Genomic DNA, 114541 nt, shown 5'->3' with positions numbered 1-114541 from the left:
GCCAAGGCCATGCATCGCCTCGCCGATCAGATATTCGCGCAGCACCGGACCAAGCGCGGCCTTGCCATCCCCCCCGCGCGAGAATGGCGTGCGGCCCGAGCCCTTCAGCTGGATGTCATGCCGCCGGCCAGCCCGGTCGGTCACTTCGCCCAGAAGCAACGCGCGGCCATCGCCCAGTTGCGGGGAAAAGCCGCCAAACTGGTGACCGGCATAGGCCTGCGCGATGGGCATGGCGCCTTCGGGCAACCGCCCACCCGAGAACACAAGCGCCCCGTCCCGTTCCAACCCGTCAGGATCAAGGCCAAGCTGAAAGGCCAACCCACGGTTCAACCGCAGCAGGCGCGGCGCAGGGGCGCGGGCGGCCTGCCACTCCACATAGAAGCCCGGCAGATCGCGGGCATAGCTGTTATCGACGGCGAAGGTCATGCGATCCCGCAACACTTTCGCAAGGATATGGTCCGCCGCGCCACGCGGGCAAATAAAGTTTGCCACTGTCAGGCCCAGGCTTTCGCATGGGCTCTCCAGCCCGAGGGCCTGATCCGCCCGGGCATGGGCCGCCTGTGGTCAGCGGGTGCAATGTCCCGGACAGCCTGAAGACACCGCAGCCTTGAACACGAACCAGGACGCAGGCACGTCCAGGGCTGCGGGCATGCTCACCCGTCAGGCCGCGCGAGATGCAGGGCGACGCGGCATGTCATCGCGGATTTCCGGCGCTGTAGAGGCCGCAGGCTGTTGTTCCGTCATCTGAAAATAGCTGACGCTGGTCAGAAGCTGGCGCGCGCGATGGGCCAGTTCATCGGCATCGCCGTCAAGCTGGCGCGAGGCCGATTCGGTCTGCTGGGTAACGCGGTCGAGGGCTAGGATCGAAGCCGACACCTGACGCGCCCCCTCGGACAGTTCACGCGAGGCAACCGAGATGCCGTTGACCAGACCCGATGTCCGTTCGATCTCGGGCACCAGCCGGCCGATCATCTCGCCCGCACCCGAGGCTGCACGGGCGGTTTCGGCCGACAGCGCCGAAATCCCGGCCGCCGCCTCGCCACTCCGCTCGGCCAGGCGCCGCACTTCGGCGGCAACCACCGCGAAACCGCGACCTTGTTCGCCCGCGCGGGCCGCCTCGACCGCCGCGTTCAGCGCCAGAAGGTCGGTCTGGCGCGCGATCTCGCGCACCACACCGATACGTTCGGCGATGGACTGCATCGCTTGCACCGCATCGGCCACCGCCTGCCCGCAACGACGCGCCTCTTCGGCCGAACCGCCCGCGATCCGCGCGGTCTGGGCCGCATTTTCTTCGGATTGGGTGATGTTGCCGACCATCTGCTCGACGGCGGCCGACGCCTCGACGGTGGCCGATGCCTGATCTTCCGTCCCGGCCTTGAGCTGCCCCGAAGCCGAGGCCATCCGGCCCCCGGCCGCGGCCACGTCGCGCGCGGTGGTCGACACCTCGCCCACAACCTCGCGCAGTTTCATCAGCATGGCGTTGCTGGCGACCAGAAGTTCGGCCAGTTCGTCATTGCCCTGCACTTCGGCCGGCCGCGAAAGATCGCCACCCGACGCGCCAGCGCCAAGGCCCGCCGCAGCCCACGTCCGATCGACAGCGTGATCCAGATCGCCGCGACAGAACCGATCAGACCCGCCAGACCCGCGATCAGCAGAAGGACCACCACCGAGCTACGGAAATCCGCATCCGAGGCGGCCTTGACCTGTTCAAGCGTATCCAGCTTGTGCGCCACCAGTTTCTCGGACAGCGCCTCAAGCGCGCTTTCCATCTGGTTTGATCCACTGTCGCGCAGCATGACGGCTGCCTGATCGGGCTTGCCGCCAAGCGACAGGATCATGGCGCGGTTGTTGACCTTCTGGATCTTCTTGCGCAAATCGTTGTAATTATGCAGGATATCCGCCGTTTCCTGATCCTGTTGGCCCGCACGCAATTCGGCCAGCGCGCGACGTTGGACGATACGGCCTTCCTGAACGCTGGTCTCGATCTCGATCGCGGAATTGGCGTCACGATCGATCAGATGGGCGCGGATATTGGCCTTGACGCGATACTGTCCGATGGACAACTTCTGCGCCAGAACGACCTGCTGAACATGCTGGTCGATCACCTCATCCAGCCGCGCATCCAGCCGGTGCAGATGGAACAGCGCGAACGCGACCGCCAGCCCCGACATAAGGAACACCACGCCAAATGCCGTGGCAAGCTTCGTTCTGATCGTAAGCCTCATGGCCAGCGCACCTTTTGCAAAGAACCTGCGCCCCCGCCTGGGTCGCGCTTAACCAATAATCCTTCGCCCTTCCTGCGGGGATCCCGCATCGGAAAGATTTCCAAACTCTTTCGCGGATCAAGTCTCGTTCGTATGCCATGATCCATCCGGACAGATGCGGCAGACACACCGCATCCGTGCGCTGGCCCGATGCGGACGACACTCAGACCGAACCCGGCGGGGCCCTCAGCCCAGTTCCAGCGTCGCCGTCGCCTGAAGGCCGGGGCCCGTGACGGGGGCGGGTCCGCGATACATGCGTGCGGTGCGAAAGGTTTCGGCAAAACCATGATCCGCCAGCGCCGCGATCAACGCCGCGTTGCGGTCGGGCACATCGACGATCCCGCGAAAACAGCCAACCGCAGCGGCAACCGCGCCGATCAGGCGCAGCGCCCCGGGGCTGTCGGGTGCGATCACCGGGCCGATCTTGCAGCCCTGACGACACAGCCGCGCGGTCGCCCAGCCGTCGATGCCGCGGCCATTGTCCAGAACCACCGTTTGCCGCGTGGCCGTTGCGCGGGTCCATTCCGACAGGAAGCCGGCGCGGTCATGGCCATTGGCCGCCCGGTCCAGCGCCAGAATCGCCGGCAGATCAGCCGCCGTCGCCGCCCGAAGCGGCTCGGTCGGCGCAATCGGCCCCTCAAGCCGCAAGGTCGCCTCCGCCAGCGCAAAGCCCGAACGGGCATAGTTCGCCTGCTGCGCGGCCACCCCGTCCAACCCCACCGTGCGCGCCCCGGCATGGGCCAGCGCATGGGACCAAAGCGCGTAACCGATACCCCTGCCCCGCCACTCTGGCAGGCAAAGGTAAAGCCCCAGAAAGGCCGTGGTGGCATCGTGGTTGACCACCGAGATCGCCGCCACCGGGCGACCATCGCGTTCGGCCAGAAAGAAGCCCTGCGGATCGGCGGCAAGGAACGGCCGGGCGTCGTCAAGGCCCGGATTCCAGCCCTCGGCCGCGGCCCAGTCAAGCACACGTTCCAGATCGGCTTCGGTCATGGTGCGGATCGTCATGGGCGGGCCAATGCCTCTTTCAACGAACGCGCAAGCGGTTCGGTGTTGCGCAGATCAAGCGACGAAACAAGGTCAAGCAGATGACCCTTCATCAGATCCTCGGCCCGCTTGCCGTCATGGTCGGCCAGCGCCTTCAGCAGCGCATGGTGAGCATGGCTTTCGCACAGTGCGTTGCGCCGATGCCAGTAAAGCGCGATAATGAGCGACGAGCGGGCGACAAGCTGGGTGATGAACCCGGCGATGGTGGTCTGATCGGCAATGCGGGCGATCTCGATATGGAACAGCCCCGACAGCCGCAGCGCGCGGCCCGGATCGCCGGCGGCAAGCGCGGCATGTTCGGCGGCGATATGGGTTTCAAGCCGCGCCAGATCATCGGGCGTGGCGCGATCGGCGGCCGAGCGCGCGGTGCGGGGTTCCAACAGGGCGCGGGCCTCGAACACTTCGCGCGCCTCGCGGACGGTGGGCTGGGCCACGAAGGCGCCGCGGTTGCGGCGCAGCGTCACCAGATGGTCATGGGCCAGGTGCTGAAGCGCCGTCCGAACCACCGTGCGGCTGACACCGAAGATCTCGCCCACCTCATCCTCGTTCAGCTTGGCGCCGGGGGGGATGCGGTGTTCATGGATCGCCAGTGCCAGACGGTCGGCGACCGTCTCGCTGCTGCCTTCAAGCGGGTGTGGCCTGTCTGTCATGCGCGCCTCCTGCCCCGATTGCTTGGCGCAAATCGCGAGAAGGGCAAGCGCCGAAACTTTGCGGACAGGATTGTATACGATCCCGCATCCACATGCATCCCGAAGCGGATGCGATCGCCCATTTTCGCGGCAAAGCAGGAATCCGGCGCTTTTCTCTGAATGAAAGCTTTGCCTCGGCGGCGCGGCACGGTCCAGCGTGAAGGGGAAGCTGCGGGGGTGCCATGCGGACCGGACACGATCTTGAACTCGTCCATGTGACCAAACGCTACGGCACGGCCGTGGCGGTGGCGGATGTCAGCCATCTTTTCGTCGGCGGCAGCTATGTCTGCCTGCTGGGGCCGTCGGGCTGCGGCAAATCCTCGACGCTGCGGATGATCGCAGGGCACGAAACGGTCAGCGAAGGCTCGATCCTGCTGTCGGGCATGGATGTCAGTCGCCTGCCGCCCGCCCGGCGCGGCACGGCGATGATGTTTCAGAACTACGCCCTGTTTCCGCATCTGAGCGTGACCGACAACGTGGCCTTCAGCCTGAAGATGAAGGGGATCGCCGCGCAGGAACGCCGCGCCAAGGCGGCCGCCATGCTGGAACTGGTGGACATGGGCCGCTATGCCGACCGACTGCCGGCCCAGCTTTCGGGCGGCCAGCAGCAGCGCGTGGCGCTGGCGCGGGCGCTGATCACCGGGCCGCAGGTTCTGCTTCTGGACGAACCGCTGTCGGCGCTGGACCCGTTCCTGCGCATCCGGATGCGGGCGGAACTGAAGCGGCTGCAACGCGAGCTGGGGATCTCGTTCATCCATGTGACCCATGGGCAGGACGAGGCGCTGGCGCTGGCCGACGAGATCGTGGTGATGAACAACGCAAGGATCGAACAGGCCGGCCCCGCGCGGCAGGTGTTCAACGCACCCGAAACCGAATTCGTCGCCCGCTTCATGGGCGGGCACAACGTGCTTGCTCTGCCGCAGGGGCGTTTCGCCATCCGCTGCGACGAGATCCGCCTTGATCCCGCAGGCCACGAGGCGGTGGTGCAGGCGGTGGAATATCAGGGCGCGCATGTGGCCCTGACGGCACGGGCAGCGGGCGATCAGGAGATCGTGGCCCTGATCCCCGAGGCGACCTTTTTCGAGCATCCGATAACCCCCGGCGAGGCGGTGCGCCTTGGCTGGGACGAAGGGCGGCTGCACCGCCTTCACGCATGACCCAAGTCCAACACAGGGAAAATCCATGAAAAAGAACCACTACAGCCGTCGCACCCTGCTGAAGGGCGCCGCCGCCTCTGCGATGGCGGCGGCATTCCCGGCCCCCATGATCTGGGCGCAGGAGATCAAGGACATCACCCTGCGCCAGTTCGGCACCGGGGTGTCGAACCTGAACGAAGTGGCGCAGAAGGTGAAAGAGGATCTGGGCTTCACCCTGTCGATGACCGCGCTGGACAGCGACGCCGTGACCCAGCGCGCGGCAACCCAGCCCGACAGCTTCGACATTGCCGACATCGAATACTGGATCTGCAAGAAGGTCTGGCCGACCGGCAACCTTCAGGCGATGGATACCTCGAAGATCACGAACTACGACAAGATCGTGGGGATCTTCCGCTCGGGCAAGCTGACGCCCGAAAGCACCATCGCCCAAGGCACCGCGCCGCATACGGTGGGCTTCACCTCTGGTCCCGGCGGCACCGATTTCGTGGCCGAAGAATCGGGCTGGATGACGCTGATCCCGACGATCTACAACGCCGACACGCTGGGCATCCGCCCCGATCTGATCGGCCGCCCGATCGAAAGCTGGACCGAGCTTCTGAACCCCGAGTTCAAGGGCAAGGCCTCGATCCTCGACATCTCGTCGATCGGCATCATGGATGCCGCGATGGTCTGCGAGGCAATGGGCGAGATCGCCTATGGCGACAAGGGCAACATGACCCGCGACGAGATCGACCGCACCATGGCGATCTTCACCGAGGCCAAGAAAGCCGGCCAGTTCCGCGCCTTCTGGAAGACCTTCGACGAAAGCGTGAACCTGATGGCCTCGGGAGAGGTCGTCATCCAGTCGATGTGGTCACCCGCGATCACCGCGGTGAAATCGCGCGGCATCCCCTGTGTCTACCAGCCGCTGAAGGAAGGCTATCGGTCGTGGGGCGGCGGGATCGGGCTGTCGAAGAACCTGTCGGGCCTCGCGCTGGATGCGGCCTATGAATACATCAACTGGTATCTCTCGGGCTGGGTCGGCGGCTTCCTGATGCGGCAGGGCTATTATTCGGCGGTGCCGGAAACGTCAAAAGCGTTCATGTCAGCCGCCGAATGGGGCTACTGGTTCGAGGGTAAACCCGCCGCGGGCGACATCACCAATCCATATGGCGAAAAGCTGGCCGGTGCGGGCGACGTGCGCGACGGCGGCTCGTTCAACGACCGGATGGGCGCGGTCGCCTGCTGGAACTCGGTCATGGACGAGAACCAGTACATGGTCCGCAAATGGAACGAGTTCATCGCGGCCTGATCCGCGGCGGACATGGCCGGGCGGCCCGCCAGCCGCCCGGCCTTCGTTGCGCGGCAAAGGCGGGCGCGGTGCGGCTTATCTCCGCCCCGCGCCATCGCCCGACCACGCCCGAAGGCCCCTGTTCCCCACAGGCGCCCACCCCATCGGAGGCATGATGAACCGGCTTTTCACCTCGCCAAACCTGACCGGATGGCTGCTGGCCTCGCCGCTGGCGCTGGTGCTGGCGGCGTTTCTTGTGCTGCCGATCCTGATGATCGTGGTCGTCAGCTTCTGGACCGCCACGGAATTTTCGATCGTGCCGGCCTTCAGCTTCGAGAATTACGACTTCCTGTTCGGCTCGCCCGTCACCTACAGCGTGTTCCTGAACACGTTCAAATATGCCGCGATCACCTGGGCGGTGACGCTGGTGCTGGGCTTTGCCGTGGCCTATTTCCTGGCCTTTCATGTCCGCAGCCAGACTTGGCAGACGGCGCTGTTTTTGTTGTGCACCATCCCGTTCTGGACGTCGAACATCATCCGGATGATCTCGTGGATCCCGTTTCTGGGGCGCAACGGCATCGCCAATTCCACCCTGATCTCGTGGGGGGTGATCGACGAGCCGGTGGAATGGCTGCTGTTTTCCGACTTTTCGGTGATCCTGGCCTTTGTCCACCTGTACACGCTGTTCATGGTGGTGCCGATCTTCAACACGATGATGCGGATCGACCGCAGCCTGCTGGAAGCGGCCAACGACGCCGGCGCCAGCGGTTTTCAGACGCTGGTGAGCGTGATCCTGCCGCTGACCAAGCCCGGCATCATGATCGGCTCGATCTTCGTCATCACGCTGGTGATGGGGGATTTCATCACCGTGCGCTTCATGTCGGGGTCGCAGGCGGCCAATGTCGGCCGGCTGATCTCGAATGACATAGCGTTGCTGCAATACCCTTCTGCCGCGGCCACGGCCGTGGTGCTTCTGGCAACCGTGCTCATCACCATCGGGCTGATGCTGCGCCTTGTCGACATCCGCAAGGAGCTTTGATCGATGGAGCCGCGCCCGCGTTCCTTCTACATCCTGGCCGCGATCTTCGGCCTGTTCCTGCTGTTTCTTTACGGACCCACGATCACCATCGCGATCCTCAGCTTTCAGGGCCCGACCGGCGGGCTGACCTTCCCGATGCGCGGCACCTCGCTGCACTGGTTCCGCGACCTGTTCAAACAGCAGGCGGTGGGTGACATCTGGGGCGCCTTCGGACGCTCGGCCGTGCTGGGGCTGATGGTGATGGCGACGACGGTGGTCGTCTCGGTCATGGGGGGGCTGGCGTTCCGCAAACGGTTTGCGGGGTCCAAACTGCTGTTCCAACTGGTGGTGGCCAGCCTTGTGATCCCGTCCATACTGGTCTCGCTGGGGGTGGGGCTGATCTTTTCGCAGGCCGGTCTACCGATCCACTGGGCCAGCTCTGGGTTCGGCGCACAGCTGACATGGACGCTGCCCTTTGGTCTGCTGATCATGTTCGCGGTGTTCAACCGCTTTGACCCCGCCTACGAGGAAGCCGCCCGCGATCAGGGCGCCAGCGCCTGGCAGACGGTGCGCCATGTCGTGCTGCCGATCATCGCGCCCTCGCTGATCGGGGTGGCGCTGTTCGGCTTCACGCTGTCCTATGACGAATTCGCCCGCACACTGCTGACCTCGGGCAGCCACAACACCCTGCCGCTGGAAATCTACGGCATGACCACCAATGTCACGACACCGGTGATCTTCGCGCTGGGCACGCTGACCACGGTGTTTTCGCTGCTGGTGATCGCGGTGTTCCTGCTGACGGTGTGGGCCATGGGCCGGCGCCGCGCCAGCGCCGGATCGGATGCGGGCAAGGGGGTCTGAGGGTGCGGCTGCTGTATATCAACCCGAACTCGACCGCGGCGATGACCGACGCGGTGGCCCAGGTCGCCCGTGACGCGACACCGGGGGCCGAGATCCTGGGCTGGACCAACCACGATGGCCCGCCCGCGATCCAGGGCCCGCAGGACGGGGCGCAGGCGGTGGGCGGCATCCTGTCGCTGCTGCCCGCGGCACGCGACGCGGGGGCGGATGCCATCGTGATCGCCTGTTTCGACGATACCGGCCTGGCCGAGGTGCGGGCCGCCGCGCATTGCCCGGTTCTGGGCATCGGGCAGGCCGCCTTTCACTGGGCGGCGCTGATGGGCCATCGCTTTTCGGTCGTGACCACGCTGCCGGTTTCGGTTCCGGTGATCGAGGCCAACATCACGCGCTATGGCTTTGCCGGCCAGTGCGGCCGTGTCCGCCCCAGCGGCCTTCCGGTGCTGGAGGTCGAGGCCGCAGGCCCCGCCGCGATGGCGCGCCTTGCAGACGAGCTGACCCTGGCCGAGCGCGCCGACGGCGTGACCGCGGCCGTTCTTGGGTGCGCCGGAATGGCGCCGCTGCTGCCGCGGCTGCAAGGGGCGTCAGGGCTGGTTCTGATCGACGGCGTGGCGGCCTCGGCCCGGCTGGCACAGGCCCTGGCCCTGGCACAAGCACAGGCGCGCGGCTGAAGCGGCGCGGCCGTTGGCCAGATGGTTTTGCATGGCGCCAGCGCGTGACGGGCGGGACAGCCGCCGGCCGGTCAGGCCGTCAGCGGCTGTCCCGACCTGTCGTCGGTCAGCGAGGCCAGCCGGTTGCCGTCCATCGGCCGCCCCAGCAGGAAGCCCTGAAAGATCCGGCACCCCATCGACAACAGGATCTCGCGCTGATGCGCGGTCTCGACGCCCTCGGCGGTCACCTCAAGCCCCATCGCCCGGCCCAGATCCAGCATCGCGCGCACCACCTCGTCGGTGCCGTCGCCCTGCCCCAGCCGGCCCACGAACGAGCGGTCGATCTTGATCATGTCGATCTCGTAGTCGCGGACATATTGCAGCAGCGACTGGCCGGTGGCGAAATCGTCCAGCGCGATGGAGATGCCGGCCATCCGCAGATCGTGCAGGTTGCGCCTGGTGTTCTGACCGGGATCAAGGTGGAAATGTTCGGTCAGTTCCAGTTCAAGCCGCTGCGGCGCAAGGCCGGTATCGGACAGGATGCGCAGCACCTCGGCGGCAAAGCCTTCGCCACGCAACTGGATCGGCGAAACATTGACCGCAAGCTTCGGCAACCCCGTCCGAACCGCCGCGCGGCAGGCGGTTTCCAACACCCAGGCCCCCAGCGCATGGATCAGGCCGCATTCCTCGGCCACGCCGATGAACACATCGGGCGACACCGCCCCATGCGGCGCGCGGGGCCAGCGGGTCAGCGCCTCGGCCCCCACCAGCGCACCCGAGGCATCATAGATCGGCTGGAACACGACTTCGAGTTGGTCGTCAGCGCGCAAGGCCGCCCGCAGATCGCGTTCGATCTCGTGGCGCTGGCGAAGCACGTCGTCCATTTCTTCTGTGAACAGCCGGAAGCGGCCGCGGCCGTCGTTCTTGGCCCGATACAGCGCCGCATCCGCGCAGCGCATCACCGTCTCCATCCCGCCACGGATCTGCGCGGCAATGGCCACGCCGATGCTGGCGCCGACATGGGCCTGCCCCGCCGCCAGATCGTAGGGTTTCGACAACACATGCAGAAGCCCGGCGCAGAACGCCGTCAGCGTCTCCTCGCCGGCCATGCCCAGCAGGATCACCCCGAATTCGTCGCCGCCCAGCCGCGCCACCGTATCGGTTGACCGGATCTGCGCGCTAAGGCGTGCCGCAACCTGCCGGATCAGCTCGTCCCCCGCCGCATGGCCCAGCGTGTCGTTTACCGGCTTGAAACGGTCCAGATCGATGCTGAGAAGCGTGACCGACGGCCCGCCTTGCCGTTCCGAGGCCAGGGCATGGGCAAGGTTTTCCTCGAAATGCATCCGGTTCGGCAGACCGGCCAACAGGTCGTGATTGGCCAGAAACCGCGCCTCGGCCTCGCTGCGATGCAACTGTTGCGACGAAACCCAAAGCCGGCGCAACAGCCAGACCAGCAGGCCCAGCCCGAACAGCGCCGCCAGCGCCAGGGCCGGGATCATCTCGTGCATCAGTCGCAGGCCCGGGCGATCGGCGGTCCATGTCAGCCAGGCAAGCTGCTTTCCGGCGCTGTCACGGATCGGCACGCCGATCTCATGCCCGCCCGCAGGCGGCGTGGTGCGGAAGCTGGCGCGGCGCAGGCCATGCGGCTCGGCGATCCGGATCGCCATCGCGGTATCAACATTCTGAAGCGAGATGTGGATGAACTCGGTTCCCGGCGGTTGCGGCAGCCGCGTGGTCGTCGGCACGATCGGCGCGACCGAGACCACCGACACGCCACCGTCCAGAGGTATGGTCTCGACCACGTCAAGGTCGGCAATGGCGGCGGTCGAATCCGCCGGATCGGGATTGGCGGCCGCCATCCGGTCGCGCAAGGTTTGCACCAGCGCCGCCAGCGGCGCGGGCAGCCGCGTCCCCGGCCGAAGCCGAACGGTCTTTTCGTCCAGCGCGGCATAAAGCAACGTATCGTCGGGGCGCACGACATAGACCGCGTCATGGCCGTAATAGGTCTGCATCCAGACCCCAAGGTTACGCTCCATCCAGTCCTGATTGTCGGCGCGCACCTCGATCACCGCTTCGTCCCAAAGGGTCGAAACCTTCTGCTCTTCCGTCAGGCGGGCGATTTCCGCTTCAAGCCCGTGGGTGGCAAATCCGATCTCGCGCTGGACGGCATCGGAATCGACTTCCTCGATCGCGGCATAGCCGACAACCGCCACGATCCCCGCCATGACAAAAGTCGAGATCAGGATCGTCAGAACGATCTGCGCCGAAAAAGAGGACGTCTTGCGCGCAATCATCATGGCTTGTCCGACAGAAGGTCGACAGGGCAGGCGGGGCCGTGTTGCTTGCGCGGATCTGCCGACCGAGCGCGGTTTACCGCATTGGGCATAGCAGATCGCCACAAGTCCTGCATGTTCGTCTGCTTTCCCGTCTAATGCGCCCACCGACGCACGACAACGCCGATCCCAACTCTACCTGCGAATGAGATCACGCCCCATCCATCCGAGACCCACCCGCCCATCGCCCTGCAAGCTGCGGGCCAGATGCCTTGGGCCATGGCCCGCTAAAAGCGGTATTCGAACCGCAGGCTGACCCACGACTCTCGGTAGCCCGGTTCGTCGACAAGGTAATCCAGCGTCTCATCGGGTGGCAGGATCGAGGCCGCCAGCCGGCAGTTCACCCGCTGCAAGCCGCCGATCGCGCCATAATCGGCCAGACAGGGTTTTTCGTTCAGATCCCCGCCGATCAACCCGACAAGACTGAGCGAGATCACCGCCCCCTCGAACGGTTCGTGCCGAAGCACGATCCCCAGATGCAGCGCCGGATCGATGCGGTATTTCTGGCCGCTCTCGCCGGTGCTGACGCCCCAGATCAGGCCGAACCGGGGTGAGACCTCGGTCAGGAACAGGATCGTCAGATCAGGACGGCGCGTCGAATACCAGTCGCGGAAACGGACCGGCGTGCCATCCATCAACTCATAGCCGCCGCGCCGAAGCTCGTGCGCCAGATCGGACCGCGACGAGCCGGCATGAACGTCGAGAAGATGGGTTTGCTGCAAGATTTCGGCGGTACCGGGCACGGGCAAGGCCGCCATGGGGCCAACTGCCGCCATGGTGGCCAGCACCCGGCCCCACCGTCTCAGACCGGCGAAGGCCAGAGCGTTACTGGATGCTGGCCGGAGCAAGGGCGCGGCCGATGCTGGCCTCGCCGCGGCCATGCAGGGCGGCATTGTAGTTCTGGATCGTGTCGGTGCGCGCGGTATCCAGCAGCCGGTTCGAGATCTGCGCAGGCGTCGCGGTGGTGAACTTGCTGCCCAGCACCGCGGCATAGCCGCTGACGACCGGCGCCGCGAAGGATGTGCCGGCAAGCCCCGTCAGATCGCTGCGCACCCCCACCGACAGGAAATGGTTCTGAACCACTGGATCAGAGCCGGCAAAGTTCGAATAGCTGGCAAGGCTTGCCTTCTGCGTCGTGGTGCCGTTGCGGTCCAGCGCGCCCACGAAGATCGTCGACGGGGTGCCGACAAGGGCCATGTTCAGATAATCGACATTGCCGCTGCGGTTGGCGCGGCCGATGGCCACCGCATCATTGCCGGCCGCCTTCGCGATCACCGCCGCCCCGCCCGACGCATGGCTGATCAAAGATCTTTCCTGCGCGCTCCACCCGATCTGGCTGGCGCTGTAGCCCGCCTTGGCAAACATCCCGTAAGACAGGTTCACCACATTCAGCCCTCCTGACGCCAGCGCCACGCTGCGCCCGGAGGAGAAATCATGCGACACGGCCGTGGCCGAAGGCGCGATCATCGTCGCCTCAAGCCGGGTCCATTCGCCATGGCGCAGGGATTTCCTGCCGGTGCCAAGGTTGCCGGAAAACACGCTTTTGCTGCTGAAATCGTCGACCACCGTCAGGGTGGTCCCCTGCCCCTTGAAGCCCAACGACCAGGCGCCGGCGATCTCGGGGCTCATCCAGGCTTGCAGGACCGGGGCGGAAGGGGCCTTGGCTGTGACCTTGGCCGCCGGTTTCAACTTCCATTTGAGTGCCGTCGCCTCGCGTTCCACAGCCTCGCCCCGCGAGAGGGAGCCGATGTCGGCCGCCTTGCCCTGCGGCGCAGGACCAAGGCGCAGCGTTTCCGCAGCGACCGGATGCATCAGAAGCGATGCCGCAACCAACCCGACAACCAAATCCTCCAAACGGATATTCATTGCGGATTCTCCCCAGACTGATTGAAGCGTGTTTGACCATACAAAATCGAACGACTATGCGTGACATTCTCTTGGTCATATCGTGTCTTTTGTATGTAAAAAAGCGGATCTTGGCGCAGATGCCGTCCATAATGTGGACAACATTTTCCCTGATCCACAGGCGAAGATCGGCCATCTTTTGCGCCATGATCGCAGTTTTTGCTTGCCACCAGCCGAACCCGCTGCCTAACCTTCCCCGAAAGCCGCACAACGATCCACATGGTGGACGCATCGGACCAAAGAGTCCGCGGCACGGGAGGAGACACGGGATGCAACTGACCGACCCCCAGTCGGAAGCCGAGCCTGCGCTTGGTGGCATCGAGGCACTGACTGAGCCAAAGCGCGCCGAACGCTGGATGCGGCCGGTCGAGCTGATGGCCGCGGGCCTGCTGATCGTGATGATCGTCACGGTGCTGTCCAATGTGTTCTTCCGCTATGTTCTGGCCAAACCGTTGATCTGGGGAGACGAGGTCGCCTCGCTCAGCTTCATCTGGATGGCGATGCTGGGGACCGCGCTGGCGGTGGACCGGCACGAACACATGCGGCTGACCGTGCTTTTGCCCCTGATGCCGCCCGCCGTGGCGCGGATGCTGGAGGTGGCGGGACAGGTCGTGGTCTGCGTGCTGCTGGTGCGGCTTTTGCCGGTGGCCGTCAGCTATGCACACGAGGAATCCTGGATCACCTCGCCCGCGCTGGGGCTGCCGATGTCGGTGCGCGCTTCGGCGCTGCCGGTGGGGATCGGGCTGATGACGGTTCTGATGGTGATTTCGGTCCTGCGCACGCGGGCCTGGGGCACGATCGCCGCGACGCTGGCGCTGATTGCGCTGGGGGCGGGCGCGCTCTGGCTGGCCAAGCCGCAGCTTCTTAGCCTTGGCAACTGGAACCTGCCGATCTTTCTGGGGCTGCTGGTGGCGGGGCTGCTGGCCATCGGCGTGCCGATCGCCTTCTGCTTTGCCGCCGGAACGCTGGCCTATCTGACCTTTGCCAGCCACTCGCCGGTCTTCGTGATGATGGGGCGCATCGACGAGGGGATGTCGTCGATCGTACTGCTGTCGGTGCCGGTGTTCGTGCTGCTGGGCTGCATTCTGGACGCAACCGGAATGGGGCGGGCCATCGTGCGCTTTCTGGCCTCGCTTCTGGGCCATGTGAAGGCGGGAATGAGCTATGTGCTGCTGGGATCGCTGTTTCTGGTCTCGGGGATTTCGGGGTCGAAAGTGTCGGACATGGCCACCGTGGCCCCGGCGCTGTTCCCGGAAATGAAACGGCGCGGCCATTCCCCGCCCGAGATGACGGCGCTGCTGGCCACGGGGGCCGCGATGGCCGACACGGTGCCGCCCTCGATCGTGCTGATCGTGCTGGGATCGGTCGCGGGCGTGTCGATCGCGGGGCTGTTCACATCGGGCTTCGTGATCGCGATGGTTCTTCTGGTGGTGCTGGCGGTGCTGGCGCGCTGGAAGGCGCGGGCCGAGGACATGTCGGGCGTCCGCCGCATCGGCCTGCGCGACATCCTGAAGGCTGCGGTGATCGCGCTGCCGGCGCTGGTGCTGCCGTTCATGATCCGCAGCCTTGTCGGCGGCGGCGTCGCCACCGCGACCGAGGTTTCGACCATCGCGGTGGTCTATGCCTTTGTCATCGGCCTGGTGCTTTACGGCGGCATCCCCAATAGGAAGATGCTGGACATGCTGGTGGATACCGCGGCGATGTCGGGGGCGATCCTGCTGATCCTTGGTGCGGCTTCGGCCATGGCATGGGCGCTGACGCAATCGGGCTTTGCGCGCGACCTGATGGCCTTTGTCACCGGGCTTCCGGGCGGTTGGGGCACGTTCATGCTGGCCTCGGCGGTGATCTTTCTGGTGCTGGGCTGCGTGCTGGAAGGGCTGCCGGCCATCGTGCTGCTGGCACCGATCATGTTCCCCATCGCCCGCGGCCTTGGCATCAACGACATCCACTACGCCATGGTGATCGTCACCGCGATGAACATCGGCCTGATGGCGCCGCCGATCGGCATCGGTTTTTACATCGCCTGCAAGATCGCGGCGGTGCCCGCCGATGCCGTGATGGGCCGGATCTGGCCCTATCTGCTCGCGCTGCTGATCGGTCTTGCCATCATCGCCGCTGTTCCGTGGTTTTCGACCGCCCTGCTGTGACACCCCAAAACGATCCCGAGGAGGAGACCCTGATGACGACCATCGACCGCCGTTTGCTGCTGCTGGGGGCTGGGGCCGGCCTGCTGGCCGCGCCCTTCATCCGGCCCGGCACCGCCCGCGCCGCCGAGTTCAGCTACAAGCTGGCCAACAACCAGCCGCTGGAACATCCCTCGAACGTCCGCGGCATGGAAGCGGTCAAGGCGATCCTTGAGGAGTCCGGCGGCCGGGTGGACATCCAGATCTTCCCCTCGAACCAGCTTGGCGCTGATACCGACGTGCTGGGCCAGCTGCGCGCGGGGGGCGTCGAGTTCTTCATGCTGTCGCCGGTGATCCTGTCGACACTGGTTCCCAATGCCTCGATCAACGGCATCGGCTTTGCCTTCCCGAATTATGACGCGGTGTGGAAGGCCATGGATGGCGAGCTGGGCGCCTATGCCCGCGGCCAGATCGAAGCGGCCGGTCTGGTGGTGATGGACAAGATCTGGGACAACGGCTTCCGCCAGATCACGTCCTCGACCAAGCCGATCGTGACGCCGGGCGATCTGGAAGGCTTCAAGATCCGGGTGCCAGTGTCGCCGCTGTGGACATCCATGTTCACGGCCTTCGGGGCGTCGCCGACCTCGATCAACTTCGCCGAGGTCTATCCCGCGCTTCAGACCGGGGTGGTCGACGGGCAGGAAAACCCGCTGACCATCATGAAGGTCGCCAAGATGTGGGAGGTGCAGAAATACTGCTCGATGACCAACCACATGTGGGACGGCTTCTGGATGCTGGGCAACCGCCGGGCATGGGCCGCCCTGCCCGCCGATCTGCAAGAGATCGTGGCACGCAACTTCAACGCCGGCGCCGAACGCCAGCGCGCCGACATCATGGCGCTGAACGCCTCGCTGAAGGACGAACTGGCGGCCAACGGCTTCACCTTCAACGACGTGGACCCTGCCCCCTTCGAGGCCAAACTGCGCGAGGCCGGTTTCTACGCCGAATGGAAGAAAACCTATGGCGACGAGGCATGGGCCATCCTTGAAAGCGCCGTCGGCCGGGCGCTCGCCTAAGGAGACGCGTCCGATGACAGCGCCCCTGCCCCCCCGCCTTGCCCCCACCCGCCCCGCACCCGCGGCGGCGGGCGCGCAGGCGGTGCAGCGGGCGCTGTCGCTTTTGTCGCTGGTGGGGCGTGGCGGGCCGGATGGGCTGGGGCTGGGGTATCTGACCGCCGCCAGCGGCCTGTCGCGGCCCACGGTGCGCCGGCTGCTGCTGGCGCTGGCACAGGCGCGGCTGGTGGAACAGGACGCCGCCAGCCGCCGCTATCACCTTGGCCCCGAAGCCTATTTTCTGGCGGGCTTTGCCACCCCCCGCCACGGCCTTTTGACCCATGCCGCCGACAGCCTGCGCCGGTTGGCTGCGGAAACGGGCGACACCGCCCTTCTGTCGGTTCAGCAGGACGACCATGTGATCTGCCTGCACCGCGAGGAGGGCAGCTTTCCGATCCGCACCCATGCGCTGAAGGCCGGCGACCGCAACCCGATCGGGGTCGGTGCGGGCAGCCTTGCGATCCTTGCCGCCCTGCCCGAAGCCGAATCCCGCGCCCTGCGCGCCCGCATCGCGCCCTTGCTGCGCGACATCCCCCCGCCCGAGGTGCTGGCCGCCGACGAGGCCGAGGCCCGCCGAACGGGTCATGCGCTGAATCCCGGCCGGGTGGTGCCGGGGTCGTGGGGCATCGGCGTGGCACTGCGCTGGTCCGACGGCCGCCCCGCCGGCGCGCTGTCGATTGCCGCCATCGAGGACCGGATGACCCCCGACCGCCAGCCGCAACTGGTGGCGCTGTTGCGGCGCGAGGCCACCCTTGTCGAAACCCGGCTGGCGCAGCTTGCCGCTGCCCCACCCCAACCCCGGAAGGACTGACATGACCGATCCCCTGATTGTCGGCTGGGCCCACAGCCGGTTCGGCAAGTCTGACGCGCCCGATACCACCAGCCTGATGGCCGAAGTCGCACGGCCCGCACTGGATCATGCAGGGGTTCCGGCCGATGCGGTCGACGGCATCTTTGTGGGCGTCTACAACAACGGCTTCTCGCGGCAGGATTTTCAGGGTGCGCTTGTCGCCATGGGCACGCCCGAACTGACGGGCATCCCCTTTCTGCGCACCGAAAACGCCTGCGCCACCGGCTCGGCCGCGCTGTATGCGGCGGCCGATTTCATCGCCTCGGGGCGGGGCCGGGTGGCACTGGTGATCGGCGCTGAAAAGATGACCGCAACCCCCATTGCCGAAACCTCGCAGATCCTGCTGTCGGCCAGCCACACCGCCGAGGAAGGCGCCATCGAGGGCGGCTTTGCCGGCGTCTTTGGCCGCATCGCGGACACCTACTTTCAACGCCACGGCGATCGATCCGCTGAACTGGCGATGATCGCTGCGAAAAACCACGCGAATGGCGCCCGCAACTCGCTGGCTCATATGCAGAAGGACGTGGGGTTCGACTTCTGCAACACGCCTTCGGACAAGAACCCGCGGGTGGCGGGGCCGCTGCGGCGCACGGACTGTTCGCTGGTGTCGGACGGGGCGGCGGCGCTGGTGCTGGCCGATGCCGATACCGCCGCCGGCCTTGCCCACGCGATCCGGTTCCGGGCGCGGGCACAGGCGGGCGACATCCTTGCGCTGTCGCGCCGCGACCCCATCGCCTTTCAGGGCGCGCATCGGGCATGGGCGGCGGCGCTGGCACAGGCCGGGCTGGGGGTGATGGATCTGGATCTGGTCGAGACCCACGACTGTTTCACCATCGCCGAGATGATCGAATACGAGGCGATGGGCCTTGCCCCGCCGGGTCAGGGCTGGAAGATCGCGCGGGACGGCATGACGCACCATGACGGCGCGCTGCCGGTGAACCCTTCGGGCGGGTTGAAGGCCCGCGGCCATCCGATCGGCGCCACCGGCGTGTCGCAGCATGTCATGGCGGCGATGCAGCTTGCCGGCTTGGCGGGCGCGATGCAGGTGCCGGGGGCAAGCCTTGCGGGCGTGTTCAACATGGGCGGCGCGGCGGTCGCCAACTACTGTTCCATCCTTGAGAGGGCGCGATGACCGATCCCGATGGCGGCACGGCGCCGGTCTCGACCCGGGTGATGAACCTTGCGACGCTGCTGACGCAATCGGCGCGGCGCGACCCGGATGGCGTGGCGCTGGTGATGGGTGAGACGCGCTGGACATGGGCCGCGTTCGAGGCCCGCACCGACGCGCTGGCCGCGGCGCTGCAACAGCGGTTCGGGCTGCAAAAGGGCGACAGGGTGATGTGCCAGTCGCAGAACTGCCTTGAGATGATGCAGGCCATGTTCGCGGTCTGGCGCGCGGGCGGGGTCTGGGTGCCCGCAAACTTCCGCCAGACCCCCGAAGAAGTGATCTATCTGACGCAATCCTCTGGCGCACGGTTCCTGCTGTGCAACGCGGCCTTCCCCGATCACGCCGCGGCCTGCGCCGCGGCCTGCCCGGATCTGGCCGTTACGCTGTCCTTTGGCGCGTCGGATTTCGCCCCGTCGGTTCAGGCGGTGACCGATCAGTTCATGGGCCGGCGCCCGCAGGTGGCGGCGGTCGATCGCGACGATCCCTGCTGGTTCTTCTTCACCTCGGGCACCACGGGCCGGCCGAAGGCCTCGGTGCTGACGCATGGACAGATGGCCTTTGTGGTGACGAACCATCTGGCCGACCTGATGCCGGGGTTGACGCCGGACGACGCCTCGTTGGTGGTGGCGCCACTGTCGCATGGCGCGGGCGTGCATCAGCTGACGCAGGTGGCGCGCGGGGTCAAGACCGTGCTGCTGCCGGGAGAGCGGTTCGACGTGGCGACGGTCTGGGCACTGGTGGCGCAATGGCGGGTCTCGACCATGTTCACCGTGCCCACGATTCTGAAACTTCTGGTCGAACACCCCTCGACCGCGGGGGCCGACCTGCGCTCGCTGCGCTATGTGATCTATGCCGGGGCGCCGATGTATCGGGTCGATCAACAGGCCGCGCTGCGGGTGCTGGGGCCGGTTCTGGTGCAGTATTTCGGCCTTGGCGAATGCACCGGCAACATCACCGTCCTGCCCGCCCGCCTGCATCAGGCCGAGGACGGGCCGCACGTCCGCATCGGCACCTGTGGCCATCCCCGGACCGGGATCGAGATCCAGATCCAGGACGATCAGGGCCGCGACCTCCCCCCCGGCCAGACCGGAGAGATCTGCGTGATCGGCCCCGCGGTCTTTGCCGGCTATTACCGGAACCCCGAGGCGAACGCGAAAGCCTTTCGCAACGGCTGGTTCCGCACCGGCGATCTGGGTCATCTGGACGAGGCGGGATTTCTTTACATCACCGGGCGGCAGTCGGACATGTATATCTCGGGCGGATCGAACGTCTATCCGCGCGAGATCGAGGAAAAGATCCTGACCCATCCCGCCATTTCCGAAGTGGCGGTGCTGGGGATGCCCGATCCGCTGTGGGGCGAGGTCGGCTGGGCGGTCTGCGTCCCCCGCGCCCCGGTGACCGAGGCCGACCTGGTCGCCCATCTTGAAGGCCGGCTGTCACGCTACAAGATGCCCCGGCGCTTCGTGCTGTGGGAGGCGCTGCCGAAATCGGCCTATGGCAAGATCACCAAGAAGATGATCCGCGAGGAACTGGAAGCCCGCGGCCTGATCGAAAGCCCGCCATGTCCGCACGCATGATCCACCCCGGCCCCCGCGCCGAGCCGCGCCAACGGGCGGTGCGCAGCATATTGCAGCCGATCCGCGGCCCGCTGTGCGCGGGGCGGACGGTTCTTCGGGCGGTGGATGAACTTTTTGCAGCAAGCCACTGCAAAGGCGGCGTTCTTTACCTGAACGACATCGCCTGCGATCCGCTGCGCTATGTGCTGCCGGCGCTGTCATCCGACGGCGTTCACGCGGCCTGGTATTCCGGCATCCATGATCTTGGCGCGGCCCGCATCCTGCGGGCGACAGCCTCGGTCGGGCAGCGCGACGGCGCGGCTTTCCTGCATTGTCACGGGATCTGGCAGGGCACGGACGGCAGCCTGCGCATGGGTCACCTGTTGCCGCAGGAAACCGTGATCGCGCTGGACGCCACGGCCCACGGCCTTGGCAGCGACAGCGCCTGGTTCGAGGGGCTGCCCTGCGCCGAGACCGCCTTTACCCTGTTCACCCCGCAGGGCGGCACGCCCGAGGGCACCGGGCTTCTGGCCCGTATCCTGCCCGGCGAGGATGTGGTGACCGCGATCGAAACCCTTTGCGCCCACCACGGCCTGCGGCAGGCGCGGCTGCACGGGCTGGGCTCGATCGACCACATCCGCTTTGCCGAGGGGCACCGCATGGATTGCCTGGCCACCGAACTGCGCCTTGCCGGCGCCCATCTGCGCGACGGCCGCGCCCATCTGCCGATCGAGGTGGTGGATATCGCCGGCCGGATCGCCCACGGCACCCTGACCCGGGGCGACAATCCGGTGGGGGTCACGCTGGAACTTGTCATCGAACCCCTGGAATGACGCGACGTCACACCAATCCCATGTCACCGAACCCAAGGAATGACCCCATGACCAAAGTCGCCCTTGTCACCGGCGGATGCCGCGGCATCGGCCTTGCCACGACCGAGCTGTTTCTGGAACACGGCTGGCGCGTGGTGATGGTGGACCGCGACGGCCCGGAACTGCGCGCAGCGGCGGGCCGGCTGTCCGGCGTGCTGCCGGTCGAGGCCGATGTCTCGATCCCCGATCAGGTGGACCGGATGATCGCCGAGGCAAAGGCCGGCTTTGGCCGCATCGACGCGCTGGTGAACAATGCGGGCGTGGCGCTGTTCTCCCGCGCAGGGCGCACCAGCTTTCAGGACTGGCGCGAGGTGATGGAGACCAACCTTGACGGCGTGTTTCTTTGCACGCAGGCCGCAACAGCGGCGCTGGCCGAGACGCGCGGCGCCATCGTCAACATCGCGTCAATCTCGGGGCTGCGGGCCTCGACGCTGCGGGTGGCCTATGGCACCTCGAAGGCGGCGGTGATCCACATGACCAAGCAATTTGCCGTGGAACTGGGAGAGCTGGGCATCCGCGTGAACTGCGTGGCCCCCGGCCCGGTGCGCACCAAGCTGGCGATGGCTGTCCATGCCCCCGAGATCATCGCCGCCTATTACGACGCGATCCCGCTGAACCGCTATGGCGAAGCCCGCGAAATCGCCGAGGCAGTGCATTTCCTGTGCTCGGACAAGGCGAGTTTCGTGACCGGCCAGACGCTTGCGGTCGACGGCGGCTTTGATGCCGCGGGCGTGGGCCTGCCTGCGCTGCGGCGCGAGGATCAGCCGGCCGAGTGACCCCCGCGGATGGGGCAGGCCGCACGGTCTGCCCAGGCCGCACCACCGCCCTTAGTTCGCGTAGCAGCGCGAGCCGCGCCCAGACCCCGCGGGCGAGCAGATCCAGGACCCCCGGCCGATCTGGCGGGGGATCGCGCGGGCGCCGGGCACATAGGACGCCCGGGTGACAGTGGCGGGGGGCAGCCAGTTGAAGGTGCCGACAGATCCGGTCGCGACAACACCGCGGCCCAGACTTTGGGTGTCGCGTGCGCTGTCTCTGGCGGCCGAAACCGGCTCGGCCCCCGCCAGAAGCAGGGCAAGCCCAAGAACGGAAGCGATAAGGCGGACGGATGCCATGGTCGGATCTCCTTCGCTGATCCACGAAAGGCGGAAAGGTCGGGCGTCGCGCGGGGCAATCACGGGACCAATGCCGGTTTCGTGCCGGTGTTCCAAAAAAACTACCGGGATATCTGCTGTGGGATCACGCCGTGAGATGGGCTGCAAAATGGCGTCAATTGGGCATGCGCCACCAAAGGATGTATACCTTTGCGCCGACCCGGATCGCCAAGGATGGGAATGACGCGGTCACCGAACCTGCGCGGGCGCCCCGTGCGTTGCAAAGACGCGGGCCTGACCTGCCGCGCAAATGCGACCAACGGCCCCGTTGCGGTGATGCCGCGGGGTCAGGGCGGGCGGAGGCAAATGGCAAAGCCGGCGCAGTCTGGCCCGCGCCCGGCTGCATGCGCCGGCGGGTGTTCGCGCCGGCGCCCGAAGGTTACTCGGCCGGGTCGATCACGCGGTGATCCAGCCGCCAGTCCGGCAGGCCGAAGTCGTTCGGCCAGGGATAGACCTCTCGCTGGTTGAAATAGACCACCCCCACCAGGTTCGGGAACTGATCGCCCACCGTCCGCACCGCGCTGTCCCAGGCGGCGACATAGGCCGCATCGCCCGAAAAGCCCAGTTCGGCCACCACCACCGGCTTGCCAAAGGCTGCCGCACGGGCATAGCGCGGCGCCAACGTCTCGGCAAAGCCACGCGCGCGGCCGACTTCCAGCAGATCGTTGGCCTGAAGGCCGAACACCGACAGCCCGACCAGATCGACATAGGCATCGCCCGGATAATAGGCCTCAAGCCCCGGATCGCCCGCGGGCGACCACATCACCCGGATATTCGACGCAAGCCCTCGACACAGCGAGGTCATGTGCCGGAACGCCGCGACGTAATCCGGCGGGTTCCAGTTCGACCAGATGAACTGGCCGTCGGAATGTTCCATCTCATGCGCCCAGCGCAACGTCACCGGGCTGTCCAGCGTCGCCAGCACGCTGCACACCGCCGACATGTATTCGTCATAGGCGCCGCTGGCGATGCCGGTGCGCAACTCCTCGGGGGTGTTGCGCTCGGACCGGGTCCAGGTCCAAGGCTCCAGCGTGACCAGAAGCGCGCGGTTGCGTTCGCGCGCATAGGCGTCGGCCTCGACCAGCGAGGGCAGATACACATCCTGCCATGGCACGAACAGATGCTCGATCACCACTTCGGGGTCGTCGGCGTAATCGCCGCCGGGATCGTAGGCGCCATAGGGCAGCGTGCCGGGCGGCGCCGCGGCGGCCACCGACGCCAGCGCCGACAGCCCAAGGGCAAGGGCTGTGCGCGTCAGAAGGGCAGCGGTCTGTGCCATGATCGGTCTCTCCATTCTCAGCCCCCGCCGGGGGAGATCGCATTCCAGGCCGGGGCGAACCGGAACCGTTTTATCGGCTCTCCGCCGCTTCCGGCGCCAGACACCGCAAATTCGACCCGCGTCAGTTCAAGCGGCTGAAGCCCGTAGGCCAGCGCATCCAGACTTTCCAAACCCCGCATCGCCCCGCCCGCCACCACAAGCGCCCCGATCGCCGCCAGCGCGCCCCCCTGCACCGCCAGATCCGCGACCTGACCGCGCCAGTCGGCAGCGGCATGGCGCAGATGTTGCCAGACCATCACCGCCACCAGCACCCCGTAAAGCGCCGCATTCACCAGCGAAAGCAGCAAGAAGCCCCGCGCCTCCTGAAGGTCGCGGGCCAGAAACACCGGCAGCACGCAACCCAACGCCAACCCGAGATAGACCAGAGTGATCTTCGGCGGGATGCGACGGCTTGCAGCCTCTCCTTTCGGGGTAATGCGGAAATCGACGAAGCGCCCGGTCAGACGGTCGCGCAGCGCGGCAAGGCACCCCCAGACCACCCAGGGCCATTGCAGTGGCAGAAACAGCGCCTTTTCCCAACTGACGACAGGCGCATCCACGGGCCGGAACAGGCCGTCGCGTTTCAGGCACAGCGCAAGCAGCGTAAGCGCCAGCGCCGCAGGCGCGGCATGGGCGACAAAGCCAGGCCAGGTAACGCCGACATAGCGGATGTCGAAAAGCAGCGCCAAGGGCGCCGCCAGATACATCATCGCGGTCGACAGCGCGAACAGCGGATACCAGAGCTGACACAGCACGAACAGGAATTTCAGCCGCGCGGGCAAAGCCCCCAGATAACGCGGCGAATGGAACAACAGCAGCGAAACAAGGCTGCGCGACCATTGAAATTCCTGCGTTGCCAGATCGGCGACATTGGCCGGACCGTCGCCCACGGCAATGGCATCGATGGCATGAACCCCGCGCCAGCCGCCGGCGTTCAACAGCATCGTGGTGGAATGATCCTCGGCCAGTTCGGGGCCAAGCCCGCCCACCGCCCGCAGCGCCCGCGTCCGCACCGCATAATGCGAGCCGATGCACATCGGCGCGAAAATCCCGGCATAGCCGGTCTGGAAGATGCCGTGAAAGGCGGCCTCGGTATGCAGCCTTGTGCGGGCGGCCCAGCTTTCGCGCGCATTGGCCGCGCAGATCGACGGGGCGCTGACATAGCCCACCGCGGGATCGGCAAAGGGGCGCAGGATCTCGTGCAGGTAGCCGGGTTCGGGCACATGATCGGCATCGAGTTGCGCGATGATATCGTAATCGCGATAGCCCCAATGGTCATAGAAAAAGGCAAGGTTGCCTTCCTTGCAGCGGGTGCGGCGCGGCCATTCGGTCCGGTGATAGTCGTCGCGCCCCTTGCGGCACGAGATCTTGACCCCACGCGCCGCACACCAGTCCAGCGTCTCGGCCGAGGGATCTTCATCCGCAAGCCAGGTGTCGTGCGGATAATCCTGCGCCAGCATCGCCATCAGCGTGCGCTGCACCACCGAAAACGGCTCGGACGGGGTCTTGGTCACGATCATCGCCACCCGCCACTGTCCGGGCCGCGGGTCGGGCGCAACCGAGCGACGGGCATGGAACAGCACAAAGACGAAGAACGCCTGAAGCGCACTCAGCCAGACCAGCGGGATCGTCACCACCAGAAAGCCGGGCCAGGCGATGAAATGCACAGGGTTCAGCCACCACAGCCAGAACCACCCCAGCGCCGCCGCCCACAGCGCCGCCAGCACGCCATAGCGCAGCCGCTGGCCCCGGTTCAGGATCGGGGCAAGAAAGCGCCCCCGCCCCCGGTCATGCCGCCGTGTCATGGCGCGGCTCCAGCCCGAACCACGGGGCCGCATGGCGCACGATGGTGGGAAGATCGGACAGTTCGGTGCGAAAACCCAGCGCCTGGACTGCCCGCGACGGATCGGCCGTCAGTTCCGGCGGATCGCCCGGCCGGCGTGGCTGTTCCCGCAGCGGCACGGTGCGGCCGGTGACGGTCTCGATCGCGGCCACCACCTCGCGCACCGAATGCCCGCGGCCGGTGCCCAGATTCAGCGCCAGACTGCCCCCGTCGCCCAGCAGCCGGGCCAGCGCCAGCACATGCGCCCGCGCCAGATCCGAGACATGGATATAGTCGCGGATACAGGTTCCGTCGGGCGTCGGATAATCGGTGCCGAAGATCGCAAGCGGACCGCCCAGCCCCGAAGCGGCGCGCATCGCCAGCGGGATCAGATGCGTCTCGGGGGTGTGACGCTCGCCCAGCTCGCCCTCGGGGTCGGCGCCGGCGGCGTTGAAATAGCGCAGGCTGACATGCGACAGCCCCTCGGCCGCGCCCAGATCGCACAGCATCTGTTCGCAGATCAGCTTGGTCCGGCCATAGGGATTGATCGGACGCTGCGGCGCGGCTTCGTCGATGGGCAGGCGGTCGGGCACGCCATAGGTTGCGCAACTGGACGACAGCACGATCCGCCCGACCCCGGCGGCACGGCACCCCTGAAGCAGGCCGATCATGCCGCCCACGTTGTTGTCATAGTATTTCGCGGGGTCCGTCACCGACTCGCCGACATAGGCCGAGGCGGCAAAATGGATCACCGCCACCGCGCCATGCGCCCGCAGCGCCGCCGCAACGGCGGTGCCATCGCGCACATCGCCCCGCACCAGCGGCCCAAAGCGCACCGCAGCGGCATGGCCGGTGGACAGGTTGTCGAAGCAGACCGGCAGATAGCCCGCACGCGCCAGCGCCTTGCAGGCATGCGAGCCGATGAAGCCCGCGCCCCCGGTGACAAGAACGGTGTCAGGCATGGGCGAAAGCCGCATGCCGCACCGGAACGCCCAGTTCAGAGGCAAAATGCCGGATCGTCCGCGCAATGCCCTGTTCCAGCGGCACTTTCGGCTCCCATCCCAGAAGCTGACGGGCACGGGTGATGTCAGGCCGGCGCTGGCGCGGATCGTCCACCGGCAGCGGGCAACACACCAGACGCGAGGCGGCGCCAGTCTGGTGCAGCACCATCGCCGCCAGTTCGCGCATGGTGAACTCGCCCGGATTGCCCAGATTGACCGGCTGGCTGTAACCCGATGCCATCAGCCGCCGAAGCCCCGCCACCAGATCATCGACATAGCAGAACGACCGCGTCTGTGTGCCCTGACCATAGATCGTCACATCCGCCCCGGTCAGCGCCTGCACGATGAAGTTCGACACCACGCGGCCGTCATCGGGGCGCATCCGCGGGCCGTAGGTGTTGAAAATGCGCGCGATCCGCACCTCGACGCCCTGATGGGCGCCGAATTCCCAGAACAGCGTCTCGGCTGCGCGCTTGCCTTCGTCATAGCAGGCGCGTGGGCCGGTGGTGTTCACAGCGCCACGATAGTCCTCGGACTGAAGCGGAATTTCGGGGTCGCCATAGACCTCGGACGTCGAGGCCATCAGGATCCGCGCCCCGGTCGCACGGGCGACCCCCAGCAGGTTCAACGCGCCATCGATACAGGTCCGGAAGGTATGGATCGGATCACGCTGATAAAGTGGGGGCGAGGCCGGGCAGGCCAGGTTGTAGATCTCGTCCAGACGCCCGCTCCAATCGAGAGGATGGATGACATCGTGGCGCAGGAAATGGAACCGGGGATTCGACAGCAGCGGCGCGACATTCTGCATCCGTCCGGTCTGAAGATTATCGAGACAAACGACAGAATGACCGTCAGAAAGCAGGCTTTCGCACAGATGAGAGCCCAAAAAACCGGCGCCACCCGCAACCAGAACTGTTTTCCTGCGCCGACTAAAACGCTGCGAGACATCACTTGCGGCCATATCGGCCACGATCCTGCTTCCGTCCACTTCGATCGCTCCGCTTGAATGCGGAAAAGATAGGCCCGCCGACCGACGAAGCATCATTTATATCATGATTTCAGAGCCTTGGCGTAAAGACTCGCAGCTTCGGGGGCGTTGCTTTACTGATCCGTTCCGGCTCCGTCCATGTCTTTCGTATTGGTCTCGTTCTAAAGAATATGTCCAACTCGTGTCAATAACCAGGCAGTCGCGCGCGCGCGCCTTGTTTTCGCCATGATCAACGGACCGCGGCGAGGTATTATCTCTCAGATTGATTTTTAATATGTTTTAATAAACCTGGGCGCGATTATTGCCCGCTCGGGTTGCAATTCCGCGCCACCTTCCCCCGGTTTTGCGGATTTGTCGGAAACCGGCTGGCCTCGAACGGGAAACGACCGGGGCCTGCCCCCGCGCCGCGGTCGAGGCGATTGACTTCGCCAAGACCTCGCCCTTAGCCTCGACGTGCCCGCCGCTCGCGGCCGGGCCATCCGCGGGCACAGCCCGCCAACATCCAACAAGGGAGTATTCGAGTGCGGCGCTTCATCCTTATGTCCACCGCTCTGGCCGGCTTTGCGCTGCCGGCCGCGGCCGACGAGATTGCGGTCCTCGGCTGGGGCGGGGCCTATACCGTCAGCCAGGTCGAGGCCTATCACAAGCCTTTCACCGCCAAGACCGGCATCAACGTCGTCTCGGTCGACACCGACAACCCCGCCACGCCGATCAAGGCACAGGTGGAATCGGGCAGTGTCACGACCGATGTCGCCTCGGTCGAATATGCTGATGCGGTGCGGCTGTGCGACGAGGGCCTTCTGGAAGAGATCGACCCGGCGATCCTGCTGCCGGCGGCCGATGGCACGCCTGCGGTGGACGATTTCCTGCCCGGCTCGGTGGCGGAATGTTTCGTGGCCACCGACGTGTTCTCGACCGTTCTGGCCTATGACGCCAGCAAGTTCGCGGACGGCGCCGCCCCCGCGAAGCTGGCCGATTTCTTCGATCTTGAGAAATTCCCCGGCAAGCGGGGCATGCGCAAGAGCGCGAAGGTCAATCTTGAAATGGCACTGATGGCCGACGGGGTTCCCGCCGCCGAAGTCTATGACCTGCTGCTGACCCCCGAAGGCGTCGACCGCGCCTTCGCCAAGCTTGATTCGATCAAGAGCCAGATCGTGTGGTGGGAAGCCGGCGCGCAGCCGCCGCAACTGCTGGCCGATGGCGAAGTGACGATGACGATCGCCTACAACGGCCGGATCTTCAACGCCGCGATTTCCGAGAACAAACCGTTCGAGATCGTCTGGGATGGTCAGGTCTATGAATTCGAAGGCTGGGTGATCCCGAAGGGGGCGCCGCATCTGGAACAGGCCAAGGACTTCGTGGCCTTCTCGACCGGGTCCGAGCCGCTGGCCCGCGCAGCGGAATGGATCAGCTATGGCCCGCCGCGCAAATCCTCGGCGCCGCTGGTGGGCAACTTCTCGGACGGCAAGACCGCGATGAGCCCGCATCTGCCGACCAGCCCCGAGAACATGACCAACGCGCTGGCGTCCGACTATGAGTTCTGGGTCGATCACGATTCGGAACTGAACGAACGCTTCAACGCCTGGCTTGCCGGCTGACCTTGCGTTTCTGCCGCCCGGACCGACCGGGCGGCAGCCCTGCCCTTGCGGCACAAAGGTCGCACCCGGCCTGCCACGACTTGACCGGGGGCCGCGCGACAGGCCGAATGCCTGCGCGGAGGATGCGACATGGACCAAGACGAAACCGAGACGAAATACGTCCTCGGCTGGGTCACCAGTCAGGACAAGCTGGAGTTCGACCGCCACTACCCCGACGGCAGCCCGCTGGAGTTTGACAGCGAAGCCGCGGCAATCAAGGCGATCGCACCCGAATCCACCCGCCTGGTATTGAAGCAGGTGACACGGCACCGCAGCCGAGGCTGAGTCCCCGACCCGTTCCTGAACGGTCCCGGCCCCGCATCAATCCCGCTCTATTCCGGTGCAACAGCCGCCGGACCCGCCCGTTTTTTCGGCCGAAAGAGACAGATCGACGCAGGGGGTCGGAAAACGCGGCCTGGCGCAATGCGCATGTAAGGATGGTGCATTATGAGAACGACTCAGGGCGCCACGGTGACGCCCTAAATCCCTTCGGAGGAAAAGATGAGCGATAATGTCGGCTCTGCGTCCGGCCGCTCACATGCCGTTCAGGAGCACCCGGCCGGGTCCGTCCTGCACGGCGCGCCTGCGCGCTGCGTCCACACGACAGATGGCGCCGCCGCGATGGCGGAATGTGGCTGCGGCCTGACATGGTGCGATACGCCTTGGTCGTCCAGCCGCGCCGGCTGTCCGTGGTATAACGTCCGCGGCGCCTGATCCGCAGTACCGGCGGCCCGATCATGGCGGGCGCTGTCGCATCCCGGTGCAAGGACGGGCCACGAAGGCCGGGTGGCGGAAGGGCTTTGCCTGCCCCTAGGATCGGGTTAAGGGTCTGGCATCCTCCACCAGGACCAGAGAGCAGACAGTGACCGACGATCCACGCGACCTTCGCTTTCCGGAACAGATTTCCGAGGACAGGCCCGATCTGGCCCCTTATCTTGCCCAGCTTCGCGGCGCGGCGGCAGATGTTCTGCCCAGCGAGACGCGCGCCCGGCAGGTGCTTGGCGTGCCGGCAGCCGATCTCGACGCGCTTGCACGCGAATGGCGCAAGGCGCTGGCCATCGGGGAACGGCTGGGGCTGGCGGATGCGCTTTGGCGGACCGACATTCACGAAGCGCGAATTGCAGCGGCGAAGCTGCTGACGCAGGCGCGGCTTCGCCCGTCCGATGCGGCGGCCTGGGCGCTGCTGCGGTCGTGGTTGGCCGATCTTGACGGCGCGGCCATCGCGGATGCGGTCGGCATCGCCGCACAAAGGCGCATCGCGGCAGAGCCGTCGCGTCTGGACGAGGTCGAAGGCTGGACGCGCAGCCCACAGGTCTGGACCCGCCGCGCAGCCTTGACCGCAACGCTGCATCTGGCGCGGCTGCCCCATCCGAAACCGGCCGAATCCGCAGCGCGCGACCGGATTCTGGGCTGGATCGAGGCGGCCCTTGCCGACCGCGATGGGGCGATGCAGACGGCGGTGGGTGGCTGGCTGCGCGATCTGTCCAAGCACGATCCCGACCGCACCCGCGCCTTTCTTGACGCGCATGGCGACCGGATGACACCGCTGGCCATGCGCGAGGCAACGCGGCATCTGGGCTGAAAAGGCGTCCCCCACCGAGGCAGCGGCCAAAGCCATCCCGCGCAAGTGACGCGCGGCGTGACCAGGACGATGGTCCCGGTCGCAAATGCGTCAACACCCACCGATCACGCTTGAGGGCAGAATGTCGCAGGGTTAAGCTGTCTTTATGACCCCGCCGCTTGTCGACCCCTTCGCCCGCGCTGTGTCCTATCTGCGCGTCTCGGTCACCGACCGATGCGATTTCCGCTGCACCTATTGCATGTCGGAACACATGACCTTCCTGCCGAAGGCCGATCTGCTGACGCTTGAGGAGCTGGACCGGCTGTGTTCCGCCTTTGTGCGGCTGGGGGTGCAGAAGTTGCGCATCACCGGGGGCGAGCCCTTGGTGCGGCGCGGCATCATGACCTTCTTCCGCGCCATGTCGCGCCATCTGGACAGCGGCGCGCTGAAGGAACTGACGCTGACCACCAACGGCTCTCAGTTGGGGAAGTTTGCGGGCGAATTGGCGGCATGTGGGGTGCGACGGGTGAATGTCTCGCTCGACACGCTTGATCCCGCGAAGTTTGCCGAAGTCACGCGCTGGGGACGGCTGCCGCAGGTGCTGGACGGCATCGCTGCGGCCCGCGCGGCGGGGTTGGCGGTCAAGATCAATGCCGTGGCGCTGAAGGGCTTCAACGAGGACGAGCTGTTCCCGCTGGTGGACTGGTGCGGCCGCGAGGGCCACGACCTGACCTTCATCGAGGTCATGCCGATGGGCGAGATGGGCAATGATTATCGGATCGACCAGTATTGGTCACTGAAGGATCTGCGCGCCCGGCTGGCCGATCGCTTTGCCCTGATCGATCTGGCCGACCGCACCGGGGGCCCGGCCCGCTATGTCCGGCTGGCCGAAACCGGGCAGCGCGTGGGCTTCATCACGCCGCTGACGCACAATTTCTGCGAAAGCTGCAACCGGGTGCGGCTGACCTGCACGGGCGAGCTGTTCATGTGTCTGGGGCAAGAGGATCGCGCCGACCTGCGCCGGCCGCTGCGGACATCCAGCGATGACACCGCACTGGAATCCGCAATCCGCGATGCGATCGCGAAAAAGCCCAAGGGGCATGACTTCGACTATTCCCGCCAGACGGTGACCGGGCAGATGTCCCGCCACATGAGCCATACCGGCGGCTGAAGCCTACAGCGACGGGCCAAGGATGATCTCGGACCCGTCGGAAAACCGCGAAAACCGGAACCGCGTCAGATCGTGGCCCACCGGGCGCCCCGTGACCAGATCGGCCACCACCCGGCCGATACCGGGGCCGATGCCGAAGCCGTGGCCGCTCATCCCCGTTGCCAGCGTAAGACCGGGCAGGCGCGGCGCGCGATCGATCACCGGCACGACATCAGGCATGGTGTCGATCATGCCGGCCCATGTCGCCACCACCTGCGGCCGCCCCAGCGCGGGAAACGCCTTGGCAAAGGCGCTCTGCGCCCGCGCGATCGAGGCGCGGTTGGGTTCCGGGTTCAGCATCCGGATCGCTTCGAACGGCGATGGCATGGCGCGGGCCCATGTCCGCGGGGTGTTCCAGGCGTCGGGATAGTCGCGCGGGGCCAGCCAGCGGTAATGGGTGTTCAGAAAATCCTTCTTCAGCGCCTTGCGATATTTCAGGGCATGGCGGAAGGCATCGGGGCCGATGAAGAAATCATGCTCGGACCCGCTGGCGATGGTATAGCCGCCATCCTCGCGCCGACGGAAGGCAAAGTCGTCGTCGGCCGCGGCACCGGGCAGGATCTCGGGCATTGGCGCGGTCTGGGCGACCGAGGACAGCACCGATAGCTGCGGGATCTCGACCCCATGGGCGCGGGCGAACAGCGAGGACCAGGCCCCCCCCGCCAGCACCACCTCGGGGCAGGCGATGCAGCCGCGCTCGGTGACCACACCCGCAACCCGCCCCGCCGCCAGATCCAGCGCCCGGACGGCGCAATCTTCGACGATAGTGACGCCCTGCCCCGCTGCGGCCAGTGCCAGCGCCGGCACCGCCGACCAAGGCTCGGCCCGCGCATCCGATGCGGTGAAAAGACCGCCCTGCCACAGATCGGCACCGCCGTTCAGCCGTTCCCCCAGTTCGCGGCGGCTGAGAAGCCGGGTGTCCACGCCATTGTCCTGCGCATGGGGCAGCCATGCCTCGTAATTGGCAAGCGAGTCTTCGCGGTTGGCCAGATAGGTCACGCCGGTCTGGCGGAAGCCGAACGGATTGCGCAGACTTTGCGCCAGCCCCTGCCACAGCCGCAGGCTTTCCACCATGATCGGAAGTTCGGCCGGATCGCGGCCCTGCTGGCGGATCCAGCCCCAGTTGCGGCTGGATTGCTCGCCCGCGACTCGACCCTTTTCGCACAGGGTGACCCGCAGGCCGCGCTCGGCCAGATACCACGCGCTCATCACCCCGATGATGCCGCCGCCGATCACCACCACATCGCATTCGGCAGGCAGCGGGCCCGGGAAACGGGCGGGCACCGCCATCGAGATCGGGAAGGGCTTCATTCCGAAAGATCCCGGACCAGCCGCTGCATGAAATCCCAGCCGGCCTGAAACTGTGCAAGGTCCAGATATTCGTCGGGCTGATGCGCCTGGGCGATATCGCCCGGCCCGCAGACCACGGCCGAAAAGCCGGCCTGCTGGAACTGGCCGGCCTCGGTGCCGTAGCTGACGACACCCTGGCCGTTGTCGCCGGTCAGGCGGCGCACCAGCGCCTCGGCCGCACCGCCGGGTTCGGGGCGCAGAGGAGGATAGTTGAAGCGGCGTTCGACAAGGATCGCTGCCTCGGGCCGGATGCGGCGCAACTGAGCCTCGAGCGCACGGGCTTCGGCTTCGAAGGCGGCGATCCAGTCATCGGCGGTTTCGCCCGGAACGGCGCGGAAGCCCAGATCGAAGCGACACTCGGCGGCGGTGATGTTGCCGGCGGTGCCGCCCGACACGGTGCCGACATGGGCCGAGGTCCAGGGCGGATCGAACAGCGCCGCGACCGGCGTGGGGGTGCCGGCGGCGCCGGCCTCGTTCTGGCGGGTGGCCCAGTCGATCAGCCGCGCCGCCGCCATCACCGCGCTGACGCCACGGTGAAGGATCGAGGAATGGACCTCGTAGCCCTTGACCTTGACGATGCAGCCACCGCCGCCCTTGTGGCCGGTGACCACGCGCATCATCGACGGTTCGCCCACCACGACCGCGGCGGCCCTGGGCAGGCGGCGGGCCATTTCGGCGATCATGGTGGGCGCACCGAGGCAGCCGATTTCCTCATCGTAAGACAGCGCGAGTTGCAGCGGTCGCGCCACGCCGCGGTTCTGCGCCAGCGCCAAGGCCGCAAGCGAGAGCGCGACGAACCCCTTCATGTCGCAGGTGCCGCGACCGTAAAGGCGGCCGTCGCGTTCCGTCACCGTCCAAGGGTCAGAGGTCCAGGCCTGCCCCTCGACCGGGACCACGTCGCTGTGACCCGACAGGATCACCCCGCCTTCGACCTCGGGGCCGACATGGGCGTAAAGTGACGCCTTGGTGCGGTCCTCGTTCCAGACCCGGTGGGCGGCGATGCCGTGGCTGTCGAGAAACTCCTCGACCCAGTCGACGAGGGGCAGGTTCGAGTCGCGGCTCACGGTGGGGAAGGCCACCAGACGGTCGAGGATCTGGCGGGGCGTGAGCGGGCTGGGCATCGGGATCTCCTGCGTGGGCGGGAAGCGTGGGGCGGCGGCCGGCCAAGGTCAAGCCCCCGTGGGCGCACCCCAGGGCAGGACGGAAACCTTTGCAGGGCGCCGGGGCGCTGCCCCGGACCCCGGGATATTTGGGCCAGAATGAAGGGCCGGCCGGTCAGTGCATCTTGCGCTGGATGCGGCGGAGGGCGAGCCAGACGAGAAGGACAACAAGCGGCGTCAGGATGGCGTTGGCGACGCCCTTCGAAATGCCAGCGGCATCCGTCAGCGGATAGACCGCATAGGCGAGCAGGTTGACCGCGTAATAGCTGATGGCCACGACCGAGAGGCCTTCGACCGTGCGTTGCAGGCGCAGTTGCAGGTCGGCGCGGCGGTCCATGCTTTGCAGCAGTTGCTGGTTCTGGGCCGAGCGTTCGACATCGACCCGGGTGCGCAGAAGTTCGGCGGCGCGTTGTGCGCGTTCGGCCATCGAGCGCAGGCGTTCCTCGGCCGATTTCACTGTGCGCATCGCCGGATCGTAGCGGCGGGCCATGAATTCCGCGAAGGTCTGGCGGCCGCTGATGCGGTCTTCGCGCAGGGCGTTGATCCGGTCGTGGACGATCGCCTCGTAGGCGGCAGTGGCGCCGAAGCGGAAGGTGAACTGGACCGCGAGGCTTTCCAGCTCCGCATTGATGCGAAGAAGCTGGTGGAGGGCGTCTTCGGGCGATTGTTCGATCTCGTCGAGGCCGGAGACGAGGGTCGAGAGTTTCGGATCGAGCGCGTTCAGCCGTTGTGTCAATGTGCGGGCCCGCATGAGGCCGAGCATCGACATCGCGCGGTAGGTTTCGATTTCACAGAGTCGGGTGATGATGCGGCCAAGCCGCCGCGGGCCGGCGCCGGGTTTCACGAAGACCGCAAAGCGCATGTGGCCGGCGGGATCGATGCGGAAATCGCCCGCCACGATGGCCGCGCCGTCGACGATGCGCGAACAGGCGAGGCTTTCCGGCACGAACCAGCCTTCCACGCTGTCAAGGACGCGGCTTTCGTCTTCCGGCATTTCCTCGACGCGGATCAGCAGCGAGACGAGGCGGCGCCCAGGCGCGCGGTCAAGCCAGTCTTCGGGGAAGACCTCGGCCTTGGCGGGATCGAAGGGGCGGTTGTGCAGGCCCGGAACGAAGGCGGTGTAGGTGACGAATTCGGTATGGCTTTCCCAGCGCAGGTCGGCGCGGCCGATGGGGGCCGCGAAATGGGTGGCCTCGGGGGCCGGGTGGGCGGCACCGTTGCGGTCGAGAATTTCGAGCAGATGCGCACGATCGCGGTCGCGGTCGCGGTTGGCGGCATTGAGCGGCTCTTTGAACACCATGCAGACCACATGGCTTGGGGCTTCCAGCGCCGGGAAGGGGCGGGCGTGCAACTCATTGGCGAGTGCATAGCGCATCGGGTGGTCGTCAACGGGGGACATGGCGGGCTCCGGCTGGTTGCAACGAAGGTAGGGCGCGGGCGGGCGTGGCGAAAGGGGAGCCGATGTCACGGGATCATGAATTTCATCAACCGGGGCGATGGGTTGTGCAGATATGTGCCGAGCCGGGCCGGACAAACGGAAAACGCCCCGCCGGGGGGCGGGGCGTTTCGGGATCGGTGGCGGCGGATCACTCGATCAGCGGCAGCAGCGAATCGAGGCTTTTCTTGGCGTCGCCGTAGAACATCCGGGTGTTGTCCTTGTAGAACAGCGGGTTCTCGATGCCGGAATAGCCGGTTCCCTGTCCGCGCTTGGACACGAACACCTGTTTGGCCTTCCAGACTTCCAGCACCGGCATCCCGGCGATGGGCGAGTTCGGATCTTCCTGCGCCGCCGGGTTCACGATGTCGTTCGAGCCGATGACGATGGCCACGTCGGTCGAGGGGAAGTCCTCGTTGATCTCGTCCATTTCCAGAACGATGTCGTAGGGAACCTTGGCCTCGGCCAGCAGCACGTTCATGTGGCCCGGCAGACGGCCGGCGACGGGGTGGATCGCGAAGCGGACCGACTTGCCACGGGCGCGCAGTTTGCGGGTCAGTTCCGAAACCGAGCCCTGCGCCTGTGCCACCGCCATGCCGTAGCCCGGAACGATGATCACGCTGTCGGCGTCGTTCAGCGCCGCCGCCACGCCATCGGCGTCGATGGCGATCATCTCGCCCGAGATTTCCTGCGCCGGTCCGCCCGAGCCGCCGAAGCCGCCAAGGATCACCGAGATGAACGAGCGGTTCATCGCCTTGCACATGATGTAGGACAGGATCGCACCCGACGAACCGACCAGCGCGCCGGTGACGATCAGCAGGTCGTTGCCCAGCGTGAAGCCGATGGCGGCCGCGGCCCAGCCCGAGTAGCTGTTCAGCATCGACACCACCACCGGCATGTCGGCGCCGCCGATGCCCATGATCAGGTGCCAGCCAAGGAAGCCCGCAATCAGCGTCATCAGCAGCAGCGTCCAGACGGCAGTGCCTGCGGGTGCGTTGAAATAGACCACCAGCAACGCGACGGATGCGACGATGGTCAGGGCATTGATGAAATGACCGCCCGGCAGTTTCGCCGGCTTGCCGTCGATCTTGCCCGCCAGCTTGCCGAAGGCCACGACCGAGCCGGTAAAGGTCACCGCGCCGATGAAGATGCCAAGGAAGACCTCGACCTTCAGGATCAGGATCTCGACCGGGGTCTTGTGGGCCAGCACTTCGGCAAAGCCCGCAAGCGTCGCAAGATCGCCGCCTGCATCTTTCAGCGACACGACCGAGCCCAGTTCGAACTGGGCGTTCAGGCCGATGAACACGGCGGCGAGGCCCACGAAGGAATGCAGCGCCGCCACAAGTTGCGGCATCTCGGTCATTTCGACCTTTTTCGCCACATAGGCGCCGGCGATGGCGCCCGCGATCACCATCACGCCGATCACGACATAATGGCCGACGCCGGGGCCGAAGACCGTGGCGCCCACCGCCAGCGCCATGCCGACGATGCCATACCAGACGGCGCGTTTCGCGCTTTCCTGCCCCGAAAGGCCGCCCAGCGACAGGATGAAGAGGATGGCCGCGGCGATGTAGGCGGCGGATGTCAGTCCGATGCTCATCGGGGCCTCCTTACGACTTCTGGAACATGGCAAGCATCCGGCGCGTGACCAGGAAGCCGCCGACAATGTTGATCGAGGCGATCAGGACGGAAATCGCCGCAAGGATCACCACGAGCCAGTTGCCCGAGCCGATCTGCAACAGCGCGCCCAGGATCACGATGCCGGAAATGGCGTTGGTGACGGCCATCAGCGGCGTGTGCAGGCTGTGCGAGACGTTCCAGATCACCTGGAAACCGACGAAACAGGCCAGCGCAAAGACGATGAAATGCGCCATGAACGAGGGCGGAGCATAGTTGCCCACAAACAGCAGAAGCGCCGTGCCCACCGTCAGCATGGTCACCTGGCTCAGGGTCTGCTTGCGGAACGCCTTGTGCTCGGCCGCGCGCTTTTCTTCCGGCGTCAGTTCCTTGACCTTCTCGCGCGGTTTGGCGGCCGCGATCGCCGCAACCTTCGGCGGCGGCGGCGGGAAGGTGATCGCGCCGTCATGCGTGACGGTCGCGCCGCGGATCACGTCGTCTTCCATGTTGTGAACCAGAACGCCATCCTTCTTCGGCGTCAGGTCCGTCAGCATGTGGCGGATGTTGGTGGCGTAAAGCGTCGAAGCCTGCGCCGCCATCCGGCTGGGGAAGTCGGTGTAGCCGACGATGGTCACGCCGTTGGGGCTGACCACCTTTTGATCCGGCACCGTCAGATCGCAGTTGCCGCCGCGCTCGGCCGCAAGGTCCACGATGACCGAGCCGCGCTTCATCGCCGAGACCATGTCTTCGGTCCACAGCTTCGGCGCCGGGCGGCCGGGGATCAGCGCCGTGGTGATGACGATGTCCATCTCGGGCGCAAGTTCACGGAACTTTGCCAGCTGCTTTTCGCGGAACTCGGGGGACGAGGGCGCCGCATAGCCGCCCGTCGCCGCGCCGTCCTGGGACTCTTCGAATTCCAGATAGACGAATTCAGCGCCCATGGATTCGATCTGTTCGGCCACTTCGGGGCGGACGTCGAAGGCATAGGTGATCGCGCCGAGCGAGGTCGCCGTGCCGATGGCGGCAAGGCCCGCGACGCCCGCGCCCACCACCAGAACCTTCGCCGGGGGCACCTTGCCCGCCGCCGTCACCTGGCCGGTGAAGAAGCGGCCGAAGTTGTTGCCGGCCTCGATCACCGCGCGGTAGCCCGCGATATTGGCCATCGACGACAGCGCGTCCATTTTCTGCGCGCGGCTGATCCGGGGCACCATGTCCATGGCGACGACCGTCGCGCCGCGGGCCTTGCACAGATCCAGCAGCTCGGCATTCTGCGCCGGCCAGAAGAAGGAGATCAGCGTCTGGCCAGACCGCAGCATCCCGGCTTCGGCGGTTTCGGGTCCGCGGACCTTCACAACCACATCGGCGGCATCAAAAAGCGCACGAGCCGAGGCCACGACCTCGACGCCCGCCGCCTTGTATGCCTCGTCCGAGAAGCCCGCCTTCATCCCTGCGCCACTTTCGATCACGCAGTGATGGCCCAGCTTCTGCAACTGAAGGGCCGAATCCGGCGTCATTGCGACGCGGGCTTCGCCCTCGAAAATCTCCCTGGGTGCTCCGATCTTCACCAGTCTCTCCCCCTTTCGCGGTCCCGGCGGCCTTTTGCCGGCCCGCCTGTTTACATTGCGCAAGAAAGTTGCACAAGGCGGTTGCTGCCTTGCAGCAAATTGCCCGTTTGATCCAGATGGCGCGATGCCGCGGCGTCAGATCCAGCGCCGCGTGCGGGCCGCCCAGCGGTCGAACCCCTCGCCGAACAGGCGCCGCAGCCGGGTCTCTTCGGGCTCGATGAAGCGGCGCGTCAGCACCCACATGAAGGCCGGAACCAGCGGCAGGCCCAGCGGCGCGTCGATCCACAAAAGCACCGCCAGCAGGATCAGCACATTGGCCAGATAGATCGGGTTGCGGCTGAGGCGGAAGAGGCCGTCGGTGACCAGCGCGGAAGCCTCTCGGTGCGGCATGACCGGGGTGCTCCTTGCCCGCATCCGCCGCGCGGCCAATGCCGACAGCCCCAGCCCCAGCAGGCCAAGCGCCACCCCCGCCACATCGCCCGGAACGCCGAACAGGCCGAAGGGCAACAGCCGGTCCAGTGCCAGCGCGGCGATCACAAAGAGAAACAGCCACATCGGCGGCAGGTCGAGATGTTTCATTCGGCCTCCTTCGGTTCGCCCCCTCTTGCCATGCGCCGGGCCGCGCCGAAAGCCCCCGGCGCGCTTGCAGCCCTGCGCCTTTTGCCGCTACCTGCGCAAAGGCGGACAGAGGGTGCGATGACCGATTTCGAAGCGACGCGGGCGATGTTCGATCTGCCCGAAGGCATGATCTATCTTGACGGCAATTCGCTGGGTCCACTGCCCCGGGCGGCAGCGGACCGGGTGGCCTCCTGTGTGCGCGACGAATGGGGCCGAATGCTGATCACCGGCTGGAACCGAGCCGGCTGGATGCAGATGCCGCGCCGTCTGGGCGACCGGATCGGCCGGCTGGTGGGCGCCGAACCGGGATCGGTGGTGCTGGGTGACACCTTGTCGATCAAGGTGTTTCAGGCGCTGGCCGCGGCCTGCGAAATGCGGCCCGACCGACGGGTGATCCTGTCGGACAGGGGCAATTTCCCCTCGGATCTCTATATGGCCGAAGGGCTTTGCCGGATGCTGGGCGACCACGAGTTGCGCCTTGTCGCCCCCGAAGAGGTCGAAGGCGCGATCGACGACACCGTGGCCGCGGTGATGGTGACCGAGGTCGACTATCGCACCGGGCGCCGGCATGACATGGCGGCGATCACCGCAAAAGCCCATGCGGCCGGCGCGCTGGCGATCTGGGATCTGGCCCATTCGGCAGGCGCCCTGCCCGTCGCGCTGGCCGAAGATGGCGCCGATTTCGCGGTGGGCTGCACCTATAAATACCTGAACTCGGGGCCCGGGGGGCCAGCCTTCATCTATGTGGCCCCCCGGCATGGCGAACGGGCGGTGCCGGCGCTGTCGGGATGGCTGGGCCACGAGGCGCCCTTTGCCTTCGATCTGGCCTATCGTCCCGGCCCGGGGATCGAGCGGATGCGGGTCGGCACGCCCCCGGTGATCCAGATGGCGGCGCTGGATGCGGCGCTGGATGTCTGGGACGGGATCGAAATGGCCGACCTGCGGGCGCGGTCGCTGGAACTGACCGACCTGTTCATCGCCGAGGTCGAGGCGACCTGCCCGGATCTGCGTCTTGCCACCCCGCGCGAACACGCCCGGCGCGGCTCGCAGGTCAGCTTCCGCCATGCCGAGGGCTATCCGATCATGCAGGCGCTGATCGCCCGCGGCGTGATCGGGGATTTCCGCGCCCCCGACATCCTGCGCTTCGGCTTTACCCCGCTTTATATCGGCGAGGCCGAAGTGAGGCGCGCAGCCGAGATTCTGGCCGAGGTGATGGCCGGACGGCTTTGGGACCGCGACGAATACCGCACCCGCGCGGCCGTCACCTGACAGGCCGGGGCGAAGGAGCCGCCGTCGGGGGCATCGAGCCCCCGACGGCGGCGCTGCCGCGGACAAGGGCACGGTCGCACCTGCCCCGCCCGCCAAAGCGGCATACTCTGGCCGATGTTTCACTTTTTCTGCGACTGCATGTCGGGCTTTGACCACGGCTGCGGTGTGGTTTACCTTCTGCTGCCATACAGGTCTGGCCAAATGGGCCGGCAGGGGCAGGACGCGCAGAATGATTCGGATCGGACGGAATTTCGCGGTTGCCGCAGTGGTGACCGGACTGCTGGGGGCCTGCGTCCCCGAGAACGCGGTGGTGAACGGCAAGGTCGAGGAACCGGCGCCGAAGCTGCAACTGATGCAGGGCGTCTATGGGGCCCGGCCCGACGGCGCCTTCACGGTGCCTGCCGTCCCGGTGGAAAAGGTGCCGCTCGACTATCAGCGCCAGACCGTGGCCTATACCAGCAACGAGCCGCCCGGCACGATCATCATCAACCCGCAGGCGCGGGTGCTTTACTTCATCACCGGCAAGAACACTGCGATCCGCTATGGCATTGCTGTGGGCAAGGCGGGCTTTGAATGGTCGGGCACCGCGGTGGTCGCCAACCGGCGGCCCTGGCCGACCTGGACCCCGCCGAAAGAGATGATCGAGCGCAAGCCCGAACTGGTGAAATGGGAAAAGGGCCAGCCGGGCGGCCCGACCAATCCGCTGGGTGCCCGCGCACTTTACCTTGAGACCAACGGCCGCGATTATGGCTACCGCATCCATGGCACCCCGGAATGGCAATCGATCGGCCGCAGTGCCTCGTCGGGCTGCATCCGGATGATCAATCAGGATGTGATCGACCTGTATGAACGGGTACCGGACGGGGCCAAGGTCATCGTGATGACCCGCGACGGAAAGATGCCGACCGGGCTGACCCTGCCGCCGCCGGCGCCGAAAAAGGCCAAGCCCGTGACTGTGGCGGCGCCCGCAGCCGCGGCTGTGGTCGTGCCTTCGGGGCTGTCGAACCTGCCGATGCTGTCGCCCTATGGTGCGCCGCCGGCCCCTGCGACCAGCACCGACACTTCAGAGACCCCGGCGCCGGTCGTGCTGCCCGAGCCGGATGCCCCGGCCCCGGAAAGCCCCGCCGCCGCCCCCACGGCAGAGGCGCCGGCACCCACTCCACCCGCGGCGGCGGGCGCACCGATCCTGCTGCCCCCGGCCGAGGAATCCGCACCCCCGGCGACCAGTTCACTGTGATCCCGCGCGGACGGGGCTGGTCGAACGGCTGGCCCCGTCGCTGTTGCGGGCACGGGCCTCTTGTCACGCGCTGTATGGGTTCAGCATGGCGTGGGGGGGTGCGGAGTGCTTCGCCCCGCCCGTCAGCTTCGCCCCGCCCGTCAGCTTCGCCCCGCCCGTCAGCGGATCACCACAGCGACAGCCGGCAACTGACAAGAACCACGAGCAGCCCCGCCCCCTGCCGGGGTTCGGGCGGCTTGGCCCGATTTGCCGCGCAGCGGATCACAGCAACGGCAGCCGACGGTTGGCAAGAACCACCAACGGCGCCAGCGCCGCCGTCACCACAAGCCCGATCACCGTCCGCAGCGTATCGCCCATCTCGACGTCATAGGTGAAGTGCAACACCCAGACATGCAGCAGATACACCGCCGTCGCGAACAGCCCGATGGTGCGGCTTCGCCCCATCACCCGCCAGTTCCTGACCGCCAGAAACAGCAGCGGACACAGCAGGACCAGCGACAGATAGACCTCGAACACCGAGTTCTGCGCGTTCACGGCATAGTTCACCGCCCACTCCAGCGTCAAAAGCGCCAGCGCGGCGATGGCCCAAGGCAAGGGCCGCCGCGGCAGCCGATCCTCGTGCCGGGCAACAAGAACGCCCATCACCACGAAGGGAAAGCCCATCAGCAGGAAGTTGCGGTAGGTGTGAACCGAATTGAGCAGCCCATCCACCCCCTCATGCGGGACAAGGTGGAAATTGCCGGCATACTGGATCGCCACACCGCCAAGGAAGGTCACGCCCCCCAGCACGGCCAGCCGGCGTGAACTGCCGCCCCCCCGTCGCAACGCGGCAACCATCAGACCAGCCAGCAGCAGCGCCAGCAGATACCAGAGGTGGTAAAAGCCAAACAGCGCGATCTCGGTCCGGAACGCCTGCGAATGCAGCGCCCCCGGCCACCAGAGCGGCGCATAAAGCGCCATCCAGACCGCATACAACAGCGCCATACGCCCGGCCCAGCGCAGCGTGCCACCATCAAGCTGCCGTTCCAGATAATAGCCGTTGATGACGAAAAACGTAGGCACCGCAATGCGAAACAGGCAGTTCGTGAAGTAGCTGGCCGCGGTGGGGTCGACGTCACGCAGAAAGCCTGCATGAAGCCCGATCACCATGGCGGCCATCACGATCTTGAAGCCGTCAAGCGAGAGGTTGCGAAGCGGCGGGCGGTCGGCAAGGGCGGGCAAAGGGTATCCTGTCGGGGGTGGTCTGGCGTGACCCTAGCGCCCCGACTGGCAACAGGGAAGCCAGCGTATCGCCTTAATCTTCATGGATTGCGCCCGGTGCCTGCTTGCAGTTTTGCGACATTGGGCCAAAGATATGCGCTGATCGGGCAAAGCCACTTGTCTTGACGCGACATTCAGGGCGATCCGCACAACCAAAAGTTACCGCCGGCAGGTGCCCTGCGGGCGGAATGGCGCCTGCGCCTGCCGCCAAGGGCCTTCCCCTCGGATCGGCACCTACCTATAAGAAGGCGCCTGCCTCGTCAGAGTCGCGGGCATTTTCGTTCTTGCAGGACAGGACAAGCGCAGCATGTGGTTTCTCACCGGCCTTTTCTCGTCGGACATGGCCATCGACCTCGGCACCGCCAATACGCTGGTCTATGTCCGCGGCAAGGGGATAGTGCTGAGCGAACCCTCGGTCGTGGCCTATCACGTCAAGGACGGCAAGAAGCAGGTTCTGGCCGTGGGCGAGGATGCCAAGCTGATGCTGGGCCGCACCCCCGGCAGCATCGAGGCGATCCGGCCGATGCGTGAAGGCGTGATCGCGGATTTCGACACCGCCGAGGAAATGATCAAGCATTTCATCCGCAAGGTCCACAAGCGCACGACCTTTTCCAAGCCGAAGATCATCGTCTGCGTGCCCCATGGCGCAACGCCGGTGGAAAAGCGGGCGATCCGGCAATCGGTGCTGTCGGCGGGCGCCCGGCGCGCGGGGCTGATCGCGGAACCGATCGCGGCCGCCATCGGTGCCGGGATGCCGATCACCGATCCCACCGGCAACATGGTGGTGGATGTGGGCGGCGGCACGACCGAAGTGGCGGTGCTGTCGCTGGGCGATATCGTCTATGCCCGGTCCGTCCGCGTCGGCGGCGATCGCATGGATGAGGCGATCATCGCCTATCTGCGCCGACACCAGAACCTGCTGATCGGGGAATCGACCGCCGAACGGATCAAGACCTCGATCGGCACCGCGCGGATGCCCGACGACGGCCGCGGCCAGTCGATGACGATCCGCGGCCGCGACCTGCTGAATGGCGTGCCCAAGGAAACCGAGATCAATCAGGCGCAGGTCGCCGAGGCGCTGGCCGAGCCGCTTCAGCAGATCTGCGATGCGGTGATGCAGGCGCTGGAAGCCACGCCGCCGGACCTTGCCGCCGATATCGTCGACCGCGGCGTGATGCTGACGGGGGGGGGCGCGCTTCTGGGCGATCTGGATCTGGCGCTGCGCGAGCAGACCGGCCTGTCGATCTCGGTCGCCAACGAGTCCCTGAATTGTGTGGCGCTGGGCACCGGCAAGGCGCTGGAATATGAAAAGCAGCTTCGGCATGTGATCGACTACGACAGCTGACGGCACCCCGTCGGCTTGTGACGAGAGGCACCCGTGGCCAGAGACCGGACCAGACCGGAGGATTTCACCCGTCCGCTGCGCCGCATCCTTGTGGGCGGGCTGGTGCTGTTGCTGCTGGGCATCTTTTTGTTGTGGCGGATCGACAGCCCGCGGGTCGAACGCTTCCGCGCGGCCCTGATCGACCGGGTGGTGCCCTCGTTCGACTGGATGATGGCGCCGATGACGCGCATGGCGGGCATGGTCGACGACTTTCAGTCCTACACCAGGATATACGAGCAGAATCAAGAGCTTCGGCGCGAACTTCAACAGATGAAAGCGTGGAAGGAAGCCGCGCTGCAACTGGAACAGAAGAACGCCCGGCTGCTGGATCTGAATCAGGTGCGGCTTGACCCGAAACTGACGCATGTCACGGGGGTGGTGCTGGCGGATTCGGGCTCGCCGTTCCGGCAATCGGTGCTGCTGAACGTGGGCGCAAGGGATGGCATCCGCGACGGCTGGGCCACGATGGACGGGATCGGGCTGGTGGGGCGGATCTCGGGCGTGGGAAGGACCACAAGCCGGGTGATCCTGCTCACCGATTCCAACAGCCGCATCCCGGTGACGGTGCAGCCCTCGGGGCAGCGGGCGCTGCTGACGGGCGACAACTCGCCCAGCCCCCCGCTGGAGTTTCTGGACAAGCCCGATCTGGTGCGGCCCGGCGACCGGGTGGTGACCTCGGGCGATGGCGGGGTGTTCCCGGCCGATCTGCTGGTGGGCCAGGTGGCGCAGGGCCCCGACCGTCGCCTGCGGGTGCGGCTGGCCGCCGACTATGGCCGACTTGAATTCCTGCGCGTGCTGCGCAGCCACGAACTTCAGCCGATCACCGATCCGGGCGGGATTGTCGCCGCCCCGCCCGTTCCCGCAGACCCCGCCCCCGAGGGCGCCGATGGCTGAGGGGGTGCGACGGCGCGCGTGGCTTTACCCTTCGGCTTTCGCCGGGATCGCCGCGCTGATCTTCATGGTGCGTCTGTTGCCGCTGGGGATCGATGCCGGGGCATGGCCGGGGCCGGATCTTCTGCTGTGCCTGACGCTGGCCTGGGTGATCCGGCGACCTGACTACCTGCCCGCGCCCCTGCTGGCGCTGGTGGTTCTGGCCGAGGATCTGTTGCTGATGCGGCCGCCGGGCCTGTGGGCGGCGCTGGTGCTGATGGCGACGGAATTCCTGCGCTCGCGCGCTGCACTGACCCGCGAGCTGGGCTTTCCTGTGGAATGGCTGCTGGCGGCGGGGCTGATGCTGGGGCTGCGGCTGGCCGAGCGGATGATGGGCGCGCTGGCCTTCCTGCCGCAACCGGCACTGGGCGAGGCGCTGATCCAGACCGGGGCCTCGATCCTCTGCTATCCTTTCGCGGTTGGATTCTGCCGGCTGGTGCTTGGCCTGCGCAAGCCCGCGATGGGCGAACTGGATGCCTTCGGGAGACGGATGTGAGACGCTCGGCACGCGATACCGAGGACAGTGCGCGCAAGGTGAACCGCCGGGCGCTGCTGCTGGGCGGCGGGGTGGCGGCGATGTTTGCCGTTCTGGCGGGGCGGATGCGCTATCTGGCGGTGGATCAGGCCGACCAGTTCAAGCTGCTGGCCGAAGAGAACCGGATCAGCATCCGGCTGATCCCGCCGAACCGCGGCCAGATCTTCGACCGCAACGGTCGCCTGATCGCCGGAAACGAACAGAACTACCGCGTCGTCATCACCCGCGAGGATGCCGGCGATGTCGAGGAGGTGCTGAAACGTCTGGCCGAGGTGATCCCGCTTCCCCCCGAAGCGATCGAGCGCACCCTGACCGAAGTGCGTCGCCACAGCCCCTTTGTGCCGGTGATCGTGGCCGACCGGATGGCGTGGGAGGATCTGTCGAAGGTCGCGATCAACGCGCCCTCGCTTCCCGGCGTCACACCAGAGGTCGGCCTGTCGCGCGCCTATCCGCTGGACACCGATTTCGCCCATGTCGTGGGCTATGTGGGTCCGGTCAGCGAAAACGATCTGGCCAAGCTGGACTATCCCGACCCGCTGCTGAAGATCCCCGAATTCCAGATCGGCAAGATCGGCGTCGAGACCTGGATGGAGGACCGCCTGCGCGGCCGCGCCGGCACCAAACGCATCGAGGTCAATGCCTATGGCCGCATGATGCGCGAGATCGACCGCGTCGAAGGCGATGCCGGCGACGACATCCGCCTGACCATCGATGCCGAGATCCAGGATTTCGTGCAGGCGCGGCTGGGCAGCGAAAGTGCCGCCGCGGTGGCCATCGACGTGACCAACGGCGATGTTCTGGCGATCTGTTCCTCGCCCTCGTTCGATCCGAACCTGTTCGTGCGCGGCATTTCCTACAAGGATTATGCCATCCTGACCGAGGACGATCACCGCCCGCTGGCCAACAAGGCGGTGCAGGGCGCCTATCCGCCCGGCTCGACCTTCAAGATGGTCACGGCGCTGGCCGCGCTTGAGGCCGGGGTCATCAATGCCGATACCTCGGTCTATTGCCCCGGCCATTACGAGACCGGCGGGCGGCGCTTTCACTGCTGGAAGCGCGGCGGTCACGGGGCGGTATCGCTGGCGCGATCATTGTCGGAAAGCTGTGACGTCTATTACTACGACATCGCCCAGCGCGTCGGCATCGACAAGATTGCCGAGATGGGGCGCAGGCTGGGTCTGGGGATGCGCCACGACCTGCCGATGTCGGCCATCACCGAAGGCGTCATGCCCGACAAGGCGTGGAAGCGGCTGCGTTACGATCAGGAATGGCGGATCGGTGACACGATCAACGCCTCGATCGGTCAGGGCTATGTGCTGGCCTCGCCGCTGCAACTGGCGGTGATGACGGCGCGGATCGCCAGCGGCCGCGCGATCCTGCCGCGGCTTGTGCGCTCGATCGGCGATCAGGAACTGCCGGTGTCAGAGGCGCCGCCGCTGGGCATCGACGGCGCGCTGCTCAGGGCGGTGCGGCAGGGGATGCATTCGGTGATGAACGACCGCCGCGGCACCGGCTATTCCAACCGGGTGGCCGATCCGGCGATGGTGCTGGCGGGCAAATCGGGCACCAGTCAGGTGCGCAACATTTCGGCGGCGGAACGCGCGCGGGGCGTGATCTCGAACGACCAACTGCCGTGGAACCGGCGCGATCATGCGCTTTTCGTGGGCTTTGCGCCCTTTGAGGCGCCGAAGGTCGCGGTGGCGGTGGTGGTCGAGCATGGCGGCGGCGGTTCCTCGGTGGCGGGGCCGATCGTGCGCGACGTGGCGCTGCGCTGCCTGACGCCGGGTCCGCTGCCACCGCTGAGCGCCTATCCCAAAAGCCAGCGCGGCCGGATCGAGACCTTCCTGAACGCGCTGCCGCTGCGGCGGATCGAACCCGAAGTCACCGCCCGGTCGCGGGCCTGAGGCTGGCATGAGCTTTCTTGAATACCGCGTGAAATCGGCGCCGACAGGGCTGGCAAAGGTCTTGCACCTGAACTGGGCGCTGGTGCTGCTGGTGACGGCGGTGGCCTCGGTCGGGTGGCTGATGCTGTATTCCGTCGCCGGCGGCGATCTGGACACCTGGGCCGGGCCGCAGATGAAGCGGTTCGCACTGGGCTTCGTGATGATGCTGGTCATCGCCTTCGTGCCGATCTGGTTCTGGCGCAATGTCTCGGGGCTGGCTTATCTGATGTCGCTGGTTCTGCTGCTGGTGGTCGAGTTCTTCGGCCATGTCGGCATGGGCGCGCAACGCTGGATCGCCATCGGCCCGCTGGTGCTTCAACCGTCAGAGCTGGCCAAGGTCACGCTGGTGATGATGCTGGCCACCTATTACGACTGGCTGGACCCCAGGAAGGTCTCGCGGCCGCTGTGGGTGCTGATCCCGGTGGTGATGATCGTGCTGCCGACGGCACTGGTCATCATGCAGCCGAACCTTGGCACCTCGCTTCTGCTGTTGATGGTGGGGGCGACGGTGATGTTTCTGGCCGGCGTCAGCCTGTGGTATTTCGCGGTGGTCGCGGCGCTGGGGGTCGGCGCGGTGGTATCGGTGTTCACTCTGCGCGGCACCCCGTGGCAGTTCCTTCATGACTACCAGTATCGCCGGATCGACACCTTTCTTGACCCGACCGCCGATCCGCTGGGGGCGGGCTACAACATCATTCAGGCCAAGATCGCGCTGGGGTCGGGCGGCTGGACCGGCAAAGGCTTCATGCAGGGCACGCAAAGCCGGCTGAATTTTCTGCCGGAAAAGCACACCGACTTCATCTTCACCACTCTGGCCGAAGAGTTCGGCTTTGTCGGCGCCTTCTCGCTTCTGGCGCTTTATGCGCTGTTGATCGCGTTCTGCGTCGCCTCGGCGTTGCAGAACCGGGACCGCTTTTCGTCGCTGCTGATCCTGGGGATCGCGGCCAACTTCTTCTATTACATCGCGGTGAACCTTTCGATGGTCATGGGCATGGCGCCGGTGGTGGGGGTGCCCCTGCCGCTGGTCAGCTATGGCGGATCGGCGCTTCTGGTGCTGATGGCGGCCTTCGGTCTGGTGCAAAGCGCCCATGTCCACAGGTTGAGATGACCCGGATCTACTTTGCCGCCGGCGCCCGTCGCTGGGCCGATTACAGCACCCACCTTCCCGCAGCCCTGGCCGAGGCCGGCGTTCAGGCCGAGATCGTGACAAAGGCGCCCGACCCCGCGACGGTGGATTACATCGTCTTTGCCCCGGGTGGCGACATCACCGATTTCACCCCCTTCACCCGCGCCCGCGCGGTGCTTGGCCTGTGGGCCGGGGTCGAGCGCATCGTGGGCAACCGCACGCTGACCCAGCCTTTGTGCCGGATGGTCGATCAGGGCCTGACCGAGGGCATGGTGGAATGGGTGACCGGCCATGTTCTGCGCCATCACCTGAACCTTGACCGCTGGATCAGGGGGGAACCGGGCTGGCACCAGGACGCCCCGCCCCTTGCGCGCGAGCGGACGGTGGCGATGCTGGGTCTGGGCGAGCTGGGGGCCGCCTGCGCCCGGACGCTTGCCGGGCTGAACTTCCGCGTGCTGGGCTGGAGCCGGGCCCCCAAGACCCTGCCGGGAATCGAGACCGCGCATGGCGAGGCCGGACTTCAGCAGGTGCTGTCGCGCGCCGGGATCGTGGTGACGCTGCTGCCCGCGACACCCGAGACCGAAAACCTGCTGGATGCCCGCCGGCTTGGCTGGTTGCCGCCCGGCGCGGTGGTCCTGAACCCCGGCCGCGGCTGCCTGATCGACGAGGCCGCCCTTCTGGCCGCGCTGGATGCGGGGCGGCTGGGCCATGCGACGCTGGATGTGTTCCGCACCGAACCCCTGCCCGAGGATCACCCGTTCCGCGGCCATCGGCGCGTGACGATCACCCCCCATATCGCGGCCGAGACCCGCCCCTACAGCGCCGCCCGCGTCATCGCGGAAAACATCCGCCGCGGAGAGGCCGGTGAGCCATTCCTGCATCTGGTGGACCGGACACGGGGCTACTGACCGCCCGGTTCAAGATCCCCGCACCCGCCGCGTTTGCACGGCCCCGCGCGGGACGCGAACGCCCCCGGTTGCCCGGGGGAGAACCCAAAGCCCCTACCTGTGGCGGCGAAAGAAGCGCGAGCGGTCGTAAAGCTCCTCAAGCCGTTTCATCCGCGGCTCGGTCCGGTCCCATGTCAGGCTTTGCACCGCCGACAGCAGCGTTTCCACCAGCACCAGAACCGATACGGTCGAATCCCAGGCCGAGGGCGCCTCGACCTGACACGAAAAGGTATGACGCGCATGGGCCGCCGCGGGCGAGATCCAGCGGTCAGTGACCACGATCACCTCGACCCCCTGTTCGACCGCCAGTTCGACCACCTGAAGCACCATGTTTTCATAGCGGCGGATGTCGAACACCAAAAGCACATCCCCCCGCGCCATATCCAGCATCGCCGGCGGCCAGGTGCTGGACACATCCGACATCAGCGCGACGCCGGGGCGGGTGATCTTCATCAGGGTCGCGAAATAGTCCGCCATCGCATGGGTGATCCGCCCGCCCAGCGCGTAGATCCGCCGCTCGGGATCGGCCAGCAGCCGGGCGGCGGCGTCGAATTCGGCATGATCGATCTGCGCCAGCGTCGCCTGAAGATTGGCCACAACGGCATCGGCGAAACGGTTCAGGATATGGGTCTCGGGGACGCCCTCGGCCCAGCGTTCGTGCTTGGCCAGCGGCGACAGCAGCATCGCCTCGACCTCGTGGCGCAGGCCCGACTGGAAGTCGGGATAGCCCTTGAAGCCCAGCTTCTGCACCAGCCGCACCACCGTCGGCGTCGAGACATCCGCCGCCTTCGCCAGCGCCGTGATCGACCCCAGCGCCGCCACCGGATAGTGCCGCAGGATATGGGTCGCCAACTGCCGCTCGGCCCGTGTCAGGTCGGGCAGGGCGGCGCGCATGTGATCTTCGATCGAAGGCTGGCTCATCTGGTTCCTCGTCAGCCTGCGCGGCAGGCAGCTTTTCTGCGACCGATCCCCTTCCACTTGGTAAACATCTTAACACAACCAGCTTGCAAGAAAAATTCTTGACAGAAAGTGCGGTGCCGATGGAGCCTTTGTGCCAGCAGGGAGTGAATCGGACAATAATGACCCGAAGTGTCAAGATGCCGGCGAGCTATCCGGCCATCGTCGAAAACCGGGGCGGCAAGGGCCGCGCGATCCTGGTCTGTGAACATGCGTCAAAGGCGATCCCGCCGCGCTGGGGCGATCTTGGCCTGACGGCTGCCCAGCGCGAGGCCCATATCGCCTGGGACATCGGGGCACTTGGCCTGGCCCGCGGGCTGGAACGGCGGCTGGACGCGGTTCTGGTTCATGCGCCGGTGTCGCGGCTGGTCTATGATTGCAACCGCGCACCCGATCAGCCCGGCGCCATTGCCGAACGGTCCGAGATGCACCAGATCCCCGGCAATACCGCGCTTGATGCCGCCGAACGGGCCGAACGGACGGAATCGGTCTATCTTCCGTTCCACGAGGGGCTGCACGCCGAAATCACCCGGCGGATCGCACTGGGCCTGTCGCCGGTGCTGGTGACGATCCATTCCTTCACCCCGCAGTGGCACGGACGCCCGCGCGATCTGGAATTCGGCATCATCCACGATGCCGACGACCGGCTGGCCCGCGCCGTTCTGGCCGGGGTGGCGCCAACCGGCCTGCGCGCGGCATTGAACCAGCCCTATGCCGCGTCCGACGACGTGACCCATACGCTGAAGCTGCACGCCCTGCCCTATGGCCTGCCCAATGTCATGCTGGAGTTGCGCAACGACCTGATCGCCACCCCCGAGGCACAAGAAGCCATGGCCGACCGCCTTGCCCCTGCGCTTGCCGCCGCCCTGACGGCCGGCGCACATGAAATGGCGGGCTAGCGGATGGGGCGCATCCTTGTCGCCTTCGTCCGGCTGGTGGATCGCCTGAACTATGGCGTCGGCCGGTTCGCCATGTATCTGCTGTTCGTGCTGATGGCGGTTCTGCTGTGGTCCACGGTGTCAAAGGCATTCTTCAACCCGTCGCTCTGGACGCTGGAAATGGCGCAGTTCGTGATGGTGGCCTATTTCATTCTGGGCGGACCCTATTCGATGCAGATGGGCAGCCATGTCCGGATGGACCTGCTTTATGCCGACTGGCCCCTGCGCAAGAAAAGCTGGTGGGATGCGGTCACGATCTTCGCGGTGATCCTTTACCTGTGCGTCATGCTTTGGGGCGCGATCGATTCCACCGCCTATTCGCTGCAATACAACGAACGCAGCCCGACGGCATGGCGGCCCTACCTCTGGCCGATCAAGCTGGTGATGTGCCTCGGATTTGCGCTGATGATCCTGCAATGTCTGGCAATCCTGATCCGTGACGTGGCCACGCTGCGCGGGAAGACGATCTGATGTCCTATGAGATGATCGCCGTCCTGATGTTCTCGACCATGCTGCTTCTGATGCTGACCGGGCAGCGGGTGTTCGGGGTAATCGGCTTCGTCGCCGTGGTGGCCTCGCTGGCGCTGTGGGGCACGGGCGGGCAAAGCATGGGCTTTTCCGCCGCCATGAAGCTGATGAAATGGTATCCTCTGCTGACGCTGCCGATGTTCATCTTCATGGGCTATGTCATGAGCGAGAGCCGGCTGGCCGACGACCTTTACCGGATGTTTCACGTCTGGTTCGGCCCGGTGCCGGGGGGGCTGGCGATCGGGACCATCCTGCTGATGGTGCTGATTTCGGCCATGAACGGGCTGTCGGTGGCAGGGATGGCCATCGGCGCGACCATCGCCCTGCCGGAACTGCTGCGCAGGAACTACGACAAGCTGATGATAACGGGGGTCATTCAGGCCGGGTCAAGCCTTGGCATCCTGATCCCGCCCTCGGTCGTGCTGGTGCTTTATGCCATGATCGCGCGGCAGCCGGTGGGGCAGTTGTGGCTGGCGGGACTGCTGCCGGGGCTGATGATGGCCGGGATGTTCATGGCCTATATCTGGTTGCGCTGCCGCCTGAATCCGGGCCTGGGTCCGGTGCTTCCCCCGGATGAACTGGCCACCATCACCCGCGCCGAAAAGCTGCGCCTGTTGCGCGCGGGCCTGTTGCCGCTGTTCATCTTCGCCGCGATGATGGTGCCCTTCGTCAACGGCTGGACCAGCCTTGTCGAAAGCTCGGTCGTGGGCGCCCTGGTGACGGTGGCGGCGGCCATCGCCAAAGGCCGCTTCACCCGCGAGGTGTTCGAGACCTCGACCCGGGCGACGCTGGCGATTTCGTGCATGTTCATGTGGATCATCCTGGCCGCGCTGTCCTTCGGGGCGGTGTTCGACGGGCTGGGTGCCGTCCGCGCGATCGAGGGCTTCTTTGTCGATCAACTGGGCCTGTCGCCCTGGACGATCCTGCTGATGATGCAGCTTTCCTATCTCATCATGGGGATGTTTCTGGACGACACGGCGATGCTGGTGATCGTCGCCCCGCTTTATGTGCCACTGGTGGGGGCGCTCGGGTTCGATCTGATCTGGTATGGTGTGCTTTACACCATCACCTGTCAGATCGCCTATCTGACCCCGCCCTTCGGCTACAACCTGTTCCTGATGCGCGCCATGGCCCCGCCGGAAATCGGCATGCGCGACATCTATCGCTCGATCGTGCCGTTCGTGGCGATCATGGTGGCGGCGCTGGGGCTGGTGATGGCCTTCCCGCAGATCGCACTTTGGCTGCCCGAGACACTCTATGCGAAATGAGGGACGGCGAGAACCGTCCCCACCCATTGAACGGAGGTATGACATGACGACCAGACGGACATTCCTGACCACCGGCGCGCTGGCGGGCGCGGCCACGCTTGCCAGCCCCGCCGTCACCCGCGCGCAGGCGCCGATCAAATGGCGGATGCAGACCTATGCCGGCGCGGCGCTTGGCGAACATGTGGTGAAACCGGCGGTGGAAGCTTTCAACACCATCGCACAGGGCCAGATGGAGATCGAACTGTTCTACGCCGATCAGCTGGTGCCCACGGGCGAACTGTTTCAGGCGATGCAGCGCGGCACCATCGATTGCGTGCAATCCGACGACGATTCCATGGCCTCGCCGACCGAAGTGACGGTGTTCGGCGGCTATTTCCCGCTGGCGCTGCGCTATTCGCTGGATGTGCCGGCACTGTTCAACAAATACGGGCTGGGCGCGATCTGGGCCGAGGAATATGCCAAGGTCGGCGTCAAGCATATCTCGGCGGGTTCCTGGGATCCGTGCAACTTCTCGACCAAGAAACCGATCAACAGCCTGGCCGACCTGCAAGGGCTGCGCATCTTCACCTTCCCCACCGCCGGCCGCTTCCTGACCCGATTCGGCGTCGTGCCCGTCACCCTGCCTTGGGAAGATGTCGAGGTGGCGCTGCAAACCGGCGAACTCGACGGCCTGGCCTGGTCCGGCATCACCGAGGTCTATACCGTCGGCTGGGCCAACGTCACCGACTACTTCCTGACCAACAACATCTCGGGCGCCTGGATCGGCCATTTCTTCGCCAACATGGACCGCTGGAACGAGGTTCCGCCGCATCTTCAGGAACTGCTGCGGGTCTGTTTCGAACAGTCGCACTACTACCGCCAGCACTGGTATTGGGCCGGCGAGGCGCATCTGCGCGTGAACGAGACCAAGCTGAAGCTGACCACCATCCCCGACGCCGAATGGGCCGAGGTCGAGACCGCCGCGGTCGCGTTCTGGGATGAGATCGCACAGGAATCCGAGGTGAAGGCCCGCGTCGTCCAGATCATCAAGGACTATAACGAGACGATGAAGAAGGCCGGCCCCCCCTACCGCTTCTGATGCCGGACCGGGGCGGCCCTGCGCCGCCCCACCCCCTGCAAAGCCCCCTGCCCGCGAATTGCCCTGATCTGCAAAGTGCCCCGGCCCAGGGTGTCCCCCCGCCGAGACGAAAACGAGGACGAACATGCCCGGCAACATGACTTTCGACGCCCTGAAAGAGGCCGCCGAGCACGGCAAGATCGACACGGTGCTGGTCGCCTGCGTCGACATGCAGGGCCGCCTGATGGGCAAGCGGTTCCATGCGCAGCATTTCATCGACAGCGCCCACCATGAAACCCATTGCTGCGACTACCTTCTGGCCATCGACATGGAGATGACCACCGTTCCCGGCTACAAGACCTCGGGCTGGGAAAAGGGTTATGGCGACTATGTGATGAAGCCCGACATGGCCACCCTGCGCGCCCTGCCGTGGCAGCCGGGCACGGCGCTGGTGATCTGCGACCTGCTGGATCATCACCACCACGAAATCCCGCAATCCCCCCGCGCCATCCTGAAACGCCAGATCGCCCGCGCCGAGGCGATGGGCTTCAAGGCGATGATGGCGACCGAGCTTGAATTCTTCCTGTTCGAAAATTCGTTCGATGCGGTGCGGGATTCGATGCAGGCATCGGGACAGATCCGCGACCTGAAGCCGATCAGCGCCTATAACGAGGATTACCACATCTTCCAGACATCCAAGGAAGAAGCGGTGATGCGCGCCCTGAGGAACGGCCTTTATGGCGCCGGCATCCCGGTGGAGTGTTCCAAGGGCGAGGCGGACGCCGGTCAGGAAGAAATCAACGTGAAATATTCGGACGCGCTGGACACGGCCGACAACCACACGATCACCAAGACCGCGGTGAAGGATATCGCCCATGCCGCGGGCAAGTCGGTGACCTTCATGGCGAAATACGATCACCGCCGCGCGGGATCGTCCAGCCACATCCACCAGTCGCTCTGGACGCTGGACGGCCAGCCCGCCTTCGCAGATCCTGCCGATCCGCATGGCATGTCGGCCACGATGAAGCATTTCCTGGCCGGCCAACTGGCCCATGCGCAGGAAGTGACCGCCTTCCTTGCGCCTTACATCAACAGTTACAAACGCTTCTGCGTCGGCATGTTCGCCCCCACCAAAGCCGTCTGGAGCCGGGACAACCGCACCGCAGGCTTCCGCGTCTGCGGCGAGGGGACCAAGGCCATCCGCATCGAATGCAGGATCGGCGGCGCCGACCTGAACCCCTATCTCGCCTGTGCGGCGCTGCTGGCGGCGGGGCTTGACGGCATCGAGAAGAAGATGGAACTGGAACCCGAGATGAAGGGCGACATGTATTCCACCACCGGCATCCGCGAGATCCCGAAGACGCTTCGCGCGGCAGCGGAACTTCTCAACGGGTCCACCATGCTGCGCGCGGCGATGGGGGATGAGGTGGTCGACCACTACATCCATGCGGCCGAATGGGAGATTTCCGAACAGGACCGCGTGGTGACCGATTTCGAACTGGCCCGCCTTTTCGAGCGCGCCTGACACGGGGAACATGATGACGAAACCGATCCAACTGATCTCGCCCGTGGATGGGCGGGTCTATGCCGAGCGGATGCCGCTGTCGCTGGAAAAGGCGCAGGCCATGGCCGCCCGCGCCCGCGCCGCGCAGCCGGCATGGGCCGCGCGGCCCCTGGCCGAGCGTATTGCGCTGGTCAAGGCCGGCGTGGCGAAGCTGAACGAGATGAAAGAACAGGTGGTCGAGGAACTGGCCTGGCAGATGGGCCGCCCCACCCGCTTTGGCGGCGAGTTCGGCGGCGTGAACGACCGCACCAATTACATGTCCGAAATCGCGGAAACTGCGCTGGCGCCCACGGTCGTGGAAGGGTCGGACCGGTTCGATCGCCGAATTGTGCGCGAGCCGGTGGGCGTGGTCTTCATCATCGCGCCGTGGAACTACCCCTACCTGACCACGATCAACACGCTGGTCCCGGCGCTGATCGCAGGCAACACGGTGGTGCTGAAACACGCCAGCCAGACCCTTCTGGTGGGCGAGCGTCTGGCCGAAGCCTTTCACGCCGCGGGGGTGCCTGCGGATGTGTTCCAGAATGTGGTCCTTGACCATGCCACGACCGAAACGCTGATCGGCGCCCGCGCGTTCAACTTCGTGAACTTCACCGGCTCGGTCGGGGGCGGCGCGGCGATCGAACGCGCGGCGGCCGGCACCTTCACGGCGCTGGGGCTGGAACTTGGCGGGAAAGATCCGGGCTATGTCCGCGCCGATGCCGATCTGGACGCGGCGGTGGACAGCCTGATGGACGGCGCGATGTTCAACGCCGGTCAGTGCTGCTGCGGGATCGAGCGGATCTATGTCCACGAAAGCCTGTATGACGCCTTCGTGGAAAAGGCGGTGGCCTGGGTCAAGACGCTGAAGCTGGGCAACCCGTTTGATGCCGACAGCACGCTGGGGCCGATGGCGAACGTGCGCTTTGCCCGCGTGGTGCGCGACCAGGTGGCCGAGGCCATCGCCGCCGGGGCCAAGCCGCTGATCGACCCCGCGCTGTTCCCGGCCGATGATGGCGGGGCCTATCTTGCGCCGCAGATCCTGACGCAGGTCAGCCACGACATGCGGGTGATGAAAGAGGAATCCTTTGGCCCGGTCGTGGGCATCATGAAGGTCTCGGGCGACGAGGAAGCCATCGCGCTGATGAACGACAGCCCCTATGGTCTGACCTGCTCGATCTGGACGGCCGATGCCGAGGCCGCCGCCGCCATCGGTGCGCAGGTCGAAACCGGCACCGTGTTCATGAACCGCTGCGACTATCTGGACCCGGCGCTGTGCTGGACCGGCTGCAAGGACACCGGCCGCGGGGCGGCGCTGTCGGCGTTGGGCTACATGTCGGTCACGCGGCCGAAATCCTACCATCTCAAGAAGGTGACGAAATGACGATCCAGGCGAACTGGTCCTACCCCACCGCCATCAAGTTCGGCGCGGGCCGCATCGCGGAACTGGCCGAGCAGTGCAAGGCCATCGGGCTGAAGCGGCCGCTTCTGGTGACCGACAAGGCGCTGGCGTCGCTGCCGATCACCGCCGCGGCACTGGATCAACTGGAGACGGCGGGCCTTGGCCGCGCCTGTTTCTCCGAGGTCGATCCGAACCCGAACGAGAAGAACATGGAAGCCGGCATCGCCGCCTACAAGGCGGGCGGACATGACGGGGTGATCTGCTTCGGCGGCGGCTCGGCGCTGGATCTGGGCAAGATGATCGCGCTGATGCATGACCAGACCGTATCGGTCTGGGATCTGGAAGATATCGGCGACTGGTATACCCGCGCCGATGCCACGAAGATCGCCCCCATCGTCGCGGTGCCGACCACCGCCGGAACCGGGTCCGAGGTCGGCCGCGCCGGGGTGCTGACCAATTCGGTCACGCACAAGAAAAAGATCATCTTCCACCCGAAACTGCTGCCCGCGGTCACGATCTGCGACCCGGAACTGACGGTGGGGATGCCGAAGTTCATCACCGCCGGCACCGGCATGGACGCGCTGGCCCACTGCCTTGAGGCCTATTGCTCGCCTTTCTACCATCCGATGAGTCAGGGCATCGCGCTGGAAGGGATGCGGCTGGTGTTCGAGAACCTGCCCAAGGTCTATGCCAACCCCACCGACCTTGAGGCCCGCGCCCATATGATGAGTGCGGCCGCCATGGGGGCTGTGGCGTTCCAGAAAGGGCTGGGGGCGATCCATTCGCTGAGCCATCCGGTCGGTGCGGTCTACAACACCCACCACGGCACCACCAATGCGGTGGTGATGCCGATGGTGCTGGACTTCAACCGCACCGCCATCGAAGACCGGATCGAACGCGCCGCGGCCTATCTGGGCATTCCGGGCGGGTTTGACGGATTCCGTCAGAAGATCATGGAATTGCGCGCGGAACTTGCAATCCCCGAGACGCTATCGGCGATGGGGGTCGAGGCCGCCCGGCTGGACGAGCTGACCGAAATGGCGCTGGAAGATCCGTCCTGCGGCGGCAACCCGGTCGAGATGACGCGCGAGAATACCCGCGCGCTGTTCGCGGCCTGTCTCTGACCCAACCGCGGCCCGCGTTTTTGCGCGGGCCGCAGACTAGGCCCGTCCACGGCTGCACAAACCGCGGGCAGGCCGTTTTGGAAGGCAGGGGCGATGCAGCATCTTTCATCGGATACGGTCGTCATCGGCGGCGGCGTGGTGGGGCTGACCATCGCGCTGACCGTCGCGCAGCGCAGGCGGTCGGTGATCCTGATCGATCCCGAACCGCCGGGCTCGGGCGCGTCTTATGGCAATGCGGGCACGATTGCCGATTATGCCGTGCTGCCGGTTGGCACGCCTGACGTGCTGCGAAACCTGCCTTCGCTGATCTTCGACCGCAATTCGCCGCTGGCGATCCGGCATGCGGCGCTGCCCAGCCTTGCGCCATGGCTGCTGCGCTTTGCCGCGCAATCGCTGCCCGGGCCTGCGAAACGGAACGCCCGGGCCATCGCGGCGCTTCTGGCCTCGGCCACGAAAAGCTGGGAAAACCTTGCGGTCGACATCGGCGGCCGCGAAATCCTGACCCATCGCGGCTGTCTTTACGCCTATGACTCTCGTGCGGCCTTTCGCGCAGCCGAGGCCGACATGACCTTCCGCCGCAGCCTTGGCGTCAGGGTCGACCTGATCCCCGCCGCGGCGCTGGCCGGGATGGAACCCACCCTGCCCGCGATGGAAGGCGCAGCCTTTTTCCCAGATGCGGTCTTTCTGTCCGATCCCGGCCGCATGGTCGGCCTGATCGCCGCCAGCGCCCGCCGGGCCGGCGTGCAGATCCTGAAGGCCCGCGCCGACCGGCTGGAACGGCGCATCGACGGTGTGATCGTGGGTGGTCCGGGCGTTGTCATCCACGCCCGCCGCGCGGTGATCGCGGCCGGGGCACATTCGAAACCGCTGGCAGCCCAGGCCGGGGATCGCGTGCCGCTGGATACCGAGCGCGGCTATCATGTTGAATGGGATATGGATCACGCCGCGCTGACGCGCCCCACCTGCCCGACCGCACGCGGGTTCTACCTTTGCCCGATGGAGGGCCGGTTGCGGGTGGCGGGCACGGTGGAACTGGGCGGCCTGACCGCGCCGCCCTCGGCGCATCGGATCGCCCGGCTGATCGCAGGCGCGCAGGCAATCTTTCCCGATCTGGACAAGCCGTCGCGGACATGGATGGGATTCCGGCCCTCGATGCCTGACAGCCTGCCGGTGATCGGTCCGTCGCGGGCGGGCGGAGAAATCCTGCACGCTTATGGCCACGGCCATATCGGGCTGACGCTGGCGCCGATCACGGCGCGCATCGTGGCGGACCTGCTGGATGCGAAGGCGCCAGAGGTGGATATCGGGCCTTATCTGCCATCCCGGTTCTGACGGAACGGGCAGACCGGGGCGCTGCCCCGGACCCCGGGATATTTGAGCCAGAATGACAAGGGGCCGGCTTTCCAGCCGGGGATGACAAGGCGGAGCATCCAGCCATCGGGGGCGTCGAGACGGCGACGATGGGGGGCGTCTTTGGCCTGTTCGGGTGTCACACGGGGGCGCGGGTTGTCGTCGACATGCCCGGATGGTTGCAGGCTGAACCATGGTTCGGGTGTCGCGCCGGGCGTGGGTGTCGTGGCCCGTCATCTTGCCGGTCCGGCTGATCACCTGGCCCGTAGGGGCTGTCTGGCTGAACGCGCTGCCGTCTCGATGCGGACAGCAGTCAGACGCATGCCTGTTCTGGGCCGGAGAGACGACGGGGCGCCCCGCGCGACCATCCATCACCGCGGAAAGCAAGGACGCGCCGTCGGGCGAGCTTGCCAGAGCGGGCCGGATCTGACGGCGCAACGGCGCCGCCCATCCTTTGTCAACCCTGCCTGCGTCCCACGGTTCCCCGCTGTCAAAGCATCGAGGGCAGCACCTGATCTGGCGGGCGGTGGCCGTCAGCGAAGGTCTTGATGTTCAGGATCACCTTCTCGCCCATCTCGATGCGGCCTTCGAGTGTGGCCGAGCCCATGTGCGGCAGCAGCACCACATTGGGCAGTTCGCGAAGGCGGGGGTTGATCTCGTGGCCATGTTCGAACACGTCAAGGCCCGCGCCAGCGATCTCGCCCGCACGGAGGCCGCGGGTCAGGGCGTTCTCGTCGATCACTTCACCGCGCGAGGTGTTCACGATCACCGCGGTGGGTTTCATCAGTTTCAGCCGTCGCGCGTTCATCAGGTGGAAGGTCGAGGGGGTGTGCGGGCAGTTGACCGAGATGATGTCCATCCGCGTCACCATCTGATCGAGGCTTTCCCAATAGGTCGCCTCGAGTTCGGCCTCTAGCTCGGGGCGCAGGCGCTTGCGGTTGTGATAGTGGATCTGCATGCCGAAGGCGCGGGCGCGGCGGGCAACCGCCTGCCCTATCCGGCCCATGCCGAGGATGCCCAAACGGCGCCCGCGCAGCCTGCCGCCCAGATGTGCCATCGGCGCCCAGCCTGCCCAGTTGCCACCCTGCATCTCGGCCAGGCCCTCGGGGATGCGCCGCGTGACCGCAAGGATCAGGGCCAGCGTCATGTCGGCGGTATCTTCGGTCACCACATCGGGGGTGTTCGAGACGAGGATCCCGCGCTGGCGCGCCGTCGCCACGTCGATGTGATCGACCCCGGCGCCATAGTTCGCGATCAGCTTCAGCTTGGGCCCGGCCTGTGCCAGCATGGTGGCGTCGATCTGGTCGGTCACGCACGGAACCAGCACATCGGCGCGGCACATCGCCTGCACCAGCTCGTCCCGCGTCATCTTGGTGTCGGGGTCGCGAAGTTCGACATCGAACAATTCCTTCAGACGGGTCTCGACCACGTCCGGCAGGCGTCGCGTCACGACAACACTGAGGCGTTCGACGGGCATTCTCTCTCTCCCTGCACTTCCAAATCCGGGCCTGTGGTGGCAAGGTGCCGCCAAGCGGGGCGCGGCACAAGCCCCGGCAGAGGCGGGACGGCGCGGCATGACGCCATGCGCGCCGAAAAGGCGGAACCGAACGATGGGACGGATGATCGCGGCGCTTGCTGTGGTGCTGGCACTGGTGGCAGGCGCAAAAACGCAGGCGCAGGACATGGCGGTGGAGCCGTCGGTCGAGGCTGCGATGGCGCCGCCGCCCGGGATGCCGGGAATGGGGCCGGTGACCAACCTGCCGCTGCCTCGGTATGTCTCGTTGAAGACGTCCGAGGGCAATGCGCGGCGCGGGCCGGGTCTGACGCATCGGATCGACTGGGTGTTCACCCGCGCCGGGATGCCGTTGCGCGTCACTGCCGAATACGAACACTGGCGCCGGGTCGAAGATTTCGAGGGCGCGGGCGGCTGGGTGCATTACTCGCTGCTGTCGGGGGTGCGCTCGGCCATGGTGGTGGCCGAGATGGCCGATCTGCACGAAGATCCGGCCAGCGGATCGCCGGTGAATGTTCATGCCGAGCGCGGGGTGATCGTGCGGCTGTTGCAGTGCATCACCGACTGGTGTCGGATCGGTGCCGGAGGCGAGCGGGGCTGGGTCATCAAGACCGCGCTTTGGGGCGTCGATCCCGACGAGGTGCTGGAGTAGCCTCGGCCCGCCAATGTCAGGGCCTTGCTGCGGGCCGGATTCTTGACGGGCTGTGCGGGGGCGGCATCATCCCCCTGACGGGTTTCAGAGGGTTTGATCCTTTCCGCCCTTAAACGCACTTCAAATCAATGCCTTGCGGGGCGGGGATTTCACCGGATTTAAGACTGAAAGCCGGATTTTCCGTGTCCGGCGGTCGATTGGCCGCATGAGGCGCGGAAAAAGCGCAATGAAATCAGATGACGGCGCCTGGGGCTGGACCCGGCCTGGATGCCGAACGGCAACCAATCGGGTGCCGCTCTGTCAGTGCCAGGAAGAAGGCCGCGCTCCATGCCAATCCGGCTTGCGGTGGCACTGAAAACCTGCATCTGCTTCAGAAGGTCCAACATGGACCTCGCGGCCAGGTCGGCGTCCGGGATGCCCGCCACCGTGTCGCCGCCGAAGATCGGTCCTTCAGGCAATATGCGGGGGCTAGGGGTTTGATCCCACGGTTTGAGGGTGCGATCCTTTCGAAGGAATGGAAGGAAGCACCAGGCGGGACTTCCCGCGGGCGAGTATGATGAGGCGGCCCACGCCCGCTTTGCCAAGGCGACACCCGCAAGGCCGAGATCGCCCGCTTCCTGACCAAGGGCGGCGTAAGCGAGGCGCGCGGGCTGATCGTCCAGCTTGTCGCCGCCGCTTGGGCGAAGTTCGGGGCGGACGGCACGATGAGCCTTCGCCGCATCCTGCGGGCCGTGGGGGGCCTCGATCCGGTGAACTTCGCGCCCGCGCTGCTGCCGGATCATGCGCGCACCGGAGGTCCGCGGGCCGAGATTTCGGACGAGGCATGGTCCTTCTGCATGACCACGCCGCGCGATGCCGGGCCGCAGTTCCCGCACAAGCAGGCATGGCGCGACGTGGCCCGCAGGTGGGGATGGACCTGGCCGAAGTACATCACCGCATGGCCGCGCGGGAACGCTGTTCCCGAGCCGCAAGCTTCAGTCGTGAGGCCGCGGTGCGCGCGCTCCATGCCGATCACGCGGGACAGGGAGCCATGACGGCGCTGGCCCTCGTGTCACTGGACGGGCGCGCCCTGGACTTCCGGGTGGACTTCGACGGCAAGATTGTCCGCATCGTCATGCTGGGCCTGATCGATGTGGCATCGAACTGCATGTGCGGATACGGGTTAGCCGTTTCTGAAAACGCCGTCGCGACGCCGCATCTGATCCGCAACGTCTGCCGCGAGCACGGTATCTTCGGCACCCTTTTTACCGGCAACGGTTCGGCATTCCCCCGGGCATCTGGTGGCAGGCGGAACCGACTTCAAATGGTGCGGCAAGCCGGGCGTGAAGCCTCTTGGCGTCTGCTATCACCTCGGGATCGACATCACCTTCGCCCTGCCCGCCAACGGGCAATCGAAGATCGCCGGGCGGCCCTTCGCCACCCTTTCCAGTGTGATCGATGACCGGCCCGAGTTCCGCGGCGCTCACGCCGAGCATGCACCCGGCGCGACCCCGACGCCGAATGTCGTGCCGGTCCCGTTCGCGGTGGCCGAAGCTGTCATTCGGCGCAAGATTGATCGGCACAACCGCGAAGGCGACCGGCGCAGCCAAGGCATGCGCGGCCGCTCCTATAAGCAGATGTTCAGCGCCGGCCAGAAGCACTGGATCATGCGCAAGCCTATGGTGCAAAAGCATTATTTTTCCGGGCTGATTTACAAGCCCGCTTCGGTGGATCGCTGAGGCCGGGTGCAGGTCAATACCTGGACCCAGGGCGATGCGACGTCTCGGGCCGCGCTGATGCCCTGGCACAAGAAGGGGCAGATCCTGATCGGCCGAAACCCAGACGGTTTTGCGGACCCGACCTTCGCCTTCGATGAGGCGGGCCGGCTGATCTGCAACCGGATCATGCCCGTTAGGCAGGGTGTTTACGAATGCCTTGAAGGGGGACGCGCGAAGCCGCGAAGAACCGCAAGGCGGCGCGGGTTGCCGTGGCGCAGGCAGCCATTCCCGGATATCGGCGGCTGGTCTCGGACCTTCTGAAACCACTGCTCAGACGTGGCGAAATCCACTCTCTGGTCGGGGCGGCCATGCGAAGGGATGGCCGACAACTCATTGCAGGCTAAGGGGCGAAACCCGTGCGAGACCCGCCTGTTCCGAATCCGCCAGCGGGGCGGTGACATGCTGCGCACGGACACCGATGGCAGTTGTTTCAGACAGGTCCAGCACAGGCGGCCCCGATCAGGCGGCGCTGTTCAGGATTGCCGCTTCGGCCGCGTCCAGCCTTCGGCCCAGTTCGTTCATTTGCAGGATCGCGCGGTTGACCTGCTCGACCCCGATCGTCTGTTCCTGACAGGCGGTGGTGATGTCGCCGACCAGCCCCGCGGTGCGATGCATGTCAGGCAACAGGCGGGCAAGGCTCTCCTCGGCCCGGGCCGAGGCGGCCAGCGTCGCTTCCGCCAGTTCGGCGATCTCGGTCGAGGCCTGTTCCACCCGCTCGGCCAGTTTGCGTACCTCGCCGGCGACCACAGCGAACCCGGCGCCATGGCTGCCGGCGCGGGCGGCCTCAATCGCGGCGTTCAGCGCCAGAAGGTTGGTCTGGCGCGCGATTTCCTGCACGACGGTCACCCGGGCAGCGATATCGCGCACCGCCGCCGCCGCCCCACCCACGGCATCGCCGCCGGTGGCGGCCAGATCGCTGACCTGTGCCGCGGCCTCTCGGGTCTGCTGCGCATTGTCGGCGGTCTGGCGCACGGTGGCGGCAATCTGTTCCATCGCCGACGAGGCATCGGCCAGCGAGCGGGAAAGCTGAACCGCGACCGCGCGCTCCTGCTCGATCTTGCGGCGTTCTTCTTCCAGCGCCTCGAAATAGGTCGAGACGCCGTATTCCATATCAAGGATCGTCGCCTTCAGGATGACGCCGATCTGTCCGGCCGCCCGGTCCACCCGGCGCCGCGACAGGAACCCGCGGCCCAGCATCCGCGGCAGCATCAGTGCGACCACCTTTTCAAGGATCAGCGCATAGCCGCCCAGATACCAGCGCGGCTCCAGCCCGATGCGGGCATGGGTGCGGCCCACACGGGTTGCGGTGGCGACATAGTCCCCGTCGATCTGACCCGAGGCGATGCGCTCCCAGTGCGCGATCTGCTTTTCCTTGGCGTGGTCCATGCGCGAGGGATCGCGAAAGAACTTTGCGGCCTCGGGTGTGGCGCGGACATTGTCATAAAAGTCGTGCAGCGCCTCTTGCACCGCCTGAAGGAATATCTCGCGCGTTTCGGGAAGCCGCTCCAGCGCCCCATCGTCAAGCTTCAGAAAATCCAGACGCTTCTGCAAGTCTTGCTGTGTGGTCACGACTGATACCCCAGAATGAATGGACACTGATTAAATCATGTGCGCTTTCCAGAATATGAATCCGGGCACCGCGACAATCCCTGCATTCGCGCCAAATTGCTACGAACAAGCGGCAAACCAAGCCGAAAGAATGTGAAAAGGGGGCCCGAAGGCCCCCTTTCCGTCCATCCCGCGAAGGGCGGTGGATCACATCATGCCGTCCATGCCGCCCATGCCGCCCATGCCGCCGCCGGCCGGAGCGCCTTTCGGCTCGGGCTTGTCGGCGATCATGGCTTCGGTGGTGATCAGCAACGAGGCGACCGAGGCCGCATCTTCCAGAGCGGTGCGAACCACCTTGGCCGGGTCGATCACGCCGAACTTGAACATGTCGCCATATTCTTCGGTCTGGGCGTTGAAGCCGAAGGTCTTGTCGTTCGACTCGCGCACCTTGCCGGCCACGACCGAACCATCCACGCCCGCGTTCTGGGCGATCTGGCGCAGCGGGGCTTCCAGCGCGCGGCGCACGATGGTGATGCCAGCGTTCTGGTCCGGGTTCTCGCCGGTCAGACCGTCAAGCACCTTGCCAGCCTGGATCAGCGCCACGCCGCCGCCGACAACGATGCCTTCCTGCACGGCCGCACGGGTCGCGTTCAGGGCGTCATCGACGCGGTCCTTGCGCTCTTTCACTTCGACTTCGGTCATGCCGCCGACGCGGATCACGGCCACACCGCCGGCCAGTTTCGCGACACGCTCTTGCAGCTTTTCGCGATCGTAGTCCGAGCTGGTTTCCTCGATCTGGGTGCGGATCTGCGACACGCGGGCTTCGATCTCGGCCTTGTCGCCCGAACCGTCCACGATGGTCGTGTTGTCCTTGTTGATCGAGACTTTCTTGGCGCGGCCGAGCATGTCGATGGTGACATTCTCAAGCTTCATGCCCAGGTCTTCCGAGATCACCTGACCGCCGGTCAGGATCGCGATGTCCTGAAGCATGGCCTTGCGGCGATCACCAAAGCCCGGGGCCTTGACGGCGGCGATCTTCAGGCCGCCACGCAGCTTGTTGACCACCAGCGTGGCCAGCGCCTCGCCTTCCACGTCTTCGGCGATGATCAGCAGCGGACGCTGGGCCTGAATCACGGCTTCCAGCAGCGGGACCATCGGTTGCAGCGACGAGAGCTTCTTCTCGTGCAGCAGGATGAACACGTCTTCCAGTTCCGCGGTCATCTTGTCGGCGTTGGTGACGAAGTAGGGCGACAGGTAGCCGCGGTCGAACTGCATGCCTTCGACGACTTCGACTTCCGTTTCGAGACCCTTGTTCTCTTCGACGGTGATCACGCCCTCGTTGCCGACCTTCTGCATCGCGTCAGCGATGAAGCGGCCGATCTGGGCTTCGCCGTTGGCCGAAATGGTGCCGACCTGAGCGACTTCATGCGAATCCGACACCGGACGCGAGGCGCCCTTGATCGCTTCCACGACCTTGAGGGTCGCAAGGTCGATGCCGCGCTTGAGGTCCATCGGGTTCATGCCCGCGGCCACGGCCTTCAGGCCTTCCTTGATGATGGCTTGCGCCAGCACGGTGGCGGTGGTGGTGCCGTCGCCCGCTTCGTCATTGGTGCGGGAAGCGACTTCCTTCACCATCTGCGCGCCCATGTTCTCGAACTTGTCGGAAAGTTCGATTTCCTTGGCGACCGACACACCGTCCTTGGTGATGCGCGGCGCACCGAACGACTTGTCGATCACCACGTTGCGGCCTTTCGGGCCCAGCGTGACCTTCACGGCATCGGCGAGGATGTTCACGCCGCGCAGCATGCGGTCGCGGGCATCGGTATCGAACTTGACGTCCTTGGCAGCCATTTTGTTGCTCCTGATTTTCTGTTGATGCGAATGTCTCGGGCGACTCAAAGCCCTGCCCCGTCAGAGGGGGGCCAAGCCGCGATCGGCCTGATGTCAGGCGATGATCCCGAGAATGTCGCTTTCCTTCATGATGAGCAGTTCCGCACCGTCGATGGTGACTTCGGTGCCCGACCATTTGCCGAACAGCACGCGGTCGCCCGCTTTCACCGACATCGCGATCAGTTCGCCCGAGTCCTTGCGCGCGCCTTCGCCGGTGGCGACCACTTCGCCCTCGGCCGGTTTTTCCTTGGCGGTGTCGGGGATGATCAGACCGCCCTTGGTCTTTTCGTCGCTCTGGACGCGGCGGACCAGCACGCGGTCATGCAGCGGTTTGAATGCCATCTGAGAACACTCCCTAGGTTCCAGGTTGAATACTATTGGCACTCACCATCAGCGAGTGCCAACGCCGGGAGAATTAGGCAACGCGCGGACGCCTGTCAACGGGGGGAATGCGTCAAATTGGCCGCCGCGCCTTGGCGCGGGCGGCGGTGCGTGCCACCTTCAGGCTTCACAACAAAGGATATGCCCCGCATGGCCCGACCGACGCCCCTGCTTGCTGCGCTGATCCTGTGGGTCGCGGCGCCGCTTCACGCCGCCTGCACCGGCGTCGACCTGATCGACGCGCTGCCCGCCGCCGACCGCGCCGCGGTCGAGGCCGAAGCCGCCCGCCAGCCCTTTGCCGCCGGCAATTTCTGGCGCGTGACCCGCGGCGACGAGCAGGCGGTGGTGGTCGGCACCTATCACCTGAACGACCCGCGCCACGATGCCAGCGTCGCGCGGTTGCGCCCGATCATCGAAAGCGCACAGACGCTGCTGGTCGAAGCCAGCCCGGCCGAGGAAGCGCGGCTGAAAGAGGCGATGGCGAAAGATCCGTCGCTGATGCTGTCCGATGGCCCCACCCTGCCCGAGCGGCTGACCGAAGACGAATGGCGGATGCTGTCGGATGCGCTGCGGGCGCGCGGCATCCCGCCCTTCATGGCAGCGAAATTCGCACCGTGGTATGTCTCGATGACCATTGCCATTCCGCCCTGCGCGATGGCCGAGGCACAGAACCCCGATGGACTTGACCGCCGGGCGATGAGGGTGGCCGAAGCGGCGGGCGTGCCGATTGCGGCGCTGGAGCCTTGGGACACCGTGTTCGGTCTGTTCGCGGACCTCGGCGAGGACGAGCAACTGGCGATGATCCGCACCGCGCTGCCGCTGGAGGATCGGGTGGCCGATCTCGCCGTGACGCTGTCCGGGCGCTATTTCACCGGCGAGTCGCGGAAAGTCTGGGAATACATGCGGCTCGAATCACACGACATGCCCGGCTATACCCCGGAAAGCGCGGATGCCGAATTTGCGCGAATGGAAGAAACGCTGATCCTTGGCCGCAACCGCGCCTGGGTTCCGGTGATCGAGACGGCGCTGGCGCGCGGCCCGGCCGTGGTCGCGGTGGGCGCGCTGCACCTGCCCGGGCAGGATGGCGTGCTGGCACTGCTGGAACGGCGGGGCTTCCGGGTCGAGCCGCTGACGCCCTGAACCTAGCGCGGCGTGTTGAACAGGGATGTGTAGACCGAAGCCGGCTTCAACGAGCGGCTCAGTTCGGCCAGAACCAGTTCATAGGGCAGATGGGCACGCGGATCGCGCATGGAAGACTCCTGTCAAGCATTCTGCGGGCGAAGATGGCGCCTGTGGGCGTGCAGCACAATTTCCGCATCGTCGCACCCGCCATGCCGCAGGTGCATGACACGCCCCCGCAGGGCCATGGCGTAAAGCCCGGGATCCAGGCCCTGCCCGGACGCGGGCGCGCCCCGGCCACAGGACGACCGGGCCGATGGCACCGCAGAACCGCCCACGGCCCGGTCCGGGTCCGCCGCCCCGTGGCGCCTCTCCGGGCACAGGACAGGCATCAGTCCAACTGCCGCCCGGACGCCCTGCACCGCCCCCCGCCGGTTGGTCTGTGGCCGCGTTGCTGCACTGCGGCAAGCTGCGTGCCGCTATCGTGACAAGGTCAAGATCCGCCCCTATAAGGCGGCCAGATCCATCCGCAGCGGGACATTCCAAATGATCAAGGTTTTCGGCCACAAATCCCCCGACACCGATTCCACCGGCTCGCCCATCATCTGGGCGTGGTATCTGACCGAAGTGGCCGGCACCCCCGCCAAGCCCGTCCTGCTGGGAGAGCCGAACACCGAGGCGGCCTTTGTGCTGCGGCACTGGGGGTTGGACAAGCCCGAGATCATCACCGATGTCACCGCCGAGGACACCTGCGTGATCGTCGACACCAACAACCCGGCCGAACTGCCGGCCTCGATCAACGACGCAAAGGTGGTGGGCATCATCGACCACCATCTGCTGGTCGGCGGCATCAAGACCAAATCGCCGATCGACATCACCATCCGCCCGTTGGCCTGCACCGCCACCATCATGCACGACCTGATGGGTGATGCGCTGTCGCGCGCGCCCCGCGCGATCAAGGGCGCGATGCTGTCCTGCATCCTGTCCGACACGCTGGAGTTCCGCTCGCCCACCACCACGCCGCATGACCGCGCGGTGGCCGAAAAGCTGGCCGCCGATCTGGGCATCGACATCCCGTCCTTCGCGGCCGAACTGTTCGCCGCAAAATCCGATGTCTCGGCGTTCTCGGATGCCGAACTGCTGCGGATGGATTCCAAGGAATACGAGATCGAGGGCAAGCAGTTCCGCATCTCGGTGCTGGAAACCACCGCACCGCAGGTTCTGCTGGACCGCAAGGCCAGCCTGATGGCCGCCATGCCGGGCGTTGCCGCCCAAGATGGCGCCGATCAGGTCGTGCTGTTCATCGTCGACATCCTGCGCGAAGAGGCCACGCTGCTGGTGCCGAACGATCTGGTGAAGCAACTGGCCGAGAAAAGCTTTGGCGCGACCGTGACCGGCGACAGCGTGGTGCTGCCCGGCATCATGAGCCGCAAGAAGCAGATCATCCCGGCGCTGAAACTGTGACCACGGGGGCCGGGCAACCGGCCCTTCATCGACGGCCGGGCGGCGCATCGCCCGGCCGCGACCGTCCCGCACGGGCGACGCGCCCGGCCCCTGACCGGAAAGGCGCATCCCATGAGCCGCATCATCGCTTCGCTGGCCGAAATCTCGGGGCCCTACCGGGCGCTTTACTGCGACCTGTGGGGCTGCCTGCACAACGGCCGCCAACCCTTTCCCGAGGCGGTCGAGGCGCTGCGCGCCTTCCGGGCCAAGGGCGGGACGGTGGTGCTGTTGACCAACGCGCCGCGGCCGAAGCCTTCGGTGCGCCGGCAACTGGATACCATCGGCGTGCCCACCGACTGCTATGACGAGATCGCCTCGTCCGGCGATGCGGCGCAATATGCGCTGGTGACGGGGGCGGTGGGGCGCAAGGTCTATCACCTTGGGCCGGACAAGGATGACACCTTCTTCACCGAACTGTCCGACGACCTGACCGGCATCGCGGCCAACCAACCACCCATCGAAAAGGTGCCGCTGGCGCAGGCGCAGGGCATCGTCTGCACCGGCCTGTTCGACGACCTGACCGAAACCCCCGACGACTATCGCGCCACCCTGCTTTACGCCCGCGAAAAGGGGCTGAAGCTTTTGTGCGCCAATCCCGACATCGTGGTGGATTACGGCGACAAGCGCATCTACTGCGCCGGCGCCATCGCCGAAGCCTATGACGCGATGGGCGGCGAAAGCCTGTACTTCGGCAAGCCCCACCCGCCGATCTACGATCTGGCCAAGCGCCGGCTGGATGCGATCCGCCCCGGCATCGTGCACGAGGAAATCCTGTGCATCGGCGACGGCATCGGCACCGACATCCGCGGCGGCATGGCCGAGGATCTGGACACCCTGTTCATCACCGGCGGGCTGGCCATGGACATCTTCGGCGAGAATGGCGAGCGGCTGGACCCCGCGCGGCTGTCGAACTGGCTGGCCGAGGTCGAACTGTCGCCGTCCTATGTCATCCCGCGGTTGCGTTAACCCGACGGCAAGATTGTTGCGCCTTTAGTCGCAGGCGGGAACATTTATTGCCCGCGCATCTTGTGCTGCGATGCAGCGCAGATTAACGTGCACGGCACCAGCTAAGGGATTCGCAGGATGCTCGACAACATGCCCCGCGGGACGATCTGCATCGAAGACCTCGAGATCGGCATGAGCCGGTCCTTGCGCAAGGAAGTGACCGACCGCGACATCGAACTGTTCGCAGAAGTCTCGACCGACCGGAACCCGGTGCATCTGGACGACGATTACGCACGCGACACGATCTTTGAAGGCCGCATCGCCCATGGGATGCTGACCGCGGGCCTGATCTCGGCCGTGATCGGCGAACAGTTGCCGGGCCATGGCACCGTCTATCTGGGCCAGTCGCTGAAGTTTCTGGCCCCCGTCCGCCCGGGCGATGTGGTGCTGGCCGAAGTGACGGTGACGGCGATCGATCACGGCAAACGCCGGGTGACCCTTGAAACCCGCTGCCTCGTGGGCAATACCACCGTCCTGAAGGGCGAGGCGCTGGTTCTGGCGCCAAGCCGCAAATTCGACTGACGGCGGGCTCCCCGCCCGCGGGGACCGATGCGCATCTACCACCATTGGCAAGGGCTTCAGGCGTGCGACCGGGGCGCCTCGGTCGCGATGGGCAATTTCGACGGCCTGCACCTTGGCCATCAGCGGGTGATCGACCTTGCCCGCGGGCGCGGCCCCTTGGGCGTCATCACGTTCGAGCCGCACCCACGCGAGGTCTTCGCCCCCGACGCCGCCCCCTTCCGGCTGATGAACGCCGAGGCCCGCGCCAACCGTCTGGCCAAGCTGGGGGTTGAGCGGCTTTATGAACTGCCGTTCGACCGCGCGCTGGCCGGGCTTTCCCCCGAGGATTTCGCCCGCGACGTGCTGGCCCGGGGGCTGGGCGTCAGCCATGTCGTGGTGGGCGCCGACTTCCGCTTTGGCCGTGGCCGCAGCGGCACGGTGGCGGATCTGTCCGCGCTTGGCCAACGCTTCGGCTTTGCGGTGACGGCGGCGGATCTGCTGACGGTCGAAGGGCTGGAAATCTCGTCCACCGCGATCCGCGTCGCGCTGAGCGAGGGCCGCCCGCGCGATGCAGCGACGATGCTGGGCCACTGGCACCGGATCGAGGGCGAGGTTCTGCATGGCGACAAGCGCGGTCGCGATCTGGGCTTTCCCACCGCCAACATGTCGGTGAACGGGCTGCATCTACCGCGCCTTGGCGTCTATGCGGTCAAGGTGGACGTGCTGAGCGGGCCGCAAAAGGGCACCTATTCCGGCGCCGCCAGCCTTGGCGTGCGGCCGATGTTCGGCGAGAACCGGCCCAATCTGGAAAGCCATCTGTTCGACTTTGCGGGCGAGCTGTATGGCGAACATCTGTCGGTCGCCTTCGTCGACTATCTGCGCCCCGAAATGGTCTTTGACGGCCTGCCCGCCCTTGTCGCGCAGATGGATCGCGATTGCGCCCGCGCCCGCGAAATCCTGACCACCTGATTCCCCTTTTCCGCCCCACGGGGCCCAAGGTGCCGCGATGACCAAGCCCCCCGCCCTTCGCCCGTCGTTCTGGGACCGCGTGCCGCTTGACCGGATGAACCCGGCCGAATGGGAGTCCCTGTGCGACGGGTGTGGCAAGTGCTGCCTGAACAAGATCGAGTTCGAGGACACCGGCGAAGTCGCCTTCACCCGCATCGCCTGCCGCCTTCTGGACGGCGAAAGCTGCCGCTGCACCAACTATGAAATCCGCCGCCAGTTCGTGCCCGATTGCGTGCAACTGTCGCCCGCAACACTGCCCAAGATCGCCTACTGGATGCCGCGCACCTGCGCCTACCGGCTGCTGTGGGAAGGCAAAAGCCTGCCATCGTGGCATCACCTGCTGACAGGCAGCCACGACTCGATCCACGAGGCCGGCGCCTCGGTCCGCGGCTGGACCGTGCCCGAATTCGAGGTGAACGAGGACGACTGGGAAGACCACATCATCGACGAGACCCCCTGACCCCCCGCGCCGGGCGCCTTGCCTGCACATCCATGTCACGGCGCCGCCTGATCGGTCAGCAAACAGAGAGCGCAAGGCGACATTTCGGTATTGGTCCTCTGGTGCGGTTTTCAAGACCCTGGCCCGGTGCTAGAGGGTGTTCGACATCACGAATCCGCCCCTGAAACGCGGGCCCCCCGAGGAATATCCCATGCCAGCCATGAACGAGCCGAAGCTGATCTCCGGCAACGCCAACCTCGCGCTTGCGAAATCCATCGCGCGGCGGATGTCGGTGCATCGCGGCATGGCGGTCTCGTTGGTGGATGCCCGGATCGAGCGGTTCAACGATCAGGAAATCTTCGTCGAAGTCTACGAGAACGTCCGCGGCGAAGACATGTATGTGATCCAGCCGACATCGAACCCGGCAAACGACAACCTGATGGAACTGCTGATCATGGTCGATGCGCTGCGGCGGTCCTCGGCCAGCCGCATCACCGCGGTGATCCCCTATTTCGGCTATGCCCGGCAGGATCGCCGCGCCAAGGCCCGGACGCCGATTTCCGCCAAGCTGGTGGCGAACCTGATCACCGAGGCCGGCGTTGACCGTGTCCTGACGCTGGACCTGCACGCGGCCCAGATTCAGGGCTTCTTCGACATTCCGGTGGACAACCTGTATTCGGCGCCGGTCTTTGCGCTGGATATCGAACACCATTTCAAGGGCCAGATGCAGGATCTGATGGTGGTCTCGCCCGACGTGGGCGGCGTGGCGCGGGCGCGCGAGATCGCCAAGCGCATCAACGCGCCCCTTGCCATCGTCGACAAGCGCCGCGAAAAGCCCGGCGAGATTGCCGAGATGACCGTGATCGGCAACGTCACCGGCAAGAAATGCATCATTGTCGATGACATCTGCGACACCGCCGGCACGCTGTGCAAGGCGGCCGAAGTGCTGGTGAACAACGGCGCGACCGAAGTCCATTCCTACATCACCCACGGCGTCCTGTCCGGCCCGGCGGTAGAGCGGGTGCAGAAATCGGTGATGAAAAGCCTTGTCATCACCGATTCGATCGAACCGACCGCCGCGGTGCAGGCGGCCTCGAACATCCGCATCGTGCCGACCGCACCGATGTTTGCCCAAGCCATCCTGAACATCTGGAGCGGCACCAGCGTCTCGTCCCTGTTCGAGACCGACACGCTGGTTCCGATCTATGAAGGCATGTATCAGCGCGGCTGATCCCGGCGCCATCCAACCGCAAAGGCCGCGTCCACGCCGGGCGCGGCCTTTGTCATGCGGGGCTCATGCCGCGTGCAGGGCAATCCCGTGCCGCGCCGCCAGATCGGTGAAGAACTGCCACGCCACCCGCCCAGACCGCGCGCCACGGGTTGCCTGCCACTCGATCGCCTCGGCGCGCAATGTGGCGGGATCGATCACCAGCCCATGCGCCGCACAATAGCCGCCGATCATCTCCAGATATTCGTCCTGCGAACAGGGATGGAACCCCAGCCACAGCCCGAAACGGTCCGACAACGACACCTTCTCCTCGACCGCTTCCGACGGGCTGATCGCCGTCGAGCGTTCGTTCTCGATCATGTCGCGCGGCATCAGATGACGCCGGTTCGACGTGGCGTAAAGGATCACATTGTCGGGCCGGCCCTCGATCCCGCCATCCAGAACCGCCTTCAACGATTTGTAATGCTGGTCGTCGTGGCTGAAGGACAGGTCGTCGCAAAACAGGATGAAGCGATGCGGCGCGGCGCGCAGATGCTTCAACAGTCGCTGCACCGAGGGCAGATCCTCGCGGCTCAACTCGACGATCTTCAGCGGCGCACCGCCCGCGACCACCGCCGCATGAACCGCCTTCACAAGGCTGGATTTCCCCATCCCCCGCGCGCCCCAAAGCAGCGCGTTGTTGGCCGGCAAGCCGCGGGCGAAATGCCGGGTATTGTCCAGCAGGATATCGCGCGCCCGGTCGACCCCCACCAGCAACGACAGATCCACCCGCGCCACCCGCGCAACGGGCTCAAGTCGGTCTGGCGCTGTGTGCCAGACAAAGGCGCAGGCGGCATCGAAATCGGGCGCCGGCATCGGCGGTGGGCTCATCCGTTCCAGCGCCGCCGCGATCCGCTGAAGCGGATCACTCATGCCTTGCCATCCTCATCCTCGTCGTCCTCGACCCACAGGCCCTCGGCGCGCAATTCGGCCTCGCGCTTGCGCTCAATCCGGCGGATCAGGAAAATCGAGACCTCATACAGCGGATAAACCGCACCGAACAGGATCAGCTGGGACATCATGTCGGGCGGCGTGACCAGCGCGGCCACGACAAGGATCAGCACGATGGCATATTTCCGCATCGCCTTCAGCCCGCGCGAGGTGACAAGCCCCGCCTTGCCCATCAGCGTCAAAAGCACCGGAAGCTGGAAACACAGCCCGAAAGCCAGAATGAAATTGGTGGTCAGCGCCAGATACTGCTCCATCGAGCCCTGAAACACCACGCCAGCCAGCTGGGCGCCATCCTCGGCCCCCGGCTGATCGGTCATGAACTGCTGAAAACCAAGGAAGAAGTCGAAGGCGATCGGCAGAACGACATAGAAGGCAAACAGCCCTCCCAGCAGGAACATCACCGGCGAAGCGATCAGGAACGGCAGGAAGGCCGCCTTTTCATTGCGGTAAAGGCCGGGCGCCACAAACCGCCACATCTGCATCGCAACTACAGGAAAGGACAGGATAACCCCGCCCATGAACGAGATCCGGATCGCAACGAAGAAGCCTTCCTGCAACTTGATCAGCACCAGCCCGCAATCCTGACCGCGATCGGTCAGGGCCGCACAGATCGGCTGGGTCAGAAAGTTGAAAACCGGGTTCCAGACCGAGAAAGACACCAGCATCGCCACGACGAATGCGGCAAGCGAAATAAGAATGCGCGTGCGCAACTCTGCCAGATGCTCGATCAGCGGGGCGCTGGAACTGTCGATGTCGTCAGCCGGTTTGCTGCTCATGCGTCACTCTTGGGATCGGAAGCGGGCACGGCATCTGCGGCCGCCGCAACGGTGGCGGCACCCGCAGCGGACGGCGCGGCCGGGGGCACAGGCCCCTTCGGCATCGTGGGCGGCGCCTTCATCGGATCCCATTTCTCGAATTTCTCGGCCGCCTGCTTGACGGCCTCCAGCCCCATACTGCGCGGCGACGTGATGTTCTGAACATCCTTCGCCACATCCTTCACCCCGGTCTCGTCCGCCGCCGCTTCCATCGCGCGCTGGAACTCGCGCGCCATGTTGCGCGCCTTGGCTGTCATCCGGCCAAGGGTGCGGAACATCTCGGGCAGATCCTTCGGACCCACGACGATCAGCGCGACCACGCCGATGACAAGCAGCTCGCTCCAGCCGATGTCCAACATCGGATGCCGATCAGACCTTGTCGCGATCCGAGGCGGGCGTCACGTCACGCGTCGTCTCGGGGCGGTTCTCGATCTCGGCGGTCTCTTCCTTGATGCCTTTCTTGAAGGCATTGATCCCCTTGCCGACCTCGCCCATAAGCGAGCTCACCTTGCCGCGTCCGAACAGCACAAGCAGGACCACGGCGATCAGTAGCAGGCCGGGCAAACCGATGTTGTTGAGCATTTCGCATCTCCTGCGGCCGACACGCGGCCTCGCTTCATTCCTGCACCATTTATTGGTTCAACGGGCCGGATCAAAGACCCTTTCGCTGCGACACAAGTTTTTTTGTCCGCAGACTTGTGATCGCGCAACCTCGAAGACGGGCCCCTCCTGCCCTCGCCCCTTCATTCTGGCCCAAATATCCCGGGGGTCCGGGGGCAGCGCCCCCGGCTGTGCCATGGCCTAATGCCGCGCGGCGAAGACAAAGCAGCGATCCCGCCGGATCATCAGCCACAACGCGGTTCCGGGCCGGGGCAGGAACACATTCGGAACCGAGGCCGTCAGCCGCGACCCGTCGCCGTCCATCGCGAACTCGACCAGGCTTTCGCGCCCCAGAAACCGCGCCCGCACCACCGTTCCGCGCGCGGCGGCGCCGTCGGCGGGCGTCGGGTTCGGCCCCCTGCCGCCACGATCGAAATCGATCTTCAGATGCTGGGGCCGGATCACGATCTCGACCTCGGCGCCATCGGGATGGCCCGGCGTCAGGAACTCGCCAAAGGGCGTATCGGTCAAGGCGCCGCGCGACACCCCCCGGATCACGTTGACATCGGAAAAGAACGCCGCCGCTGCCCGGTCCACCGGCGCGTTATAGACATTGTAGGGCGAGCCACGCTGCACGATCCGCCCCGCCCGCATCAGCGCGATCTCGTCGCCCATCCGCAGCGCCTCGTCGGGCTCGTGGGTCACCAGAAGAACCGCCGCGCCTTCTTCTTTCAGGATTTCCAGCGTGGTGTCGCGGATGCCATCCCGCAGCCGGTTGTCCAACCCCGAGAACGGCTCGTCCATCAGCATCACCCGCGGCCGCGGCGCCAGCGCGCGGGCCAGCGCCACGCGCTGCTGTTCGCCCCCCGACAACTGATGCGGATGCTTCGGGCCATAGCCGGACAGGTTCACCCGTTCCAGCAGGTCATCGACCCGCCGCATCTTTTCTTCGCGGGGGCCGCGCAGCCCGAAAGCCACATTCTGCGCCACCGTCAGATGCGGAAACAGTGCGAAATCCTGAAACATCAACCCGACCGAGCGGGCCTCGGGCGGCAGGAACAACGACCCTTCGCAGACGATGCGGCCGTCGATGGCGATCCGGCCACTGTCGGGCCGCTCGACCCCGGCAATCATGCGCAGCGTGGTGGATTTGCCACAGCCCGAGGGTCCAAGCAGGCAGGTCACCTGTCCCGGCGCCACCTCAAGCGAGACATCGTTCACCACGGGGCTGCCGCCGAACGCACGCGTCAGATGCTCGACCTTCAGACGCACGGGCGGGTCGGTAAGGGGCTGGGGCACGGGCTATCCGACAAATTTCATCAGCTTCCCGTTCTGCCGCCTTTCCCGCGCCGGTTCAAGCCTTGGACGGTCCGGCAGCCGCCACCAGCCGGACAATCCCGATACAACGCCCCCACCCTTCGCGATCTGCCGCTTTCCCCGGCATTGCCACGCGCGTCCCGCACCGGGGCTGTGCATGGCGAAGCAATGGCGCACCACCGCCGAAAGATTGACCCGACCTGCACGATTTGATAATCTTTCCTCGGTCTGCTGGCGATCGGGCGACCCGGTTGATGTCGCCGCCCCCGCAAGAGAATCGGCCTCGACCTGATGCGCTCGACAGAGTCCTCCCCTTCCCCGTTGCCCGGGCATCGCTGCCAGTTGTTCCGCGCCGATGACATTTTCGTCAGCTCCGGCGTCAATCTGCATGATGGAATGGCCGGGCCCGATCAGGTCTGCCTTGGCGACAGCTACGAACTCGACCCTGCGGCGGTGCCGCTGCGGCTTGCGGTGCGGCCTGCGCCCGGCGATGCGCTTGCGGTGGCCGAAGGGTCGGACGTCGGCCGCCCCGGTGACAGGGTGCGGCTGGCCTGCCGTTATCGGCTGATGACACCGGAAGGCGACTCGGTCGATCTTCTGCTGATCGATGTCGCGGGCGAGGCCGGGGGGCTGCATCTGCTGCCGCTGTCGCCGCTGGGGCCGCGGGTGGAATATGTGCTGGTCAAGATCGAGGACGCCCCGCAGGACGTGGCACTGGCCGACCTGCTTTGCGTCTCGTTTGCCCATGGCACCATGGTGACGATGGCCGACGGCACCCAGCGCCCGATCGAGACTTTGCGCGCGGGCGACCTCGTGCTGACCCGCGACCACGGCCCGCAACCGATCCGCTGGATCGGCAATGCCACGCTGCGCGCGGTGGGCAGCTTTGCCCCCGTGGTGATCGCCCGTGGCGTGCTTGGCAACATGGCCGATCTGGTGGTCAGCCAGCATCACCGGATTTTCCTGTATTACCGCCGCCGCCGGGGTGAACTGCCCACATCGGAAGTGCTGGTGCAGGCCCGCCATCTGGTGAATGGCGACAGCGTCTTTCTGCGCGAAGGCGGCTTCATCGACTATTTCAGCCTTGTGTTCGACCGGCACGAAATCATCTACGCCGAGGGGATCCCCGCCGAAAGCCTGATGGTGAACGAGGCGACGGTGGCCCGTCTGCCCGCCGAACTGGCAGACGAGGTGCGCGCCCGCTTCCCCGGCCTGTCGCAAAGCCAGCATGTCGGCACCGAGGCCAGCCGCCAGCTTCTTGACCGGATCGGTCACCCTGCGGCGACGGGGCATCCCGCGCGCTGACGTGCCGCTTTCCAAGACCGGGCCGGCCCGCTATATCGCGCCCATGCTCGACATCCCGAACCGCCCCGCCCTGCCGCCCGAAATCGCCCGTCGCCGGACCTTTGCGATCATCTCGCACCCGGACGCCGGCAAGACAACGCTGACCGAAAAGTTCCTGCTGTTCGGTGGCGCGATCCAGATGGCCGGACAGGTCCGCGCCAAGGGCGAGGCGCGGCGCACGCGATCAGACTTCATGCAACTTGAAAAGGACCGGGGGATCTCGGTCTCGGCCTCGGCCATGAGCTTCGACTTCGGTTCGTGGCGCTTCAATCTGGTCGACACCCCCGGCCACTCGGACTTTTCCGAAGACACCTATCGCACGCTGACGGCGGTCGATGCCGCGATCATGGTGATCGACGGGGCGAAGGGCGTGGAAAGCCAGACACGGAAACTGTTCGAGGTCTGCCGCCTGCGGGATCTGCCGATCCTGACCTTCTGTAACAAGATGGACCGCGAAAGCCGCGACACGTTCGAGATCATCGACGAAATCCAGCAAAGCCTTGCCATCGACGTGGCGCCCGCCTCCTGGCCGATCGGGATGGGGCGCGACTTTCTGGGCTGCTATGACATCCTGCACGACCGGCTGGAACTGATGGACCGCGCCGACCGCAACCGGGTGGCCGAGTCGATCGAGATCAAGGGCCTGTCGGACCCGAAGCTGGCCGAACACATCCCCGCCGACCTGCTGGCCAAGCTGCGCGAGGATCTGGAGATGGTGGCCGAACTGCTGCCCCGCTTTGACCGGAAAAGCTTTCTTGAAGGTCACCTGACGCCGATCTGGTTCGGCTCTGCCATCAACTCTTTCGGGGTGAAAGAGTTGATGAGCGGCATGGGCGAATACGGCCCCGAACCGCAGATCCAAAAGGCGGCCGAGCGCGCCATCGCCCCCGAAGAAACCGCCGTCACAGGTTTCGTGTTCAAGGTGCAGGCCAACATGGACCCCAAGCACCGCGACCGGGTGGCGTTTGTGCGCCTTGCCTCGGGCCATTTCGAACGCGGCATGAAGCTTTTGCATGTGCGGTCGAAAAAGCCGATGGCAGTGACCAACCCGGTGCTGTTTCTGGCCGCCGACCGCGAACTGGCCGAGGAAGCCTGGGCCGGCGACATCATCGGCATCCCGAACCACGGCCAGCTGCGCATCGGCGATGCGCTGACCGAAGGCGAGGCGTTGCGCTTCACCGGCATCCCCAGCTTTGCGCCGGAACTGTTGCAGGGCGTGCGCGCGGCCGACCCGATGAAGGCCAAGCATCTGGAAAAGGCGCTGATGCAATTCGCCGAGGAAGGCGCCGCCAAGGTGTTCAAGCCGATGATCGGATCGGGCTTCATCGTGGGCGTGGTCGGCGCGCTGCAATTCGACGTTCTGGCCAGCCGGATCGAGCTGGAATATTCGCTTCCCGTGCGTTTCGAAGGCTCGCATTTCACCTCGGCGCGCTGGGTCTCGGGGCCGAAAGCAGAGGTCGAGGCTTTCGTGAACGTGAACAAGGGCCATATCGCCCATGACAGCGATGGCGATCTGGTCTACCTCACGCGGCTGCAATGGGACATCGACCGCGTCAGCCGCGACCACCCCGCGGTAAAGCTGACCGCGACCAAGGAAATGATGGTCTGATTGCGTCATGCCGGCCCCCGCGGCCGGCATTTTCGCCCGAACCTTGACCCTGCGACGAAATTGGGCTATGGCGCCGAAGGTGGCCAATTGGGCCAAAGACGCCGGGACGCCCGGACCATCAGCGTCCCCTTGAGTATCATGCGGTCCGATACCGCATTCACAGGATGCTAATGACCAAGTTTTCCGACCTCGCGCTGGACCCCCGCGTGCTCAAGGCCGTGCAGGAAGCCGGCTATGAAACGCCCACGCCGATTCAGGCCCAGGCCATTCCCCACGCGCTGGAGGGCAAGGATGTCCTCGGGATCGCGCAGACCGGCACCGGCAAGACCGCAAGCTTCACGCTGCCGATGATCACCATCCTCGGCAAAGGCCGCGCCCGCGCCCGGATGCCGCGCAGCCTTGTGCTGTGCCCGACGCGCGAACTCGCCGCGCAGGTGGCCGAGAATTTCGACATCTATGCCAAGCACTCGAAACTGTCGAAGGCGCTTTTGATCGGCGGTGTCAGCTTTACCGAACAGGACAAGCTGATCGACCGCGGCGTGGATGTGCTGATCGCGACCCCCGGCCGGCTGCTTGACCATTTCGAGCGCGGCAAGCTGTTGTTGACCGGCGTGCAGATCATGGTGGTGGACGAGGCCGACCGGATGCTCGACATGGGCTTCATCCCGGACATCGAGCGGATCTTCAGCCTGACGCCCTTTACCCGGCAGACGCTGTTCTATTCCGCCACCATGGCGCCCGAGATCGAACGCATTACCAACACCTTCCTGACCGGCGCGGTCAAGATCGAGGTGGCCCGGCAGGCGACGACCTCGGAAACCATCGAACAGGCGCTGATCCAGATCACTCCCAGCCGCAAGGAACGCAGCTTCGCCGACAAGCGCGCCGTGCTGCGGGCGCTGATCCGCGCCGAGGGCGAGGCCTGCACCAACGCCATCATCTTCTGCAACCGCAAGATGGATGTGGATGTGGTGGCCAAGTCGCTGAAACAGCACGGCTTCAATGCAGCCCCGATCCATGGCGATCTGGATCAGTCGCAGCGCACCCGCACGCTGGACGGGTTCCGCGATGGCTCGTTGCATCTTCTGGTGGCGTCTGATGTGGCCGCGCGCGGGCTGGACATTCCGGCGGTCAGCCATGTGTTCAATTTCGACGTGCCGACCCACCCCGAGGATTATGTTCACCGCATCGGCCGCACCGGCCGGGCGGGTCGCAAGGGTAAGGCCTATACCATCGCCGTGCCGCATGACGAAAAGTATGTCGTGGCAATCGAGGCGCTGGTGAAACAGCCGATCCCGCGGGGCACCCTGCCCGAGGGCTTCAGCCTTGAGGATCGCCCGGATCGTTCCGACGAGGCGCGGGGCGAGCGGTCTTCGCGCAGCCGCCGCGGCGGGCGCGACCGCGACGACCGCCGCCGGGAGGAACCCAAGCGCGACGAACCCGTAGTGGTTGCCGCCGTCAAGGTCGAGCCGCCAGAGACGCCGGCGCCGGAACTGCGCGAGGAACGCCCCGCCCGCCGCGACGAGCGCCGCAACCGCAGCCCCGAACGCGACCGCCGCGACGACCGCGTGGTGGTGGGTATGGGCGATCATGTGCCCGACTTCCTGCTGCGCAGCTTCCGCATCCCCAGCCTGCCCACAACCGAAGCCGAGGACGAGGCCGAGCTTGTGTCGGACCTGATGGCCGAAGAAGGCGAAAACTGATCGCCTGCGCGAACTGACAGCCCTTTCGCGGCGTTATGGACCATCCACAACGCCGCGAAGGACCTGAATCATCCGCAGCGTCCCGCCCTTGGCGGGCCGTCCTTTGCTTGCGGCTTGCGGCAGCAACGAACCCGAGCGCGCCGCGACCGGCGAACTCGGGCGGGCTGTCATCCGCGCCGCGACCGACGCACACTTGGGTGTGCCGTCATTGCCGGCCCGCCGGGCGCCCTTGTGGGCGACGCGGCGGGCACGCTGATCGATTAACCTTCCATCAGCCGGCTGACGACGACGGTGACTTCGGGCTTCTTGCCGATTTCCTCCATCGCGACCTGACGCACGATCCGGCGGATCGCCTCGTCCAGCTTGTCATCATCGCGCATCACCTTGGCGCCGGCGCGACCAAGATAGTCCGACAGTTCCTCTTCCATCGTCTCGGCCAGCGCACGCCCGGTCTTGCCGCGTTCGGGCAGGCCCATCAATTCGATCCAGGCATCGCCCAGCGGCTCGTCCTGTTCGTCAAGGATGACCGTGGTCAGCACATGACCGTTCAGCGCCATGCGGATACGGTCGCGCACCACGCCATCGCGGGCGCCGATCAGCACCGAGCCGTCCAGATAGATCCGCCCGGTATCGACATATTCCGCCACCTCAAGCCCGCGGGTCAGATTGACCAGCATGCCGTTGGTGATGACATCCGCGCCCAGCCCCTTCGACAGCGCGATCCGCGCATGTTCGCGCAGGTGGCGATGCTCGCCATGCATCGGCACCACGACCTCGGGCCAGAGCAGCGTATGGACCTGTTCCAGATCCGGTCGGTTGGCATGTCCCGAGACATGATAAAGCCCGCCGGCGTCATCCATCACATCCACGCCCATTTCCGAGAACGAATTGACGATGCGCAGCACGCCACGTTCGTTCCCCGGAATGGTCTTGGACGAGAACAGGAACAGATCGCCCTCTTTCATCTCAAGGCCCAGATACTTGCCCCGCGCCAACTGCGCCGAGGCCGCGCGCCGTTCGCCCTGACTGCCGGTCACGATCAGCATCAGGTCGCGGCGCGGGATCTCGGCCGCTTCCTCAGGCGAGACGACCTTGGGAAAGCCGGTCAGCACACCGCTTTCCTGAGCCGCCTGCACCATGCGCCGCATCGCACGCCCCAGAAGGCAGACGCTGCGCCCCGAGGCGGCGGCGGCCTCGGCCAGCGTCTTCAGCCGCGCCACGTTCGAGGCGAAGGTGGTCGCCACCACCATCCCGCGCGCCCCGGCGATCAGCGCCCGCAAGGGATCGGCCAGCGTCGCTTCCGACCGGCCCGGATGCAGCGAGAAGACGTTGGTCGAATCGCACATCAGCGCCTTCACCGGCCGTTCCGCCGCGATCGAGCGGAACGCCTCGTCCGACCATGCCTCGCCCACGACCGGCGAGCGGTCCAGCTTGAAATCGCCCGAATGGACGATCCGGCCCGCCGGCGTGTCGATCACCAGCGCCGAGCTTTCGGGGATCGAATGGCTGACCGGCACGAACTGCACCGAGAACGGGCCGGCCTCGACCACCTCGGGGCGGGCGCCGACCGTGGTGATCGCATCCAGCGGATGGCCGTGTTCCTCGAACTTCAGCCGGCCGATGGTGGCGGTGAAGCGGCGGGCATAGACCTTGGCCTTCAGCTTTGGCCACAGATGGCCAAGGCCGCCGATGTGATCTTCGTGCGCGTGGGTGATGAAGATCGCCTCGATCCGGTCCTTGCGCGCCTCCAGCCACGAAATGTCCGGCATGATCAGATCGACGCCGGGCGTCGTTTCCATGTCGGGGAAGGTCACGCCCAGATCGACGACGATCAGGCGTTCCTTGCCTTCCGGGCCATAGCCATAGACATAGCAGTTCATCCCGATCTCGCCCGCCCCGCCGAGCGGCAGATAGATCAGCCGGTTCACACTCATTCCGTATCCTTGTTGTAGCGATGGATCAGCACGAGACCCTGCATGGTCAGATCGTCCTCCACCTTGTCGAAAAGATCGAATCCCTGGTCGAATAAGGGTGCCAGGCCCCCTGTTGCGATGACCTTCATCGGGGCGTGCCGCTCCAGCCGGATCTGGCGAACGATGCCCTCGACAAGGCCGATATAGCCCCAATACACCCCTGACTGGATGCAGGCCACCGTATTCGTGCCGATGGCGGCATGGGGCTTGGTCACATCCACATGCGGAAGCGCGGCAGCGGCCATGTGCAGGGCTTCAAGGCTGAGGTTCACGCCCGGCGCGATCACGCCGCCGATATAGGCGCCATCCGCATCCACCACGTCGAAAGTGGTGGCCGTGCCGAAATCCACGATGATCAGGTTGCCGCCATGAAGATGAAACCCCGCCACCGTGTTCACCAGCCGGTCCGGGCCAACCGTGGTCCCCTGATCGACGCGCGGCGCGACCGGCAGACGGCATTCGGGCTTGCCCACCACCAGCGGGCGGCAGTCATAGTAACGGTTACACAGGACGCGCAGGTTGAACACCACCCGCGGCACCGTGGACGAGATCACGGCTTCGGTGATCCGCGCCTCGATTTTCGTCAGGGTCAGCAGCGTTGACAGCCAGACGTGATATTCGTCCGCCGTGCGCTTGTGGTCGGTAGCGATGCGCCAGGTGGCCAGGAACTGCGTGCCGTCCCAGATCGAGAAGACGGTGTTGGTATTGCCGCAGTCAATCGCCAGAAGCATCGCTTCCCCCTTGGAAAAACACCTCGGCCGCCGGGATCGCCTGACGGCCCTGGACGGTCTTCAACACCAAAGCGCCGGAAGGGTCCACCGTCTCGAAGATGCCTTCGCGCAGATCCTGGCCGGTGCGGGCGCGGATCGGCTGCCCCAGACGGGCGGCATGGGCCAGCCACGCCTCGCGCGTGGGGGCAAAGCCATAGCGGGTAAAGCTGGCCTCGCGCCGGGCATAGGCGGGGGCAAGCGTATCCAGGAAGGCGGCGGGGGCGATGCGCAGCCCGGTCTCGCCCAGCAGGCTGACCGGGCGGACGGCGCCGGGTTCCACCAGCGAGGGGTCGGGCGCGGCAATCAGGTTCACGCCGATACCGATGGCCAGATGCTGCACCCGCCCGCCCTGCCCCAGACTTTCCAGCAGGATGCCGGCCAGCTTGCCGCCATTCAGCAGCACGTCATTGGGCCATTTCAGCGAAAAGGCGTCGGGCATCCCGGTCAGCGTCACACAGGCATCGCGCAGCGCAAGCGCCGCCACGAAGGACCGCAGGGCCACCACCTCGGGCGACTCGGTCGGGTGCATGACATGGGTGGCGTAGAAGTTGCCGCGCGGGCTGGCCCAGAAACGGCCGCGCCGCCCCCGCCCGGCCGTCTGCTCGCCCGCCATGATCCAGGCAGGTCCGCTAAGGCTGGGCGCGAGGCGGGCCGCCATCGCGTTGGTGCTGTCGACCGTAGCGAGGGCGTGGCGGGCCACACCCTCGGGCCAGGGATCAGCGGACAAGCGTTTCCGCCGCAAGCGCGGCCAGCGGTTCAAGCCCGAACATGTTGATCACACCCAGAACGTTGAAGGCCGCCGCCCCCATCAGCATCGCCCATTGCACACCGTCCATCCGGCTTTCGACCGGATCGGTCTCTTTGCCGAAATACATGTAGTAGACGATGCGCATGTAATAATAGGCGCCGATCACCGCCGCCAGAACGGTCAGCACCGCAAGCCAGACCATCCCCGCCTTCACCGCCGCCATCAGCACATAGAACTTGGCGAAAAAGCCGATGAACGGCGGCACGCCGGCCAGGCTGAACATCAGGATCAGCACCGCGAATGCCTTCAACGGTTCGCGTTTTGCGAACATGTTCAGGCTGTCGATGGTGGTGACGGGGCGGCCGTCCTTTTCCATCGACAGGATGAAGGCGAAAGCGCCGATGTTCATGGTGACATAGATCGCCATGTAAAGCAGCATCGCCTGCACGCCCGCCGCAGTGCCCGCAACAAGGCCCACCATCGCATAGCCCATATGGCCGATCGAGGAATAGGCCATCATCCGCTTGATGTCGCGCTGGCCGATCGCCGCGACCGATCCGAGGAACATCGACACCACCGCCAATGCCGCAAGCACCTGCCGCCAGTCGCCCGGGATACCGCCAAAGGCGTCATGCACCACCCGCGCGATCAGCGCCATCGCGGCAACCTTTGGCGCGGTCGAAAAGAACGCGGTCACCGGCGTGGGCGAGCCCTCATACACATCGGGCGTCCACATGTGGAACGGCGCGGCGGAAACCTTGAAGGCAAGACCCGACAGCATGAACACCAGCCCGAACAGCAGGCCCAGCGGCACACCGTCGTTCAGCGTCTGCATGATCCCCGAGAACAGCGTGGTCCCGGCAAAGCCATAGACCAACGAGACGCCATACAGCAGCAACCCCGACGACAGCGCGCCCAGAACAAAGTATTTCAGCCCCGCCTCGGTCGATTTCGGGGAATCGCGCCGCAACGAGGCCACGACGTAAAGCGCAAGGCTTTGCAGCTCCAACCCCATGTAAAGCGCCATGAGATCCCCGGCCGACACCATCATCATCATGCCGGTGACCGACAGCGCGACAAGGATCGGGAACTCGAACCGGCCCAGATCGCGGCGCTGCATGTAATCCTGCCCCAGCAGCAGCACCGCCGCCGCCGACCCCAGGATCACCACCTTGGCAAAGCGCGAGAACGGATCTTCTATGAACATGCCACCAAAGGCCGTGCGCTCGCCGCTGCCGCCCAGACCGATCCAGACGGCCAGCAGCAGCATCAGCCCCGCCATGACAAAGGTCATCATCGGCGCCGTGCGGTCTTTGCCGGTATAGACGCCAGCCATCAGCGCCACCATGGCGGCGGTCGCCAGAACGACTTCGGGAAGGACGGTCGAAAAGTCTGCGGGGGTCATCACTCGTCCCTCATTCCATGGCCAGCCGGGTGCCCGCGTCCAGCGCGGCCACGGTGGACTGGTAGTCGGTCGTCAACCGGGCCACCGAGGGCCCGATGATGTCGGTGACAAGGCTGGGATAGATGCCCAGCAACAATGTCATGGCCACCAGCGGCGCAAAGATCGCCTTTTCACGGGTGGTCATGTCGCGGATGGTGCGCAGCGCCTCTTTCACCAGCTCGCCGAACACCACGCGGCGGTAAAGCCACAGCGCATAGGCCGCCGACAGGATCACGCCGCTTGTCGCGACCAGCGCCACCCAGGTGTTGACCTGGAAGATCCCGAGAAGGGTCAGGAACTCGCCCACGAAGCCCGAGGTGCCCGGCAGGCCCACGTTGGCCATGGTGAAGAACATGAAGATCAGCGCATAGGCCGGCATCCGGTTCACCAGCCCGCCATAGGCGTCGATCTCGCGCGTGTGCATCCGGTCGTAGATCACGCCCACGCACAGGAACAGCGCGCCCGAGATGAAGCCGTGCGACAGCATCTGGAAGATCGCGCCGTCCACGCCCTGCTGGTTGGCGGCAAAGATCCCCATGGTGACATAGCCCATGTGCGCCACCGACGAATAGGCGATCAGCTTTTTCATGTCCGACTGCGCCAGCGCCACCAAAGAGGTGTAGACGATGGCGATGGCCGACATCCACAGCACCAGCGGCGTCAGCAGGTCCGACCCCACCGGGAACATCGGCAGGCTGAAGCGCAGAAAGCCATAGCCGCCCATCTTCAGCAGGATCGCCGCCAGCACCACAGAGCCGGCGGTGGGCGCCTGAACGTGCGCATCCGGCAGCCAGGTATGAACCGGCCACATCGGCATCTTCACCGCAAAGCTGGCGAAGAACGCAAGGAACAGCAGCGTCTGAAGCCCGCCAACGATCTGGAAGCCCGCAATCCCGATCGTGTCCGAGGCGAACTCGTGCCGCATCAGCGTGGGAATGTCGGTGGTGCCCGCGTCCCAATACATCGCGATCATCGCAATCAGCATCAGGACCGAGCCGAGGAAGGTATAGAGGAAGAACTTGAACGCGGCATAGATCCGCTCTTTCCCACCCCAGATCCCGATGATCAGGAACATCGGGATCAGGCCGGCTTCGAAGAACAGATAGAACAGCACCAGATCCAGCGCACAGAACACCCCGATCATCAGGGTTTCCAAGATCAGGAAGGCGATCATGTATTCCTTGACGCGGGTCTCGACCTCCCAGGCCGAGGCGATGGTCAGGGGCATCAGGAACGTGGTCAGCATGACGAACAGGATCGAGATCCCGTCCACACCCATCTTGTATTTCAGGCCGGCGATCCAGTCGTAGGTCTCGACGAACTGAAAGTCGGTGTTGGCGGGATCAAAGCCTGCCAGCAGGAACAGCGACACAAGGAAAGTGGCCGAGGTCGCCAGCAGCGCCAGCCACTTCGCATTCCGCTGCGCGGCCGCGTCCTCGCCCCGCAGGAACAGCGCCATGATCAGCGCCGCCACCAGCGGGATGAAGGTGATGATCGACAGCAGGTTTTCCATCAGTTCGCGCCCCCCGTGAGCGTCATCCAGGTAATGAGGATCGCAATGCCGAGGAACATGGCGAAGGCGTAGTGGAAGATGTAGCCGGACTGCGCCCGACCGGCGAGCCGCGTCAGCGCCGGGATGATCCCAAGCGCCAGGCCGTTGATCGCGCCGTCGATCACCGCCCCGTCACCGCGCTTCCACAGGAAATGGCCCAGACGGCGCGCGGGACGAACGAAGATCGTGTCGAACAGTTCGTCGAAATACCACTTGTTCAGCAGGAACAGATACAGCGGGCGCTGGCTGCGGGCCAGCGCGGCCGGCAGCGACGGCTTCACCAGGTAGAACAGCACCGCCGTCAGGAACCCAAGCACCATCGCCACGAAGGGGGAGACCTTGACCCAGACCGGCGCGTGGTGCGCCTCGTCGATGACGTGGTTCTCGGGGCCGATGTAGATTGCCCCGATCGGGCCAAGAGCGGCCACTTCGGCGTGGCCCTCGACCCCGGCACCACCGGCATGGGCGCCGGCTTCATCCGCAGCCTGGGGCGCGGCGCCATGTTCGGCCGTGGCCGCGGCATGGCTCTCGCCCTCGTGCGACGTGGCCTCGTGATGCGGGATGCCGAACCAGCTGGCCACCTTGTCGTGGTCCCCGAAGAACGAGTTATACCAGACCATCCCCGAGAAGATCGCCCCCAGCGCCAGCACCCCCAGCGGGATCAGCATCGACTTCGGGCTTTCATGCGCGTGGTCATAGGCATGATGATCGCCGCGCGGCTTGCCGAAGAAGGTCAGGAAGATCAGCCGCCACGAATAGAAGCTGGTGAAGCAGGCCGCCACAACCAGCAGCCAGAAGGCATAGGACGAGCCGACCCAGGCGCTTTCGATGATCGCATCCTTGGACAGGAAGCCGGCAAAGCCGATGTGGGTCAGCGGGATGCCGACGCCGGTGATGGCCAGCGTGCCGATCATCATCGCGGCAAAGGTCAGCGGGATCTTCTTCCAAAGCCCTCCGTAGTTCCGCATGTCCTGTTCATGGTGCATCGCATGGATGACCGAGCCCGCGCCAAGAAACAGCATCGCCTTGAAAAAGGCGTGCGTGAACAGGTGGAACATCGCCGCCGAATAGACGCCCACGCCCGCGGCCACGAACATGTAGCCCAGCTGCGAACAGGTCGAATAGGCGATCACGCGCTTGATGTCGTTCTGCACAAGACCCACGGTCGCCGCGAAAAAGGCGGTGGTGGCCCCCAGCACGACGATCATGGTCTGCGCGTCAGGTGCAAATTCGTAAAGCGGCGACATACGGCAGACAAGAAACACGCCGGCCGTCACCATCGTCGCCGCGTGGATCAGCGCGGAAACCGGCGTCGGGCCTTCCATCGCATCGGGAAGCCAGGTGTGCAGCCCAAGCTGGGCCGATTTCCCCATCGCGCCGATGAACAGCAGCACTCCGATCAGGTTCGCGGCATTCCACTCGGTCCACAGGAAGCTGACGTTGGTCTGTGCCAGTTGCGGCGCGGCGGCAAAGACATCGTCAAAGCGGATCGAATCCACCAGAAAGAACAGCGCCATGATCCCCAGCGCAAAGCCGAAGTCACCGACACGGTTCACCACGAAGGCCTTGATCGCCGCGGCGTTGGCCGACGGCTTGCGGTAGTAGAAGCCGATCAGCAGATACGAGGCGACGCCCACCCCTTCCCAACCGAAGAACATCTGCACCAGGTTGTCCGAGGTCACCAGCGTCAGCATCGCAAAGGTGAAGAACGACAGATAGGCGAAGAAGCGCGCCTTGTAATGCTCGTGGTGGTTCCAGTTGTCGTCATGCGCCATGTAGCCGAAGGAATACAGGTGCACGAGCGCCGACACCGTGTTCACCACGACCAGCATGATCGCCGTCAGCCGGTCGATGCGGATGGCCCATTCCGTCGAAAGCGAGCCGCTTTCGATCCAGCGCATCAGCACGACCTGATACATCTGCCCGTCATGGGTCAGGAAGATGACCCAGGACAGGGCCGCCGCCAGGAACACCAGCGCGGTGGCGATGACCTGCCCCGCCCGTTCCCCGATCAGGCGCCAGCCAAAGCCGCAGATCAGCGCGCCCAGCAGCGGCGCCAGAAGGATGATCGTTGCCATGTGCCTCAGCCCTTCATCACGTTGACGTCTTCGACCGCGATGGTGCCGCGGTTGCGGAAGAAGGTCACAAGGATCGCAAGGCCGATGGCGGCCTCGGCCGCGGCCACGGTCAGCACGAACAGCGTGAACACCTGCCCCGTCAGATCGCCAAGAAAGCTGGAGAAGGCGACAAGGTTGATGTTCACGGCGAGCAGTATCAACTCGACCGACATCAGGATCACGATGACGTTCTTCCGGTTCAGGAAAATGCCGAAGATGCCGATCACCAGCAGCGCGGCCGCCACCGTCAGATAATGCTCAAGTCCCACCATGTCCGTCCCTCCGACGCGCCCGCGCCCTGTCCTTCATCCCGTGGGTCGGGGCCTTTACAGGCCCTGCCCCGGCTTCACGTCTTTCAGTTCCATCGCCTTCGCCGGATCGCGCCACATCTGCGCCAGCACGTTCTGACGCTTGACATCCTTGCGGTCGCGCAGCGTCAGCAGGATCGCCCCCACCATCGCCACCAGAAGGATCAGCCCCGCGGCCTGGAACAGGTAGAGATACTTGTCATAGATCAGCAGCCCCAGCGCGCGGGTGTTCTCGACCTGAATCGGATCGGGCGTCACCGACTGGCGCAACCCCGGCGCGGCATCGGCCTGAACCCATGCGCCCACCCCCATCGACAGTTGCAGCAGGATCACCAGCCCCATCGGCGCAGCCAGCGGCATGTACCGCGACACCTGCCCCTTCAGCGCGGCGAAATCGACATCCAGCATCATCACGACGAACAGGAACAGCACCGCCACCGCGCCGACATAGACGATCACCAGCAGCATGGCGACGAACTCTGCCCCCAGCAGGACGAACATCCCGGCCGAGCTGAGAAACACAAGGATCAGCCACAGCACGGAATGAACCATGTTGCGCGAGATCACCACCATCAGCGCCGCGAACACGGCCGGCACGGCAAAGCAGTAAAAGGCCAGATCGGCGATGGTCATTCGGCTTCCTCCTCGAACTCGGAAAAGACGCTCTGGGCCACGTCCAGCGCCTTCTGCATGGCGGGCAGGCCGCCGAACATGCTCATCTGCCAGATCACTTCCGCGATCTCGCGCTTGGTGGCCCCGGCCGTCAGCGCGTGACGGATAGTCATGCGCAACTGCGGTTCGGCCTGCGCGCCCAGCACCGTCAGCGCGGCCAGTGTCACCAGAAGCCGGGTCTTGGCGTCCAGACCTTCGCGGTTGAAGGTCTTGCCGAACCACATCTCCATCACGTCCTTCGACATGGTGGGGATCAGCTTTTCAAAACCCTTCACCTGAAAATGCTCGAGCGCGGGGTTGAACGAGCGCGCCATCTCGTGGCCCTGCTCGATCATCGCCTTGAACATTCTGGACAGTTCCTCGTTCATCGGTAGGGCGCATCCAGTTCAAGGTTGCGGGCGATCTCGGCTTCCCAGCGGGCGCCGTTGTCCAAGAGCTTTTCCTTGGTGTAGAAAAGCTCTTCGCGGGTTTCGGTGGAAAACTCGAAGTTCGGGCCCTCGACGATGGCATCCACCGGGCAGGCTTCCTGGCAGAAGCCGCAGTAGATGCATTTCGTCATGTCGATGTCATAGCGCGTGGTGCGGCGGCTGCCGTCCTCGCGCGGTTCGGCGTCGATGGTGATGGCCTGCGCCGGGCAGACCGCCTCGCAGAGTTTGCAGGCGATGCAGCGTTCCTCGCCGTTGGGATAGCGGCGCAGCGCATGTTCGCCGCGAAAGCGGGGCGACAGCGGCCCCTTTTCATGCGGATAGTTCAGCGTGGTCTTGGGGGCGAAGAAATACTTCATGCCAAGACCGAAGCCCTTGATGAAGTCGAACAGCAGGAAATACTTGGCCGCGCGGCCGTAGTCGATTGCGCCAGTCCTGGCCATGTCAGCCCCCCATCGCCCAGCGGGCCCAGAAGCCGCCGAACACTTCGAATTTCGCAAGGAACGCCACCAGCACGACCCAGGCCAGGCTGAGCGGCAGGAACACCTTCCAGCCGATCCGCATAAGCTGGTCATAGCGGTAGCGCGGCACGATGGCCTTCACCATCGCGAACAGGAAGAAGAAGAACGCCATCTTCAGCACCATCCAGAAGGCGCCGTCGGGCAGACCCGGGATGGGCGAGAGCCAGCCGCCGAAGAACAGAAGGCTCATCAGCGCGCACATCAGGAAGATGGCGATATATTCGCCGGCCATGAACAGCAGGAACGGGGTCGAGCTGTATTCGACCTGGAACCCGGCCACGAGTTCGGATTCCGCTTCCGGCAGGTCGAAGGGCGGGCGGTTGGTCTCGGCCAGCGCCGAGATGAAGAACAGCGCCACCATCGGCAGATGCGGCAGCCAATACCAGTTCAGCAGCCCGAACGAGCCGTCCTGCGCTTCGACGATATGGGTCAGGTTCATCGAGCCGGTCGAGATGATGATCCCGATGATGATCAAGCCGAGAGACACCTCGTAAGAGATCATCTGCGCGGCCGAGCGCAAGGAGCCGAGGAACGGATACTTCGAGTTCGACGCCCAACCGCCCATGATGACGCCGTAAACTTCCAGCGACGAGGCGGCGAAGACGAACAGGATCGCCACGTTGATGTCCGACAGCACCCAGCCCGGGCTGAACGGGATCACCGCCCAGGCCAGCACCGCCAGAACGAACGAGATCAGCGGCGCAAGGAAGAACACCGGCCGGTCGACACCCGCAGGGATGACCACTTCCTTGAAGATGTATTTGGCGGCATCGGCCACGGTCTGAAGCAGACCGAAGACACCGACCACGTTCGGGCCGCGCCGCAGCTGCACCGCCGCCCAGATCTTGCGGTCGCCATAGACAAGGAACAGAAGCGAGATCATCACGAAGCCGATGACCAGAAGCCCCTGGGCCGCGATCAGAAGCACGGTTCCCGCCCCGCTGTTCATGAAGTCATCCATGGCGCCTCGCATCCCTCAAGCCGATCGTCATATCGTCGGTATTCCCTGTTTGCGGCAATCGCGCACCGTCACCGCGGCGTCGATCGTCCTCAGGCCGCGGGGCAGCGCGGCCGACATGGTGTAAATCGCATCGCCCTGCCAAAGGCCAGCCCTTCGTGCGACATTTGTTCGCAGGTGCCGCAGGAAGCCCTGCCCGCGGGCCTGCGCCTGCCCGGCGGCCACGCAGCGGGCATGATCCTCGACATCCGCAATGCCGCGCGCGCCCTTCATGGCGACCAGAACCTGGATCAACTCGGCATCCAGCATCCGCACCTCGGCCCCGCGGTAGTCGGGGGCAAAGTTTTCGTCCGGCGCCCCCGCCTCGTCGGCCGCGCCACAGGCCGCAAGGCCCGCCAGCGCGAGCCCGACCGAGGCGATGGCGGCCGGATGCATCATCGGGTCACTCCGCCGCAAGCGGGGGGTGACGGCGCGCGGCGGCCAGTGCCGACACCTCGCCCATCAGCGCCGAGGCCCGCGCAATCGGGTTGGTCAGATAGAAATCGCGCACCGCCAGCCGGAAATCGGCGCGGGCCGGATCGCGCAGCGGCAGCGGCTGCCAGTCGTTCGCAGCCACCCGGTCGATGCGGCCCAGATGCGGCACGGCCTCGACCAGCTTGCGGCGCAGCGCGGGCAGCGTGTCCCACGGCAGGGTCTGGCCCAGTTCGGCCGACAGTGCCCGCAGGATCGCCCAGTTCTCTTTCGCCTCGCCCGGCGGGAAGCCCGCACGGAACGCCAGTTGCGGACGACCTTCGGTGTTGACGAACAGACCGGCTTCCTCGGTCCAGGCCGCAGCCGGCAGGATCACATCGGCCCGGTGCGCGCCGCGGTCGCCGTGGCTGCCCTGATAGATCACGATGGCGCCCGGGGCGATCTCGACCTCGTCGGCCCCCAGATTGAAGATGACCTCGGCGCCCTCGATCGCGGCGGGCATCCCGCCTTCGGTGACGCAGCCCGCATCCATCGCACCCACACGGGCGGCGGCGGTGTGCAGAACCAGAAGCTTCGCGCCCATCGCCTCGGTCAGCTTCATCGCATGGGCCAGCACCGCTTCGCCATCGGCTTCGGTCAGCGCGCCCTGCCCGACGATCACGATGCCGCCGCGGCGCGCCTCATCCACCGGCTGCGCGGCAAGGCTGACCAGCGCGGCGCGATCGGTGCCAAGATGGGCATGGTCATAGGTCAGATCGACCGGCTTGCCGATCAGGCTGACCTCGGCGCCCTGCGCCCAGGCCTTGCGGATGCGGGCGTTCAGAACCGGCGCCTCGTTGCGCGGATCGGTGCCGATCAGCACGATACGCTTCGCGGTGTCGATATCCTCGATCGCGGCGGTGCCGACATAGGCCGACCGGTTGCCCGCCGGCAGACGGGCACCGTCGGTCCGGCATTCGATGCGACCACCCAGCCCTTCGACCAGCAGCTTCAGCGACCAGGCGGCCTCGACCGGGGCCAGATCACCGACAAGACCCGCGACCTTGCGGCCCTTCATCGCCGCCGCCGCCGTGGCCAGCGCCTCGGCCCAGGACGCCTTCCGCAGCTTGCCGTTCTCGCGCACATAGGGCACGTCAAGGCGCTGGCGGCGCAGACCATCCCAGACAAAGCGCGACTTGTCGCTGATCCATTCCTCGTTCACGCCGTCATGGTTGCGCGGCAGGATGCGCATGACCTCGCGGCCCTTGGTGTCGATGCGGATGTTCGAGCCCAAGGCATCCATCACGTCGATGCTTTCGGTCTTGGTCAGTTCCCACGGCCGGGCCGTGAAGGCATAGGGCTTCGAGGTCAGCGCACCGACCGGGCAAAGGTCGATGATGTTGCCCTGAAGGTTCGAATCGAGCGTCTGGTTCAGATAGCTGGTGATCTCGCTGTCTTCGCCGCGCCCGGTCTGGCCCATCTGGGTGATGCCGGCCACTTCGGTGGTAAAGCGCACGCAGCGGGTGCAGGAAATGCAGCGCGTCATCTGCGTCGCCACCAGCGGGCCAAGGTCCAGGTTTTCCGACGCACGCTTCGGCTCGCGGTAGCGGCTGAAATCCACGCCATAGGCCATGGCCTGATCCTGCAAATCGCATTCGCCGCCCTGATCGCAGATCGGGCAGTCGAGCGGGTGGTTGATCAGCAGGAACTCCATCACCCCTTCGCGGGCCTTCTTGACCATGGGAGAGTTGGTCTTGACCAAAGGCGGCTCGCCGTTCGGGCCGCCGCGCAGGTCACGCACCTGCATCGCGCAGGAGGCGGTAGGCTTGGGCGGGCCGCCCACCACCTCGACCAGACACATCCGGCAGTTGCCGGCGATCGACAGCCGTTCGTGATAGCAGAAGCGCGGGATTTCGATCCCGACTTCCTCGGCGGCCTGCAAAAGCGTCATGGCGCCGTCGACCTCGACTTCGATGCCGTCGATGATGATCTTCTTCAGGGTGCTCATCCGCCTACTCCGCCGCCTTGGGTGCGGCCGCCGGGCCGCGCAGGTTTCGTTCCGTCGCGCGCGGACCCGAAGGCCCGCGCAAGGTCATTCCGCCGCCATGGCGCCCATGCGCCCGGTCTTTTTCGCCTTGATACGGTCTTCGATCTCTTCGCGGTAATGCCGGATCAGGCCCTGGATCGGCCAGGCCGCCGCATCGCCCAGCGCGCAGATCGTGTGGCCTTCGACCTGCTTGGTCACCGACAGCAGCAGGTCGATTTCCTCGACCTCGGCATCGCCGCGGACAAGACGTTCCATCACCCGCATCATCCAGCCGGTGCCTTCGCGGCAGGGCGTGCACTGGCCGCAGCTTTCATGCTTGAAGAACTTGGCCAGCCGCCAGACCGCCTTGATGACATCGGTCTGCTGGTCCATCACGATCATGCAGGCGGTGCCGAAAGAGGACTTCAGCTCTCGCATCCCGTCATAGTCCATGATCGCGTCTTCGCACTGGCTGGCCGGGATGATCGGACAGGACGCACCGCCCGGGATCACCGCCTTCAGGTTCTTCCAGCCGCCGCGCACCCCGCCGCCGTGCTTTTCGATCAGCTCTTTCATGCTGATCGACATCGACTCTTCGATGACGCAGGGCGTGTTCACATGGCCCGACATGGCAAACAGCTTGACGCCGGCATTGTTAGGCCGGCCAAAGCCCGCAAACCATTCGCCGCCGCGGCGCAGGATCGAGGGGATCACCGCGATGGATTCGACGTTGTTCACCGTGGTCGGGCAGCCATAAAGCCCAGAGCCGGCCGGGAACGGCGGCTTCATCCGCGGCATCCCCTTCTTGCCTTCCAGGCTTTCCAGCAGCGCGGTTTCCTCGCCGCAGATGTAGGCGCCCGCGCCGTGGTGCAGGTACACGTCGAAATCATAGCCCGACTTGCAGGCATTGCGGCCCAGCAGGCCCGCGCTATAGGCCTCGTCGATGGCGGCCTGAAGCGCCTCTTTCTCGCGGATGTATTCGCCGCGGATGTAGATGTAGGCCGCGACCGCCCCCATCGCGAAGCCCGAGAGCAGCGCGCCCTCGACCAGCGTGTGGGGGTCGTGGCGCATGATCTCGCGGTCTTTGCAGGTCGCGGGTTCGGATTCGTCGGCGTTGATGACCAGATAGGACGGGCGGCCGTCCGACTGTTTGGGCATGAAGGACCATTTCAGGCCGGTCGGGAACCCCGCCCCCCCGCGCCCGCGCAGCCCCGAGGCCTTGACGATGTCGATGATCTTGTCGCGCCCCAGCGCCAGCAGATCCGCCGTCCGGTCCCACTGGCCCCGCGCCATCGCGCCTTTCAGGCTGCGATCCTGCATCCCGTAGAGGTTGGTGAAGATCCGGTCCTGATCCTTCAGCATCGCTTCGTCCTCATCTCGCCCGGCCCCTTGGCCAGTTCCGCCGGCCTGCCGGCGCGCCGTGTTGAACCCGGCGAACCCCGCCAGATCGAAGGAAAGGCCGCGCCCGCTGCGCCATCCTTTCAAGCCCGGGCCTGCCTGCCCGGGTGGCCTGCCCTAGCCGCGCCCCGCGCGCCATGGCGTCAGGATCGGAACCTCGGTCCCGTCGATGCGCTTGACCGTGTCACCGATGCCGACCGCCAGCGCCACCGAGCCGTTCAGCTCCGAACTCTGCGCCCCCAGTTCGGTCAGGCTGGTCAGGCCGCCCGCCGGTTCCGACGAAAAGCGCCCGATCTGCGAGCCGGGCCGAGGAACCTCGCCGCCCGAGAAACGGTCGATCAGCGAAGACAGCGTCTCGGCGGTCAGATCCTCATAATAATCCTTGCCGATCTGGGCCATCGGCGCATTGGCGCAGGCGCCCAGACATTCGACTTCCTCCCACGAGAAACGGCCGTCGGGCGACAACTGATGCGGGTTCGGCGCAATCTTTTCACGGCAGACCCGGATCAGATCCTCGGCGCCGCAGATCAGGCAGGACGTCGTGCCACAGATCTGGATATGGGCAACCGATCCAATGGGTTGCAACTGGAACATGAAGTAGAAGGTCGCCACTTCCAGCGCCCGGATATGCGCCATGCCCAACATGTCAGCGACATGTTCGATGGCCGCTTTCGTCAACCAGCCTTCCTGTTCCTGTGCGCGCCACAACAGCGGAATGACCGCCGAGGCCTGCCGGCCTTCGGGATATTTGCTGATCTGGCCCCGGGCCCATTCAAGGTTCGCCGGGGTGAAGGCGAAGCTGGCGGGCTGTTCGTGATGCAGGCGGCGAAGCATTAGCGGTCGATCTCCCCGAACACGACGTCGAGCGTGCCGATGATGGCGGACACATCGGCCAGCAGGTGGCCCTTGGCGAGGTAGTCCATGGCTTGCAGATGCAAAAATCCCGGCGCGCGGATCTTGGCGCGATAGGGCCGGTTGGTGCCATCGGCGACAAGATAAACGCCGAACTCGCCCTTGGGCGCCTCGACGGCGGCATAGACCTCGCCGGCCGGAACGTGGAAACCCTCGGTATAAAGCTTGAAGTGATGAATCAGCGCCTCCATCGAGGTCTTCATCTCGCCGCGCGGCGGCGGGGTCAGCTTGCCGCGCGCCAGCACATCGCCCTTTTCCACCCGAAGCTTTTCAAGGCACTGACGGATGATCTTCGTCGACTGCCGCATCTCTTCCATCCGGCAGAGGTAGCGGTCGAAACAGTCGCCGTTCTTGCCCACCGGGATCTGGAAGTCGAACTCGTCATAGCATTCATAGGGCTGCGAACGCCGCAGATCCCACGCCAGACCCGAGCCGCGCACCATCACGCCGGAAAAGCCCCAGTCGAGGATGTCCTTTTCCGTCACCACGCCGATATCGGCGTTGCGCTGTTTGAAGATCCGGTTCTCGGTCAAAAGGCCGTCGATATCGTCCAGCACCTTCGGGAAATGGTCGGCCCATTCCTCGATATCGTCGATCAGCTGCGGCGTCAGATCCTGATGCACCCCGCCCGGCCGGAAATAGGCCGCGTGCAGCCGCGCCCCCGAGGCACGTTCGTAGAACACCATCAGCTTTTCGCGTTCCTCGAACCCCCAGAGCGGCGGGGTCAGCGCGCCCACGTCCATCGCTTGCGTGGTCACGTTCAAGAGATGGTTCAGGATGCGGCCGATCTCGGAATACAGCACCCGGATCAGGCTGGCGCGGCGCGGAACCTGAACGCCGGTCAGCTTCTCGATCGCCAGACACCAGGCATGTTCCTGGTTCATCGGCGCCACATAATCCAGCCGGTCGAAATAGGGCAGGTTCTGAAGGTAGGTCCGGCTTTCCATCAGCTTTTCGGTGCCGCGGTGCAGCAGGCCGATATGCGGATCGCAGCGTTCCACCACCTCGCCGTCCAGCTCAAGCACAAGGCGAAGAACACCGTGCGCAGCAGGGTGTTGCGGGCCGAAGTTGATGTTGAAGTTGCGCAGCTTCTGCTCGCCGGTCAGCACGTCGTCGAATTTGCTATCCATCATGCCGCCCCCTTACGCCCGCGCCTTGTCATCGCCCGGCAGGATGTAGTCTGCCCCCTCCCACGGCGACAGGAAGTCGAACTGGCGGTATTCCTGCACCAGTTTCACCGGCTCATAGACCACGCGCTTCTGCATCTCGTCATAGCGCACTTCGGTGTAGCCGGTGGTCGGAAAATCCTTGCGCATCGGGTGACCGCGAAAGCCGTAGTCGGTCAGGATGCGGCGCAGATCGGGATGGCCCGAAAACAGGATGCCGAACATGTCGAAGATCTCGCGCTCGAACCAGTTGGCCGAGGGGTGGACCGAATGGATCGAGGCCACCACGTCATCTTCGCGCACCTGCATCTTCAGGCGGATGCGATGGTTCTGATACATCGACAGGAAGTGATAGACGACATCGAACCGGGCCGCCCGTTCGGGGTGATCGACCGCGGTGATATCCACCAGCGAGGAGAAGCGGCAGGAACTGTCCGAGCGCAGGAACTCGGTCAGGCCCAAGATCCGGTTCGGCACCACATCCAGCGTCAGCTCGCCAAAGGCGATCCGGTGTCCCAGCACCGCGTCGGGCTGGCGCATTTTGACATGCGCGGCCAGTTCCTGAAGGGCTTCGGCCATCGATCTCTCCTTCAGCGCGTGATGGTGCCGGTGCGGCGGATCTTCCGCTGCAACTGCAGGATGCCGTAAAGCAGCGCCTCGGCGGTGGGCGGACAACCCGGCACATAGATATCGACAGGAACGATCCGGTCGCAGCCCCGCACCACCGAATAGCTGTAGTGATAGTAGCCCCCGCCATTCGCACAGGACCCCATCGAGATCACATAGCGCGGTTCCGGCATCTGATCGTAGACCTTGCGCAGCGCAGGCGCCATCTTGTTGGTCAGCGTGCCGGCCACGATCATCACGTCGGACTGCCGCGGGGATGCGCGCGGCGCCACCCCGAAGCGTTCCACGTCATAGCGCGGCATCGAGGTGTGCATCATCTCGACCGCGCAGCAGGCCAGACCGAAGGTCATCCAGTGCAGCGATCCGGTGCGCGCCCAGTTGATCAGGTCTTCCGTCGTGGTCAGCAGGAAGCCCTTGTCCTGAAGCTCGCGGTTGAGGCCGGCTGTGGCGTGATCCAGATCGACGCCCGCGGTATTCAGGCCGGTCATTGCCATTCCAGCGCCCCCTTCTTCCATTCATAGGCGAAGCCGATGGTCAGGACGGCCAGAAACACCATCATTGACCAGAACGCGGTCATCGACATCTCACCGAAGGCCACCGCCCACGGGAACAGGAAGGCCACTTCGAGGTCGAAGATGATGAACAGGATCGAGACGAGGTAGAACCGCACCTCGAATTTCATACGGGCGTCATCAAAGGCATTGAACCCGCATTCGTAGGCCGAGACCTTCTCGGGGTCGGGCTTGCGCACGGCGATGATGACGGCCGACAGCATGAGGATGAGACCGAGCCCCCCCGCCAGAATCGTCAGGATGACGATGGGCAGAAACTCTCGGAGAAGTTCGTCCATGGGCGGCTCCTTCGGCTGGCGGCTGGCCCCGGATCAAGAGGCTCAGGCAGTCACGTGCTCACGCTCCGTTTACTCTGCGCCCAAGTCGCGGTCAACCGAAGGTCGCGACAAAACACCGCTAGTCCGATGTAGGTTATCCCATTGGTATACAATGGTGAACCGAAATTTCGCTTATTCAGCAAGGCGTCGGGCGCAGACTTCACCGCCGAAGCAGGAGCGACTCAGGCCTTTGGCGCCCAGTCCGGCGGGCGGCGGGCGAAGAAGGCGCCGACGCCCTCGGCGGCTTCGGGGCTTTCCCAACGCGCGACCAGTGCGGCAATGCTGGTCTCGATCATCGCCGCGTCGATCGGGGGGGCAAAGCGGCGCAGCAGCGCCTTGGCCTCGGCCACGGCACCGGGCGCACAGGCCAGAAACGGGGCCACTTCGGCCTCGATCGCCGCATCCAGATCGGCAGGCGCCACGACCAAGGACAGGAATCCAAGCCGAGCGGCCTCGTCGGCGTCAAACAGTCGCGCCGAGAAGAAGACCCGCCGCGCCGCGGCCGCACCGATGCGCGCGGCGACATAGGGACCGATGGTCGCAGGGATCAGCCCAAGCCGGGTCTCGGTCAGCCCGAAGCGCGCCCCCTGCACCCCCACCGCGATGTCCGAGACCGAGATCAGCCCCAGCCCGCCGCCGAACGCCTGCCCCTGAACCCGCGCGATCAGCGGCTTGGGCAGCTCGTTCAGCGCACGCAGCATATGGGCCAGCTTGCGCGCCTCGGCGGCGCGGGTGGCGCCATCGGCCTGCATCTGCGCCCGCATCCAGCCCAGATCGCCGCCCGCGCAGAAACTGTCGCCCGCGGCGGCCAACACCACGACGCGCACCGACGGATCGGCGCCCAGACGCGCCGCGGCTTCGGTCAGTTCTTCGATCATGGCGGCCGACATCGCATTGTGCTTGTCGGGGCGATGCAGTTCCAGCGTGGCGATGCCACGGGCGTCCTGTGTGATGTGGATCGTGTCGAACATCTGTTTCCCCTGCTGTCAGCCGCGCAGACGCCGCGCGAAGGCGGCGGCTTCGGCCAGTGCCACCATGTCCAGCCCGGTGCGGTAGCCGCGCGCTGCAAGATGGGCCGCGACTGTTTCGGTCGCGACATTGCCCGCCGCACCCGGCGCATAGGGACAGCCCCCCAGCCCCCCGACCGAGGCATCGACCACCCGCAGGCCCCGTTCCAGCGCCGCATCGATCACCGAAAGCGCGCGGCCCGCGGTATCGTGGCAATGGGCCGCAAGGCCGGTGGCCGGCATTTCGGTCAGCACCGCGGCCAGCATCGCATCGAAGCCTTCGGGCGTGGCGCGGCCCACGGTATCGCCCAGCGAGACCTCGGCGCAGCCCAGATCACGCAGCGCCGCCACGACCCGCGCCACCGCACCGGGCGGGGTCGCGCCGTCGAAGGGGCAGTCCACCACCATCGAGACATAGCCGCGCAGCCGCATCCCGTCGGCGCGGGCGGCCTCGGCAATCGGGGCCAGCCGATCAAGACTTTCGGCCACGGTGCAGTTCAGATTGGCGCGCGAGAACCCTTCCGAGGCCGAGACGAACACCGCGACCTCATCCACCTGCGCGGCGCGGGCGGCCTGATAGCCCTTCAGATTGGGGGCAAGCGCCGCAAAGCGCACGCCGGGCGGGCGGGCGATGCCGGCCAGCACCTCTGCGCCATCGGCCATCTGCGGCACCCATTTCGGGCTGACGAAACTTGCCACCTCGATCCGGCGAAAGCCGCAGGCCGACAGCCGGTCGACCAGCGCGATCTTGTCGGACGTAGGGATCGGGCGCGGCTCGTTCTGCAAGCCGTCGCGGGGGCCGACCTCGAATATCTCGACAAAGTCAGCCATCGGTCTCCTCCAGCCGCACCAGTGCGGCGCCGGCCTCGACCTGCGCGCCGGGTTCCACCAGAACCTCGGCCACCGTGCCGTCGCGCGCGGCGGTCAGGACATGCTCCATCTTCATCGCCTCGATCACGGCAAGGCGGTCACCCTTTTCGACCCGCTCGCCCGGGCGCACCGCCACTTCGCGCACAAGGCCCGGCATGGGCGACAGCGTCAGGCCCCCGGTCGCACCGTCATCGGTGCCGCGGTCGAACGGATCGGGGATGGTGAAGCGGACGGTGCCGGACCGGGCAAAGACATGGACCGCATCGGGCAGGCACAGCACGCGGCCGGGGTGGGTGCCCTCGACCTCCCATCCCTCGGGCTTCAGGCGGGCGGAAAGGGTCGCGCCCGCCAGTTCCACCCGCGCGCGGCCGGGGCCGTCCAGCGTGATCGCGGCGGCGATCTCGTCCGCCCCCAGCCGCAGCCGGGCATGGCGGCGCAGCGGCGACCACAGCGTGAACCCTTGCAGCGGGGCGGCCGCGGTGCCCAGTTCAGCGGTCAGAAGCGCCGCCGCGGTGATGGCAGGGGTGACCGGCGCGGGGTCTGTCAGGCTGGCGATGTCGCGGGCGATCAGGCCGGTATCGACGCGGCCCGCGGCAAAGCCGGGATGGCGGGCAAGGCGGGACAGAAAGGCAAGGTTGGTGACGGTGCCGGCAACCTCGGTGTCTTCCAGTGCGCGGGCCAGACGATTCAGCGCCGCCGCGCGCGAGGGGCCGTGCGCGACAATCTTGGCGATCATCGGATCATACCACGGGCTGATCCGGTCGCCGCTGCGCACGCCGGTATCGGCACGGATGCCGTCGGCGAAGCGCAGGTGATCCAGCCGGCCGGTGGCGGGAAGAAAGCCCGCCGGCACGTCTTCGGCGTAAAGGCGGGCCTCGAAGGCATGACCGATCAGGGGGATCTGCGCCTGCGTCAGCGGCAAGGGTTCGCCACTGGCGATGCGCAGTTGCCATTCCACAAGGTCGATGCCGGTCACGGCCTCGGTCACGGGATGTTCGACCTGAAGGCGGGTGTTCATCTCCATGAACCAGAAGCGGTCGGGGCGCAGACCGTCCGAGCCGTCGACGATGAATTCGCAGGTGCCCGCCCCGCGGTAGCCGATGGCACGGGCGGCACGGACGGCGGCCTCGCCCATCGCCGCGCGCATCTCGGGGGTCATGCCGGGGGCCGGGGCTTCCTCGATCACCTTCTGATGGCGGCGTTGCAACGAGCAGTCGCGTTCGTGGAGGTGGACGGCATCGGTGCCGTCACCGAAGATCTGGATCTCGATATGGCGGGGCTGGTCGATGTATTTCTCGATCAGGACGGCGTCATTGCCGAAAGCGGTCCGGGCCTCGGCGCGGGCCGAGGCCAGCGCATCGGCAAAATCGGCGGCGCGGTCGACGCGGCGCATCCCCTTGCCGCCCCCGCCGGCCACCGCCTTGATCAGCACCGGATAGCCGATCTCGGCCGCCATGACCGCCAGATGATCGGGTTCCTGATCCTCGCCATGATAGCCGGGGACCACGGGAACGCCGGCCTTTTCCATCAGCGCCTTGGCCGCGTCCTTGAGGCCCATGGCACGGATCGCATCGGCCGAGGGACCGATGAAGGTCAGGCCCGCGGCGGTGACCTGATCGACGAAATCGGGGTTTTCCGACAGGAAGCCGTAGCCCGGGTGAATCGCCTCGGCGCCGGTGGCCAGCGCGGCCTGAATGATGCGGTCGGCGCGCAGGTAGCTGTCGGCCGGCTGCGCGCCGCCGATGTGGCGGGAGTCGTCGGCCAGCGCGACATGAAGGGCGGCGGCGTCGGCGTCGGAAAACACCGCGACGGTGGAGATGCCGAGGCGGCGGGCGGTGGCGATGACACGGCAGGCGATCTCGCCGCGGTTGGCGATCAGGATCTTGCGGAACATGAGACCTCGCGTCCGGGGCCGGCGCCGGGGGGCTGTCTGCCCCCCGGACCCCCCGAGGATATTTGAGCCAGAATGAAAGGGTGCAGGGTGGGCATGGTCACATGCGGAAAAGGCCGAAGCGGGTGGGTTCGATCGGGGCGTTGAGGGCGGCGGAGAGGGAGAGCGCAAGGGTTTCGCGGGTTTTGCGCGGGTCCACGATGCCATCATCCCAGAGGCGGGCCGAGGCGTAGAGCGGGTGGCTTTGGCGGTCGAACATCTCGATCGTGGGGCGTTTGAAGGCGGCTTCGTCTTCCGGAGTCCAGGGGGTTCCGGCGCGGGCCAAGGCGTCGCCGCGGACCGTGGCGAGGACGCCCGCGGCCTGTTCGCCGCCCATGACCGAAATGCGCGAGTTGGGCCAGGTCCAGAGGAAGCGGGGGCTGTAGGCGCGGCCCGCCATGCCGTAGTTGCCCGCGCCGAACGAGCCGCCGACCAGCATGGTGATCTTGGGCACCGCGGTGGTGGCGACCGCTGTCACCATCTTGGCGCCGTGGCGGGCGATGCCTTCGTTTTCATATTTGCGGCCGACCATGAAGCCGGTGATGTTTTGCAGGAAGATGAGCGGGATCGCGCGTTGCGAGCAGAGTTCGATGAAATGCGCGCCCTTGATCGCGGCTTCGGAGAACAGCACGCCGTTGTTGGCCACGATCCCGACCGGGCAGCCCATGAGATGGGCAAAGCCTGTGACCAGGGTTTCACCGAAGCGCGGTTTGAATTCGTCAAAGCGAGAGCCGTCGGTGATGCGCGCGATCAGTTCGCGGATGTCCCACGGAGTGCGGAGGTCCGCGGGGACGAGACCGAGGATGTCTTCGGGATCGTGGGCGGGATCTTCGGGGCTTTGCCACTGGACCGTCGCGGGGCGGGTGCGGTTCAGGTTGCCCAGCGCGCGGCGGGCAAGGATCAGCGCATGGGCGTCGTCCTCGGCGAGGTAGTCGGCCACGCCCGACAGGCGGGTGTGGACATCGCCACCACCCAGATCCTCGGCCGAAACCACCTCTCCGGTTGCCGCCCGCACAAGGGGCGGGCCGGCCAGAAAGATCGTGCCCTGATCCCGGACGATGATCGTGACATCGGACATGGCCGGCACATAGGCGCCGCCCGCAGTGCAAGAGCCCATGACCACCGCGATCTGGGGGATGCCGGCCGCGCTCATCCGGGCCTGATTGAAGAAGATGCGGCCGAAATGGTCGCGGTCGGGAAAGACCTCGTCCTGGTTGGGCAGGTTGGCGCCGCCCGAATCCACCAGATAGACGCAAGGCAGGCGGCATTCGGCGGCGATTTCCTGCGCGCGCAGGTGTTTTTTCACCGTCATCGGATAGTAGGTGCCGCCTTTCACCGTGGCGTCGTTGCAGACCACCATGACCTCGGCGCCGTGGACGCGGCCGATGCCGGCGATGACGCCCGCGGCGGGGGCTGCGCCGTCATACATGCCATGCGCGGCAAAGGCGCCGATTTCCAGAAATGGCGAGCCGGGATCGAGCAGGCCCGCCACCCTTTCGCGCGGGGGAAGTTTGCCGCGGGCGGCGTGGCGGGCCTGTGCCGCGGGGCCACCGCCGGCTGCGGCAAGATCCGCCGCACGGGCGATGTCGGCGATCAGGGCCAGGTGCGCCTCGCGGTTGCGGCGGAAGCTTTCGGACGAGGGCAGGACACGGGAGGCGAGTTTCATGGCAGCCTCGTGAGGCAGAGGGTGATCTTGTGTGGCAGCGATGCCTGCGGCGCGCGCAGAGGGGAATGCGATTGACGCAGATCAAGGAAAGCGTGCCACGAGGGAGAGAGGGTCGCGCCAGTCGTTAACTTCAGGGTATGCAGATGCACAGGATGATTCCCGCGGCCGTCGCCGCCAGCCTTTCCCTTCTGGTCGCCGTGCCGGTGGCCGCGCAATCGGCGGGGGATTACACCATCGGTCTGGGTTTCGGCAGCGTGATGCCGAAGTCGGGCAATGGGACCGTCGCAGGCGTCGAAGCCGACGTCAGCAATGAGATTCAGCCCACGATCACCTTCGAATATTTCATCCGTGACAATCTTGGGATCGAACTGCTGGCTGCGACCCCATTCAAGCACGACGTTGACTTGCCGGGCGTGGGCAGCGCGACGGTCAAGCACCTGCCGCCGACACTGTCGCTGCAATATCACTTCCCGACCTCCACAGCCTTCAAGCCGTTCCTGGGCGCCGGTATCACCTATGTGACCTTCTTCAGCGAAGAGACCGCGCTTGGCGACCTGGAACTGGACGACAGCTGGGGCCTGTCGGTTCATGCCGGCTTCGACTATGCGCTGAACGACCGCAACGCGATCCGGGCCGATGTGCGCTGGATGGATATCGACAGCGACGTGACGCTGAACGGGACAAAGATCGGCGAGGCCGAGATCGACCCGGTTGTGGTCGGCGTCTCGTATATCTGGAAGTTCTGATCCCTTGACCGGCCCGGACTGACCGGGCCGGGCCAACCCGCGGGCGGCAGCCATCCTGCCCGCGGGTCTTGTCTTGCCCGCTGGGGAGGCCGCGGTCTGCCTGCCGGATCGGGGGGCCATCGTTTCAGCCCGCCGCCATCAGTTCGCGGCCCACCAGCATCCGGCGGATTTCGGACGTGCCGGCCCCGATCTCCATCAGCTTGGCGTCGCGGAACAGCCGGCTGACCACCGAGTCGTTCAGGAACCCTGCCCCGCCCAGCGCCTGCACCGCCTGATGCGCCTGAACCATCGCCTGCTCGGATGCGTAAAGCACGCAGCCCGCGGCGTCGGCGCGGGTCACGCGGCCCAGATCGCAGGCTTTCGCCACCTCGTAGACGTAGGCGCGCGAGGTGTTCAGCGCGACATACATGTCGGCCAGCTTGCCCTGCATCAGCTGGAACTGCCCGATCGGCTGGCCGAACTGCTGGCGGGTCTGGCAATAGGGCACCACCTCATCGAGACAGGCGGCGATGATCCCGGTGCCAATCCCCGACAGCACCACCCGTTCGTAATCCAGCCCCGACATCAGCACCCGGACGCCTTTGCCCTCGGCGCCAAGGATATTCTCGTCCGGCACTTCGCAATTGTCGAAGATCAGTTCGCCGGTGTTCGAGCCGCGCATGCCGACCTTGTCGAGATGCGGGCCGGTGGAAAAGCCCTTCATTCCCCGCTCGATCAGGAAGGCGGTGATACCCCGGGCGCCCGCCTGCGGATCGGTCTTGGCATAAACCACCAGCACATCGGCATCCGGACCGTTGGTGATCCAGTATTTCGTGCCGTTCAGCACATGGCAGCCGTCGCGCTTGTCGGCGCGCAGCTTCATCGACACCACATCGGACCCCGACCCTGCCTCTGACATCGCCAGCGCGCCGACATGTTCGCCCGAAACCAGCTTCGGCAGGTATCGCGCCTTCTGCGCATCGGTGCCGTTCAGCCGGATCTGGTTCACGCACAGGTTGGAATGGGCGCCGTAGGACAGCGAGACCGAGGCCGAGGCGCGGGCGATTTCCTCGACCGCCACCGTATGGGCCAGATAGCCCATGTCAGAGCCGCCAAAGGCTTCGGGCACGGTGATGCCCAGCAGGCCCAGATCGCCCATTTCGCGCCAAAGTTCGGCCGGAAAGACGTTGTCGCGGTCGATGCGGGCGGCCATCGGCTTCACCCTCTCTTGCGCCCAGGCATGGACCGTTTCGCGCAGCGCGGCGATGTCATCGCCGAGATCGAAGTTCATCGGGGCGTGGAACATGGGGAAGACCCTTTATTGAACGAATGTTCATTTCTTGCCGATTCGGGGGGCAACGGTCAAGTGCGTCGTGCATGGGTCTGTCGCGGCGGGCGGATCTGCGCCATGCTGGCGGCAAACAGGAGGTGCGCATGAAGGCAGTCTGGATCGCGCTGGCCCTTGCGGCGGCGCCGGTGCAAGCCGAGGTGGTCGGCAAGGTGGGGGTGGACTGGGTCGGCAACGACATCCTGATCGAGGCGATCCCCGATCCGCAGGTGCAGGGCGTCACCTGCCACATCGCCTATTTCGACCGTTCGGTGATCGACCGTCTGCGGCAGGGCAACTGGTTCGAAGACCCGTCAAACGCCTCGATCGCCTGCCGCCAGACCGGGCCGGTCACGATGGGCGATATCGACCGCGGGCGCGACGGCGAGGAAATCTTTCGCGAGGGCCGATCATTGGTGCTGAAATCGCTGCGGGTGACGCGGATCTATGACGAGCCGAACGACACGCTGATCTATCTGGTCCATGCGCGCGAACTGTCGGAAGGCTCGGCCAAGATGTCGATCTCGACCGTGCCGCTGTGGCGGGCCCGGGAATAGGGGGCAAAAGCGGCGCCGCCCCGCACAGGATGCCCCACAAGACGCCCTGCTGTGGCGCGCGGGAAAGCAGGCGGCGCGCGGGAAACACCGGTCGGGCAAGGCGCCCGTCAGCCGATCAGCCGCGCCGCCAGTGCCGGCAGATCGTCGAAATGGTTCAGCAGCGCCTCGGGGGCAAGACGGGCCACACCCTGGCCTTCGGGGCCGAAGGTCACCAGCGCCACCGGCACACCCGCCGCGCGGGCGGTTTCGCGGTCGGTCGATGTGTCGCCCACCAGCATCGAGCGCCCGACCGCCCCGCCCGCCCGCGTCACCGACGCGACATAGGGCGCGGGGTCGGGCTTGCGCACCGGCAGCGTGTCGGCGCCGATCATCGCATCGAACAGGTGCCGGATCTGCATCAGACCCAGCAGCGTCTCGGCCAGCGCCTCGGGCTTGTTGGTGCAGATCGCGGTGGCATAGCCCATGGCGCGCAACCGCTTTACCGCGTCACGGGCGCCGGGATATAGGCGGGTATGGACAGCGATGGCGCCGCGGTAGTTTTCCAGCAGCAGCGGATATTGCCGGTCGATCTCGGATTCGGGGGCGCCGCCCAGCCGCTGGAACCCCAGCCGCAACATGGCGCGGCCGCCGTGAAACGCCGTCAGCGCATCGGCCTGCGGGTCCAGCGGCTCGCCCTGCCCCAGCGCCCGGAAACAGGCATTGGCCGATGCGATCAGATCGGCGCTGGTATCGGCAAGCGTGCCGTCAAGATCGAAGACAACCGTGCGCATCGCGCCCCCTGAAACAGCCCGTAAGACAGTGTGAAGCCCGCGGCCTTGCGGACACAGGGAACCCGGTTAAAACGGGCACACCGCAAAGGAAAGGGTGCCGATGAACCGTCCGTCCGTTTCGCTGATCGTGCTGGCTGCCGGACAAGGCACCCGGATGAACTCGGACCTGCCGAAAGTGCTGCACCCGCTGGGCGCGGCGCCGCTGCTGCATCACGCGATGCGCGCCGGCCAGTCGCTGGAGCCTGAGCGGATGGTGGTCGTGGCCGGCCATGGGGCGGAACAGGTGGCAAAGGCTGCCCGCGCCTTCGACGAGACGGTGGATGTGGTGGTTCAGGCCGAACAGCTTGGCACCGCCCATGCGGTGGCACAGGCCGCGCCCCTGTTGGCCGATGCGCCCGGCGATGCGGTGGTGCTTTACGGCGACACGCCCTTCATCCGCCCCGAGACGCTGGACCGGATGCTGGAGGCGCGCGAGCGCCATGCCATCGTGGTGCTGGGCTTTCAGGCCGCTGATCCGGGCCGCTACGGCCGGCTTGTGACCCGCGGCGAGGATCTGGAACGCATCATTGAATGGAAGGATGCGACGGATCAGGAACGCGCGATAACCCTCTGCAATTCCGGCGTGATCTGCGCCGAGGCGCTGATGCTGTTCGCGCTGGTCTCCGAGGTGGGAAATGACAATGCGGCGGGTGAATACTACCTGACCGACATCATCGAACTGGCCCGCACGCGGGGCCTGTCGGCCGGCGTGGTGATCTGCGACGAATCCGAGACGCTGGGCGTGAACACCCGTGCGCAACTGGCTGATGCAGAGGCGGAATTTCAGCGCCGCGCCCGCGCCGCCGCATTGGAGGACGGCGTGACCCTGACCGCGCCCGAAACGGTGTTCTTCGCGCTGGATACCTATCTGGGCCGTGATGCCATCGTCGGCCCCAACGTGGTGTTCGGCCCCGGCGTGACGGTCGAATCCGGGGCCGAGATCCGTGCCTTCTGCCATCTTGAAGGGTGCCATATCTCGCGCGGGGCGACGGTGGGGCCGTTCGCGCGGCTGCGTCCCGGCGCGGAACTGGCCGAGGATGTCCATGTCGGCAATTTCGTCGAGATCAAGAATTCCGTGCTGGATGAAGGCGTGAAGGTGGGCCACCTGACCTATCTGGGCGACGCGCATGTGGGCGAACAGACCAACATCGGCGCGGGCACGGTCACCTGCAACTATGACGGCGTATCGAAACACCGCACGACAATCGGCGCCCATGCCTTCATCGGCTCGGACACGATGCTGGTGGCCCCGGTCACGGTGGGGGCGCGGGCGATGACGGCCTCGGGGTCGGTCATCACCGGCGAGGTGCCGGCCGAGGCGCTGGCGGTCGCGCGGGCGAAACAGGTGAACAAGCCCGGCCTTGCCACCCGCCTGATCGAGCGGTTCCGCGCCGAAAAGGCCGCGAAGAAGGAGACAAACTGATGTGCGGTATCGTCGGGGTTCTCGGCAACCATGAGGTGGCGCCCCTGCTGGTCGAGGCGCTGAAGCGGCTGGAATATCGCGGCTACGATTCGGCCGGGATCGCCACGGTGAACGCGGGCAAGCTTGACCGCAGGCGGGCGGTGGGCAAGCTGGTCAACCTGTCGGACCTTCTGGTGCATGACCCGCTGCCGGGCAAGACCGGCATCGGCCACACCCGCTGGGCCACCCACGGCGCGGCGACGGTGACCAATGCCCATCCCCATCAGGCCGGCCCGGTTGCGGTGGTCCACAATGGCATCATCGAGAACTTCCGCGAACTGCGGGCCGAACTGACCGCCGCGGGCTTCACGCCCGGGACCCAGACCGATACGGAAACCGTGGCGCTTCTGACGCAGATGCACATGGCCGGCGGTCTTTCGCCGCGCGAAGCGGCGGCGCGGACCCTGTCGCGGCTGCATGGCGCCTTTGCGCTGTGCTTTCTGTTCGAGGGCGAGGACGACCTGCTGATCGCCGCGCGCAAGGGATCGCCGCTGGCCATCGGACATGGCGACGGCGAGATGTTCGTGGGCTCTGACGCGATCGCGCTGGCGCCGATGACCGATGCGATCACCTATCTGGAAGAAGGCGACTGGGCGGTGGTGACGCGCGCCGGCGCCGAGATCTTCGACCCCGCGGGCCGTCGGGTGAACCGCGCCATGACCCGGATCCAGATCGATGCGACCCGGATCGAGAAGGCCGGCTACAAGCACTTCATGGCCAAAGAGATTGCCGAACAGCCGGTGGTGTTGGCCGATGCGCTGCGCCATTACATCCAGAACGGCCGGATCAATCTGCCGGGTGTCGATTTCGCCGCCGTCGACCGGGTGACGCTGGTGGCCTGCGGCACCGCCTCTTATGCCTGCCATGTGGCGAAATACTGGTTCGAACAGATCGCGGGTCTTCCTGCCGATATCGATATCGCATCCGAGTTCCGCTATCGCGAGCCGGTGCTGTCGCCCGCATCCTGGGCGATCTTTGTCAGCCAGTCAGGCGAGACTGCCGACACGCTGGCCGCCTTGCGCCATGTCGGTGACAAGGTGGCGCGCACGCTGGCGGTGGTGAACGTGCCGACCTCGTCCATCGCGCGCGAGGCCAATCTGGCGCTGCCGATCCTGGCCGGGGTCGAGGTCGGCGTGGCCTCGACCAAGGCCTTCACCTGTCAGTTGACGGTGTTGCTGCTGCTGGCGCTGAAGGCCGCGCAGGACCGCGGGCGGCTTGGGGCCGAGGATCTGTCGCGGCGGCTGGATGCGCTGGCAAGTCTGCCGGGGCTGATGAACCACGCGCTTGGCCTTGCCGCCGCGATCCGCGCCATGGCGGGCGAGCTGGCCGAAGCACAGGACATCCTGTTCCTCGGGCGCGGGCCGATGTATCCGCTTGCGCTGGAAGGCGCACTGAAACTGAAGGAAATCAGCTACATCCATGCCGAAGGCTATGCCTCGGGCGAGTTGAAGCACGGCCCCATCGCACTGATCGACAACCGCGTTCCGGTGATCGTGATGGCACCGCGGGACGGGTTGTTCGACAAGACGGTGTCGAACATGCAGGAAGTGATGGCCCGCCACGGCAAGGTTCTGCTGATCTCGGACCTGAGCGGCATCGACGAGGCCGGCGCAGGCTGCTGGGAAACGCTGGCCATGCCCGAGGTTCCCGACTTCCTCGCCCCGATCCTTTACGCGGTTCCAGCCCAGCTTCTGGCCTATCACACCGCCATCGCCAAGGGCACCGACGTCGATCAACCGCGCAACCTTGCGAAATCGGTGACGGTCGAATAGCGGGCAGCCTCTTGTCGGCACGGATGTCCGCGCAAAACAAAGCTCGCGCATGGCGAAAACGATGACCGGACCCTGGAGAAGCTGGAGATCGAGCGGCGGTTCTGGGCCGAGCGGGACGGCTGGGCCACGCTCGCCCTGGTGATCGACTGCCACACGGGCGAGCTTCCGGTATTCGATGCTCCTATATTCGTCAAGGCTCGCGGGCAGGCACCGTTGGCGCGCAGAGGTGCCGGTAGATTTCGCGCACGATGTAGCGATTGACGCATCGCACGATCTCGCGGCGCGTCTTGCCTTCCGCCATCCGTCGTGCGGCATAGACCCTTGTTTCATCGTGGTCCCGCACGAGTGATCGCCTGAAGCGTGATCTCGCGGTAGAAGCCCTGCGCCGTGCTCTCGTGGCTCGCAACCCTGCGCCGGGATTGGTCCACCATTCCG

General features: G+C 65.9%; 107 protein-coding genes and 1 pseudogene (1 of these 108 cut by a window edge). 51 read left to right on the top strand and 57 right to left on the bottom strand.

Annotated features, from left to right (window positions below):
- The 5 genes from CRO07_RS11225 to CRO07_RS11210 all read right to left on the bottom strand — a co-directional run.
- A protein-coding gene (locus CRO07_RS11225; RefSeq protein ID WP_097030778.1) for a protein adenylyltransferase SelO crosses the window boundary here: on the bottom strand, positions 1-426 show its 5' portion. The gene continues 1008 nt to the left of window position 1, outside the view; 426 of the gene's 1434 nt are visible here — the first part of the coding sequence; the start codon lies at positions 424-426; its stop codon lies beyond the left edge, outside the window.
- Positions 427-660: 234 nt separating this feature from the next.
- Positions 661-1524, bottom strand: coding sequence for a methyl-accepting chemotaxis protein (locus CRO07_RS19095; RefSeq protein WP_235840980.1), 864 nt, complete (start codon positions 1522-1524; stop codon positions 661-663).
- Complete coding sequence (locus CRO07_RS19090; RefSeq protein ID WP_141400059.1) at positions 1470-2225, bottom strand: MCP four helix bundle domain-containing protein; 756 nt, start codon at positions 2223-2225, stop codon at positions 1470-1472. The genes CRO07_RS19095 and CRO07_RS19090 overlap by 55 nt, the downstream gene beginning before the upstream one ends.
- 225 nt (positions 2226-2450) lie before the next feature.
- Entirely contained in the window at positions 2451-3272 is an 822-nt protein-coding gene (locus tag CRO07_RS11215; protein ID WP_097030777.1) for a GNAT family N-acetyltransferase, read from the bottom strand.
- On the bottom strand, positions 3269-3961 hold the full coding sequence (locus tag CRO07_RS11210) for a GntR family transcriptional regulator (RefSeq protein ID WP_097030776.1): 693 nt from the start codon (positions 3959-3961) through the stop codon (positions 3269-3271). The genes CRO07_RS11215 and CRO07_RS11210 overlap by 4 nt, the downstream gene beginning before the upstream one ends.
- 221 nt (positions 3962-4182) lie before the next feature.
- On the opposite strand from CRO07_RS11210, the gene CRO07_RS11205 reads away from it, so the two are divergent.
- The 5 genes from CRO07_RS11205 (at position 4183) to CRO07_RS11185 (ending at position 8974) form a co-directional block, all read left to right on the top strand.
- The gene (locus CRO07_RS11205; RefSeq protein WP_097030775.1) at positions 4183-5157 is read left to right on the top strand and encodes an ABC transporter ATP-binding protein; all 975 of its coding nucleotides are present in this window, start codon (positions 4183-4185) and stop codon (positions 5155-5157) included.
- 25 nt (positions 5158-5182) lie between these two features.
- Complete coding sequence (locus tag CRO07_RS11200; protein ID WP_097030774.1) at positions 5183-6448, top strand: ABC transporter substrate-binding protein; 1266 nt, start codon at positions 5183-5185, stop codon at positions 6446-6448.
- Between the two features lie 154 nt (positions 6449-6602).
- Positions 6603-7466, top strand: a complete 864-nt coding sequence (locus CRO07_RS11195) for an ABC transporter permease (protein WP_097030799.1) — start codon at positions 6603-6605, stop codon at positions 7464-7466.
- Between the two features lie 3 nt (positions 7467-7469).
- Positions 7470-8306: an ABC transporter permease gene (locus CRO07_RS11190; RefSeq protein WP_097030773.1), complete on the top strand. Its 837-nt coding sequence runs from the start codon at positions 7470-7472 to the stop codon at positions 8304-8306.
- A gap of 2 nt (positions 8307-8308) precedes the next feature.
- Positions 8309-8974, top strand: coding sequence for an aspartate/glutamate racemase family protein (locus CRO07_RS11185; protein ID WP_097030772.1), 666 nt, complete (start codon positions 8309-8311; stop codon positions 8972-8974).
- A gap of 71 nt (positions 8975-9045) precedes the next feature.
- Here the strand turns inward: CRO07_RS11185 and CRO07_RS11180 are convergent, their stop codons facing one another.
- From CRO07_RS11180 to CRO07_RS11170, 3 genes are all read right to left on the bottom strand, one after another.
- Positions 9046-11250 (bottom strand): putative bifunctional diguanylate cyclase/phosphodiesterase, encoded by a 2205-nt coding sequence (locus CRO07_RS11180; RefSeq protein ID WP_097030771.1) that lies wholly within the window; start codon positions 11248-11250, stop codon positions 9046-9048.
- A 263-nt stretch (positions 11251-11513) separates the two neighbouring features.
- Positions 11514-12044, bottom strand: coding sequence for a hypothetical protein (locus CRO07_RS11175; protein ID WP_141400058.1), 531 nt, complete (start codon positions 12042-12044; stop codon positions 11514-11516).
- Between the two features lie 67 nt (positions 12045-12111).
- Positions 12112-13152 carry a S8 family serine peptidase gene (locus tag CRO07_RS11170; RefSeq protein WP_204840006.1) on the bottom strand — a complete coding sequence of 347 codons (1041 nt, stop codon included), beginning with the start codon at positions 13150-13152 and terminating at the stop codon, positions 12112-12114.
- 308 nt (positions 13153-13460) lie between these two features.
- Here CRO07_RS11170 and CRO07_RS11165 point away from each other — a divergent pair, with 308 nt between their 5' ends.
- The 7 genes from CRO07_RS11165 to CRO07_RS11135 are packed head-to-tail and all read left to right on the top strand — an operon-like array spanning position 13461 to position 21648.
- A complete protein-coding gene (locus CRO07_RS11165; protein ID WP_097030769.1) occupies positions 13461-15338 on the top strand; it encodes a TRAP transporter large permease in 1878 nt (625 codons plus the stop codon).
- A gap of 32 nt (positions 15339-15370) precedes the next feature.
- Entirely contained in the window at positions 15371-16390 is a 1020-nt protein-coding gene (locus CRO07_RS11160; protein ID WP_097030768.1) for a TRAP transporter substrate-binding protein, read from the top strand.
- Positions 16391-16403: 13 nt separating this feature from the next.
- Positions 16404-17237, top strand: coding sequence for an IclR family transcriptional regulator (locus CRO07_RS11155; RefSeq protein WP_097030767.1), 834 nt, complete (start codon positions 16404-16406; stop codon positions 17235-17237).
- Between the two features lies 1 nt (position 17238).
- Complete coding sequence (locus CRO07_RS11150) at positions 17239-18408, top strand: acetyl-CoA acetyltransferase (RefSeq protein ID WP_097030766.1); 1170 nt, start codon at positions 17239-17241, stop codon at positions 18406-18408.
- Positions 18405-20021, top strand: a complete 1617-nt coding sequence (locus CRO07_RS11145; protein WP_097030765.1) for an acyl-CoA synthetase — start codon at positions 18405-18407, stop codon at positions 20019-20021. Before CRO07_RS11150 ends, CRO07_RS11145 begins: the two co-directional genes overlap by 4 nt.
- Positions 20006-20833 carry a PCC domain-containing protein gene (locus CRO07_RS11140; RefSeq protein ID WP_235840979.1) on the top strand — a complete coding sequence of 276 codons (828 nt, stop codon included), beginning with the start codon at positions 20006-20008 and terminating at the stop codon, positions 20831-20833. The genes CRO07_RS11145 and CRO07_RS11140 overlap by 16 nt, the downstream gene beginning before the upstream one ends.
- A gap of 47 nt (positions 20834-20880) precedes the next feature.
- Entirely contained in the window at positions 20881-21648 is a 768-nt protein-coding gene (locus CRO07_RS11135) for an SDR family NAD(P)-dependent oxidoreductase (RefSeq protein ID WP_097030764.1), read from the top strand.
- Positions 21649-21699: 51 nt separating this feature from the next.
- Here CRO07_RS11135 and CRO07_RS11130 read toward each other — a convergent pair whose 3' ends face one another.
- The 5 genes from CRO07_RS11130 to CRO07_RS11105 form a co-directional block, all read right to left on the bottom strand.
- Entirely contained in the window at positions 21700-21984 is a 285-nt protein-coding gene (locus CRO07_RS11130) for a hypothetical protein (RefSeq protein ID WP_097030763.1), read from the bottom strand.
- 418 nt (positions 21985-22402) lie between these two features.
- Positions 22403-23302: a glycoside hydrolase family 26 protein gene (locus tag CRO07_RS11120; RefSeq protein WP_141400057.1), complete on the bottom strand. Its 900-nt coding sequence runs from the start codon at positions 23300-23302 to the stop codon at positions 22403-22405.
- Positions 23303-23319: 17 nt separating this feature from the next.
- Positions 23320-25146: a glycosyltransferase family 2 protein gene (locus CRO07_RS11115; protein ID WP_097030761.1), complete on the bottom strand. Its 1827-nt coding sequence runs from the start codon at positions 25144-25146 to the stop codon at positions 23320-23322.
- Positions 25130-26125 carry a UDP-glucose 4-epimerase GalE gene (galE, locus tag CRO07_RS11110; protein WP_097030795.1) on the bottom strand — a complete coding sequence of 332 codons (996 nt, stop codon included), beginning with the start codon at positions 26123-26125 and terminating at the stop codon, positions 25130-25132. The genes CRO07_RS11115 and galE overlap by 17 nt, the downstream gene beginning before the upstream one ends.
- Positions 26118-27050, bottom strand: coding sequence for a UDP-glucuronic acid decarboxylase family protein (locus CRO07_RS11105; protein WP_235840978.1), 933 nt, complete (start codon positions 27048-27050; stop codon positions 26118-26120). The genes galE and CRO07_RS11105 overlap by 8 nt, the downstream gene beginning before the upstream one ends.
- On the opposite strand from CRO07_RS11105, the gene CRO07_RS19085 reads away from it, so the two are divergent.
- The 6 genes from CRO07_RS19085 (at position 27009) to moaA (ending at position 31521) form a co-directional block, all read left to right on the top strand.
- The gene (locus CRO07_RS19085; protein ID WP_235840982.1) at positions 27009-27170 is read left to right on the top strand and encodes a hypothetical protein; all 162 of its coding nucleotides are present in this window, start codon (positions 27009-27011) and stop codon (positions 27168-27170) included. The two genes, CRO07_RS11105 and CRO07_RS19085, sit on opposite strands and share 42 nt — an antisense overlap.
- Positions 27171-27673: 503 nt before the next feature.
- Positions 27674-28750 (top strand): ABC transporter substrate-binding protein, encoded by a 1077-nt coding sequence (locus CRO07_RS11100; protein WP_097030759.1) that lies wholly within the window; start codon positions 27674-27676, stop codon positions 28748-28750.
- 129 nt (positions 28751-28879) lie between these two features.
- Complete coding sequence (locus tag CRO07_RS11095; protein ID WP_097030758.1) at positions 28880-29074, top strand: hypothetical protein; 195 nt, start codon at positions 28880-28882, stop codon at positions 29072-29074.
- A 216-nt stretch (positions 29075-29290) separates the two neighbouring features.
- Positions 29291-29503 (top strand): hypothetical protein, encoded by a 213-nt coding sequence (locus tag CRO07_RS18405; protein ID WP_141400056.1) that lies wholly within the window; start codon positions 29291-29293, stop codon positions 29501-29503.
- A gap of 148 nt (positions 29504-29651) precedes the next feature.
- Positions 29652-30371: a DNA alkylation repair protein gene (locus tag CRO07_RS11090; RefSeq protein ID WP_235840977.1), complete on the top strand. Its 720-nt coding sequence runs from the start codon at positions 29652-29654 to the stop codon at positions 30369-30371.
- 145 nt (positions 30372-30516) lie between these two features.
- Entirely contained in the window at positions 30517-31521 is a 1005-nt protein-coding gene (gene moaA, locus CRO07_RS11085) for a GTP 3',8-cyclase MoaA (protein WP_097030757.1), read from the top strand.
- Positions 31522-31524: 3 nt separating this feature from the next.
- Here the strand turns inward: moaA and CRO07_RS11080 are convergent, their stop codons facing one another.
- The 6 genes from CRO07_RS11080 to CRO07_RS11055 all read right to left on the bottom strand — a co-directional run bounded on the left by CRO07_RS11080 (position 31525) and on the right by CRO07_RS11055 (position 39266).
- On the bottom strand, positions 31525-32871 hold the full coding sequence (locus tag CRO07_RS11080) for an NAD(P)/FAD-dependent oxidoreductase (protein WP_097030756.1): 1347 nt from the start codon (positions 32869-32871) through the stop codon (positions 31525-31527).
- Positions 32868-34031, bottom strand: coding sequence for an acetylornithine deacetylase (argE, locus tag CRO07_RS11075; protein ID WP_097030755.1), 1164 nt, complete (start codon positions 34029-34031; stop codon positions 32868-32870). The genes CRO07_RS11080 and argE overlap by 4 nt, the downstream gene beginning before the upstream one ends.
- 154 nt (positions 34032-34185) lie before the next feature.
- Complete coding sequence (locus CRO07_RS11070; RefSeq protein ID WP_097030754.1) at positions 34186-35469, bottom strand: DUF3422 family protein; 1284 nt, start codon at positions 35467-35469, stop codon at positions 34186-34188.
- A gap of 187 nt (positions 35470-35656) precedes the next feature.
- Complete coding sequence (locus CRO07_RS11065; RefSeq protein WP_097030753.1) at positions 35657-37105, bottom strand: NAD(P)(+) transhydrogenase (Re/Si-specific) subunit beta; 1449 nt, start codon at positions 37103-37105, stop codon at positions 35657-35659.
- A 10-nt stretch (positions 37106-37115) separates the two neighbouring features.
- On the bottom strand, positions 37116-38687 hold the full coding sequence (locus CRO07_RS11060) for a Re/Si-specific NAD(P)(+) transhydrogenase subunit alpha (RefSeq protein ID WP_097030752.1): 1572 nt from the start codon (positions 38685-38687) through the stop codon (positions 37116-37118).
- A gap of 135 nt (positions 38688-38822) precedes the next feature.
- Entirely contained in the window at positions 38823-39266 is a 444-nt protein-coding gene (locus CRO07_RS11055; protein ID WP_097030751.1) for a methyltransferase family protein, read from the bottom strand.
- Between the two features lie 117 nt (positions 39267-39383).
- Here CRO07_RS11055 and kynU point away from each other — a divergent pair, with 117 nt between their 5' ends.
- The gene (kynU, locus tag CRO07_RS11050; protein ID WP_097030750.1) at positions 39384-40574 is read left to right on the top strand and encodes a kynureninase; all 1191 of its coding nucleotides are present in this window, start codon (positions 39384-39386) and stop codon (positions 40572-40574) included.
- A 229-nt stretch (positions 40575-40803) separates the two neighbouring features.
- Positions 40804-41811, top strand: a complete 1008-nt coding sequence (locus CRO07_RS11045; protein WP_097030749.1) for a L,D-transpeptidase — start codon at positions 40804-40806, stop codon at positions 41809-41811.
- 261 nt (positions 41812-42072) lie between these two features.
- Here the strand turns inward: CRO07_RS11045 and CRO07_RS11040 are convergent, their stop codons facing one another.
- Complete coding sequence (locus CRO07_RS11040; protein WP_235840976.1) at positions 42073-43032, bottom strand: acyltransferase family protein; 960 nt, start codon at positions 43030-43032, stop codon at positions 42073-42075.
- 346 nt (positions 43033-43378) lie between these two features.
- On the opposite strand from CRO07_RS11040, the gene CRO07_RS11035 reads away from it, so the two are divergent.
- From CRO07_RS11035 to CRO07_RS11010, 6 genes are read left to right on the top strand one after another with little or no spacing between them, the layout of a single operon-like run.
- Positions 43379-44416, top strand: coding sequence for a rod shape-determining protein (locus CRO07_RS11035; RefSeq protein WP_097030748.1), 1038 nt, complete (start codon positions 43379-43381; stop codon positions 44414-44416).
- A 33-nt stretch (positions 44417-44449) separates the two neighbouring features.
- Positions 44450-45349 carry a rod shape-determining protein MreC gene (mreC, locus tag CRO07_RS11030; RefSeq protein ID WP_097030747.1) on the top strand — a complete coding sequence of 300 codons (900 nt, stop codon included), beginning with the start codon at positions 44450-44452 and terminating at the stop codon, positions 45347-45349.
- Entirely contained in the window at positions 45342-45881 is a 540-nt protein-coding gene (locus CRO07_RS11025) for a rod shape-determining protein MreD (RefSeq protein WP_097030746.1), read from the top strand. Before mreC ends, CRO07_RS11025 begins: the two co-directional genes overlap by 8 nt.
- On the top strand, positions 45878-47824 hold the full coding sequence (gene mrdA / locus CRO07_RS11020; protein ID WP_097030745.1) for a penicillin-binding protein 2: 1947 nt from the start codon (positions 45878-45880) through the stop codon (positions 47822-47824). Before CRO07_RS11025 ends, mrdA begins: the two co-directional genes overlap by 4 nt.
- 7 nt (positions 47825-47831) lie before the next feature.
- The gene (rodA, locus tag CRO07_RS11015; protein WP_097030744.1) at positions 47832-48971 is read left to right on the top strand and encodes a rod shape-determining protein RodA; all 1140 of its coding nucleotides are present in this window, start codon (positions 47832-47834) and stop codon (positions 48969-48971) included.
- The gene (locus CRO07_RS11010) at positions 48968-49897 is read left to right on the top strand and encodes a 2-hydroxyacid dehydrogenase (RefSeq protein ID WP_097030743.1); all 930 of its coding nucleotides are present in this window, start codon (positions 48968-48970) and stop codon (positions 49895-49897) included. Before rodA ends, CRO07_RS11010 begins: the two co-directional genes overlap by 4 nt.
- 93 nt (positions 49898-49990) lie before the next feature.
- Here the strand turns inward: CRO07_RS11010 and CRO07_RS11005 are convergent, their stop codons facing one another.
- The gene (locus CRO07_RS11005; RefSeq protein WP_097030742.1) at positions 49991-50857 is read right to left on the bottom strand and encodes a MurR/RpiR family transcriptional regulator; all 867 of its coding nucleotides are present in this window, start codon (positions 50855-50857) and stop codon (positions 49991-49993) included.
- Positions 50858-51015: 158 nt separating this feature from the next.
- Between CRO07_RS11005 and CRO07_RS11000 the strand changes: the two genes are divergently transcribed.
- The 8 genes from CRO07_RS11000 to CRO07_RS10965 all read left to right on the top strand — a co-directional run bounded on the left by CRO07_RS11000 (position 51016) and on the right by CRO07_RS10965 (position 60085).
- On the top strand, positions 51016-51792 hold the full coding sequence (locus tag CRO07_RS11000) for an N-formylglutamate amidohydrolase (RefSeq protein ID WP_097030741.1): 777 nt from the start codon (positions 51016-51018) through the stop codon (positions 51790-51792).
- 3 nt (positions 51793-51795) lie between these two features.
- A complete protein-coding gene (locus tag CRO07_RS10995; protein WP_097030740.1) occupies positions 51796-52302 on the top strand; it encodes a TRAP transporter small permease subunit in 507 nt (168 codons plus the stop codon).
- Positions 52302-53627 carry a TRAP transporter large permease gene (locus tag CRO07_RS10990; RefSeq protein ID WP_097030739.1) on the top strand — a complete coding sequence of 442 codons (1326 nt, stop codon included), beginning with the start codon at positions 52302-52304 and terminating at the stop codon, positions 53625-53627. The genes CRO07_RS10995 and CRO07_RS10990 overlap by 1 nt, the downstream gene beginning before the upstream one ends.
- Positions 53628-53670: 43 nt before the next feature.
- Positions 53671-54705 carry a TRAP transporter substrate-binding protein gene (locus CRO07_RS10985; RefSeq protein ID WP_097030738.1) on the top strand — a complete coding sequence of 345 codons (1035 nt, stop codon included), beginning with the start codon at positions 53671-53673 and terminating at the stop codon, positions 54703-54705.
- Between the two features lie 124 nt (positions 54706-54829).
- Positions 54830-56209, top strand: coding sequence for a glutamine synthetase family protein (locus CRO07_RS10980; RefSeq protein ID WP_097030737.1), 1380 nt, complete (start codon positions 54830-54832; stop codon positions 56207-56209).
- A gap of 13 nt (positions 56210-56222) precedes the next feature.
- Positions 56223-57611 carry an aldehyde dehydrogenase family protein gene (locus CRO07_RS10975; RefSeq protein ID WP_097030792.1) on the top strand — a complete coding sequence of 463 codons (1389 nt, stop codon included), beginning with the start codon at positions 56223-56225 and terminating at the stop codon, positions 57609-57611.
- Positions 57608-58753, top strand: coding sequence for an iron-containing alcohol dehydrogenase (locus CRO07_RS10970; protein ID WP_097030736.1), 1146 nt, complete (start codon positions 57608-57610; stop codon positions 58751-58753). Before CRO07_RS10975 ends, CRO07_RS10970 begins: the two co-directional genes overlap by 4 nt.
- Before the next feature lie 93 nt (positions 58754-58846).
- Positions 58847-60085, top strand: a complete 1239-nt coding sequence (locus CRO07_RS10965; protein WP_097030735.1) for an NAD(P)/FAD-dependent oxidoreductase — start codon at positions 58847-58849, stop codon at positions 60083-60085.
- 508 nt (positions 60086-60593) lie between these two features.
- Here CRO07_RS10965 and CRO07_RS10960 read toward each other — a convergent pair.
- The gene (locus CRO07_RS10960; protein WP_097030734.1) at positions 60594-61580 is read right to left on the bottom strand and encodes a 2-hydroxyacid dehydrogenase; all 987 of its coding nucleotides are present in this window, start codon (positions 61578-61580) and stop codon (positions 60594-60596) included.
- 133 nt (positions 61581-61713) lie between these two features.
- Here CRO07_RS10960 and CRO07_RS10955 point away from each other — a divergent pair, with 133 nt between their 5' ends.
- Entirely contained in the window at positions 61714-62268 is a 555-nt protein-coding gene (locus CRO07_RS10955; protein WP_097030733.1) for an SH3 domain-containing protein, read from the top strand.
- Between the two features lie 158 nt (positions 62269-62426).
- On the opposite strand, the gene CRO07_RS10950 is transcribed toward CRO07_RS10955, so the two are convergent.
- Entirely contained in the window at positions 62427-63050 is a 624-nt protein-coding gene (locus CRO07_RS10950; RefSeq protein WP_097030732.1) for a hypothetical protein, read from the bottom strand.
- A gap of 498 nt (positions 63051-63548) precedes the next feature.
- Here CRO07_RS10950 and CRO07_RS10945 point away from each other — a divergent pair, with 498 nt between their 5' ends.
- Complete coding sequence (locus CRO07_RS10945) at positions 63549-63986, top strand: hypothetical protein (protein ID WP_097030731.1); 438 nt, start codon at positions 63549-63551, stop codon at positions 63984-63986.
- Positions 63987-63992: 6 nt separating this feature from the next.
- Positions 63993-64286 carry a hypothetical protein gene (locus tag CRO07_RS10940; RefSeq protein WP_097030730.1) on the top strand — a complete coding sequence of 98 codons (294 nt, stop codon included), beginning with the start codon at positions 63993-63995 and terminating at the stop codon, positions 64284-64286.
- A gap of 198 nt (positions 64287-64484) precedes the next feature.
- On the opposite strand, the gene CRO07_RS10935 is transcribed toward CRO07_RS10940, so the two are convergent.
- From CRO07_RS10935 to CRO07_RS10925, 3 genes are all read right to left on the bottom strand, one after another.
- Positions 64485-65594 (bottom strand): globin-coupled sensor protein, encoded by a 1110-nt coding sequence (locus CRO07_RS10935; RefSeq protein ID WP_097030729.1) that lies wholly within the window; start codon positions 65592-65594, stop codon positions 64485-64487.
- 186 nt (positions 65595-65780) lie between these two features.
- Positions 65781-67424: a chaperonin GroEL gene (gene groL / locus CRO07_RS10930; protein ID WP_097030728.1), complete on the bottom strand. Its 1644-nt coding sequence runs from the start codon at positions 67422-67424 to the stop codon at positions 65781-65783.
- A 93-nt stretch (positions 67425-67517) separates the two neighbouring features.
- A complete protein-coding gene (locus CRO07_RS10925; protein WP_097030727.1) occupies positions 67518-67805 on the bottom strand; it encodes a co-chaperone GroES in 288 nt (95 codons plus the stop codon).
- 189 nt (positions 67806-67994) lie between these two features.
- Between CRO07_RS10925 and CRO07_RS10920 the strand changes: the two genes are divergently transcribed.
- The 7 genes from CRO07_RS10920 to CRO07_RS10885 all read left to right on the top strand — a co-directional run bounded on the left by CRO07_RS10920 (position 67995) and on the right by CRO07_RS10885 (position 74650).
- Positions 67995-68984: a TraB/GumN family protein gene (locus CRO07_RS10920; protein ID WP_097030726.1), complete on the top strand. Its 990-nt coding sequence runs from the start codon at positions 67995-67997 to the stop codon at positions 68982-68984.
- 525 nt (positions 68985-69509) lie between these two features.
- Positions 69510-70427, top strand: coding sequence for a manganese-dependent inorganic pyrophosphatase (locus CRO07_RS10910; protein ID WP_097030725.1), 918 nt, complete (start codon positions 69510-69512; stop codon positions 70425-70427).
- Positions 70428-70538: 111 nt separating this feature from the next.
- The gene (locus CRO07_RS10905; RefSeq protein WP_097030724.1) at positions 70539-71432 is read left to right on the top strand and encodes a TIGR01459 family HAD-type hydrolase; all 894 of its coding nucleotides are present in this window, start codon (positions 70539-70541) and stop codon (positions 71430-71432) included.
- A 117-nt stretch (positions 71433-71549) separates the two neighbouring features.
- Positions 71550-71993 (top strand): MaoC family dehydratase, encoded by a 444-nt coding sequence (locus tag CRO07_RS10900; RefSeq protein ID WP_097030723.1) that lies wholly within the window; start codon positions 71550-71552, stop codon positions 71991-71993.
- A 27-nt stretch (positions 71994-72020) separates the two neighbouring features.
- Positions 72021-72941 carry a bifunctional riboflavin kinase/FAD synthetase gene (locus CRO07_RS10895; protein WP_097030722.1) on the top strand — a complete coding sequence of 307 codons (921 nt, stop codon included), beginning with the start codon at positions 72021-72023 and terminating at the stop codon, positions 72939-72941.
- 37 nt (positions 72942-72978) lie between these two features.
- A complete protein-coding gene (locus tag CRO07_RS10890; protein WP_097030721.1) occupies positions 72979-73440 on the top strand; it encodes a YcgN family cysteine cluster protein in 462 nt (153 codons plus the stop codon).
- Between the two features lie 190 nt (positions 73441-73630).
- Complete coding sequence (locus CRO07_RS10885; RefSeq protein ID WP_097030791.1) at positions 73631-74650, top strand: ribose-phosphate pyrophosphokinase; 1020 nt, start codon at positions 73631-73633, stop codon at positions 74648-74650.
- Positions 74651-74713: 63 nt separating this feature from the next.
- Here the strand turns inward: CRO07_RS10885 and CRO07_RS10880 are convergent, their stop codons facing one another.
- The 6 genes from CRO07_RS10880 to CRO07_RS18700 form a co-directional block, all read right to left on the bottom strand.
- On the bottom strand, positions 74714-75559 hold the full coding sequence (locus CRO07_RS10880) for an ATP-binding protein (RefSeq protein ID WP_097030720.1): 846 nt from the start codon (positions 75557-75559) through the stop codon (positions 74714-74716).
- A complete protein-coding gene (gene tatC / locus CRO07_RS10875) occupies positions 75556-76413 on the bottom strand; it encodes a twin-arginine translocase subunit TatC (RefSeq protein ID WP_097030719.1) in 858 nt (285 codons plus the stop codon). The genes CRO07_RS10880 and tatC overlap by 4 nt, the downstream gene beginning before the upstream one ends.
- Entirely contained in the window at positions 76410-76811 is a 402-nt protein-coding gene (tatB, locus tag CRO07_RS10870) for a Sec-independent protein translocase protein TatB (RefSeq protein WP_097030718.1), read from the bottom strand. Before tatB ends, tatC begins: the two co-directional genes overlap by 4 nt.
- 10 nt (positions 76812-76821) lie before the next feature.
- Positions 76822-77034: a twin-arginine translocase TatA/TatE family subunit gene (locus tag CRO07_RS10865; protein WP_097030717.1), complete on the bottom strand. Its 213-nt coding sequence runs from the start codon at positions 77032-77034 to the stop codon at positions 76822-76824.
- Between the two features lie 219 nt (positions 77035-77253).
- On the bottom strand, positions 77254-78351 hold the full coding sequence (locus CRO07_RS10860; RefSeq protein WP_097030716.1) for an ABC transporter ATP-binding protein: 1098 nt from the start codon (positions 78349-78351) through the stop codon (positions 77254-77256).
- 3 nt (positions 78352-78354) lie between these two features.
- Positions 78355-78759 carry a hypothetical protein gene (locus CRO07_RS18700; RefSeq protein ID WP_176504552.1) on the bottom strand — a complete coding sequence of 135 codons (405 nt, stop codon included), beginning with the start codon at positions 78757-78759 and terminating at the stop codon, positions 78355-78357.
- Positions 78760-78765: 6 nt separating this feature from the next.
- Here CRO07_RS18700 and CRO07_RS10855 point away from each other — a divergent pair, with 6 nt between their 5' ends.
- The 3 genes from CRO07_RS10855 (at position 78766) to CRO07_RS10845 (ending at position 83025) form a co-directional block, all read left to right on the top strand.
- Positions 78766-79674: a Hint domain-containing protein gene (locus CRO07_RS10855; protein WP_235840975.1), complete on the top strand. Its 909-nt coding sequence runs from the start codon at positions 78766-78768 to the stop codon at positions 79672-79674.
- Positions 79675-79717: 43 nt separating this feature from the next.
- Complete coding sequence (locus CRO07_RS10850; protein ID WP_097030790.1) at positions 79718-81322, top strand: peptide chain release factor 3; 1605 nt, start codon at positions 79718-79720, stop codon at positions 81320-81322.
- Between the two features lie 170 nt (positions 81323-81492).
- Complete coding sequence (locus CRO07_RS10845) at positions 81493-83025, top strand: DEAD/DEAH box helicase (RefSeq protein ID WP_176504554.1); 1533 nt, start codon at positions 81493-81495, stop codon at positions 83023-83025.
- Between the two features lie 260 nt (positions 83026-83285).
- Here the strand turns inward: CRO07_RS10845 and CRO07_RS10840 are convergent, their stop codons facing one another.
- The 23 genes and pseudogenes from CRO07_RS10840 to CRO07_RS10730 form a co-directional block, all read right to left on the bottom strand.
- Positions 83286-84959 carry a ribonuclease J gene (locus CRO07_RS10840; protein WP_097030713.1) on the bottom strand — a complete coding sequence of 558 codons (1674 nt, stop codon included), beginning with the start codon at positions 84957-84959 and terminating at the stop codon, positions 83286-83288.
- A complete protein-coding gene (locus CRO07_RS10835) occupies positions 84956-85729 on the bottom strand; it encodes a type III pantothenate kinase (protein ID WP_097030712.1) in 774 nt (257 codons plus the stop codon). The genes CRO07_RS10840 and CRO07_RS10835 overlap by 4 nt, the downstream gene beginning before the upstream one ends.
- Positions 85713-86495, bottom strand: coding sequence for a biotin--[acetyl-CoA-carboxylase] ligase (locus CRO07_RS10830; RefSeq protein WP_097030711.1), 783 nt, complete (start codon positions 86493-86495; stop codon positions 85713-85715). Before CRO07_RS10830 ends, CRO07_RS10835 begins: the two co-directional genes overlap by 17 nt.
- Positions 86485-87921: an NADH-quinone oxidoreductase subunit NuoN gene (nuoN, locus tag CRO07_RS10825; protein WP_097030710.1), complete on the bottom strand. Its 1437-nt coding sequence runs from the start codon at positions 87919-87921 to the stop codon at positions 86485-86487. The genes CRO07_RS10830 and nuoN overlap by 11 nt, the downstream gene beginning before the upstream one ends.
- A 10-nt stretch (positions 87922-87931) precedes the next feature.
- Complete coding sequence (locus tag CRO07_RS10820; protein ID WP_097030709.1) at positions 87932-89473, bottom strand: NADH-quinone oxidoreductase subunit M; 1542 nt, start codon at positions 89471-89473, stop codon at positions 87932-87934.
- Positions 89473-91590: an NADH-quinone oxidoreductase subunit L gene (gene nuoL, locus CRO07_RS10815; RefSeq protein WP_097030708.1), complete on the bottom strand. Its 2118-nt coding sequence runs from the start codon at positions 91588-91590 to the stop codon at positions 89473-89475. The genes CRO07_RS10820 and nuoL overlap by 1 nt, the downstream gene beginning before the upstream one ends.
- 5 nt (positions 91591-91595) lie before the next feature.
- Entirely contained in the window at positions 91596-91901 is a 306-nt protein-coding gene (nuoK, locus tag CRO07_RS10810; RefSeq protein ID WP_097030707.1) for an NADH-quinone oxidoreductase subunit NuoK, read from the bottom strand.
- 54 nt (positions 91902-91955) lie between these two features.
- A complete protein-coding gene (locus CRO07_RS10805) occupies positions 91956-92570 on the bottom strand; it encodes an NADH-quinone oxidoreductase subunit J (RefSeq protein WP_097030706.1) in 615 nt (204 codons plus the stop codon).
- Positions 92567-92977 (bottom strand): carboxymuconolactone decarboxylase family protein, encoded by a 411-nt coding sequence (locus CRO07_RS10800; protein WP_097030705.1) that lies wholly within the window; start codon positions 92975-92977, stop codon positions 92567-92569. Before CRO07_RS10800 ends, CRO07_RS10805 begins: the two co-directional genes overlap by 4 nt.
- Positions 92974-93477 (bottom strand): NADH-quinone oxidoreductase subunit NuoI, encoded by a 504-nt coding sequence (nuoI, locus tag CRO07_RS10795; protein WP_097030704.1) that lies wholly within the window; start codon positions 93475-93477, stop codon positions 92974-92976. The genes CRO07_RS10800 and nuoI overlap by 4 nt, the downstream gene beginning before the upstream one ends.
- A 1-nt stretch (position 93478) precedes the next feature.
- Positions 93479-94516 carry an NADH-quinone oxidoreductase subunit NuoH gene (gene nuoH / locus CRO07_RS10790; RefSeq protein WP_097030703.1) on the bottom strand — a complete coding sequence of 346 codons (1038 nt, stop codon included), beginning with the start codon at positions 94514-94516 and terminating at the stop codon, positions 93479-93481.
- A gap of 27 nt (positions 94517-94543) precedes the next feature.
- A complete protein-coding gene (locus tag CRO07_RS10785; RefSeq protein ID WP_097030789.1) occupies positions 94544-94948 on the bottom strand; it encodes a hypothetical protein in 405 nt (134 codons plus the stop codon).
- Between the two features lie 7 nt (positions 94949-94955).
- Positions 94956-96971: an NADH-quinone oxidoreductase subunit NuoG gene (gene nuoG, locus CRO07_RS10780; protein WP_097030702.1), complete on the bottom strand. Its 2016-nt coding sequence runs from the start codon at positions 96969-96971 to the stop codon at positions 94956-94958.
- Positions 96972-97055: 84 nt separating this feature from the next.
- Positions 97056-98351 carry an NADH-quinone oxidoreductase subunit NuoF gene (gene nuoF, locus CRO07_RS10775; RefSeq protein ID WP_097030788.1) on the bottom strand — a complete coding sequence of 432 codons (1296 nt, stop codon included), beginning with the start codon at positions 98349-98351 and terminating at the stop codon, positions 97056-97058.
- A 159-nt stretch (positions 98352-98510) separates the two neighbouring features.
- Positions 98511-99221: pseudogene (nuoE, locus tag CRO07_RS10770) on the bottom strand (NADH-quinone oxidoreductase subunit NuoE); the annotation flags it as partial.
- Positions 99221-100432, bottom strand: a complete 1212-nt coding sequence (locus CRO07_RS10765) for an NADH-quinone oxidoreductase subunit D (RefSeq protein WP_097030700.1) — start codon at positions 100430-100432, stop codon at positions 99221-99223. The gene CRO07_RS10765 and the pseudogene nuoE, both read right to left, overlap by 1 nt.
- 9 nt (positions 100433-100441) lie before the next feature.
- Positions 100442-101044 (bottom strand): NADH-quinone oxidoreductase subunit C, encoded by a 603-nt coding sequence (locus tag CRO07_RS10760; RefSeq protein WP_097030699.1) that lies wholly within the window; start codon positions 101042-101044, stop codon positions 100442-100444.
- Positions 101045-101055: 11 nt separating this feature from the next.
- Positions 101056-101580, bottom strand: a complete 525-nt coding sequence (locus CRO07_RS10755) for a NuoB/complex I 20 kDa subunit family protein (protein WP_176504556.1) — start codon at positions 101578-101580, stop codon at positions 101056-101058.
- Positions 101577-101942, bottom strand: coding sequence for an NADH-quinone oxidoreductase subunit A (locus tag CRO07_RS10750; RefSeq protein ID WP_097030697.1), 366 nt, complete (start codon positions 101940-101942; stop codon positions 101577-101579). Before CRO07_RS10750 ends, CRO07_RS10755 begins: the two co-directional genes overlap by 4 nt.
- A 221-nt stretch (positions 101943-102163) precedes the next feature.
- Positions 102164-102952: a crotonase/enoyl-CoA hydratase family protein gene (locus CRO07_RS10745; protein WP_097030696.1), complete on the bottom strand. Its 789-nt coding sequence runs from the start codon at positions 102950-102952 to the stop codon at positions 102164-102166.
- 15 nt (positions 102953-102967) lie between these two features.
- Entirely contained in the window at positions 102968-103819 is an 852-nt protein-coding gene (locus CRO07_RS10740; protein WP_097030695.1) for a hydroxymethylglutaryl-CoA lyase, read from the bottom strand.
- Positions 103812-105752 (bottom strand): acetyl-CoA carboxylase biotin carboxylase subunit, encoded by a 1941-nt coding sequence (locus tag CRO07_RS10735; protein WP_097030694.1) that lies wholly within the window; start codon positions 105750-105752, stop codon positions 103812-103814. Before CRO07_RS10735 ends, CRO07_RS10740 begins: the two co-directional genes overlap by 8 nt.
- A 97-nt stretch (positions 105753-105849) precedes the next feature.
- On the bottom strand, positions 105850-107454 hold the full coding sequence (locus CRO07_RS10730) for a carboxyl transferase domain-containing protein (protein WP_097030693.1): 1605 nt from the start codon (positions 107452-107454) through the stop codon (positions 105850-105852).
- A 143-nt stretch (positions 107455-107597) separates the two neighbouring features.
- Between CRO07_RS10730 and CRO07_RS10725 the strand changes: the two genes are divergently transcribed.
- Positions 107598-108200, top strand: a complete 603-nt coding sequence (locus CRO07_RS10725) for an OmpW/AlkL family protein (RefSeq protein ID WP_097030787.1) — start codon at positions 107598-107600, stop codon at positions 108198-108200.
- 124 nt (positions 108201-108324) lie between these two features.
- Here the strand turns inward: CRO07_RS10725 and CRO07_RS10720 are convergent, their stop codons facing one another.
- Positions 108325-109485 carry an isovaleryl-CoA dehydrogenase gene (locus CRO07_RS10720; RefSeq protein ID WP_097030692.1) on the bottom strand — a complete coding sequence of 387 codons (1161 nt, stop codon included), beginning with the start codon at positions 109483-109485 and terminating at the stop codon, positions 108325-108327.
- Positions 109486-109613: 128 nt separating this feature from the next.
- Here CRO07_RS10720 and CRO07_RS10715 point away from each other — a divergent pair, with 128 nt between their 5' ends.
- Positions 109614-110063: a CreA family protein gene (locus CRO07_RS10715; protein ID WP_097030786.1), complete on the top strand. Its 450-nt coding sequence runs from the start codon at positions 109614-109616 to the stop codon at positions 110061-110063.
- Positions 110064-110170: 107 nt separating this feature from the next.
- Here the strand turns inward: CRO07_RS10715 and CRO07_RS10710 are convergent, their stop codons facing one another.
- Positions 110171-110833, bottom strand: a complete 663-nt coding sequence (locus CRO07_RS10710) for an HAD hydrolase-like protein (RefSeq protein WP_097030691.1) — start codon at positions 110831-110833, stop codon at positions 110171-110173.
- 100 nt (positions 110834-110933) lie between these two features.
- Between CRO07_RS10710 and glmU the strand changes: the two genes are divergently transcribed.
- Together glmU and glmS are read left to right on the top strand one after the other, a co-directional pair.
- Entirely contained in the window at positions 110934-112295 is a 1362-nt protein-coding gene (gene glmU, locus CRO07_RS10705; RefSeq protein ID WP_097030690.1) for a bifunctional UDP-N-acetylglucosamine diphosphorylase/glucosamine-1-phosphate N-acetyltransferase GlmU, read from the top strand.
- Positions 112295-114106: a glutamine--fructose-6-phosphate transaminase (isomerizing) gene (glmS, locus tag CRO07_RS10700; protein ID WP_097030689.1), complete on the top strand. Its 1812-nt coding sequence runs from the start codon at positions 112295-112297 to the stop codon at positions 114104-114106. The genes glmU and glmS overlap by 1 nt, the downstream gene beginning before the upstream one ends.
- Positions 114107-114541: the final 435 nt, after the last annotated feature.

Origin of the sequence: Cereibacter ovatus (genome assembly GCF_900207575.1) — a bacterium.
GTDB classification, from domain to species: domain Bacteria; phylum Pseudomonadota; class Alphaproteobacteria; order Rhodobacterales; family Rhodobacteraceae; genus Cereibacter_A; species Cereibacter_A ovatus.
The sequence above is the reverse complement of the archived record's forward strand: the minus strand, read 5'-3'. Positions and strand labels throughout refer to the sequence as shown.

Bases quoted from the DNA above. Each gene is read 5' to 3' on its own strand.
- CRO07_RS11200 (WP_097030774.1), top strand. From the start codon at position 5,183: ATGAAAAAGAACCACTACAGCCGTCGCACCCTGCTGAAGGGCGCCGCC.
- CRO07_RS11135 (WP_097030764.1), top strand. From the start codon at position 20,881: ATGACCAAAGTCGCCCTTGTCACCGGCGGATGCCGCGGCATCGGCCTT.
- CRO07_RS10740 (WP_097030695.1), bottom strand. From the start codon at position 103,819: ATGGCTGACTTTGTCGAGATATTCGAGGTCGGCCCCCGCGACGGCTTG.
- CRO07_RS10865 (WP_097030717.1), bottom strand. From the start codon at position 77,034: ATGCTCAACAACATCGGTTTGCCCGGCCTGCTACTGATCGCCGTGGTC.
- CRO07_RS10720 (WP_097030692.1), bottom strand. From the start codon at position 109,485: ATGTTCCACGCCCCGATGAACTTCGATCTCGGCGATGACATCGCCGCG.
- CRO07_RS10755 (WP_176504556.1), bottom strand. From the start codon at position 101,580: ATGACCGGCCTGAATACCGCGGGCGTCGATCTGGATCACGCCACAGCC.
- CRO07_RS11120 (WP_141400057.1), bottom strand. From the start codon at position 23,302: ATGGCACAGACCGCTGCCCTTCTGACGCGCACAGCCCTTGCCCTTGGG.
- CRO07_RS10920 (WP_097030726.1), top strand. From the start codon at position 67,995: ATGGCCCGACCGACGCCCCTGCTTGCTGCGCTGATCCTGTGGGTCGCG.
- CRO07_RS10900 (WP_097030723.1), top strand. From the start codon at position 71,550: ATGCTCGACAACATGCCCCGCGGGACGATCTGCATCGAAGACCTCGAG.
- CRO07_RS11150 (WP_097030766.1), top strand. From the start codon at position 17,239: ATGACCGATCCCCTGATTGTCGGCTGGGCCCACAGCCGGTTCGGCAAG.
- CRO07_RS19090 (WP_141400059.1), bottom strand. From the start codon at position 2,225: ATGAGGCTTACGATCAGAACGAAGCTTGCCACGGCATTTGGCGTGGTG.
- CRO07_RS11195 (WP_097030799.1), top strand. From the start codon at position 6,603: ATGAACCGGCTTTTCACCTCGCCAAACCTGACCGGATGGCTGCTGGCC.
- CRO07_RS11205 (WP_097030775.1), top strand. From the start codon at position 4,183: ATGCGGACCGGACACGATCTTGAACTCGTCCATGTGACCAAACGCTAC.
- CRO07_RS10950 (WP_097030732.1), bottom strand. From the start codon at position 63,050: ATGATCCGGCAGCAGCGCGGGCGCGAAGTTCACCGGATCGAGGCCCCC.
- CRO07_RS11175 (WP_141400058.1), bottom strand. From the start codon at position 12,044: ATGGCGGCCTTGCCCGTGCCCGGTACCGCCGAAATCTTGCAGCAAACC.
- CRO07_RS10965 (WP_097030735.1), top strand. From the start codon at position 58,847: ATGCAGCATCTTTCATCGGATACGGTCGTCATCGGCGGCGGCGTGGTG.
- CRO07_RS11065 (WP_097030753.1), bottom strand. From the start codon at position 37,105: ATGAGCATCGGACTGACATCCGCCGCCTACATCGCCGCGGCCATCCTC.
- tatC (WP_097030719.1), bottom strand. From the start codon at position 76,413: ATGAGCAGCAAACCGGCTGACGACATCGACAGTTCCAGCGCCCCGCTG.
- moaA (WP_097030757.1), top strand. From the start codon at position 30,517: ATGACCCCGCCGCTTGTCGACCCCTTCGCCCGCGCTGTGTCCTATCTG.
- CRO07_RS18405 (WP_141400056.1), top strand. From the start codon at position 29,291: ATGAGCGATAATGTCGGCTCTGCGTCCGGCCGCTCACATGCCGTTCAG.
- CRO07_RS10910 (WP_097030725.1), top strand. From the start codon at position 69,510: ATGATCAAGGTTTTCGGCCACAAATCCCCCGACACCGATTCCACCGGC.
- CRO07_RS10905 (WP_097030724.1), top strand. From the start codon at position 70,539: ATGAGCCGCATCATCGCTTCGCTGGCCGAAATCTCGGGGCCCTACCGG.
- rodA (WP_097030744.1), top strand. From the start codon at position 47,832: ATGAGCTTTCTTGAATACCGCGTGAAATCGGCGCCGACAGGGCTGGCA.
- CRO07_RS10845 (WP_176504554.1), top strand. From the start codon at position 81,493: ATGACCAAGTTTTCCGACCTCGCGCTGGACCCCCGCGTGCTCAAGGCC.
- CRO07_RS11025 (WP_097030746.1), top strand. From the start codon at position 45,342: ATGGCTGAGGGGGTGCGACGGCGCGCGTGGCTTTACCCTTCGGCTTTC.
- CRO07_RS10885 (WP_097030791.1), top strand. From the start codon at position 73,631: ATGCCAGCCATGAACGAGCCGAAGCTGATCTCCGGCAACGCCAACCTC.
- CRO07_RS10840 (WP_097030713.1), bottom strand. From the start codon at position 84,959: ATGAGTGTGAACCGGCTGATCTATCTGCCGCTCGGCGGGGCGGGCGAG.
- nuoH (WP_097030703.1), bottom strand. From the start codon at position 94,516: ATGGATGACTTCATGAACAGCGGGGCGGGAACCGTGCTTCTGATCGCG.
- CRO07_RS10985 (WP_097030738.1), top strand. From the start codon at position 53,671: ATGACGACCAGACGGACATTCCTGACCACCGGCGCGCTGGCGGGCGCG.
- CRO07_RS10730 (WP_097030693.1), bottom strand. From the start codon at position 107,454: ATGAAACTCGCCTCCCGTGTCCTGCCCTCGTCCGAAAGCTTCCGCCGC.
- CRO07_RS11035 (WP_097030748.1), top strand. From the start codon at position 43,379: ATGTGGTTTCTCACCGGCCTTTTCTCGTCGGACATGGCCATCGACCTC.
- groL (WP_097030728.1), bottom strand. From the start codon at position 67,424: ATGGCTGCCAAGGACGTCAAGTTCGATACCGATGCCCGCGACCGCATG.
- CRO07_RS11115 (WP_097030761.1), bottom strand. From the start codon at position 25,146: ATGACACGGCGGCATGACCGGGGGCGGGGGCGCTTTCTTGCCCCGATC.
- CRO07_RS11005 (WP_097030742.1), bottom strand. From the start codon at position 50,857: ATGAGCCAGCCTTCGATCGAAGATCACATGCGCGCCGCCCTGCCCGAC.
- CRO07_RS11165 (WP_097030769.1), top strand. From the start codon at position 13,461: ATGCAACTGACCGACCCCCAGTCGGAAGCCGAGCCTGCGCTTGGTGGC.
- CRO07_RS10725 (WP_097030787.1), top strand. From the start codon at position 107,598: ATGCACAGGATGATTCCCGCGGCCGTCGCCGCCAGCCTTTCCCTTCTG.
- CRO07_RS10975 (WP_097030792.1), top strand. From the start codon at position 56,223: ATGACGAAACCGATCCAACTGATCTCGCCCGTGGATGGGCGGGTCTAT.
- galE (WP_097030795.1), bottom strand. From the start codon at position 26,125: ATGCCTGACACCGTTCTTGTCACCGGGGGCGCGGGCTTCATCGGCTCG.
- CRO07_RS10955 (WP_097030733.1), top strand. From the start codon at position 61,714: ATGGGACGGATGATCGCGGCGCTTGCTGTGGTGCTGGCACTGGTGGCA.
- CRO07_RS10745 (WP_097030696.1), bottom strand. From the start codon at position 102,952: ATGTTCGACACGATCCACATCACACAGGACGCCCGTGGCATCGCCACG.
- CRO07_RS11140 (WP_235840979.1), top strand. From the start codon at position 20,006: ATGTCCGCACGCATGATCCACCCCGGCCCCCGCGCCGAGCCGCGCCAA.
- CRO07_RS11095 (WP_097030758.1), top strand. From the start codon at position 28,880: ATGGACCAAGACGAAACCGAGACGAAATACGTCCTCGGCTGGGTCACC.
- CRO07_RS10785 (WP_097030789.1), bottom strand. From the start codon at position 94,948: ATGCATCCGGCCGCCATCGCCTCGGTCGGGCTCGCGCTGGCGGGCCTT.
- CRO07_RS10880 (WP_097030720.1), bottom strand. From the start codon at position 75,559: ATGAGTGATCCGCTTCAGCGGATCGCGGCGGCGCTGGAACGGATGAGC.
- CRO07_RS10800 (WP_097030705.1), bottom strand. From the start codon at position 92,977: ATGAACGAGGAACTGTCCAGAATGTTCAAGGCGATGATCGAGCAGGGC.
- CRO07_RS11170 (WP_204840006.1), bottom strand. From the start codon at position 13,152: ATGAATATCCGTTTGGAGGATTTGGTTGTCGGGTTGGTTGCGGCATCG.
- CRO07_RS11210 (WP_097030776.1), bottom strand. From the start codon at position 3,961: ATGACAGACAGGCCACACCCGCTTGAAGGCAGCAGCGAGACGGTCGCC.
- CRO07_RS10710 (WP_097030691.1), bottom strand. From the start codon at position 110,833: ATGCGCACGGTTGTCTTCGATCTTGACGGCACGCTTGCCGATACCAGC.
- CRO07_RS10855 (WP_235840975.1), top strand. From the start codon at position 78,766: ATGGCCGGGCCCGATCAGGTCTGCCTTGGCGACAGCTACGAACTCGAC.
- nuoN (WP_097030710.1), bottom strand. From the start codon at position 87,921: ATGACCCCCGCAGACTTTTCGACCGTCCTTCCCGAAGTCGTTCTGGCG.
- nuoL (WP_097030708.1), bottom strand. From the start codon at position 91,590: ATGGCAACGATCATCCTTCTGGCGCCGCTGCTGGGCGCGCTGATCTGC.
- nuoK (WP_097030707.1), bottom strand. From the start codon at position 91,901: ATGGTGGGACTTGAGCATTATCTGACGGTGGCGGCCGCGCTGCTGGTG.
- CRO07_RS11070 (WP_097030754.1), bottom strand. From the start codon at position 35,469: ATGTCCCCCGTTGACGACCACCCGATGCGCTATGCACTCGCCAATGAG.
- tatB (WP_097030718.1), bottom strand. From the start codon at position 76,811: ATGTTGGACATCGGCTGGAGCGAGCTGCTTGTCATCGGCGTGGTCGCG.
- CRO07_RS10750 (WP_097030697.1), bottom strand. From the start codon at position 101,942: ATGGACGAACTTCTCCGAGAGTTTCTGCCCATCGTCATCCTGACGATT.
- CRO07_RS11055 (WP_097030751.1), bottom strand. From the start codon at position 39,266: ATGAAACATCTCGACCTGCCGCCGATGTGGCTGTTTCTCTTTGTGATC.
- kynU (WP_097030750.1), top strand. From the start codon at position 39,384: ATGACCGATTTCGAAGCGACGCGGGCGATGTTCGATCTGCCCGAAGGC.
- nuoG (WP_097030702.1), bottom strand. From the start codon at position 96,971: ATGAGCACCCTGAAGAAGATCATCATCGACGGCATCGAAGTCGAGGTC.
- CRO07_RS10850 (WP_097030790.1), top strand. From the start codon at position 79,718: ATGCTCGACATCCCGAACCGCCCCGCCCTGCCGCCCGAAATCGCCCGT.
- CRO07_RS10925 (WP_097030727.1), bottom strand. From the start codon at position 67,805: ATGGCATTCAAACCGCTGCATGACCGCGTGCTGGTCCGCCGCGTCCAG.
- CRO07_RS11145 (WP_097030765.1), top strand. From the start codon at position 18,405: ATGACCGATCCCGATGGCGGCACGGCGCCGGTCTCGACCCGGGTGATG.
- CRO07_RS10835 (WP_097030712.1), bottom strand. From the start codon at position 85,729: ATGCTTCTGGCGATTGACTGCGGCAATACCAACACCGTCTTCTCGATC.
- glmU (WP_097030690.1), top strand. From the start codon at position 110,934: ATGAACCGTCCGTCCGTTTCGCTGATCGTGCTGGCTGCCGGACAAGGC.
- nuoI (WP_097030704.1), bottom strand. From the start codon at position 93,477: ATGGCCAGGACTGGCGCAATCGACTACGGCCGCGCGGCCAAGTATTTC.
- CRO07_RS11160 (WP_097030768.1), top strand. From the start codon at position 15,371: ATGACGACCATCGACCGCCGTTTGCTGCTGCTGGGGGCTGGGGCCGGC.
- CRO07_RS11000 (WP_097030741.1), top strand. From the start codon at position 51,016: ATGACCCGAAGTGTCAAGATGCCGGCGAGCTATCCGGCCATCGTCGAA.
- CRO07_RS19085 (WP_235840982.1), top strand. From the start codon at position 27,009: ATGACCGTCAGAAAGCAGGCTTTCGCACAGATGAGAGCCCAAAAAACC.
- CRO07_RS11045 (WP_097030749.1), top strand. From the start codon at position 40,804: ATGATTCGGATCGGACGGAATTTCGCGGTTGCCGCAGTGGTGACCGGA.
- CRO07_RS10820 (WP_097030709.1), bottom strand. From the start codon at position 89,473: ATGGAAAACCTGCTGTCGATCATCACCTTCATCCCGCTGGTGGCGGCG.
- CRO07_RS10890 (WP_097030721.1), top strand. From the start codon at position 72,979: ATGACCAAGCCCCCCGCCCTTCGCCCGTCGTTCTGGGACCGCGTGCCG.
- CRO07_RS11080 (WP_097030756.1), bottom strand. From the start codon at position 32,871: ATGAAGCCCTTCCCGATCTCGATGGCGGTGCCCGCCCGTTTCCCGGGC.
- CRO07_RS11010 (WP_097030743.1), top strand. From the start codon at position 48,968: ATGACCCGGATCTACTTTGCCGCCGGCGCCCGTCGCTGGGCCGATTAC.
- CRO07_RS10995 (WP_097030740.1), top strand. From the start codon at position 51,796: ATGGGGCGCATCCTTGTCGCCTTCGTCCGGCTGGTGGATCGCCTGAAC.
- CRO07_RS11190 (WP_097030773.1), top strand. From the start codon at position 7,470: ATGGAGCCGCGCCCGCGTTCCTTCTACATCCTGGCCGCGATCTTCGGC.
- CRO07_RS10765 (WP_097030700.1), bottom strand. From the start codon at position 100,432: ATGATGGATAGCAAATTCGACGACGTGCTGACCGGCGAGCAGAAGCTG.
- CRO07_RS10735 (WP_097030694.1), bottom strand. From the start codon at position 105,752: ATGTTCCGCAAGATCCTGATCGCCAACCGCGGCGAGATCGCCTGCCGT.
- CRO07_RS10715 (WP_097030786.1), top strand. From the start codon at position 109,614: ATGAAGGCAGTCTGGATCGCGCTGGCCCTTGCGGCGGCGCCGGTGCAA.
- CRO07_RS11180 (WP_097030771.1), bottom strand. From the start codon at position 11,250: ATGATGATTGCGCGCAAGACGTCCTCTTTTTCGGCGCAGATCGTTCTG.
- CRO07_RS10895 (WP_097030722.1), top strand. From the start codon at position 72,021: ATGCGCATCTACCACCATTGGCAAGGGCTTCAGGCGTGCGACCGGGGC.
- CRO07_RS10980 (WP_097030737.1), top strand. From the start codon at position 54,830: ATGCCCGGCAACATGACTTTCGACGCCCTGAAAGAGGCCGCCGAGCAC.
- CRO07_RS11215 (WP_097030777.1), bottom strand. From the start codon at position 3,272: ATGACGATCCGCACCATGACCGAAGCCGATCTGGAACGTGTGCTTGAC.
- CRO07_RS10960 (WP_097030734.1), bottom strand. From the start codon at position 61,580: ATGCCCGTCGAACGCCTCAGTGTTGTCGTGACGCGACGCCTGCCGGAC.
- CRO07_RS10805 (WP_097030706.1), bottom strand. From the start codon at position 92,570: ATGACCATCGCCGATCTGGCCTTTTACTGCTTTGCCGTGCCGGCCGTG.
- argE (WP_097030755.1), bottom strand. From the start codon at position 34,031: ATGCCCAGCCCGCTCACGCCCCGCCAGATCCTCGACCGTCTGGTGGCC.
- CRO07_RS10970 (WP_097030736.1), top strand. From the start codon at position 57,608: ATGACGATCCAGGCGAACTGGTCCTACCCCACCGCCATCAAGTTCGGC.
- CRO07_RS11155 (WP_097030767.1), top strand. From the start codon at position 16,404: ATGACAGCGCCCCTGCCCCCCCGCCTTGCCCCCACCCGCCCCGCACCC.
- CRO07_RS11130 (WP_097030763.1), bottom strand. From the start codon at position 21,984: ATGGCATCCGTCCGCCTTATCGCTTCCGTTCTTGGGCTTGCCCTGCTT.
- CRO07_RS10760 (WP_097030699.1), bottom strand. From the start codon at position 101,044: ATGGCCGAAGCCCTTCAGGAACTGGCCGCGCATGTCAAAATGCGCCAG.
- CRO07_RS10990 (WP_097030739.1), top strand. From the start codon at position 52,302: ATGTCCTATGAGATGATCGCCGTCCTGATGTTCTCGACCATGCTGCTT.
- nuoF (WP_097030788.1), bottom strand. From the start codon at position 98,351: ATGCTGAAGGATCAGGACCGGATCTTCACCAACCTCTACGGGATGCAG.
- glmS (WP_097030689.1), top strand. From the start codon at position 112,295: ATGTGCGGTATCGTCGGGGTTCTCGGCAACCATGAGGTGGCGCCCCTG.
- CRO07_RS18700 (WP_176504552.1), bottom strand. From the start codon at position 78,759: ATGCAGATTGACGCCGGAGCTGACGAAAATGTCATCGGCGCGGAACAA.